We start from the raw sequence: 114,820 nt of genomic DNA, 5'->3' as shown, positions 1-114,820 counted from the left end.
CATCGGCCGCAGCAGTGGCGCCACCGCCCGCTTGAACTCCAGCACCTCACGCTTGAGCTGGTAGATCCGCCCGGCGTCCACACCCCGCGAGGGGCCGCCCTTGCGCCCGGGCGAGAACACCTCGGTCTCGACCTCGTCGATGTCGTCCTGCATGGCGTCGGCGACCGCGAGGTAGCCGTCCACGACGTGGTCGGCGATCGCGTGCAGCACCGCGGAGGGGCCCTTGGCGAGCAGCTCCGGGTCGTCCTGCAGCCGGTGCCGCAGCGCCCGCAGCGAGCCCTGCCCGCCGTGCCGGACGGTGATGAAGAAGTCCCGGCCGGTGAAGCACATGACCTCACCGGTCTCCACGACCTCGCTGCTGGCGGTGAGTTCGTCGTGCTCGACGTAGTGGATGGTCTTGAAGACGGTGAACAGCGTGTCGTCGTAGCGCTCCAGCTTGGGCCGCTGGTGGGCCTGGACCGCGTCCTCCACGGCCAGCGGGTGCAGCCCGAACTCGGCGGCGATTCCCCCGAATTCGGCCTCGGTGGGCTCGTGCAGACCGATCCACACGAAACCGCCCTCCCGGCGCACCTGACGCATCGCCTCGTGCGGGGTCAGGGCGTCACGGGACGCCTCACGCGAGGCGACGCGGACGCCGTCGCGGTAGACCGCGCAGTCCACGACCGCCGACGACGTCGCACGGTCGCGCGTGGGGTCGTAGGTGGCGCTCTCCTTGCGCAGTGAGGGGCGGACCGCGGCGCGCAGGTCACGGATCATCGACATGGCAGGCTCCTTCGCGGAACGGAGGCAGCCGACGACGGGTGGAACTACCCGGAATGGGGACGTTCTGACTGCACAGGTTTGGCACGTCCACAAAGCGGGGAGCACCGCACCGTCGCGGTGACGCTTCGTTCGATTCAGATCCAACGGAACGGTCGGGCCGTGCAGACGAGACGAACGAGACGGCTCAGCTGCCGGACCGGCGGATCTGCCGGATCGGTTGGATCAGGTGGAAACGAAGTGCTCTTCCGTGTGCACCGGACATGACGTGATGCGAGTGCGGGAGGCGAAAGCCGAGCAGAGCGGGAGAAACTCAGCGGCCGGAAGAGCGGGTGGTACTGCACGGTCGACTTCGGTCCATTGCAGCCCCACCTCCTCCGGCCGGTCCCTCGTAAGGGACGTTCCATACCCCGTCAGGGGTTCCCCGTAGGGGAGTCATTGCGCGTTCATGCGGGCCGAGGCTCGAGAGCTACGCTTTGCGTGCTGCCCCGACCGGCAGTCAAGAGTATCAGCGCCACGAAGCGTCAAGGTGCTGCTTTGCCCGTAGCCGACGAGATCTATGCTCGGCGCATGGCTGAAGTTCTTCCCCTCGTCGAGGCCCGGTTGCGTTCTGCGCTGGGCGAACCCGACGCGCGGGCTGCGGTCACCTTCCTCGGTGCGGACCGGATCGAAGTGCTGCGCTTCACAGAGGGAGAGCTCGTCCGCTACGCCACGCTCGGTATGTCGGCCACGCCGATGGCCGACCCCAACGCGGTGATCGCGGATCAAGTCAGGGGCCCTCGCGTCGAGTTGGTGCTGTCCGTGCGAGCGGGGCTCGCCGACACCGACAAGGTGCTCCGTCCGCTCGCCGTGCTCGCCGCGTCCCCGCAAGTCGAGGGTGTGGTCGTGGCGCCGGGTGCCTCGCTCGACGTGGGTGAACCCCTGTGGCCCGGCGCCCCGTTCAGCTCCGTGCTGGTCGCGGAGTCCGGCGGTCTGGTGCCGGACCTGGAACTGGACGCGCCTGCCGATCCCGTACGGTTCCTGCCGCTGCTGCCCATGACGGCGAACGAGGCGGCGTGGAAGCGGGTCCACGGCGCGGGCGCCCTCCAGGAACGCTGGCTGGCAAGGGGCACGGACCTGCGCGACCCGCTGCGTGCGTCCGTCGCGTTGGCTGACGGCTGACGCCTGACGGCTGACGCCTGACGCCTGACGGCTGACGCCGAAGCCTGACGGCTGATGCCTGACGGCGGCGGACACCCCTCCGGAGATGATCGCGTATGCACACAATAGCTTAGGAAAGCTAATCGGTGTCATATGCAATTAATCTTGTGGGCATGCCAGTCGGGTGATCGTCCTTGACGCGACGAAGGACGGGGAGGACCGTGGGGCCCTATGAGGGGCGAACCCAGTTGCCCGAAGTGTGGTGGCCGGGTCAGGGCTCCCGGACTCTTCTCCGACTCGTGGCAGTGCGATGTGCACGGAATCGTGCATCCGCTGCAGCCCGTGATCCCGCCCAGCGTCGAGGCCCTCAGTGTCGTTGTGCACCGTGCCCAGGTGCCGGTGTGGATGCCGTGGCCGCTGCCGGTGGGGTGGCTGTTCACCGGCGTGGGGTACGCCGGTGACGACCGTAGTGGCGGACGCGCGACCGCGGTGGCCTGCTCGGGGCCCGGACCGCTGGGCGGCATCGGCGAGTTGATCCTCGTTGCCGAGGAACTCGGCGTCGGCCTGGGCGCCCGCTACGCCGGCATCGACGGACCCGACCCCGGCCCGCACATGAGCGTCGAGAAGCCGGCTGAGGCGAAGGTCCTCGCCGCGGGCCGGCCGACACCGCTATGGCACGTCTCCGGGACCCCCGACGACCGGGCCGTCTTCGCGGGCGAGGCCCGCGGGTTGTGGCTGTGGGCGGTCGTCTGGCCCGAGAAGTCGGGGATGCTGATGTACGACGAGCTGGTGCTGACCGACCTGCGGGATGCCGGGGCCGAACTGGACCTGGTGCCGTGCGGGGCGCTGTCGCCGCGGATCCTGGAGCCTTAGCGCTCCGCTCGGAGGGAAGTGGGGGCGCTCCGGGGGGTGTGCGGAATGTAGGGGGCGCTTCACGGGTGCGGGTGTGACAGGTGGCGTCAGGCTCCCGTTATCCTTGAGCGTCCGTTCCGCATGTTCACCGTCTGGAGCCCGCGTCGTGCGCATCGACCTGCACACTCACTCCACCGCCTCCGACGGTACGGACACCCCCGCCGAGCTGGTACGCAACGCTGCCGCCGCCGGGCTGGACGTCGTGGCGCTGACCGATCACGACACCACCCGCGGGCACGCGTCGGCCGTGGCCGCGCTGCCGGAGGGACTCACGCTGGTCACCGGGGCCGAGCTGTCCTGTCGCCTCGACGGCGTACCGCTGCACATGCTCGCCTACCTCTTCGATCCCGCGGAGCCCGAACTGCTGCGCGAGCGTGAGCTGGTGCGCGACGACCGGGTGCCGCGGGCGAAGGCGATGATCGTCAAGCTTCAGGAGCTGGGCGTGGACGTGACCTGGGAGCAGGTCGCGCGCATCGCCGGGGACGGTTCCGTGGGGCGCCCTCACATCGCCTCCGCGCTGGTGGAGCTCGGGGTGGTGGACAGTGTGTCCGACGCGTTCACCGCCGACTGGCTCGCCAACGGCGGGCGGGCGTACGTCGAGAAGCACGAGACGGATCCGTTCGAGGCGATCCGGCTGGTCAAGGCAGCGGGCGGGGTCACCGTCTTCGCGCACCCGGCCGCGGTCAAGCGGGGGCAAGTGGTGCCGGAATCCGCGATCGCCGGGCTGGCCGCCGCCGGGCTCGACGGCATCGAGGTCGACCACATGGACCACGAACCCGCCACCCGGGCCCGACTTCGCGGCCTCGCTGCCGAACTGGGCCTGCTCGCCACGGGCTCCAGCGACTACCACGGCAGCCGGAAGACCGTCGCACTCGGCGAGTTCACCACCGATCCCGAGGTGTACGGGGAGATCACGCGCCGGGCGACGGGTGCCTTCCCGGTCCCGGGGACCGGGGGAGCCTGAGCCCCGCACCGGACGGGCGTGCCCGGGTGACCGGTCGGGATCCGGGGCCTCGCGTACGGGGGGTGGTGGGTCCTCGGCTCCGCCCGGGCGCCCCGCCGCGCCCCGCGTAGGGGATCCGCTCTGGGCCGTTCCACCAGGGCCGTGCTGTCTGGGCGGTGCTGTCTCGGCAGTCTGTCCTGGCCCGTGCTGTCCGGGCCGTGCCGCCCGGGCCCGTGCTGTCCAGGCCGTGTTCTCTGGGCGGTGCTGTCCGGGCCGTGCCGCCCGGGCCCGTGCTGTCCAGGCCGTGTTCTCTGGGCGGTGCTGTCTGGGGCGTTCCGCGCTCCCTGCTGCCCGACGGTGCGGTGTGGCCGTTCCGTCCTGCCCACGCCTGTCCGCGCTGCGTCCCGGGGTGCTCGCTGCCCTGGTCGCGGAGCGGCCGGCCTGCCGACGTCAGCGGGTCTGCCGACGGGCGGTGAAACGGCGCTCCCGTCCTCGTACCGACGACGCGTCCGCCCGCGTCTGAGCGCCCTCCTGTCCCTTCCCTTCCTTTCCGCTCAGCTGTCCAGCAAGCTCCTGCTCCGCCAAGTCCCTCAAGTCCCCGGGCTCCACCGAGCCCGAATCCCTGTCCACACCTCCGCAAGGCCATCACACATGTTCGACGCCGCCGTCTTCGGTTCCCTCTTCCTGACCCTCTTCGTGATCATGGACCCCCCGGGGATCACCCCGATCTTCCTCGCGCTCACCGCCGGTCGGCCCGGCAAGGTGCAGAAGCGGATGGCCTTCCAGGCCGTCTGTGTGGCGGGCGGGGTCATCGCCGTCTTCGGGCTGCTCGGGCACCAGATCCTGAACTACCTGCACGTCTCCGTCCCCGCGCTGATGATCGCCGGAGGACTGCTCCTGCTGCTCATCGCGCTCGACCTGCTGACCGGCAAGACCGACGAGCCCAAGCAGACCAAGGACGTCAACGTCGCGCTCGTACCGCTCGGGATGCCGTTGCTCGCCGGGCCGGGGGCCATCGTCTCGGTGATCCTGGCCGTGCAGAAGGCGGACGGAACCGCTGCGCAGGTCTCCGTGTGGACGGCGATCCTCGCCATCCACGTGGTGCTGTGGCTGGTCATGCGGTACTCCCTGCTGATCATCCGGGTCATCAAGGACGGCGGTGTCGTCCTGGTGACCCGGCTCGCCGGCATGATGCTCTCCGCGATCGCGGTCCAGCAGATCATCAACGGCGTCACACAGGTCATACGCGCCAGCTGACCGGGAGTCCCGCCCGAGGCCCCCGGGAACCGGGCGGAGGCGCATGCAACAGCCCCGCACGGCGTAATCGCCGTACGGGGCTCCGAAGCGTCAAAAACAACCGGCGTTACGAGGCCGGGCCCTCGGCCGGGCGGATCCAGATGCGCTGCCCTATCGCGGCGGCCTGCTGCACGATCCTGTTGACGGAGGCGGCGTCCACGACGGTGCTGTCCACGGGGGTACCGTCGACGTCGTCGAGGCGCAAGATCTCGAAGCGCATGGCTTCTCCCTTCGTCTGGTCAATCCTCCTGTGCGGAGAACTACATGTGGTCCCCCAGCTCGGGCTGGCCGAGAGATCGGGGGCAGTGTGGCTTGCGGGGCGTCGGTGCCTCGCGTTCCATACGTTCCATACGTATGCAACGGGATGCCTGATGCAAACATTCCCTACGCTAAGGAAATTTTTCGAACGCCTAATTACTCGCTGGTAGTTCACCGGTTGTGTTCGCAGCGTGACCGCCGGGACAATGGAGTCATATGAACGACGACCACGCGGGACCCGACGACCTGGCGACACTCGGCGCGCGCATCGACCGCACGAACGAGCTGCTGCAACGCATGCTCGCGGAGGTCGCCAAGACGCCCTCCACGCATGCCATCTTCGTCGACGCCGGGTATCTGTACGCGGCGGCTGGCCGGCTGGTCGCGGGGACCGAGGACCGGCGGGCCTTCGACCTGGACGCGGAGGGTCTGATCGAGGCGCTCATCGACCGGGCCCGCACGATCTTCGCGGACAGCCGGCTCCTGCGGGTCTACTGGTACGACGGCGCCCGGCGCCGGATCCACACCGCCGAGCAGCAGTCCATCGCCGAACTCCCCGACGTCAAGGTGCGCCTCGGCAACCTCAACGCGAACAACCAGCAGAAGGGCGTCGATTCGCTGATCCGGACGGACCTGGAGTCGCTGGCCCGGCATCGTGCCATCAGTGATGCAGCCCTCATCGGCGGAGACGAGGACCTGGTGTCCGCGGTGGAGGCGGCACAGGGGTACGGAGCCAGGGTCCATCTGTGGGGGATCGAGGCGCCCGAGGGCCGCAACCAGGCGGAACCGCTGCTCTGGGAGGTCGACAGCCAGCGCACCTTCGACCTCGAGTTCTTCAAGCCCTACGTGGCCCGGCGGACGGCGGCCTCCTACGACACCACGAACGTCGCCCGGCCCGCCCGGGAGGACGTGCGCTTCGTCGGTGCGCAGATCGCCGCCAAGTGGCTGGCGGCGCGAGGCCGGGAGGCGCTGGTGGAACTGCTGCCCGGCCACCCGTATCTGCCCGGGTCGGTGGACCAGGACCTGCTGGTCGAGGCCGAGGTGCTGCTGCAGTACTCGCTGCGCGGCCAGGCGGACCTGCGCCGCGCCTTGCGCGACGGCTTCTGGGAACACCTGCAGGCGCAGTACTAGGGCCCGTCGGTCAGGCGCGGTACTGGGGCCCGTCGGTCCCAGACACTCCCTGGTCGTTGTCGGCGTCAGTCGTTGTTGGCGTCCCAGAAACCGAGGAGGGCGCGGGCCGTGGCCCCCGGCTGGTCCGTGTTCGGGGAGTGCTCCGCTCCGCGTACGACGGTCCGGTGCGCGTTCAGCCGTACCGCCATCTTGTCGAGGAGCGGCACCGGCCAGGTGTCGTCACGCTCGCCGGACAGTACGTGCTTCGGCAGCTCAACGGCGGCGAGTTCGGCCGTGCGGTCGGGTTCGGTGCACAACTGGAGCCCGGTGGCGATGAGTTGTGCCGGACTGTTGAGCAGCCAGCGCCGACGCAGGTCTTCCCGGTCCTGCAGTCCCTCGTCCAGGTCGCCTTCGGTCTCCGTGGGCGGTTCCATGGCCTGGATGGCGTCCCAGACCTCCTCCATCGTCATCACGGCGAGGGCGTCCCGCAGCAGCTTGACCCGCTGCTGCTGAGGTGCGGAGATCTCGGCGGGACCGGAGGCCATGAGGGTGAGCGAGCGGAAGGGCGCGGAGTCCAGGAGCACGGCGGCACGGGCGATCTGGCCGCCGAGCGAGTGCCCGAGCAGATGGACGGGGCCGTCAGCGAGCGCCGCCGCCTGCGCGAGCACATCGCGCGCCAACTCCTCCCGCACGTACGCCGACTCGTCATGGCGGTCCCCCGGGCTCTCGTACTGCCCACGCCCGTCCACGGCGACGGACCGGTACCCCGCGGCGGCGAACTGCCCGTGCAGGGGCGAGAAGTCCTCCTTGCTGCCGGTGAACCCGGGCAGCAGCAGCACGGTCCCCTTGGGCCGCTCGGCGTTCGCGGGCGCCTCGACCACGGCGAACTCGCCGCGCGCCGTCCGCAGACGGCGCGCGTGGGCACCCGGGGGAGGGGTGAAGCTGGGGGGTTTGCTCATGGGGGTGAGGTTAGCGGGGGCCCGCGGTCGGGCCCGAGTCCGGGGAAGAAACGCCGACGGCCCGGCCCCCGTGAAGGGGACTGGGCCGTCCGGCAGGTTACGCGGTCGGCCGACTCAGCTCTCGGCAGCCGCTGTCTTGCGGGTACGACGCCGCGGCTTGGCCTCGGTGTCCTCGGCGCTCTCGGCGGCGGGGACTTCGGCCATCTGAGCCGGAATCACGGCTTCGGCGGTCTTGCGCGTCCGCCTGGCCCTGACGGGGGCTTCGCCTTCGGCAGTGGCGACGGCGGCCTCCGCCGTCTTCCGGGTGCGCCTCGGCTTCGCCGGTGCCGCCGGCGCTTCGCCGTCGACGGGAGCGACCGAAGCCTCGGCCGTCTTCCGCGTACGGCGCCGGGGTGCGGCCGGAGCCTTCTCCGCAGTCTCCGCCTCCGCGGTGCCCACCGCCTCAGTGGCAACCGCGGCCTTGCGGGTCCGGCGACGCGGCTTGGCCGAGGTCTCGTCGGCATCGGCGTCCGGTACCACTCCCTCGGCCGTGGCGACCGCGGACTCCGCGGGCTCCGCCGCTTCCGTGGCCTTGCGGGTCCGGCGCCGGGGTGCGGGAGCCTCGTCCGCAGCCGCGCTCTCGGCGGTGGCAACGGATGCCTGCGCCGACTTGCGGGTGCGCTTCGGCTTGACGGGGGCCTCGCCCTCCGCCGTCGCGACGGCGGCCTCGGCAGCCTCAGCTGTCTCCGCGAGCTGCACCGCCTTGCGCGTGCGCCGACGCGGCTTCGCCGGAGCGTCCACAGCCTCGGCGACCGGGACTTCGGCGACCTGAGCCTCGGGCGCAGTGCCCTCGGCGGTGGCGACGGCGGCCTCAGCGGCTTCCGTGGGCTGTGCGGCCTTGCGGGTCCGGCGGCGGGGCTTGGCCGGCACCTCGTCGGCCTCGACGGCCGCGACCGCCTCGGCGGCCGGAGCAGCGACCTCCGCCACCGGGGCCTCGGCGGCCTCAACCGCCTTGCGCGTACGACGGCGTGGAGCCGGAGCGGCCTCGGGCGCGGTGCCCTCGGCGGTGGCGACGGCAGCCTCAGCGGCTTCCGCGGGCTGTGCGGGCTGCGCGGTCTTTCGGGTCCGGCGGCGCGGCTTGGCCGGCACCTCGACGGGCTCGGCAGCCTCGACCGCCTCCGTCACCACCTCATCGATGGCGGCTTCCTCGGTCACCGGAGCGATCGCTTCGGCCGCCGGGGTCTCCGTGGCCTCAACCGACCTGCGGGTGCGCCGACGTGGCTTCGTCGCGGCCGGCGTCTCCGTCACCGGTGCGGACACCTCGGCGACCGCAGCCGGTACCGGCTGCCCGGCGAGCGTCGCCTCCTCCGTGACCGGAGAGACCACCGCGGCCTCGGCGGGATTCCCCGCACGGGTGCGGCGGCGACGGCGCGGGGTGCGCGTCGCGGGCTCGGCGGACTGCTCCGCGGCCGGAGCCGAGGCCGTCGCCTCGGCGGCCGGTGCGGTCTCGTTCACCGGTGCGCCGTTGCGCGTACGGCGGCGGCGCCGCGGTGTGCGCGCCGGGCGCTCACGTTCACGCTCGCGCTCGGCGGACGGCGCGCGGCCCCCACGGGAACGCGCTCCACGGCCGCCGGTCTCCCCGAGGTCCTCGATCTCCTCGGCGTCCAGACCGGCCCGGGTCCGCTCGGCGCGCGGCAGCACGCCCTTCGTCCCGGCCGGGATGCTCAGCTCCTCGAAGAGGTGCGGCGACGTCGAGTACGTCTCCGGCGGGTCGTTGAAGTTCAGCTGCAGCGCCTTGTTGATGAGCTGCCAGCGGGGGATGTCGTCCCAGTCGACGAGGGTGATCGCGATGCCCTTGGCGCCCGCGCGGCCGGTACGGCCGATGCGGTGCAGGTACGTCTTCTCCTCCTCGGGCGACTGGTAGTTGATGACGTGCGTCACGCCCTCCACGTCGATACCGCGCGCGGCGACGTCGGTGCAGACGAGCACGTCCACCTTGCCGGCGCGGAAGGCGCGCAGCGCCTGTTCGCGCGCTCCCTGGCCGAGGTCACCATGGACGGCGCCGGAGGCGAAGCCCCGGCGCTGCAACTGCTCGGCGATGTCGGCCGCCGTCCGCTTGGTGCGGCAGAAGATCATGGCGAGCCCACGACCCTCGGCCTGCAGTATGCGCGCGACCATCTCGGGCTTGTCCATGGAGTGCGCGCGGTAGACGAACTGCGCGGTGTTCGCGACCGTCGCGCCCTCGTCGTCCGGCGCGGTGGCACGGATGTGCGTGGGCTGCGACATGTAACGGCGCGCGAGACCGATGACCGCGCCCGGCATGGTCGCCGAGAACAGCATGGTCTGCCGCTTGGCCGGCAGCAGGTTGATGATCTTCTCGACGTCGGGCAGGAAGCCCAGGTCGAGCATCTCGTCGGCCTCGTCGAGGACCAGGCATCGCACGTGCTTCAGGTTCAGCTTCTTCTGCCCGGCGAGGTCGAGCAGCCGCCCCGGAGTGCCGACGACGACGTCGACGCCCTTCTTCAGGGCCTCGACCTGGGGCTCGTAGGCCCGGCCGCCGTAGATCGCGGTGACGCGCACGTTCCGCACCTTGCCGGCGGTCAGCAGGTCATTGGTGACCTGGGTGCACAGCTCGCGGGTGGGGACGACGACGAGCGCCTGCGGTGCGTCGGTCAGCTGCTCGGGCCGGGCCCGGCCGGCCTCCACGTCCGCGGGGACGGTGACGCGCTCGAGGAGCGGAAGACCGAAGCCCAGAGTCTTGCCCGTGCCGGTCTTGGCCTGGCCGATGACGTCGGTGCCGGAGAGGGCGACGGGGAGCGTCATCTCCTGGATGGGGAAGGGATTGATGATACCGACGGCTTCCAGGGCCTCGGCGGTCTCGGGAAGGATCCCGAGCTCTCGGAAAGTCGTAGTCAGGGTGCTGCCTCTTCTGTGAGCGCGGTGCGAGGCGAGCGCGGGGGGTTCTTGTACGTGCCGGGGACGTCGGCCGCCTGAGGGCGGGCCTGAGGTGGCATGGGACCACTGCCGACGCTCTAGCGCTCGTACCGCTGAGGGTCTCTCCGGATTCCGTACGCAGACTGCCGTACGGATGAGGAGAGCTGTCAGGTCGGAGCCGATCGGGCCACCGACCGGGCATCCTCATTCGAGTGGCCCGTCGAATATTCGGCGGGCGCATTACCACCATACCCCGGAATCGCGCACACGCGATGGCCGATTTGGTCACGTAGTCGTCGTCACAGTGATTGACCAGGGACTTCCGCGGCCCTGCGAGCGGGCTATTGTGCGCTTCATGACGACGTCCGACAACACCGACAACACCGCCGAACCGACCGGAGTCGCCGCCCGGAACTGGGCCGAGGCCTCCGCCGACCCCCAGTACCGCGCCGCTGTCGTGGACCTGCTCGGAGCGCTCGCGTACGGGGAACTGGCGGCGTTCGAGCGGCTCGCCGAGGACGCCAAGCTGGCGCCCACGCTCATCGACAAGGCGGAGCTGGCGAAGATGGCGTCGGCCGAGTTCCACCACTTCGAGCAGCTCCGGGACCGGCTCTCGGAGATCGGAGCCGAGCCGACCGAGGCGATGCAGCCCTTCGTCGCCGCGCTGGACGGCTTCCACAAGCAGACCGCGCCCTCCGACTGGCTGGAGGGGCTCGTCAAAGCGTACGTCGGCGACTCGATCGCCAGCGACTTCTACCGGGAGGTCGCCGCGCGGCTCGACTCCGACACCCGCGGGCTGGTCCTCGCCGTCCTCGACGACACCGGCCACGCGAGTTTCGCGGTGGAGAAGGTACGCGCGGCCATCGACGCGGACCCGCGCGTGGGCGGACGGCTCGCGCTGTGGGCGCGCCGGCTGATGGGCGAGGCGCTCTCCCAGTCCCAGCGGGTGGTCGCGGACCGCGACGCCCTGTCGACCATGCTCGTCGGCGGCGTCGCGGACGGCTTCGACCTCGCGGAGGTGGGCCGCATGTTCTCACGCATCACGGAGGCCCACACGAAGCGGATGGCCGCGCTGGGGCTGGCGGCGTAGCAGCCGGGGCGGGGTCTGAGGCTCGGGCACCCTCGGTCCGGGCCTACGGACCTCTGTGGACCGAGTCCGTCGGGCCGGGGTGTGCTGGGCCCCGTGGGTCGGCGTGTGGGTCCGTCGGGCCGGGTGCGCCGGGTCCGGTGCCTGCGGCTCGACGCCCGGCCGTGTGCCCACCCCGCTCAGGGGTCGACAGACGGTGGCGTCCTACGCGGTGGCCGAGCGTCGAAGGCGCGCGCCGGGGCGCAGCAGCAGGGACAGCAGGGCCGTGGCCACGACCGCCGCCCCGATCAGTGTCGCTACGGCATGGCCGGCGCCCAGCGCCGTGTGGGTCAGGAAGGCGCCGAAGAGCGCGGCGGCCACCCCCGTCGGCAGCACCAGGCGGCGGGACGGGAGTCGGTGCGACAGTCGGTAGGAGGCGGCCCAGGCCAGGGCCAGACCGACGACTGCGGAGCCGAGCGCTTCCACCAACATAGGGGTCCCCTCCCGCACGGCCATGGGCGTTCCAGTCGTAGCCCGTTCTACCCCTGACCTGCGGAATCCAACCCCCTTCGGTACGCGGGACATACGGGGGGGCCGGCGAGACGAAAAACGCGCACAAAAGGGCCCGACGGCACAGTGCCGCCGGGCCCTTCTACGTTCCGTCACAGCTACAGTGCGCTGAAGCCCACCTTGCGGGCCGTCGGCTCACCCAGCTCGACGTACGCCAGCCGGTCCGCCGGGACCAGGACCTTGCGGCCGTGGTCGTCCACGAGGCTCAGCAGCTGCGACTTGCCGGCCAGCGCTTCGGAAACCGCGCGCTCGACCTCCTCCGGGGTCTGACCGCTCTCCAGAACGATCTCGCGGGGCGCGTGCTGCACGCCGATCTTGACCTCCACGGCTTTGTCCCTCCGACGGTCAGTGATGTGCGCGGGCCTCCGCGCCGTACCCAGCACACATTAGCCCGGTGAGGGGACCTGCACGCTCCGCCCAAGAACGCCAAGAGCGAACAGCGGACGGGAACACCGGACGCGAGCACCGCACCGGAACAGCGGACAGGACCACCGAAGGGAACACAGAGAGAACACAGACCGGAACGGCGCCGGGCGGCGCCGGGAGGGCCGGGAACGGAGCGGCAGACCGCGATGGCCGGGCGGCGACAGCGATGGCCGGGCGGCGACCGCGACGACTCAGTGGTGCTCGCTCCCGTGCAGCGGGAACCCGGCGATGCCCCGCCACGCCAGCGAGGTCAGCAGCTGCACCGCCTGCTCACGCGGCACGCTGCGGTCGCTGTGCAGCCAGGAGCGCGCCACGACCTGCGCCTGTCCGCCGAGCCCGGAGGCGAGCAGCATCGACTCGGCCCGCGGCAACCCGGTGTCCTCCGCGATCACGTCGCAGATCGCCTCCGCGCACTGGACCGTGACCCGGTCGACCCGCTCGCGCACGGCAGGCTCGTTGGTCAGGTCCGACTCGAAGACCAGCCGGAACGCCCCGCCGTCGTCCTCCACGTACGCGAAGTAGGCGTCGATCGTCGCGCGGACCCGGAGCTTGTTGTCGGTCGTCGAGGCCAGCGCCCCCCGCACCGACTCCAGCAGTGCCTCGCAGTGCTGGTCCAGCAGTGCCAGGTAGAGGTCCAGCTTGCCGGGGAAGTGCTGGTAGAGCACCGGCTTGCTGACGCCCGCGCGCTCGGCGATGTCGTCCATCGCTGCCGCGTGGTATCCCTGCGCTACGAATACTTCCTGAGCGGCGCCGAGGAGCTGGTTGCGCCGGGCACGGCGCGGCAGGCGTGTGCCCCGCGGGCGTGCCGCCTCTGTCTGCTCGATGGCTGTCACGCCGCCTCCCAAAATCGTCCACATGCGGTGTGCGCCGCGCGGCCATCGTACTTTTCGGTAACCGTGGTGTGCGCGGTGCGAGCGGAGAATTTCACGGACCGGACGCCTGAGAAAAGGGGAGGGAGCACGCCAAAGCAGCGTAGAGCGGACGGGTCAGTGTCGCCCCGGCCTCACCTGTAGTCGTCCTCGTCGAGTGCGACGAAGCGAGCTTGCTCGGCGCGATCGGCCTCGTCGGCACTGTAGGTGTCGCCGCTCAGCAGGTCGTAGTCGGCGTCCGGCGGCGCCAGATCCGTGTGCTGCTCGGCGGCGTCGGCCTCGGGGGCCTCGTCGTCGATCTCCTCCTCGGCGGAGGGTTCGAAGGTCTCGGGGTCAGTGGGGTCGATGGCCATGCTTCCTCTTCCCGAGCAGTGTGAGTGCGCTCTTGTACGACTACGAGTGCCCTCGACCGAAGCCTAGGAGACACCCGTTCCGGATGCCATTGCGATCCGGTCCCGTTCTGGGTTCCGCGTTCCGGGGGTTCAAACAGGCCCGTCTTGTGAGCCTCGCGTGTGAGCGCGAACACATGAGCCACTACGTGATCGTCTCGTAACATTGCCGCATGTCTTCGACCGAACTCCCTTCCGTCCTGGCCGCAACCGTCGCGCCGAGGGTGAGCACCGTCAGGGTCGCGGACGGGGAGCAACTGCGGTCGGTAGGGCTGCCGGGGGTCACACTCACCGTGCGGTCGAGACCGCCGGCGCGCGAAGGGCTGCCGCCCGCCCTGTTCGTGCACGGCCTCGGCGGCTCCTCGCAGAACTGGTCGGACCTGATGCCGCTGCTCGACGGCCTGGTGGACACCGAGGCCGTCGACCTGCCCGGCTTCGGTGACTCGCCGCCGCCGGACGACGGCGACTACTCGATCACCGGGCACGCGCGCGCGGTCATCCGTTACCTCGATGCGCAGGACCGCGGTCCCGTGCATCTGTTCGGCAACTCGATGGGCGGCGCGGTCGCCACCCGCGTCGCCGCCGTCCGCCCCGACCTGGTGCGCACGCTGACGCTGGTCTCACCGGCGCTCCCGGAGATCCTCGTGCAGCGCTCCGCCGTGCCGACCGGTCTGCTGGCTCTGCCCGGAGTGGCGGGCCTGTTCACCCGGCTCACCAAGGACTGGACGGCCGAGCAGCGCGTCCGCGGAGTCATGGCACTCTGTTACGGGGACCCGGGCCGGGTCACCCCGGAGGCATTCCGGCACGCGGTCGACGAGATGGAACGGCGGCTGCGGCTGCCGTACTTCTGGGACGCGATGGCCCGCTCGGCGCGCGGCATCGTCAACGCGTACACCCTGGGCGGCCAGCACGGGCTGTGGCGGCAGGCCGAACGGGTGCTGGCGCCGACCCTGCTCATCTACGGCTGCCGGGACCAGCTGGTCTCCTACCGCATGGCCCAGCGTGCCGCACGCCACTTCCGCGACTCGCGGCTGTTGACGATGCCTGACGCCGGACACGTGGCGATGATGGAATACCCGGAGACCGTGGCAACCGCCTTCCGTGAACTCATGGCGGATACACTCCGGTTGAATGAGGCACTGAACGAACATGCTTGATCAATCCGACATCGAGGACGCGGGGAGCTGAGGCGGGTCGTGGGACGTCACAGTCGCCGTCGCGGATCAGGCAAGAGCGGTGCAGCGGCCGGCAAGGCCTCCCGCGGGGCGCCCGGGACGGCGGCCGAACCCCCGTCCCACGGCTTGCCCCGGCTGCCGGAGCGCACTCCCAACGGGTTTTCCCGGGTGTCGGAAGGGGCACGTCCGCCCAACGCTCCGCGCTTCGCGGACGGCACTCCGGCCCACGGTTTTCCCCGGCAGGCCGGTGGAGCGCCGACCGGTGGGGTCCCCCACTTCGCGGACGGCACTCCGGCCCACGGGTTTCCCCGGCAGTCCGACGCAGCGCCGACGGGTGGCGCTCCCCGCTTCGCGGACGGCACTCCGGCCCACGGTTTTCCCAGGTACAACGGCGGAACGCCCGCCCAGGGCTTCCCCCGGCAGGCAATGGGAACCCCGGCCCACGGTTTTCCCCGGCAGGCCGGTGGAGCGCCGACGGGTGGGGTTCCCCACTTCGCGGACGGCACTCCGGCCCACGGTTTTCCCCGGCTCCCCGACGGCACCCCAGCTCACGGTTTTCCCCGGCAGGCCGACGGAACGCCCGCGAGCGGCGTGCCCCGCTTCGCCGACGGCACACCTGTCCATGGCGTCCCGCGGCTTCCCGACGGGACCCCCGCGCGCGGTGCCCCGCGCGTGCCGGAGGGAGTGTCGGCCGCAAGCACGCCTCGGTTCGCCGACGGCACCCCTGCCCATGGCTTCCCGCGGCTACCCGACGGGACCCCCGCGCGCGGTGTCCCGGGTCCGGCGGACGGCACGCCCGCGCGTGGGGTGCCGCAGTTCGGTCCGGGCACGCCGCCCGGAGGCGTCCCGCAGTTCGCCCACGGCGACGGAACCCCCGCCCACGGCTTCCCGCACGTCCGCGGCGGACATCCCGAGCAGCACGAGGACGGGGGCGGCTGGGGTCAGTTCGGCGGGTCCGGCGTCGGCGTGGCGCAGGGCGCCCGGCGTGACGTGGCGCAGGAGCAGGCACGGCGTATACCACCGAGGGACCGGCGGAACGGCCCCCGCCAGGACTACATCGACGCCTTCGGGAACGACGACGTCGCCCTGACAGGCGCCGCCACGGCCATGCGCACCGACGCGTACGCGTCCCGCACCGGCCGCACCCTTGAGTCACCGTCGGCCGACGACCAGGTCGGTAGGGGGTCGGAGCGCAGGAGAAAAGGCCGTACGTACACCGGCATCGCGGCGGCCGCCATCACCACCGTGCTGGCGGTCGTGGTCGCGGGACAGGTGACCGACGGCTCCGACGGCTCCGACGGCTCCGACGACGAGACCGTGACCCAGCCCCAGTCCGCGAGCGGCGAACGCGGCGTGACCGGTGCCGGCGGCAGCGCCGACCGCAGCGACGGCCGGCCCGAACCGAGCAACTCCCCGGCCCGCCTGGTGACCCTCACCTACGGCCAGAAAATGGCGAAGAAGTACCCGCTGGCCGCCGATCTCACGGGCTCAGGCGCGTTCGAGGCGGTCGGCGGATTCGACCCGGCACCCGGCCGGGGACAGAAGTTCCGCTACCGCGTCGACGTCGAGGAAGGGCTCGGACTCGACGCCGAGCTCTTCGCCCAGGCCGTGCAGAAGACCCTCAACGACAACCGGAGCTGGGCCCACAACGGCGCACGCACCTTCGAGCGGATCTCCTCGGGGAAGCCCGACTTCGTCATCACCCTGGCGAGCCCCGGGACAACTGCTTTCTGGTGCGCCAAATCGGAACTCGACACCACCCAGGACAACGTCTCCTGTGACTCGGCCCTCACCGACCGGGTCATGATCAACGCGTACCGCTGGGCCCAGGGCTCGCAGACCTACGGCGACGCGATGCTCGCCTACCGGCAGATGCTGATCAACCACGAAGTGGGCCACCGGCTCGGCTACGGCCATGAGACCTGCAACAAGGACGGTGCCCTCGCGCCCGTCATGCAGCAACAGACCAAGTTCCTCGACCATGACGGGATCCGTTGCCGACCCAACCCCTGGGCCTTCCCCGGGAACTGACGCCTCCTCCGGTCGGTTCGTTCGGTTGGCTCCTCGGGTCGGCTTCTCCCGCGGCGCACCATGTCATGGTGCGCCGCGGGTGGAACCTCACCGGAATCGGCCGGGCGTGACACCTCTCCGTCCGGGTGAGCCTCTAGCGAGCCCGAACGCGACCCGCCCGCGAAAGTTACGCCCGTTCACCCCTTTTGGTGGCGCGATGGACAACCGTCCGTCGCGCCACCCTCATGTCCGCATACGTTCGTCCCGCTGACGGGCCGCCAGGTGGGTGGCGGCCCCATACGGGAGACCGGGGGTGCGCTCATGCGTATCGGACTGCTTACGGAGGGTGGATATCCGTACGCGAGTGGTGACGCCAGGCTCTGGTGTGACCGGCTCGTGCGCGGACTCGGCCAACACGAGTTCGACGTCTATGCGCTCAGCCGTAGTCGGCAACAGGAGGACGAGGGCTGGGTGGAACTGCCGCCGCAGGTCAGCCGGGTCATCACGGCTCCCCTGTGGGCGGTCGAGGACGAGGAGAGACCTCTCGGACGCCGCGCCCGCAGACGGTTCACCGAGTACTACGGAGAACTGGCCGCGGCCATATGCGCGGCCGGAGCGCCCGGTGACCTCTTCGGGGCCGACCGGGGCCGGGCCGGATCGGATGCGACGGTCGGCTCCGAGGCGGACCGTTTCGGCACGGCCCTGTACGCGCTCGCCGAGCTCGCCCGCGAGACGGGCGGCCTGACGGGCGCTCTGCGCTCCGAACTCGCGGTCGCCGCGCTCGAACGGGCCTGTCGTGCGCCCGGCGCCCTGCGGGCGGCGCGCAGGGCGCGTGTGCCGGAACTCCTCACCGTTGCGGCGCGGGTGGAGCGCACCCTGCGCCCCCTCTCGCTCGACTGGTACACCGGCGACAGCCTCGGCTCGGTCAACCTCTGCCACGCCACGTCCGGCGGCGCCGCGGTCCTCCCGGGGCTGCTGGCCCGCCACTTCTGCGGCGTACCGCTGCTCGTCACCGAGTACGGCGTGCACCTGCGCGCGCACTACCTCGCGTCCGCCACCGCGAGTGCGCCGGAGCGCGCGCTGCTCGCCGCCTTTCACGGGCGGCTCGCCGCCGAGGCGTACCGGCGGGCCGTGCTGATCACCCCCGGAAACCACCACGCCCGCCGCTGGCAGGAGCGATGCGGCGCCGACCGCGCCAAGCTCCGCACGGTCTACCCCGGCATGGCGGCGGCCCGCCTCGCGGACACCGGCGAGTCCACCGGGTGCGCGGACCCCGACACGCTCGTCTGGGTCGGCCGCATCGAACCCGCCAAGGACCTGAGCACTCTGCTGCAGGCCTTCGCGGAGATCCGCGCCGCGGAGCCGAAGGCCCGGCTGCGCGTCATCGGAGCGCCGGTCGACTCGGCGGAGGGCGCGCAGTACCTGGCCCACTGCAAGGCCCTCGCCGCGCGGCTCTTCCCCGACCCCTCCGCAGGGGCGGAGGGCGGATCCGGCGGTCCCGGGGGCGGTGCCCGACCGGTCTCCTTCGAGGAGATCGGCGGACCGGAGATGCCGGGCCTGGCCGAGGCGTACACGGCGGGCGCCCTCGTAGTGCTCTCCAGTGCCGTCGAGGGATTCCCCATCAGCCTGGTCGAGGCCATGTTCTGCGGGCGTGCGACGGTCTCCACGGACGTCGGGGCCGTGCTGGAGGTCATCGGCGGCACGGGGCTGGTCGTGCCGTCGTCCGATCCACGGGCGCTCGCGGAGGCGTGCGTGGCGTTACTGCGCGACCCCGAGCGCCGGGAACGCCTGGGGGCGGCAGCCCGGGCCCGGGCGCTAGAACTCTTCACCGTCGAGCAGAACGTGGCGGCGTTCGACGAGATCTACCTGGAGATCGCCTCGCACTGTCCGGTCCACGAGGGTGTCCTCGGCACAGCGGTCGACCCACAGCCGTTCGCCGTGCCGGCGGAGCTCCACGTACTCGGATCCCGGAAGACGACCGAACCGTCCGCCCGGCCCGCGCGCACCCCCAGTTGGGCACTGAGCAAGCCGGTCCCGGCGGGGGAGGGAGCACGATGAGCGGGTCACTGTCCAGGACGGAGATCCCTGAGGTGGGTGAACTCCGGGCCGCCGATATGCCGCTCACATCAGCGGCGGCGGCAGACGCGGAGAACACGGTCAGTGTCCGGGACACGGAGGACGCTCAGAACGCAAGGGGCGCCCAGAATGTGGAGGGCGCGCAGGACACGGACAGCACGCAGGGCGCCGAGAGCGGGCAGGGCGTGCGGGGGCGAGCGTCCGCCGGCGTGGGTGAGCCCGCCGCCGGGTCCGGTGTCGTCGACCCCGTGAAGGCCCTGATGCTCCGGCACAAGGAGCTCTGCGAACGCGCCGTTGACCCGCTGGAGATCGCGGCCGAGCTCGAGGCACAGGGCGTGACCGACCGGACCGCGTCCCGCTTCCGGCACCGCGATGTATTCTCCCTGGCCGAGGAGATGTACGCCCGCGTGCCGCGCGGCAGCGAGCCCGCGCACAGCCCGGCGCACTCCGCGTCCGCCCGCATGGACAGCGCCGACGGCACCGACGGAAGTCCGGTCGGCCGTTCCCGTCCCTCCTCCGCGCCTTTCCCCGCAGCTCATTGCGTAGCCTCACGGTCGTCGGGGTCCTTCGGGGCCCGCCTCGGCCGCTTCCTTCTCCCCCTCCTCCCGGGCGCGTTCTGCGTCCTGGCGGTCGCCGGAGCCCGTCTCACCCATGGACAGTTACGGCTCGGCGTCGTCGCCGCCGGCATCCTCGCCGTGACCCTCGCGCTGCGCGCAGCGCTCCGCCGGGGCCCGCTCCACGCGACCCGGCCGACGACCGCGAGCCCCGCATGGACCTGCTGGCTCCTGCTCTACGCCCTCGTCGGCGACGGTCTGCTGCGCGAGGCCATCGCCGGCGGCCCCGACGAACCCTGGCCGGTCTCCGTCGCCCCGGTCGTGGCGCTGACGCTGTCCTTCGCCCCGGCGACCTGGTGCGCCCTTCTCTTCACGGCCGCCGCCCACCGACGACTGACCGCCAGCCGCGGTCTGGCCGAGTTCACCGCCTCCGTATGGCCGCTGCTGCTCGGCACATTCGCCCTGTACCTGGGCGCGCTGGCCACGCTGCTCGGTCTGACCGCCAGGACTCTCGGCGAGGACCCCGCGTATGCCACGGCAGGCGGCCTTGGCGCACTACTGCTGCTCGCGCGCCTGCTGTCCGCGCACGGCCACACCCGCGCCCCCGCCGTCGCCCTCGCCTTGGCCGGTGCGGCCGAGGTCATCGCCCTGGCCGCGGTCTTCGCCGCCCGCCTCCCGGGCTGTGCGGCGGTCGCGGTCCCCGTCACGGATGCGGTCCGCACGTGGGGAGCGGGCGCGATTCCGGCCGCCATCTGCTCGGCCGCAGCCCTCGTACTGCTGGTCCACGCGACACGCAGCCTGACCCGGGCCTCGGCGCACGCGCCCTCCGGCGGGATCCCGTGACCCGGTCCTGAGCCGCAGGCCGCAGTCCCGCACGCACGGCGCAGCCACGCGCCGGTGCGCCGCCGTGAGCACTCGCACCGCCACCCCGCCACAGAAAACGCTCCCGCGAGGCCGATACCGCGGGCCACCCCCCACGCCCCACAGCAACACCCCGAAGGAGAACACCAGATGATCACCCCTCGTGTCGGAGAATCCGCCCCGGGAGCCGCCCGATGAGGGTTCTGCTGATCGGTGCCAACGGATACCTGGGCCGTTTCGTCGCGGACCGTCTGCTCGCCGACCCCGCCGTCCAGCTCACCGCGCTCGGCCGGGGCGACGACGCGGACGTGCGCTTCGACCTGGCCACCGGCAGCCCCGGCGCACTCACCCGCTTCCTCGACGCGGTCCACCCGGGCGTCGTCGTCAACTGCGCGGGTGCCACCCGAGGCGGCGCCCGCGAACTCGCCCGGCACAACACCGTCGCCGTCGCCACCGTCTGCGAAGGACTCCGACGCAGCGGCTGCGGTGCCCGGCTCGTGCAGATCGGCTGCGGCGCCGAGTACGGCCCCAGCCAGCCCGGCTCATCCACGGCCGAGGACGCGGTACCCCGCCCCGGTGGCCCCTACGGCGTCAGCAAACTCGCCGCCACCGAACTGGTCCTCAGCTCCGGACTGGACGCCGTCGTCCTGCGGGTCTTCTCACCCGCCGGCCCCGGCACCCCGGCCGGCTCCCCGCTCGGCCGGCTCGCCGAGGCCATGCGCCGCGCCATGCAGTCCGGCGACGGCGACCTCAAACTCGCCGGCCTCGGCGTCCAACGCGACTTCATCGACGTACGGGACGTCGCCCGCGCCGTCCACGCCGCCTCGCTCTCCGCCGCCCAGGGCGTCATCAACATCGGCTCCGGGCGGGCCGTGCGCCTGCGGGACGCCGCCGCCGTCCTCGCCAGGGTGGCCGGCTACGGCGGCGCCCTGCACGAACTCGACACTCCGCCCGGCCCCGGCCGACCCGCCATCGGCCACCCTCGCGGCGAATCCGACCAGGCGACGCACCTCGCTTTCCCGTATCCGGACGGCTGCGGCAGCTGGCAGCAGGCCGATGTGCGCACCGCCCGGGACCGGCTCGGCTGGCGGCCGAGGATCAGTCTCGAGGAGTCCCTCGCCGATATCTGGATGGAGGCCGCATGCCGGATCTGAACGGTCACCAGGCCCGTCACGAGGACCGCCGGAGACGCACCCGGCCCTGACAGACCTTCCCGGCCACTGGGACGAAACCGTCTCGCTGGTCGGAACGGGTGTCTCGGAATGAAGAAGGGCGTGGCAGTGTTACGGAGAGAACAACCGTAGTGATTGACCGACCAACGGAGTCCCCGTGTCGCTGCCACCCCTGGTCGAGCCGGCTGCCGAGCTCACCGTAGACGAGGTCCGCAGGTACTCCCGCCACCTGATCATCCCCGATGTCGGGATGGACGGGCAGAAGCGGCTGAAGAACGCCAAGGTGCTCTGTGTGGGCGCCGGCGGCCTGGGCTCGCCCGCGCTGATGTACCTGGCCGCGGCGGGCGTCGGCACGCTCGGCATCGTGGAGTTCGACGAGGTCGACGAGTCGAACCTGCAGCGCCAGATCATCCACAGCCAGTCCGACATCGGCCGCTCCAAGGCCGAGTCCGCCCGTGACTCGGTCAAGGGCATCAACCCGTACGTGAACGTGATCCTTCACGAGGAGCGGCTCGAGGCCGACAACGTGATGGACATCTTCAGCCAGTACGACCTGATCGTCGACGGCACGGACAACTTCGCGACCCGCTACCTGGTCAACGACGCGTGCGTGCTGCTGAACAAGCCGTACGTCTGGGGCTCGATCTACCGCTTCGACGGCCAGGCCTCCGTCTTCTGGTCCGAGCACGGCCCCTGCTACCGCTGCCTCTACCCGGAGCCCCCGCCGCCGGGCATGGTCCCGTCCTGCGCCGAGGGCGGCGTCCTGGGCGTGCTGTGCGCGTCCATCGGCTCCATCCAGGTCACCGAGGCGATCAAGGTCCTCACCGGCACCGGCGAGCCGCTGGTCGGCCGACTGATGATCTACGACGCCCTGGAGATGCAGTACCGCCAGGTCAAGGTCCGCAAGGACCCGAACTGCGCGGTCTGCGGCGACAACCCGACCGTCACCGAGCTCATCGACTACGAGGCCTTCTGCGGCGTCGTCTCCGAGGAGGCCCAGGCGGCCGCCGCGGACTCCACGATCACTCCCAAGCAGCTCAAGGAGTGGATCGACGCCGACGAGAAGATCGACATCATCGACGTCCGTGAGCCGAACGAGTACGAGATCGTCTCCATCCCGGGCGCCCGGCTGATCCCGAAGAACGAGTTCCTCATGGGCACCGCCCTGGAGAGCCTCCCGCAGGACAAGAAGATCGTCTTGCACTGCAAGACGGGTGTCCGCAGTGCGGAAGTCCTCGCCGTTCTGAAGTCGGCGGGCTTCGCCGACGCCGTGCACGTGGGCGGCGGCGTGATCGGCTGGGTCAACCAGATCGAGCCCCATAAGCCGGTCTACTAGTGTCCTGCGCCGGAAGTTCCTAGGCAGTTCCGGCTGAGCCGCCGACGGTCACCGCGCCTGATCGGCGGCCGGGGATCCGACCGTCGAGACGAGACAGATCTACCGACGGATTTCTGGCGCAGGACACTAGGCCTTCGTCTTCGGAAGGGCCCGGCACCCCAGGTGCCGGGCCCCTTTCCGTGGGTTCGGCTACGAGGAGCAGACCGTGTCGTCCTTCGGCGCGGTCCCCTCCAGCAGATAGCGGTTCACGGCCGAGTCGACACAGGTGCTGCCGCTGCCGTACGCCCCGTGGCCCTGGCCCTTCCAGGTCAGGTGCACCCCGACGCCCTTGCCCAGTTCGTCGGCCATCTTCCGCGCGCCCTCGTACGGTGTCGCCGGGTCGCCCGTATTGCCCACCACCAGTACCGGGTCCGCACCGGGCGCGCTCACATCCGGGTTCTCGAACTGTCCGGCCACCGGCCACTGGTGGCACCAGCCCGCCGTGTCCCAGCCCAGGAAGGGCCCGAAGACGGGTGAGATCTCCTCGAACTGCGGCAGCAGCTTCTTCGTTTCCTCGGGCGTCGGCCGCTCCTTGTCGTCCAGGCACGATATGGCCCGCTGCGAGTGCGTCGCCGTGCCGTAGCGGCCCGAGGCGTCCCGGTCGTTGTAGCCGTCGGCGAGCTGGAGCAGTTCGCTGCCGTCGCCGTTCACGGCGGCCCGCAGTGCGCTGGTCAGGGTCGGCCAGCTCTGCTCGCTGTAAAGCGGCAGGATGATCCCGGTGACGGCCAGCGTCTGGCTGAGCTCGCGGCCGCTCGTCGTCGGCAGTGGATCGGCGTCGATCTTCTTCAGCAGGTCCGCGATCTTCCGCGAGCCCTGCTCGGGATCCTGGCCCGTGGACTCGAGGTAGTTGTTCAGAGCCCGCTGGAAGCCCAGCGCCTGGTTCTTGGCGTGCCCGATCGTGTCGGCGGTCGGGTCGACCACCGCGTCGAGGACCAGCCGCCCCACGTTCTTCGGGAACAGATGGGCGTAGACACCGCCGAGTTCGGTGCCGTAGGAGATGCCGAAGTAATGCATCTTCCGGTCGCCCAGCACAGCGCGCAGCAGGTCCATGTCGCGTGCCGCCTCGACCGTCGAGACATGCCCCAGCAGCTTGCCCGCGGCGCGTTCGCAGCCCTTGCCGAAGTCGGCCGCGTCCTTGAGGTACGCGCTCTCCTCGGCCGGGGTGTCCGGTGTGACGTCCACCGATTCGGCGGCCTGGATCTCCTTGTCGCTGCGGCAGCGCACCCCCTCGCTGGCCGCGACCCCGCGCGGGTCGAAGCTCACCAGGTCATAGCGCTTGTGCAGTTCGCCGGCGATGGAGGCGTACGACGGCATCATCGAGACACCGGAGCCACCCGGGCCGCCGAAGTTGAACAGCAGCGAGCCGATACGGGAGCCTCCCGTGGCCTTGCTGCGGATCAGTGCGAGATCGATCGTCTCGCCCGAGGGCTTCGCGTAGTCCAGTGGCACCTTGAGCGTGGCGCACTGCCAGTCCCCACCCGGAGCGGATCCGTCCTCGGCGGCCTTGCAGCCGCCCCAGTCCAGCTTCTGAGAGGTGAAGGAATCGGGCAGCCCCGGCGTACCGACGGACGACCGGTCGTTCCTGCCCTTCCCCTCTTCCCCGCCGCCGCCCGACGAGCCGCCGCTGCAGCCGGCCACCAGCAACGCGGCGGCGGCCAGAGCCGTCCACCGAACGAGACGCACCATGAGCACTCCCCCTTGCAAGTCCTCCGCGAGGTGCCGCGGATGACAGTCAGGCCATAGTAGGCGGATCGGCCAAAACGACCGCGGCAGCCTGTGGAAAACGCTGTGGCCTGCGAGTTTCCTCGGCCCGCATCCGCAGCGTGAGGGGGCATCCGCTGGGGCGGACGCCCCCTCGCCGCAGCCTTCCCACCTCGGTCACGCACTAGCGGAGCGTGCGAAGCGTGTCGATGACGTCGTCGGCCCGGGTGTCCGGGTTGACGAAGGCCAAGCGCAGAACCGTTGCGCCGTTCCACTGGGTCGGCACGCACAGCATGGCGCCCGTTTCGGCGGCACGGGCGGACCATGACGCGTAGTCCCGCGGGCTCCAGCCAGGACGTTCGAAGAGGACGACGGACAGCTCGGGCTCGATCATCAGGCGTAGCCAGTCACTGGCGCGTATGGCGTCGGCAACGAGTCGGCTGGTGGTCAGTGTTTGTTCCACGGCACGCGAGTACCGCTCGGTTCCGTGGACGGCCAGGCTGAACCAGAACGGCAGGCCGCGGGCACGGCGGCTGAGATGGAGGGCCAGGTCCGCCGGATTGTGGACCTCGCGGTCGATGGCGTCGAGATAGCGCGCCGACTGACTGTGCGCGGCGCGTGCCGCTGCGGGATCCCGGTAGAGCAGTGCGCAGCAGTCGTAGGGGGCGAAGAGCCATTTGTGAGGATCGACGATGAAGCTGTCGGCGCGTTCGATGCCGGAGTAGCGGTGCCGCACGCTGGGCGCGGCCAGGCCCGCTCCGCCGTAGGCACCGTCGACGTGCAGCCACACCTGGTGGCGTTCGCACGCCTCGGCGATGTCATCGAGGTCGTCGATCAGACCGGCATTGGTGGTCCCGGCGGTCGCCACCACGGCGAACACGCCAGTCGTGGAGTCCAGGACCGCGTTCACGGCGGCTCCGGTGAGGTGCCCCCGCTGGTCCACGGGTACGGTGACGACCGCGATGTCCATCGCCTGTGCCGCGGACCTGATCGAGGAGTGGGCGCTGTCGGCGCACACGATTTTCCAGCCGTCACTCGGCCGGGGCCGGGATGCGGCGGCAGCGGCGCGGGCCGTGATGAGAGCCGAGAGGTTGCCCATGGTGCCGCCGCTGACGAAGCATCCTGCTGCGGTGCTGGGCCATCCGAGCAACTGGCCGAGCCAGGCCAACGCCTCGTTCTCGGCGTGAATGGCACCGGCTCCCGACTCCCAGGTGCCCCCGAAAATGTTCGCCGCGCCGGTGACCGCGTCGAAGGCGAGTGAAGCGCGGGTGGGGGCCGCAGGGATGTACGCGAGGTTTGTCGGCCCGTTCTGGGCGCGGGTGGCAGGTGCCAGGACTTGGTCGAACAGTTTGAGGGCCGCGGCGCCGCCGATTCCCCAAGGGGTGATGGCCGTGCCGGCCGCGAGGGCGAGGTCGGCGGCGGGGCGGGCGCCGGCCACCGGATCGGGGGCCTGCATGATGCGCCGCCACGCGTAGTTGATGGCGGCCTCCACGATCTCGTCCTCGTCAGCCCATACCTGGGGGTCGACGCGGGGTGCCTTGTTCGCTGACGTGTTGTCGCATTGCGCTTTTTGCATGGCGAGAACGTAGAAAGGTGCATCGGAATGCGCAATATACAGCAAGATATATGAGCAGAATGCTTAATGTGGCGCGCCCGTGCTGTGTCATACTGAGCATCATGCGAAACGTCGACGCCCTCGATGCCCGGATCCTCCTGGCGCTCGACGAGGACCCACGGGCCACGACGGTTGCCCTGGCCGACCGACTCGGTCTGGCCCGTAACACCGTGCAGGCACGTCTGAAGCGACTCGAAGAAAGCGGTCAGCTCAGGGAGCACAGCCGGCGCGTGGCACCCGCGGGTCTCGGCTATCCGCTGATGGCCCTCATCACGATGTCGATCAGCCAGCGCGTGGGGAAGCCCACCAGGGAGGCGATCCTGCGCATTCCCGAGGTCGTCGAGTTGCTCGTCACCACCGGCGACGGCGACCTGCTCGCCCGCGTTGTCGCCCGGGACACCGAGGACCTGCACCGCATCACGAACCTGTTGCTGGAAGCACCTGGGGTTGTCCGGTCCAACACCACCATCGTCCTGCTCGAGGTGCAGCCCTTCAGCGTCCGCTCCCTGCTGGAGCGTCACGCCGGCCCCGAGACAGGTCCGCACCGCCCAACCCGGTGACCTCATGCGGTCACAACCCCAGACAGGCCCTCCTAAGGGCTCGCCGATAAATAATTCGTCGGCGAGCATCGCTCCTGAGCTGCGGTGTCAAGACCTGGAGCACGCAAGTTATTTCCCGGCAAGCCCTAAGGGGTCCTTGCACTATGCCCGCCCGGGTCGCGTGGTCTGGCACCGCTCCCCCAAGCTCTCGGCTGCGCTCGAGCAGGGGGCACCCCCATCGCCGAACCGCCGAAACGCCCACGTGGCTCCTCCCCCACTCTCGACTCCGCTCGAGCGGGGCCCCCATCGAGGGCTCTTAGGTGCCTTGCGATGCACGGCACCAGATCACGCGACCTGATCGGACGCTCATAGTGCAAGGACCCCTAAGTGCAGACGGTCCCCGACGCCGGGATCTGCCCGCCCAGCAGATAGCCGTCCACGGCCCGGCGCACGCACCTGCTCCCGCTGCCGTACGCGCCATGCCCCTGGCCCCGGTACGTCAGCTCCACCCCGACACCCGGGCCCAGCGCCCGCACCATTTTCCGTGCGCCCTCGTACGGCGTCGCGGGGTCGCCGGTGTTGCCGACGACCAGGATCGGCGCCGCGCCGGGCGCGCTAACGTCGGGGTGGTTCGCGGCACCGGGCACCGCCCAGTCCGTGCAGCTCACCAGGCCCCATGCGAGGAAGTCGCCGAACAGCGGCGAGACCGCCCGGAACCGCGGAAGGCTGCGTTCCACGTCGGCGGTGGTGTAGCGCGGCTTGTCGTCCGCGCAGTTGATGGAGACATTCGCGGGGACGAGGTTGCTGTACTGGCCGTCCTCGTTGCGTCCGTTCAGCGAGTCGGACAGCAGCATCAGGGTCGTGCCGTCACCCGCGTACGCCTGCTCGAGGCCGTCGGTGAGATACGGCCAGAAGTCCTTGGAGTACAGAGCCTGGGCGATGCCGGTGGTGGCGGCGCCCTGGGTGAGCCGGCGCGGGAAGATGCCCGGGATGGGCCTCGCGTCGAGATCCGCGAGGAATCGGGCTATGCGGTCCTTGACGTCCTGTGCGGTGTCGCCGACAGGACACGTCTCGACCTGCGACGCGCACCCCTCGGCATAGTTGTCCAGCGCCCGCTGGAAGCCCCTGGCCTGCCCGAGCGAGCCCTGCTCCGGGTTCTGGGTCGGGTCGACGACCGCGTCGAACACGGCCCGTCCCACCTTCTTCGGGAACAGGTGCGCGTACACGCCCCCCAGTTCCGTGCCGTACGAGATCCCGAAGTAGTACAGCTTGTCGTCGCCGAGCACCTGGCGCATGAGATCCATGTCGCGCGCCGCGTCGGTGGTGCCGACGTGCGGGAGCATCTTCCGGGAGCGCCGTTCGCAGGCCGCGTTGAAGGCCTTCGTGGTGTCCAGGTAGTTCCTCCGCTCGGTGGCGTCGTCGGGGGTCGTGTCCTGCTGGAAGTACGCGTCGAGCCGCGCGTCGTCCTCGCACTCCACGGGCGCGCTGCGACCCACCCCGCGCGGGTCGAAGCTCACCAGGTCGTAGCGGGTGCGCAGGGTCGCGTAGTCGGCGCCGAACGCGGGCAGGGTGGCGACGCCGGAGCCGCCGGGGCCCCCGAAGTTGAAGATGAGCGAACCGATGCGCTGGTCGTCCGCGCCGTTCGCCCGCGCGCGGATCAGTGCCAGGCCGATCGTCTCCCCGTCGGGATCGTCCCAGTCCAGCGGCGTCTTCATGGTGGCGCACTGCCACTTGGCACCGCCCGGCAGCGGTGACGGTGGTTCCCCGCCGCCCTCCTCCTCCGAGGGCGCGGGGCAGTCCTTCCAGCTGAGCTTCTGCTCCGACAGGTCCCCGCCTCCTGCGTCGTCGCCGCAGCCGGCCAGCGCAGAGGCCAGCAGCACGGCGACGACGGTCAGGATGCCGGCGCGCAGCCGGAGGGCGTTCGGCATGTTCTTCATCCTGGAGGCGGGTACGGCGGGGCGCTCGGCGCGCGGGGCGTACGAGGTACCCAGACGGGCTCAGCGCACTCACCCGCGCCCACAGCGCACCTCGCACGCGTCTACCTGCTCGCCTACACGCGCACCTACCCGCGTACGCGCGCCTACCCCCGCGCCTACAGCGCACCCTTGCGCGTCAGCTGGTTGAAAGCCAGCCAGCCCGGCAGCACGGGCAGCCACAGCGTCAGCAGCCGGTACAGCAGCACCGCGGGCGCCGCGACCTCCTTGGGCAGCCCGACGGCGATGAGACCGACGGTGAGGGTCGCCTCGACGGCGCCCACGCCGCCCGGGGTCGGCGCCGCGGAGCCCAGCGCGTTGCCCGCGAGGAAGACCACGGCGACACTGGCCAGGCTCAGGTTGGTGGACTCGTCGCCGAAGGCCCGGATCGAGGCGTCCAGGCACATCACGAAGCAGGCGGTCAGCAGGAGCATGCCGCCGATGCCGGTGATGAGCTTCTGGGGCCGCTGCAGCACGTCGAGCATGCGCGGTACGACACCCGCGAAGAGCGAGCGCACGCGCGTGACGACGAATTTCCGCAGGAACGGCACCGAGGTCACCACCAGCACCAGCACCGCGACCGTCAGCAGGCCCGCGATGACCGTACGGGACGGCGACAGCGACGGCGTCTTCTCCGTGCCCGTCAGATAGCCGAAGGCGAGCAGCATCAGGATGTGGCAGCCCAGCCCGAACAACTGCGAGGCGCCCACACTGGCGACGGCGAGCCCCGGCCGGACGCCCGCGCGCTGGAGGAAGCGCGTGTTCAGGGCGACGCCGCCGACCGCGGCGGGCGCCACGATCTTCACGAACGACCCGGCGACCTGCGCTGCCACGGTCCGCAGGAACGGCACCCGCTCGGGCACGAACCCGAGCAGGCTCATCGCGGCGGCGACATAGCTCAGAGCCGAGAACAGGACGGCCGCGGCGACCCAGCCCCACTGGGCGTTGGCGAAGAGCGTGCCGAACTCGATGTGGGTGAGCTGCGACAGCAGGAAGTAGGCGCCGATCGCGCCGGCGATGAAACTGATCAGGGTGCGTGGCCGGATGCGTTCCAGACGGGCCGGTTCCACGGGCGCCTGCGGTCGGATCAGCAGCACCTGGTGGCGGATCTGGGTGAGCAGATCCTCCTCGCGAGCCCCTTCCAGTGCCTCTTCGATCGCCCGCTTCTCGGCCTGCTTCTCGGCGCGGGCAACCTTCTTGTCGGGCTTGTCGGGCGTGTCGGGAACGGATCCGGGGGCGGCCCCCTCGTCCGCGGTCTGCCTGTTGTGCTGGGCCGCCTCCAGGACCGCCTCGCGCTGGCGCTGCGCCCGCTCGCGGGCGAGCCGGCGCAGGGTCGCGCGCGTGGAGCGCGTCAGCGCGATGGGCTGCAGCAGCGGCAGACAGTCCGCGACCGCGTCCGGGCCGAGCACACCGACCGCGGAGGCCACGGCGCGCTCCGCGCCGACCCGCAGACCCAGCGTGGTCACCAGCTGGGCGATGTCCATGCGCAACACCAGATCGCCGGCGGCGATCTCCCCGCCGCGCAGATCGGTGAGGAACACCGTGCCGGAACGATCCACCAGAATCGCGTCACCCGCCAGCCTGCGGTGCGCGATGCGCCGGGACTGCAGCGCCTGCACCTGGTGCCAGGTGTCGCGCAGCAGTTCGTCGGTGATCTGCTCGTCCTCCAGTGAGTCCAGGGTGTGTCCGCCGATGTGCTCGTAGACGAGCATCACGGCGTCCGGTCCGAGTTCCGAGGTCGCGATCAGCTTGGGAGCGTTGGCGCCGGCCGCGATGGCCGCGTAGGCGAGCAGTGCCTCCTGCTCCAGCGCCTGACGCAGCGACTGGATGCTGCTGCGCGTGGTGATGCCGCGCAGGGTCAGCCGCCGCCACACCCGGTAGAAGAACCCCTGAGCCTGCTGTTCGCGGTCGACGACGGTGACGTCGAGCGGCGGACCGTCCTCCAGGGTGACGAAGTAGCGCCGGCCGCGGTCGCCGTTCTCGGTGTCCGGTGCCTCCTCGCGGGTGGCGCTCACCGGGCGGAAGCCGACATGCCGCAGGCCCGCCATCAGCGTCCGTCCGGTGGGGCGGACGTTGGGCGAGCCGACCGCGTACAGCGTGCCGTAGGCCACGGTCCACCCGATCAGCACCGTCAGGATGATCGAGAACGGTGTCGTGTAGCCGGTGACCAGCATGGAGAACGCGTCGAGCAGCAGCACGATCCACAGGACCGCGCGCCAGCGCGGCCTTCGGGACATGCCGACCGCGGTCATATAGGCGATGACCGGTGCGAGATAGCCGTGCACCGGGTCGGTGAGCGCTTGGACGTCACTGGGGGAGGGCTGGGTGAGCGCCTCCTGGATGGAGTCCGGGGCGGCCCTGGCGACCCACAGGTCCGTGGCGAGCGTCACCCCGTGCGCAAGGACCGCGGCGAGGACGCCGTCGGCGATGCGCAGCCCGTCCCGCTTGATCAGCCGTTCGATGGCGAAGGCGACCGGAACCAGGAGGATCGCGATGCTCGACGCCAGGGCCGCGATCTTGATCAGCAGATCGGGTGCCTGGCCGGTGCCCTTGTTGATGTCCTGTTCGAGGCCCGAGGTGGTGCCGTGCGCGAACGCGGCGATCCCGAGCACCAGGATGATCCCCAGGGCGCCCACGAGGAGACGCATCAGGTCGGAGGGGCGGTGCACGCGCGCGGCGAGCAGTGGTTCGTCGCCCTCGACCTCGTCGCCCTCCACCTCCGTGTCCTCGGTGTCGTCGGTGTCGTCGCCTTCGAACTCGTCGGCGTGGGCGTCCTGGGCCGTTCGGTCGGGCCCGTGGCCCTTCGCGCGGTCGGACCCGTCCCTCGCGGAACCGGGCTTGCCCTCGTCCACCTGGGATTCGCCCTTCTTCAGGCGGTTCTGGCCCTTCTCGAAGCGGGTGTCGCCGGTGCCCGGGCGCGACGAGGCGTCAGAGGTGCCCTCCGCGTCTTCAGGGTGCACGCCCCGTTGCTTCATCGTCTCTTCTTGGTCTCGTATCACCAGTCACCGCCCGCACGATGGTGGCATGCGCCGTCGGCGCAGGGAGGCATCAGGGTGCGATGCGGGCGCGCAAAGTCTGCCCCAAGCGCCCCTGCGGGGCGGTGCACTGGCCTCGCTGCGGGGCGCCGGGCGAGCCCGGCCCGCTGTCGGTGGGGTACGGCAGGATGGGGCGGATGAGCGAGGAGAGCCTTCCGGCGGACGCCCTGCCGGAATACGCGGAACGGGTCCTCGATGTCGCGGAGCTGATCCCTCCGGGGCGTGTGATGACCTACGGGGACGTCGCCGAGTGGCTCGAGGAGGGCGGTCCGCGCCAGGTCGGGCGCGTGATGGCGCTCTACGGGGGCGCGGTCGCCTGGTGGCGTGTCGTCCGCGCGGACGGCGTGCTGCTCCCCGGGCACGAACTCCGGGCGCTGGAGCAGTACCGCGCGGAGGGCACCCCTCTCAGGGAGGCCGGACGCGCGACCGAGGGGCATCTGCCCCGCATCGACATGAAGCGGGCGAGATGGGACGGCGGCGAGCGCGCGGACGGTCACACTTGACAGCTTCCGCCATCCCGAGGCCCGCGGAGGGACTGACGGGCCGGAAGGGGGAGGTGAGACGGTTCGGCGACATGCCGTACTTTCGTGAGCGGAGGGGCGCATGGGATGCGAGGGAACAAGGGGAAGCCCTGCTTCCGCCGCATCCGCGGGCGTAGCGTCAACGGCGCGTGTCCCCCTCACCACGTGACCCCCGCCGTCCACAGGCGATGGTCCACCGACCCGTCACACGACCTATCGACCACGGCGCTCCGCGCCGACAGCGACAGATTGCACAAGCACCAGGACCGGCGAACCACGTGAGCTCCTCTTCCTCCACCAGGCGCCCGCCGCACCCCCAGGCACGGCAGGGGGCCCGTGGCGCGTACCGACTGGTGCGTACCCCGCCGGTGCAGGTGGATCCTCCTCTACTGGACGCCCGGCAGCGCGCCGTGGTTGACCACCGGACCGGTCCGCTGCTGGTTCTCGCAGGTCCGGGCACCGGCAAGACGACCACACTGGTCGAATCGGTGGCCGCGCACATCGCCCGTGGCGGGGACCCGGAACGGGTCCTCGTGCTGACGTTCAGCCGCAAGGCCGCGATGGAGCTGCGCGACCGGATGGCGATGCGTGTCGGCGCGGCACGCGCCCCCAGAGCGACCACTTTTCACTCATTCTGTTACGCCCTGGTCCGCGCCCACCAGGACAGCGGCCTGTTCGTCGAACCGCTGCGGTTGCTGTCCGGCCCCGAGCAGGACGTCGCGGTGCGCGAGCTGCTCGCCGGCCAGCCCGACCTGGAGCGACTCGGTCTCGCGCACGTGCGCTGGCCGGATGAGCTGCGCGCCTGCCTGACCACCCGGGGCTTCGCCGACGAGGTGCGCGCGGTGCTGGCCCGCAGCCGGGAGCTGGGACTGGGGCCCGGAGCCCTCGCGGACTTCGCACGGCGTATCGGCCGCCCCGACTGGACGGCGGCGGCGGCGTTCCTCGCCGAGTACCTAGACGTACTCGACCTCCAAGGAGTGCTCGACTACGCGGAACTCGTACACCGCGCGGTGCTGCTGGCCCGGCGCCCCCAGGTCGCCGAGCGACTCGCCGCGCAGTACGACGCCGTGTTCGTGGACGAGTACCAGGACACGGACCCGGCGCAGGTCCGGCTGCTGCACGCGCTCGCCGGAGGCGGCCGCACGCTCGTCGCGTTCGGAGACCCCGACCAGTCGATCTACGCCTTCCGGGGCGCCGACGTGGGTGGCATCCTGGAGTTCCCGTACGCCTTCCCGCGCGCGGACGGCCGTCCCGCCCCGGTCGAGGTCCTCAAGACCTCCCGCCGGTCGGGCGCGGCCCTGCTGACGGCCACCCGCCTGCTGACCCAACGCATGCCCCTGACCCGCCTCCCGGCGGAGAAGGTGCGGGCCCACCGCGACCTGGTGCCGGTACGGGACGGGGGGCGCGTCGAGGTCTACACGTACCCGACGGCGGGCACGGAGCTCGACAACATCGCGGACATCCTGCGCCGAGCCCATCTGGAGGACGGCATCCCCTGGGGCGAGATGGCGGTCCTGGTGCGCGCGGGTTCCCGCACCATCCCCACGGTCCGCCGGGCGCTCACGGCGGCGGGCGTACCGCTGGACATCGACGGCGACGACCTGCCGCTCCGTCACGAACCGGCGGTAGCACCGCTGCTCACGGCCCTCAAGGCGGTGGCGCGGGCGGTGGCCTCGGAAACGGACGCCGCGGTGGTCGAGGGGGCCGGCGGCTCCGAGCCCGCCCCGACCGGCGAACCCGGAGCCGCCGCATCCGGAGAACCCGACACGGCCACACCGCAGCGCCCCTGGCTCGACACCGAGACCGCGCTCACCCTGCTCGCCTCCCCGCTCGCCGGCATGGACGCCGCCGACCTGCGGCGGCTCGGGCGCGCGCTGCGTGAGGAGGAGCGGGCCGCCGGCAACCATCTGCCGCCGCCCTCGGACGAGTTGCTGGCGCGCGCCCTCGCCGAGCCGGAGCGGCTCGTGGCGCACGACCCCACGTACGCCCGCGGCGCCCAGCGCCTGGGCGCGCTGCTGCGCAGGGCACGGCAGCGGCTCGTCGACGGCGGGACCGCCGAGGAGGCGCTGTGGGAGCTGTGGGACGGCACCCCGTGGCCCCGGCGCCTGGAATGGGCGGCGCGGCGCGGCGGCGCGGCGGGCCGCAACGCCGACCGCGACCTCGACGCCGTCTGCGCGCTGTTCGCGACCGCGGCCCGTGCCGAGGAACGCACCGGCGGCCGCGGCGCCCTCAACTTCCTCGCCGAACTTCAGGCCGAGGACATCGCCGCGGACACCCTCGCCGGACGGGCGGTGCGCCCCGCCGCGGTCCGGCTGATGACCGCACACCGATCCAAGGGCCTGCAGTGGCGCCTGGTCGTCGTGGCGGGCGTGCAGGAGGGCCTGTGGCCCGATCTGCGCCGCCGCGGCTCCCTCCTGGAAGCGGACCGCATCGGCCGCGACGGCCTCGCCGAACCGCTCACGCCCGGCGCACTGCTGGCCGAGGAACGGCGCCTGTTCTACGTGGCCGCCACGCGCGCGCGTGAACGGCTGGTCGTCACCGCCGTGAAGGCCCCCGCCGACGACGGAGACCAGCCCTCGCGGTTCCTCACCGAACTCGGCGTCGAACCCAAGGACGTCACAGGCCGCCCCCGCCGCCCCCTGTCGGTCGCCGCGCTCGTCGCCGAACTGCGGGCCACGACCGTCGACCCGCGGGTCTCCGACGCCCTCAGGGAGGCCGCGGCCCACCGCCTGGCCCGGCTGGCCGCCCTCGTCGACGAGGACGGCCGCCCTCTCGTGCCGTCGGCGCACCCGTACCGCTGGTGGGGCATGTACGAGCCGACCGAGAGCAAGGTGCCGCTGCGCGACCGCGACCGGCCCGTCGTGCTCTCCGGCAGTGCCCTCGACCAACTCGCCAACACCTGCGCCCTGCAGTGGTTCCTGGGCCGCGAGGTGAAGGCCGACGCCCCCGCCACCGCCGCCCAGGGCTTCGGCAACGTGGTGCACGTCCTGGCCGACGAGGTCGCCTCCGGCCGCACCCCCGCCGACCTCGACGTCCTCATGGAGCGCCTCGACTCCGTGTGGAACGCCCTCGCGTTCGACGCGCCGTGGAAGTCCGCGCAGGAGAAGGAGCACGCGCGCGTGGCGCTCGAACGCTTCCTCACCTGGCACGTCGACTCGGGCGGCGTCCGCGCCGGCCGCACCCCGGTGGCCAGCGAGCACGACTTCGACGTCACCCTGGAAGCGGGCCCCTACGAAGTACGCATCCGGGGCTCCATGGACCGGGTGGAGGCGGACCGCGAAGGCCGCGCCTACGTGGTCGACTTCAAGACGGGCAAGCAGGCGCCGAGTTCCGCCGAGGTCCTCCACCACCCGCAGCTCGCGGTCTACCAACTCGCCGTCCGCGAGGGGGCCGTCGACGAACACTTCGACGGGGTGCGCCCCGAGCCGGGCGGCGCGGAACTCGTGCACCTCCGTCAGGGAGCCGCCCGCAAGGACGGCGGCGAGACCCTTCCCAAGGTGCAGGCACAGCAACCCTTGACCGGGCGGGACGGGGAGGAGGGGCAGTGGGTCGGCGAACTGCTGGCCACCGCCGCCGGCAAGGTCCTCGACGAACGCTTCTCGCCGACGGCCGGACAGCACTGCACCCACTGCGCGTTCCGCGCGTCGTGCAGCGCGCGGCCCGAGGGCCGGCATGTGGTCGAGTGACACGCGTTGTCAGTGCTCGCCGTTAGCCTCTGAGACGTGCCCGCCCGTATCACCGACCCCGAACAGCTCAAGGAACTCCTCGAGATCCCGTTCACCAGGGAGCAGATGCGCTGCATCATCGCGCCGCCCGCCCCCCAGGTGATCGTGGCCGGAGCCGGCTCGGGCAAGACCACGGTGATGGCTGCCCGCGTGGTGTGGCTGGTCGGCACCGGCCGGGTCGCCCCCGAGCAGGTCCTGGGCCTGACCTTCACCAACAAGGCCGCGGGAGAACTGGCCGAGCGCGTACGCAAGGCACTCGTCAAGGCGGGCGTCACCGACCCCGACGTCATCGACCCGGACAACCCGCCGGGCGAACCGGTCATCTCCACCTACCACGCCTTCGCGGGCCGTCTGCTGACCGACCACGGGCTGCGCATCGGACTGGAGCCGACCGCCCGTCTCCTGGCCGACGCCACCCGCTACCAACTCGCCGCGCGCGTACTGCGGGAGGCGCCCGGCCCCTACCCGGCGCTCACCCGGTCCTTCCCGGACCTGGTCAGCGACCTCCTCGCCCTCGACTCCGAACTGTCCGAACACCTCGTGCAGCCGGAGGAACTCCGCGCCCACGACGGTGAGCTGCTGCGCGCCCTCGACGGCGCCCGGCTGACCAACGCCGATCTGCGCAAGGTCCCCGAGGCCGCCGCCGCCCGGCGCGAACTCGCCCAACTGGTCGGCCACTACAGGACCGCCAAACGGGACCGCGACCTCATCGACTTCGGTGACCAGATCGCCCTCTCCGCGACCCTCGCCCGCACCCGCCCGGAAGTCGGCCGCATCCTCAGGGACGAGTTCCGGGCGGTGCTGCTGGACGAGTACCAGGACACCTCGGTGGCCCAGCGCATCCTGCTCGCAGGACTCTTCGGCGACGGAACCGGCCATCCGGTGACCGCCGTCGGCGACCCCTGCCAGGCCATCTACGGCTGGCGCGGCGCCTCCGTCGCCAACCTGGACGACTTCCCCGAGCACTTCGCGCACGCCGACGGCCGGCCGGCGACCCGCCAGGCGCTCAGTGAGAACCGCCGCAGCGGCGGCCGGCTCCTGGACCTCGCCAACGGCCTCGCGGAACCCCTGCGCGCCCTCCACGAGGGAGTGGAGGCCCTGCGGCCCGCGCCCGGAGCGGAACACGACGGCATGGTCCGCTGCGCGCTGCTGCGCACCCACGCCGAGGAGACGGCCTGGATCGCCGACTCCATCGCCCACCTGGTGCGCACCGGGACGGCACCCGGTGAGATCGCGGTCCTGTGCCGCACCGCGACCGACTTCGCCGAGATTCAGGGCGCACTCGTCGCACGTGACATCCCCGTCGAGGTCGTGGGCCTGTCCGGGCTGCTGCACCTGCCGGAGGTCGCCGACCTCGTCGCCGTCTGCGAGGTACTCCAGGACCCGGGCGCCAACGCCTCACTGGTGCGGCTGCTCACCGGCCCGCGCTGGCGCATCGGCGCCCGCGACCTCGCCCTCCTGGGACGGCGCGCCCGGCTGCTCGTCCGCCACGCGCGCGGAGCGGACGACGACGACCCCGACCGCCGTCTCGCCGAGGCCGTCGAGGGCGTCGATCCCTCCGAGGTGATATCGCTCGCCGACGCGCTGGACACGTTCCTGGAGACACCCCTCGAAGGGGACGACGACGGGCTGCCGTTCTCGGCCGACGCGCGCGTGCGCTTCGCACGGCTCGCCACCGAACTGCGCGACCTGCGCCGCTCGCTCGCCGACCCGCTGATGGACGTACTGCACCGGGTGCTCGCCGTCACCGGCCTGGAGGTGGAACTGTCCGCGTCCCCGCACGCCCTGGCAGCCCGCCGCCGCGAGACCCTGTCGAACTTCCTCGACATCGCCGCATCCTTCGCCGCCAACGACGGCGAGGCGACCCTGCTCGCCTTCCTCGCCTTCCTGCGCACCGCCGCCCAGTACGAGAAGGGCCTCGACAACGCCCTGCCGGGCGGCGAGAACACCGTCAAGGTGCTCACCGCGCACAAGTCCAAGGGCCTGGAGTGGGACGTCGTCGCCGTCCCCGGCCTCGTCAACGGCACCTTCCCCAGCAGCCAGGGACGCGAGAAGTGGACCGCGCAGGGCAAGGTCCTGCCCCACGCACTGCGCGGCGACGCCGCCACCCTGCCCGACGTCGACGCCTGGAACGCCAAGGCCATGAAGGCCTTCCACGAGGCGATGAAGGACCACCAGCACACCGAGGAACTCCGCCTCGGCTACGTCACCTTCACCCGCCCCCGGTCCCTGCTGCTCGGCTCCGGCCACTGGTGGGGACCGTCGCAGAAGCGCCCCCGCGGCCCCTCGGAGTTCCTGCTCGCCCTCTACGAGCACTGCGCCGCCGGACACGGCGAGATCGAGGCCTGGGCGGACGAACCCGCCGAGGGCGAGGAGAACCCGGCCCTGACCGGGGCGCGAGCCGAACACGCCTGGCCGCTGCCGCTGGACGGCACCGCGCTCGCCCGCCGGCGCGCCGCCGCCGCCACGGTCCTCGCCCACCTCGAACAGGCCGCCTCCCAAGTCGTTTCCCAGGCCGACACCCGCCCGGACCCGGTGGACGAGCCGGCCTCGTACGAGGACCCCGAGTGGCCGCCCCCACCGGAGGACGACGAGCCGCCCTACGACGAAGAACCCCCCTACGAGGACGGCGATTTCGGGGACCGGGACGACCCCGAAGGGGACGACTCCGAGCGGGACGACTCCGAGCGGGACGACTCCGACTGGGACAGCTGGACGACGGACCACCCGGCGGGAGCAGCGCCGGCACCGGCGGCGCAGGTGCGGATCCCCCACGCCCGCTCCCACTCCGCCGAGCCCCGCCTCACCCCTGAGGAGACCCGCACCCTCGCCTCCTGGGACCGCGACCTCGACGCGCTCACGGGGGAGCTCCTGCGCGCCCGCGAGAGCGTCACCGACGTACTCCTGCCGGCTTCGCTGACCGCCACCGAGGTGATGCGGCTGGCGGCGGACCCGGAAGGCTTCGCACGGGAGCTGGCACGCCCCATGCCGCGCCCGCCGCAGCCCGGTGCCCGCCGCGGCACCCGCTTCCACGCCTGGGCCGAGGCCCGCTTCGAGGAACTGCGGCTGCCCATGCTGGAGCCCGAGGAACTGCCCGGCAGCGAGGCCGAGATCGCCGACGAACAAGACCTCGAAGCCCTCAAGGAGGCCTTCGAACGCAGTGCGTACGCCCACCGCACGCCCTACCGCGTGGAGGCGCCCTTCCAGCTCGCGATCGCCGGGCGGGTCGTCCGTGGCCGCATCGACGCCGTCTACCGGGACGGGGACACGTACGAGATCGTCGACTGGAAGACCGGCCGGGAGCGCACCGCCGACCCGCTGCAGCTCGCCCTCTACCGGCTCGCCTGGGCCGAGCAGCAGGGCGTGCCCCCGGAGTCCGTGACGGCGGCCTTCCTGTACGTGCGCAGCGGCGAGATCGTGCGCCCCGAAGGGCTGCCGGACCGGGCGGCGCTGGAGCGGCTGCTCCTGGGTGAACCGTCCGGAGAAATCTCCGGGGAACCGGTCGAGGAACCGTCCGGCGGGGACGCCACAGAGGGCGGCTGAGACGGACGGATAGGCTCGGGGCCATGAGCAAGCCCGTTGACAGCGCTGTCAATGCCGTCCGCGCCCATATCGCGCTGCACCGCGCCGCCTTCCTCGACGACCTCGCGGAGTGGCTGCGCATACCGTCCGTATCGGCACAGCCCGCACACGCCGCGGACCTACGGCGCAGCGCCGACTGGCTCGCCGCCAAGCTCAAGGAGACCGGTTTCCCCACCGCCGAGGTGTGGGAGACGCCCGGCGCGCCGGCCGTGTTCGCCGAGTGGCCATCGGACGACCCCGAGGCGCCCACGGTCCTCGTCTACGGCCATCACGACGTCCAGCCCGCCGCCCTCGAGGACGGCTGGGACACCGACCCCTTCGAACCCGTGGTCCGCGACAACCGCCTCTACGCGCGCGGGGCCGCCGACGACAAGGGCCAGGTGTTCTTCCACACCCTGGGCGTCGGCGCCCACCTCGCCGCCACTGGCCGCACCACGCCGGCCGTGCACCTGAAGATGCTGATCGAGGGCGAGGAGGAGTCGGGCTCGCCGCATTTCCGAGCCCTCGTCGAGGAGCACGCGCAGCGCCTCGCCGCGGATGCGGTGATCGTCTCCGACACCGGCATGTGGGCGGAGGAGACCCCGACGGTCTGCACCGGGATGCGGGGCCTCGCCGAGTGCGAGATCACACTGCACGGGCCCGGGCAGGACCTCCACTCCGGCTCCTTCGGCGGCGCGGTGCCCAACCCGGCCACCGCCGCGGCCCGGCTGGTGGCCGCCCTGCACGACGAGCACGCGCGCGTGGCGATCCCCGGCTTCTACGACGGCGTCGTCGAACTCACCGACCGCGAGCGGGAACTCTTCGCCCAGCTGCCCTTCGACGAGGAGCGGTGGCTGCGCACCGCCAGGTCCTCCGCCACCCACGGAGAGGCCGGGTACACCACCCTGGAGCGTGTCTGGGCCCGCCCCACCGCAGAGGTCAACGGCATCGGAGGCGGCTACCAGGGCCCCGGCAGCAAGACGGTCATTCCCTCCTCGGCCACGGTGAAGCTGTCCTTCCGGCTGGTCGCCGGGCAGGACCCGGACCACGTGGAGCGGGTCGTACGGGACTGGGCGGTCCGGCAGCTGCCCGCCGGCGTACGCCACGAGATCAGCTTCGGGGCCGCCACGCGCCCGTGCCTGACGCCGCTGGACCACCCGGCCCTCCAGGCCGTCGTACGCGCCATGGGCAAGGCTTTCGAACAGGAGATCCGCTTCACTCGTGAGGGCGGTTCGGGACCGGCGGCGGACCTGAAGGACGTGCTCGCGGCACCCGTGCTGTTCCTCGGCATCTCGGTGCCCTCCGACGGCTGGCACGCGCCGAACGAGAAGGTCGAGCTGGATCTGCTGCTCAAGGGTGTCGAGACCGCCGCTCATCTGTGGGGCGAGTTCAAGGGAAACCTGCCCGGTGCACACTGAAGAGACCGGCCCCCGCCGGAACCCGCCGAGCCCCGCACCACGTCCTGCCGACGCCGCCGTACGTCCCGCTGAACAACCCGTTCCACCGGGGGAGTTGGAAACAACCGTGAGCACCTGGACCGACCACACCGCCGACCGCCCCATCTCGCTCACCGCCCCGAGCGGCATCGACCGGGCCGCCCACCACCGGCTCGACGAGGCATGGCTCGCCGCGGCGTGGAGCCACCCCACCACCCGGGTCTTCGTGGTCTCCGGCGGCCAGGTGCTCATCGACGAAACACCCGAGGGAACCACCGAACTGGTGATGACGCCGTCCTTCGAGGCCCCTCTCACCGAGGCACACCGCTACTTCCTGGGCACCGACGCCGACGGCGTGAGCTACTTCGCACTCCAGAAGGACGCGCTGCCGGGCCGGATGGACCAGTCCGCGCGCGCGGCCGGACTACGCGAGGCGGGACTGCTGCTGTCCCCCCGGGACACGGGCCTGATGGTGCACGCCGTCGCGCTGGAGAACTGGCAGCGCATGCACCGCTTCTGCTCCCGCTGCGGTGAACGCACCGTCATCGCCGCCGCGGGGCACATCCGCCGCTGCCCGGCCTGTGGGGCCGAACACTACCCACGCACCGACCCCGCCGTGATCATGGCGGTGACGGACGACGAGGACCGCATCCTGCTCGGCCGCCAGGTGCACTGGCCGGAGGGCCGCTTCTCCACACTGGCGGGATTCGTGGAGCCCGGCGAGTCGATCGAACAGTCGGTGCGCCGCGAGGTGCTCGAGGAGGTGGGGATCACGGTCGGCGAGGTCGAGTACATCGCCAGCCAGCCCTGGCCCTTCCCGTCCAGTCTCATGCTGGGCTTCATGGCCCGCGCCACCAGCGCGGCCATCGACGTCGACGGGGAGGAGATCCACGAGGCCCGCTGGTTCTCCCGGGAGGACCTCAAGGCCGCCTTCGAGTCCGGCGAGGTGCTGCCCCCGTACGGGATCTCCATCGCGGCCCGGCTGATCGAGCTCTGGTACGGAAAGCCACTGCCCACACGCTCGGCTCCCTGAGCCGGGCCCGTCGCCGCACGCGGACGCCGAGGCGATTGTTCCGGCGTCGGCTGCTGTGGCGTTACTCACTCACCTGGACAAAAACGGAAGACTGCGGCGGCCCTTGAACAGGGTCGCCGCAGTCATCGCGAAACGCGCGCCGGGGCGACGTCGCTCACGCCCCGATCTTCTGCTTGACCTGGGCCAGCGGCGGATTGGTGAGCGTCGAGCGTCCGGGAACAGAACGGTGGCACGGTCTGTAGACTTCCCTCCTGCTTGTGGCGGCCAGGGAGGACCGCCCATGTCTTGGCGTTCGATGCTTCCGACCTCCTGACAGCAAGGTCAAGATCCCCAGCTTTCCAGAACGGGAAAGCCGCACACTTGGCGTTCGGCGCGAGTGGTCCCCTGGTAGTTGTCCTCGGTGGGGACGAGGGGGCCCGACACCAGAGCACGTCAGTCCAGCAGAGCGACCGTGAACGTCTCGCGGTGGGCGGCCAGCCATACCTGCATGCGGTCCCAGCGCTCCCATCCGCCACGTTCGGCCAGCGCCTGGAGGTAGACGTGATCACCGTCAGCCACGCGGCGGGCGACGAAGGCCCGGCAGATCTCCGTGGCCTGTTCGATCACGCCGGGCAATTCGGTGCGCTCCCTCGGCGAGAGGCCGTAGCTGTCGGCGAGGATCCGCAGCCGTGCAGCCGCATCCAATCCGGAGGGATACAGGGCAGCCGCGGATGCCGGATCAAGCATGGGTACCCAGTAGCGGGCAGCCATGGCGACGTCCCAGAGAGGACGGCCGGGCGCTGCCAGGTCGAAATCAATCAAGGCGGCGGCATGACCGTCGCGGAAAACTACGTTGTCCGGGCATACGTCGTTGTGGCACACCATTGTTCCTCCCGCCGGATCGGCGAGGTCCTGGGGCCACGCGACGTCTTTGTCGACCGCGATGGTCGCGCTGGCCTCATGCAGGCCGCGCAGCAGGATCCCCACCGATTCGAGGGCGGTTGTCGTCAACACCCAGGGCGGGAACGGTGGCAGAGCCACGTCGCCGGGAACGAAGGTCAGCTGCTCACGACCGTCAGCGGTGAGGCCCACCGGAGTCGGGGCCGCGTCGAAGCCGTGCTCTTTCAGCGCAAGGAGGTGGGCATGGAGGGCGTGTGCGTTGCGTGGTGCCGGGCGTTCCACCAACTCACCCCGGCGGAAGACCGCCCCCGCGTTCACCATGCCTCCGACCAGCGCCTCGCCGTCCGCCTCGTCTTCGGTCGTCATGTCGATCACGCTACCGCCGAGGCGGCCCCGTGCAGGCCGGGCATACAAAGACCCCCGAACCGGCGCCAGGCCGGTCGGGGGTCGTGTGCGTCATGTGGGTCAGACGCCGAGTGCCTGCTTCACCTGAGCAAGGCTCGGGTTCGTCATGACGACCTCAGTGCCACCGTTGGAGGGAACTACCTGAACTGTGGGCACCGTCTGGTTGCCGCCGTTGGCCTTCTCCACGAACGCCGCGGACTCCGGGTCCAGCTCGATGTTGATCTCGGTGTACGCGATGCCCTCGCGGTCCATCTGGCTCTTCAGCCGACGGCAGTACCCGCACCAGGTGGTGCTGTACATCGTCACAGTGCCCTGCATCTGTCTCGCGCTCCTTCGCTGCCGGGGCGGTGTCCGAAGGGTGAACGTACGCGACCGGGCGCTCATTCCCAGGTGGAACGGGGGAATGGCGAACGCCGTACGCGGCGCCTGCCGCATGAGAAACGGAACGCCTGCCGTACAAGTAAGGGGACGTCTGTCGCAGGAGAACGGACCCTGCCGCAGGAGAACGGGACGCCTGCCGCATTAGTACGACTGGGAGCGTCCCCCTGTGGACAACCGGCGCACCTGTCTCCGCGGACCTGGCAGCATGGCGGCGTGACAGCAGCAACGCACTCCACCCTCTTCCCGCGGGTCCCGGACACGGCCGACGCGGTGCTCGACGGGCTCGACCCCGAGCAGCGCGAGGTCGCCACCGCCCTGCACGGTCCGGTGTGCGTGCTGGCGGGCGCCGGCACAGGCAAGACGCGGGCCATCACCCACCGCATCGCCTACGGAGTGCGCGCGGGAATCCTCCAGCCGTCCAGTGTGCTCGCCGTCACCTTCACTGCTCGGGCCGCGGGAGAGATGCGCGGTCGGCTGCGCCAGCTCGGTGCCGTGGGCGTCCAGGCGCGGACGTTCCACTCGGCCGCGCTGCGCCAGCTCCAGTACTTCTGGCCCAAGGCGGTCGGCGGTAGCCTGCCCCGCCTCGTGGACCGCAAGATCCCGCTGGTCGCCGACGCCGCGGCGGCCTACGGGATCCGTCTCGACCGGGGTGAACTGCGTGATGTCACCGCCGAGATCGAGTGGTCCAAAGTCACCCGGACCGTCCCCGCCGACTACGCGGCCGCCGCTGCCAAGGCGGGCCGTGAAGCCCCCCGGGACCCCTTCGAGATCGCCCAGCTCTACGCGACCTACGAGAACCTCAAGCGGGAGCGCGCGGTCATCGACTTCGAGGACGTGCTGCTGCTGACCGTCGGCATCCTCCAGGACCGGCACGACATCGCCGACCAGGTCCGCAGCCAGTACCAGCACTTCGTGGTGGACGAGTACCAGGACGTCAGCCCCCTCCAGCAGCGCCTGCTGGAACTGTGGCTCGGTGACCGCGACAGTCTCTGTGTGGTCGGCGACGCCAGCCAGACGATCTACTCCTTCACCGGCGCCACCCCGGACCACCTGCTCGACTTCCGCGTCCGGCACCCAGGAGCCACCGTCGTCAAGCTGGTCCGGGACTACCGCTCCACACCTCAGGTGGTGCACCTCGCCAACGGTCTGCTCGCCCAGGCCCGGGGCCGCGCTGCCGACCACCGGCTGGAACTGGTCTCCCAGCGTGCCGCCGGGCCGGAGCCCGCCTACGCCGAGTACGCCGACGAGCCCGCCGAGGCGGAGGGCGCCGCCCGTCGCATTCGCGATCTCATCGGCTCGGGGGTCCCGGCGAGCGAGATCGCCGTCCTGTTCCGCACGAACGCGCAGTCCGAGAACTACGAGCAGGCCCTCGCCGACGTCGGGGTTCCCTACCAACTGCGCGGCGCCGAGCGGTTCTTCGACCGTCCCGAGGTGCGCAAGGCGGGCACCGCCCTGCGCGCCGCCGCCCGTTTCGGCGGCAACGACGTGCGGCTCGACGACACCGTCGACCTGCCCTCCCAAGTGCGGGACGTGCTGTCGGGCGAGGGCTGGACCAGCGAACCCCCGGCCGGCTCCGGCGCGGTGAGGGAACGCTGGGAGTCCCTGGCCGCCCTGGTCCACCTCGCCCAGGACTTCGCCGCGGTCAGACCCGAGGCCACCCTGGCCGACCTGGTGGCCGAGCTCGACGAACGGGCCGGCGCCCAGCACGCCCCGACCGTGCAGGGGGTCACGCTCGCCTCGCTGCACTCCGCCAAGGGACTGGAGTGGGACGTCGTCTTCCTGGTCGGTGTCTCCGAGGGCATGATGCCGATCACGTACGCAAAGACGGACGAGCAGATCGAGGAGGAGCGCCGCCTCCTCTACGTGGGTGTCACCCGCGCTCGTGAACATCTCTGTGTCTCCTGGTCCCTGTCCCGCTCGCCCGGCGGACGCCCCACGCGGGTGCCGAGTCGTTTCCTCGACGGGCTGCGCCCCGGCTCCACGGCAACCGTGACGCGGGGCGGCCCGGCCGCCTCCGGAGGCATCGAGCGAGGGTTGACCGGCACGGGTACGGGCACGGGCACCGTCGGGGGCGTGCCGCGGCGTACCCGGCGGACCCCGGCCCGCTGCCGGGTCTGCGGCCGGGCCTTGAGCGAGGCCGGTGAGATGAAACTGATGCGCTGCGAGGACTGTCCCTCAGAGATGGACGAGGGTCTCTACGAGCGACTGCGCGACTGGCGGGCCGTCCAGGCCGAGCGCAGCGGACAGCCCGACTTCTGCGTCTTCACCGACAGGACCCTGATGGCGATCGCGGAAGCGGTTCCCGAGTCCGCGGCCGAGCTGGCTCGCATCCCCGGGGTCATCAGCCGCAAGCTCAACCGCTACGGAACCGAAGTTCTGGCCATCTGCGCAGGCCAGGACCCGGATGGGGATGGCTTGGAAGCATGACGCGAACTCGTCGAAAAAATAGTTTGCGCATGCCCCAGCAATCCCCATAGGTTCTTAAGCACGGAAGCGGCGGCCTTCTCTAAGGCGCCGATTTCGTGGTGTACTTAACAACCCCGGGCCGTTCCCACGGTCCCTGAGGCGCCGAGAGGAGGCGATTGAAGTGATCAGCATCAGCCCCAGCTCCACCAGCACCGTCAAACTGACCGATCCCTCCGTCGTCTTCCTGTGCATGTCCGGCGCCTCGACCCTGGCCACCGGTGTGTCCCGCATTCGTGCCGACCGTCCGGTGTCCGTCCTGTCTCTCTCGGGCCTCCCTGTCCGCGAGCGCAATGAGCGACCGACTCAGGCACTGGAAGCAGTAGAGGCACAGGCGCACGCCTATGCCTTTGCGGCGGCCGGTGCCGGATCCCGGAAGCAGACGAAGCAGCACCTGACGATGTGGGCCTTCCGTGGGCCTGAACCCTGGAGTGATCCAGCCTGATCCTCGATCAGGCCGGCGCCTTCAGGGCCGCGGAACCCCACCCGGGATCCGCGGCCCTTCTGTTTTCCCCGAACGGGGATGACGGAGTGAAGGGGCCTCGGGAACAAGTAAGACCCGGTACCAGCCGCCTCCCGGCCCCAACAGGGCCGGAACGACCAGACGAGGAAGACGAAACCGTGCAACTCGAAGCGCACGCCCCGTCCGTACCGCCTTCCGAAACGATCCCCCCGCCCGGCCTCACGGAGGACTCCACCTTGACCCCGCTCACTGCGCTCACCGCGCTCGACGACGCCATCGAGAACCTGGGCGTGCCCGTCCCCTGCCGTTCCTACGACCCGGAGGTCTTCTTCGCCGAGTCGCCGGCGGACGTCGAGTACGCCAAGTCCCTCTGCCGCACCTGCCCGCTGATCGAGGCCTGCCTCGCCGGGGCCAAGGAGCGGCGTGAGCCCTGGGGCGTCTGGGGTGGCGAGCTGTTCGTCCAGGGTGTGGTCGTGGCCCGCAAGCGGCCCCGTGGTCGCCCGCGCAAGAACCCGGTCACGGCATGAACACCCGAGGAACGATCGACCGCCCACTGACGCACGACCCCCAGAAGCAGGCCCCGATGAAGCCGTCCACCAGCGAGCCCGCAGGCTCCGCGATTCCAGACTTCACCACCACCGGCGCGAACGACTCGCGTCAGAACAGGACCCGAGAGATGCAACTCATCCCAGAAGCACTGGCACGTGCGCATATGCACGAGCGCCACAGGGCGGCCGAGGCGGAGCGCCGGGCGATCCGCCTGGCGGTGGCCCGCCGGATGCAGCGCCGTGCGGAGCGCGCGTCGCTGCGCGCCCGCCGGGCGCTGGCGATGGCCGTGATGCAGTGACCGAACCACACCGGTAGCGGTGGCCTCCCGGTTCCCGTGAGGCGCGTACTGTCCGCGGGGGCGGGTCCAGAAGGACCCGCCCCCGCGGGGCGTTCACTCCTTCTGCGACACCCGTGCCCGCGTCAGCCTGGATTCGGGAACGCGGGGCCGTGTCCTTCGGATCACCCGGGTCCCCTTCGGGTCACCCGGATCCGCTCATGCCTCAGCCGCCGAGTCCCCCTCCAGAAGCCCGTCCTCCAGCGGGTCCTCCTCCACGAGTTCCTCGTCCGCCAGGAACCCCGGCAGCCACGCCTCCAGTTCCTCCCGCAGCCGAACCGTCGCTCCCAGCTGGCACAGCACCCCGATGGTGCTCAGGGTGACCCGGTGGATCAACAGGTACGCCGGCGGCAGGTTGAGCTGCTTGCCCAGCTGATGGGCGGGGGAGCGGGGGTCGGCCACACGGGCCGCCTGGCTGCGTATCCAGCCGCGGGTGAAGGTGAAGTCGTCCACCTGCGCCGGTTCGATGATCGGCAGGAGGTAGTCGAGAACCGCGTCCGGGTCCAGATCGATGGACTCCTTGACGAAGCCCTCCTCGCACAGCATCGCGTAGACCGACTCGGCATCTCCGCCGAGCGTCATGCGCAGCGCGTCGCCGATCTGGGTGGGCAGGCCGCCGGGCAGCCGGTCGACCGTCCCGAAGTCCAGGACCCCCAGCCGCCATCCGTCCTTCTCGTCCGGCAGCAGACGGAAGTTGCCCGGGTGTGGATCGGCGTGCAGCAGGCCCGTACGGGCCGGGCCGGAGAAGAGGAAGCGGGCCAGCAACTGGCCGGCGCGGTCACGCTGCTCCTGCGTGCCGTCCGCGATCACCTCCGAGAGGGGAATGCCCTCCACCCATTCCGTGATCAACACTTGGTCGCACTGGTGGACCACCTCGGGTACCAGGACGTCCGGGTCGTCCGCGAACTCCTCGGCGTGTGCCTGCTGGGCCTGTGCCTCCAGGCCGTAGTCCAGCTCCTCCGAGACCCGGTCGCGCAGTTCCGAGATGAGTGGCTTGATGTCCATGCCGGGGATGAGCGGACCCAGAAGCCGGGAAAATCGGGCAAGTTGGTTCAGATCGGACAGCAGGGCCTCGCCCGCGCCCGGGTACTGCACCTTGACCGCGACCTCGCGCCCGTCGTGCCACACCGCCCGGTGCACCTGGCCGATCGAGGCCGCTGCCGCGGGCTTGTCCTCGAACTCCAGGAAGTACTCCTGCCAGTCCTCGCCGATCCGCTCCGCCAGCACCGAGTGCACCGTGCTCGTCGGCATCGGCGGCGCGGCCTCCTGGAGCTTCGTCAGTGCGGCTCGGTAGGGGCCCGCGATCTCCTCGGGCAGCGCCGACTCGAAGACGGACAGCGCCTGCCCGAACTTCATCGCCCCACCCTTGAGTTCGCCGAGCACCTTGAACAGTTGCTCGGCCGTGCGCTGTTGCAGCTCGCGTCCGACGATCTCGGCGGACTTGCCCCCGATCCGTTTGCCGAGCCCCCAGGTAGCCCGCCCGGCGAAGCCGATCGGTAGCGCGGCGAGCTTGGCGGTTCGGGTGACCGCCTTCCGGGGAAGATCAGACATGCGCCCTCCAAGTCCCAGACAGCCGCGCCGGGTGTCCCTGACGGCCTGACTCCGTTGGCGGCTGTTGCTCCGCCATTGTCTCGTGCCGCCCCCCGTCCGCCGAGGAGTGCTCCCTTTTAGCTCTGTCCATCGCGCCACACGGGCATGCCGGGTGCGCCCACACGGGCCGCGCGTGCCAGTCGAGCCCCGGCAGTGACACCTCCCAGCGGGCCCCCGCGCTGGACGGCGGCCGGCCGTCGAGGAAGGCCAGGGCATGGGCCGCCGCCAGCCCCGCGACCGCCCCGGACAGCGCCAGATCGCAGGCCGGAACCCGGCGGCCGCGCCCCGAGCGCCACTGGGCCAGCAGTCGCGGCCAGGCCGGATCCCGGTCCATCCGCGCCCGCTCCATGCATCCGGCGCAGCCCGTCTCGCCCGGAAGGACCAACGGCCCGACGACTCCCGTGCCTTCGAGGACGCCCACGTAGAGATGCGGTGTCCCCGAGGCGACGAACCGCTCGGCCGCGGCCGGGTCGGGCACATATGCGGCGAGCCCGTCGCGCGGGGCGAGGACCACCAGGGCCAGCCCGGGCTCCGCGTCGTCCGAGCAGGGCCGGGTCGCGCGGCGGGGCGGCCGGTCCGGTGCCGCTCCTCGTACGACCCGGCGTGCCGCCGCGTCCCTGCGCTCGCCCACCGACTCGGCGGGCAGTCCGCCCGGCGCCACGTCCCACGGCTCCACACAGCCGCCGTCCACCACCTCGACGCGGCCCACGCCCGCGCCCGCGAGCGTCGCGGCCAGCGCCGCTCCGACGCGGCCCGCGCCGCGCACCTGGACGTGAAGCGAACGGCGAGCGGCGAGCCCGGCCATGGCGCCTCCCGGTTCGCAGGTGACCAGGGAGAGTGAGGCGAGGTCCGGCCGAAGCCGGTCCAGCACCGCCTCCTTCCGGCGCAGCGCGTCGGCGGCCGGACCGCCGCCGGTCGCGTCGTCCAGCAGGCCCGCCCCGGCGAGCCGGTCCACCACTGCGTCGGCATGGCCGTCCGGCAGCCCCATCCGACGGGCCTCCTCGCGTAACAGGAGGAGCCCGCGTGTCCCGTCGAGCAGTTCCAGGAAGCTGCCCGTCGCCGTGTCCACCGGACCCAGCAGCATCGCGTGCGCCGGCGCGACGCCGAACTGCACGGTGTTGCGGTCCCGCCAGCCGCGCCGCAGCGCGGGTTTCACCATCGGATGCATGAAGCGACCCCCGTGTACCGTCCCGTAGTCATCCCGCAGAGCAGACCGGCATCGTCCGTCTCGGGCCTGCCGGTCGACCGCCAGCATGCCCGCTCCGCCCGAATCGTGCCGAAAGTTATCCACAGCTGTGAGGGTTCGTCGTACAAATCAGACGCATGGATTGCAGATCGGAACCGAACCCTCCCGGAGGCGGGACTTCCCCCAGGTGGAGCGGGTAACGTCATGGCGTGCCCGCCGACCCACTGCACAGCGCCGGAACCCCACAGCGCAGTACGACGAGCCAGCCGCCGAGCGGCTCGGGGGCGAGCGCGATCGAGGTTCGCAGGAGCACGCGCCGTCGCCGGACGGTCTCCGCGTACCGCGAGGGCGATCGCACCATCGTGCTCATTCCCGCTCGGATGTCCAAGGCGGAGGAGCAGCGCTGGGTGAGCGTCATGCTCGACAAGCTGGCAGCGCAGGAGAGCAAACGGGTGCTCGGTGACGCGGAGCTCTCCGAGCGGGCCGCCCGCCTGTCCGAGCTGTACTTCGAGGGCCGGGCCCGGCCGAGCTCGGTCCGCTGGGTGACCAACCAGAACACCCGCTGGGGTTCCTGCACCCCCTCCGAGGGCAGCATCCGCCTCTCGCACCGGCTCCAGGGCATGCCCGAATACGTGGTCGACTACGTCCTCGTCCACGAACTCGCCCATCTGCTCGTCCCCGGACACGGCCCCCGGTTCTGGCGGCTTCTTGACGCCTACCCGCGCACCGAACGGGCCCGCGGCTATCTGGAGGGCGTGGTCGCGGCCGACCGGCTGCGGCACCAGCCCGCCCCTGACGGAGAGAACCGACGGCACGTACCGTGACCGGACCGCGAACCGGAGAGCAGACAAATCGGCTGCCAGTCGCACATCGGCCGTGCGTCGCTGCGCGTCGAGAGTGGGCTGCGCGTCGAGAGCCGGCTGGGCGTCGAGAGCCGGCCGTGCGTCGCTGCGCGTCGCAAGTCTGCCGATCGCCCGGTTCACCCGTCGGCGGCGGCTCCCCGGTCGGCCGTCGGGTCGGCCCGTCAGCGCGCGCCGGTCGGCCGGGTTTTGCCCATGGAGGGCGATCTTGTCAGATAGGAGATTGTGTACCGGGTCTGTACCGGCTTCTTCCCCGGCCGTGATTTGCCGTTAGCCTGGCGCGACGCACTCGCAATACGGGATGGGGGACGGTCAAAACGCATGGCCAGGGAATTCCAGCGCGGCCACAAGGCCAAGATCAGTGACCTCACCGCGGGCACGGATCTGTACGTAGGCGTGCAGATCTCCGGCCCCGGACTGACCTTCGACATCAGCTGCTTCGGTCTCGATGCCGACGAAAAGCTCTCGGACGACCGGTACTTCGTCTTCTTCAACCAGCCGAAGACCCCCGAGGATTCCATTCAGCTGCTCGGCACCCAGGCGGGCGACACGGAATCGTTCCGTGTGACACTCGAAAAGATCCCGCCGAAGATCCAGAAGCTGTCGTTCACGGCGACCATCGACGGCGCCGGGCAGATGTCACAGATCGCCCCCGGGTACATCCGGATCGTCGCCGGCGGCGAGGAGGTGGCCCGGTATTCCTTCGACGGTTCGGAGTTCTCCACCGAACGAGCGGTGATGCTGGGCGACTTCTACCTCAAGGACGTGTGGCGGTTCGCTGCCGTGGGCCAGGGCTTCGACGGTGGTCTCGACGCGCTTCTGAAGAACTTCGGCGGAGAGGTCGCCGAGGAGGAGCCCGCCGCGCAGCAGCCGCAGGCCGGAGCCGCGCCGGGCTTCGCGCCCCCCGCGTTCGCCCCGCCGGGCACGCCCGCACCGGCCCCCGCGCCGGCTCCCGCACAGGGCTTCGCGCCGCCCCCCGGAGCGACGACCCCGCCGCCCGCCTCGGCGCCCTCGCCCTCGGTGCACGCGGCGCAGACCATCGCCGCGTCCCTGAACACACCGCCCGCCGGCAGCGTGCCGCCACCGGCGGCCCCGCCCGCACCGGGGACCGCCCCGCAGGGCGGACCGTTCACGCCGCCCGGCGCCGCCCCCACCGGCGGTCCGTTCACGCCGCCCGGCACCTCCGCCCCCGTCGGCGGTCCCTTCACGCCTCCCGGCGCCCCCGCGGCCTTCCCAGGCCAGGCCCAGCCCTTCGGCGGTGCCACGGCGCTCGCGCCGGTCCCAGCCGAAGCGGGCCTTCGCGTGGTCCTGACGAAGTACGCCGAAGCACCCGTCGGCGACCGCTGGACCGAGCAGAACACCGAGCTGGTGCGGGCCACCCTCACCAAGGGCGCGAACATCCTGGCCAAGCAGGGCAGCATGGTCGCCTACCAGGGCGACATCGACTTCGCCCACAAGGGTTCCGGACTGCTCGGCAAGCTGACCGGGCAGCTCACCGGCCAGGGCATGTCCCTGATGCGCTGCTCAGGGGACGGCGAGGTGTTCCTCGCCGACGAGGCCAGCCGTCTCTTCGTCATCCGCCTCCAGGGCGAGCAGCTCTACACCAGCGCGCGCGGTGTCCTCGCGTTCGACGAGGCACTGGACACCGAGATCCGCCGCATCGAAGGCGCGGGTCTGCCGGGCGGCGGCCTGTTCAGCATGCTGTTCTCCGGCACCGGCGCGGTCGTCGTCAAGACCCGCGGCGTGCCCGTGGTCCTGCCCGTGGGCCCCGCCACCTATGTGGACGGCAACGCCGTCATCGCCTGGTCCGCCGGTGCGCAGGCCGTCACCACGACCTCGCTCCGGCTGCGCCGCTCCGGGTACGCCCGGCAGAGCGCGGAGGCAGTGAACCTCCAGTTCCGCGGTGCCCCCGGCAACTTCGTCGTCGTCCAGCCCTTCGAGGTGTGAGGCAGTCCATGGACCTCCAGACACTCCACGCGCAGCGCTCCGCGGCCACCGGCGTCCGGATGAGCGTGCACAGTTCCAAGACCCTCAAGGTCACCATGATCAGCGGGCAGGACCTGTACGCCAAGGCCGGATCGATGATCGCGTACGACGGCTACGTGCAGTTCGATGCTCCGCCCGCGACACTGCGCCGCAGCGCAGAGGAAATGGTCACCGGAGAGGGCGGCAGGCTGATGCTGTGCCGCGGTGACGGAGACCTCTACCTCGCCGACTACGGAGGCGACGTCCTCGTCGTCCACCTGAACAACGAGGCACTGTCCGTCAACGGCGCGACGCTGCTGGCCTGCGACACCTCGCTGCAACTCACCATCGAGCCGGTCAAGGGCATGGCGAAGCTCTCCGGTTCGGGCCTGACCAACCTCGTCGTGCGCGGCACCGGGTGGGTCGCCCTGGTCAGCCGTGGCCTGCCGATCTCCCTCGACTGCGCGGAGCGGGAGACCTACGTCGACCCGGACGCGCTCATCGCCTGGACCGACGGCCTCGACATGAAGGCCCGCCGCACCGTCAAGGCGAGCGCCCTGATCGGCCGGGGCAGCGGAGAGGCCTTCCAGATCGGTTTCAAGGGGCAGGGCTTCGTGGTCGTCCAGCCCAGCGAGGACACCGGCGACCGCTTCAAGATCCGTGGCTGACCGGGGCTGAGAGGAGCACCAGCACACCATGCACAGCACACTCTTCGCGCACATCCCGGTGGAGTCCACCGAGCGCTACACACTGCAGAACCCGCAGCTGCTCAAGACCGACGTCACCCGAGGCAGCAGCCCCGTCCTGGCCCGGCAGGGAGCCATGGTCGCCTTCGAGGGGCAGGTGGAGTTCGACAGCCAGTACCGCAGCCGCAACTGGCGCAACGTCGAGCGCATGACCGGCGAGCGGCTCGAACTCATGCGCTGCAAGGGCAGCGGGATCGTTTACCTCGCCAACTTCGCGCAGCACCTGCACATTATGGAGGTCGGCCGCGGCATCACCGTCGACAGCTCCTCGGTCCTCGCGTTCGACGGTTCCCTCGGCGTCGGCATCGTCGCCGTGGACAGCGCGGTCGAGGTGGCCTCGGCGGGGGCGTACAACCTGGAACTCTCCGGTTCCGGGCAGGTCGTCCTGATGACCTCGGGCGAGCCGCTGGTCCTCGAGGTGACCCCGCAGAAGAACATCTGCGCGGACGCGGACGCGGTCATCGCGTGGTCCACGTCCCTGCGGACCCAGCTCCAGGCGCCCACTTCGACCTCCGCCGTGTGGCGCCGTCGCGGCTCCACCGGGGAGGGCTGGGAGATGCACTTCTCCGGAACGGGTCACGTTCTTGTGCAGCCCAGCGAGCTGCTGCCGCCCCAGCACCTGCGCACCTCGGGACTGCTCGGGCAGTTCGGCATGGGAAGTGGCGGGCTCAGCGGCAACTCCCTCGGCGGCAGCCGCAACTGACGCCGGCCTGCGGGCCTTCTCGGTCAGGGGCGGCGCCACCGGCGACCGCCCCTCACCGTGCTTCAGGAGAGCCCTCCGGAGAGCCGGAACACCCGAGAACCGGGGTCCGGAGAACGGGGGACCGCGGAAACCCCGTCAGAGCCTCGCGCGCGCGGCCTCCAGCAGTCGTACGACCGACTCGTCGGCCACCGCCGCGACGTCGTCGTACGCGAACCAGCGAAGGTCGAGAGACTCGTCGCTGATCGCGGCGTCCGCGCCCGCCGGGGCGAGCGCGGCGTACTGAACGTCCAGATGCCAATTGCACGGCGCCGGAATGGGATGCCGGTCCAGCCTCACGGGGCCTCCCGGCAGCAGCGTCAGGTCCTCGATCCCCGACTCCTCGGTCGCCTCGCGCAGCGCCGCCGCGGTCAGCGTCGGATCGCCCGGCTCGCAGTGGCCGCCCATCTGCAGCCACATCTTCAGCTTGCGGTGCAGTGTCAGCAGGACCCGCCCGCGCGCGGGATCGATCACCAGGGCACTCGCCGTGACGTGCCCGGCCGTGCAGGCCTTCCACATGCCGTCGGGGTGCTCGGACAGGTGATCGAGATACACCTGACGCAGCTCTTCCTGGCCCTCGTCTCCTGGGAGTCCCTTGAGTCCCGGAAGTCCCTTGAGTACGAGGACCGCGTCGTCATAGAGGCTCACTCGGCGTCGTCCTGGGTGCCGTCGCCCTTGTCGTCGTCCTTCTTCCTGAGGTCCGGCTTTGCGGCGGGGCCGTCGGCGGCCTCCCCGAGCATCTTGTCCAGCTCGGAGAAGTCCAGCTGCTCGCGGTGGACGAAGCCGTCCGGATCGTCCAGGTCGGAGGCGGTGGGCAGCATGTCCGGATGCGCCCACAGCGCGTCACGGCCGTCCACCCCGCGTGCGTCCGTGAGCGAGGCCCACAGGCGGGAGGCGTCGCGCAGCCGGCGCGGGCGCAGCTCCAGACCGATCAGGGTGGCGAAGGTCTGCTCGGCGGGGCCGCCCGAAGCACGGCGGCGGCGCAGCGTCTCGCGCAGGGCGTCCGCGGAGGCCAGACGGGGCTTCGCGGCGGCGTGGACCACCGCGTCCACCCAGCCCTCGACGAGCGCCAGGGCCGTCTCGAGACGGGCCAGTGCGGCCTTCTGGGCCGGGGTGTCCTCCGGCTGGAACATGCCCTGCTGGAGGGCGTCCTGCAGCTGCTCGGGGTTGGACGGGTCGAGCTGGCCGACCACGTCCTCCAGCTTGGCGGTGTCGACCTTGATCCCGCGTGCGTAGCCCTCGACCGCACCGAACAAGTGCGAGCGCAGCCACGGGACATGGGCGAACAGGCGCTGGTGGGCTGCCTCCCGCAGGGCGAGGTACAGCCGCACCTCGTCCTTGGCGATGCCGAGGTCCCTGCCGAACGCCTCCACGTTCACCGGCAGCAGCGCCGCCCGGCCGGCCGGGCCCAGGGGCAGACCGATGTCGGTGGAACCGACCACCTCGCCCGCGAGCACGCCCACGGCCTGCCCGATCTGCGTGCCGAACATGGCACCGCCCATGGAGCGCATCATCCCGATCAGCGGGCCCGCCATGGCCTGCATCTCCTCGGGGAGGACGTCGCCCATGGCGGCGCCGACGCGCTCGGCGACCGGGTCGACCAGCTCCTTCCAGACCGGCAGGGTCGCCTCGACCCACTCCGCGCGGCTCCAGGCCACGGCGGTGCCCGCGCCGGACGGCAGCGACGTCGCGTCGTCCAGCCAGAGGTCGGCCAGGCGGACGGCGTCCTGCACCGCGGAGCGCTCGGCGGGGCCGACGCTCGAGTCCTTCATGCCGTCCGGGGTGCCCTGGGAGACCGTCTGGCGGGCGATCTGCTTGGCCATGTCCCAGTTCACCGGGCCGCCCTCGTAGGAGAGCATCTGGCCCAGCTGCTGGAAGGCGGCCCCCAGGTCCGTGGGGTTCAGGGAACCGAACATCGCGGCGAGGGGGTTGTCGGCCCCGGCGCCGCCCGCTCCGGGCCAGCCGAAACCGAACGGGTTGGCCGGTCCCTGACCACCACCGCTCTGCTGGTCCTTCTTCTTGCCCTCGTCGCCGTCGTCCGGCTCCTCCGGCGGAAGGCCGAATCCGAATGGGGTGTCACTCACGGGATTCCTCGGCTCGTAAGGGCCGTCGGCCGGTCCGACGGCGGCTGCCCGACAACACCACCCAGCGTAGACACCAAGAGCCCGATCGGGTCTTGGTGCTTCGCCGACTCCTGGCCTGCGGCAGGATGGATGCCACCTGGTAGGTACGCGTCACCCGCGCCCCTACTGAAGACAACCGCTGGAGACGCCTGGTGAGTTCCCCAGATCCGCAGGTTCGCGCAGCGCGAAACCAAACAGCACGCCCGTCACCCGACCACCGACCGTCGACGGCGGAGCTTCGCGCCGGCGAGTCGACGACAGTCCGCGGACCCGTCGTCGCGGTCACCGGTGCCGCCTCCGGTGTGGGCGCGCTGCTCACCGAGCGGCTCGCCGCCTGCAAAGAGATCAAGCAGGTCGTGGCCATCGACGAGCGGCGCGGCGAATGCGCGGCGGCGCAGTGGCACATCCTCGACGTACGGGATCCGGCCATCGCCGAGAAGCTGCGGGGCGCCGACGTCGTGGTGCACCTCGCGCTCGACCTCGACCTCGAAACCGACGCCGCGGCCCGTACCGCGTACAACGTACGGGGCACCCAGACCGTGCTGACCGCGTCCGCCGCGGCCGGGGTGCCCCGCGTGGTGCTCTGCACCTCCGCGATGGTCTACGGGGCGTTGCCCGACAACGAGCTGCCCCTCTCCGAGGACGCCGAGCTGCGGGCGACCGCGGAGGCGACCGGGGTCGGGGACCTGCTGGAGATCGAGCGGCTCGCACGGCGCGCGCCCCGGGCGCATCCCGGGCTGAATGTCACCGTCGTACGCCCCGCCGTGCTGGTCGGCGGCACCGACACCGCGCTGACCCGGTACTTCGAGTCGCCCCGCCTCCTGGTGGTGGCCGGGTCGCGGCCCGCCTGGCAGTTCTGCCACGTCGAGGACCTGTGCAGTGCCATGGAGTACGCCGTCCTGGAGAAGGTCGACGGGGAACTGGCCGTCGGCTGCGAGGGATGGCTGGAGCAGGAGGAGGTCGAGGAACTCAGCGGGATCCGCCGCATGGAACTGCCGTCGGCGGTCGCCCTGGGGGCGGCGGCCCGGCTGCACCGGATCGGTCTGACGCCGTCGCCCGCCGGGGACCTCGCCTACACGATGTACCCCTGGGTGGTCAGTGGGAGCCGGCTCCATGACGCGGGGTGGCGTCCCCAGTGGACCAACGAGGAGGTGCTGGCGGAGCTGCTGGAGGAGGTCGCGGGCCGGCACACGGTGGCGGGACGGCGGCTCGGGCGCAAGGACGCGACGGCGGCGGGGGCCGCGGGGGCGACCGTGGCGCTCCTGGGAACGGCCGCTCTGGTGCGGAGGGCCCGGAAGGCCCGGCGGCGGATCTGAATCCGGCACCGGCGCGGCGTCGATGTCCCGGCCGGCGGACCATCGATGCTCCGGTGGAGGTACCGTCGAGGCTCCGTCGAGATCCCGTCGCTGCCCCGAAGAAGGCGCGACCGGTCACAGGGGCGGTGGTTTGTAGCAGGATGGGGGCATGGCTTCCATGCATGAGCACCCGGGCGAGCAGGCCGCCGCGGATCCCATCAGGCTGATCGCCATCCGGGAGACGCCGCTCTCCCTCGACGAGGTCTTCCGGGCCGTCGGGGACGACGCGGCCGGCGGGACCGCGCTCTTCGTGGGGACCGTCCGCAACCACGACGGTGGCGCCGACGTCGACGAACTGGGGTACTCCTGCCATCCCAGTGCCGAGGCCGAGATGCGGCGGATCGCCGAGAAGGTGGTCGCCGGCTATCCGGTGCGGGCGCTTGCCGCCGTCCACCGCGTGGGCGACCTGCGCGTGGGCGACCTCGCCGTGGTCGTCGCCGTGTCGTGTCCGCACCGGGGTGAGGCCTTCGAGGCGTGCCGGAAGCTGATCGACGACCTCAAGCACGAGGTGCCGATCTGGAAGCACCAGAGGTTCTCGGACGGGACCGAGGAGTGGGTGGGCGCCTGCTGAGGCACGGACTCCTGTGAGGTGTGGTGCCTTCTGGGGGCGATGTTCCTGGTGAGGCATGGGAGCCTCTTCGAGGCCCATCAATACGCCTGAAGGGTGTTCCGGTTGCGTAACCCGACCCCTGCCGAGAGCGTTGATCTGGTGGATGATTAGTCTGCTGATCAGTCACGGTCGCTCATGGGGTTGGGAGGTCGGCATGGCGGCGCTCGCGTGGTTGTTGATTCCTGTCTTGGCTGCCATCGGTGCGGGTTTATGGGGCAGTTGGGCCGGCCGCCATCGCAAGTCCAGCGGTGACGGACCCGAGCTCGCGGGTTATGCGCGCTTCCGTGAGGCCATGGAGCGGTCACATGTGTCGAATGTGTCGCATGTGTCCGATATCTCGCACGTGGAGAGTTCGCGCTCCGACGCGGCCTGAGGAAGCGCGCTCCCCAGCGGATTGCCTCCGGGGCGGCTCCCGAGCGGGTCGCCCCAGGGGTTCGCAGGCGGGTCGCCGCAGGGGTTCCTGAGAGGGCCGCCTCGTCGGCTCCTGAGAGGGCCGCCTCGTCCTGTCCCCGCGTGTCCCGGTCCTCCCGTACGGACGGCCCCGGCGGTGCGCTCTCAGCGTGGTCCCGTACTGTCGTTCCATGCCACGCCGCACCGCGACGATGCTCGCTTCCACCCTGATGCTCATCGTGCTGCTCTGCGCGGGAGTGTTCATCAAAGTCCCGTACTCGGAGATGACCCCGGGACCGACGGTGAACACGCTGGGGGAGCACGGGGGCGAGCCGGTGCTCCAGGTCTCCGGCCGCAAGACGTATCCGGCGGACGGCAATCTGAACATGACGACGGTCCGGGTCACCAGCGCCGACTACAAGATGAACCTGGTGCAGGCCGTCTACGGGTGGCTGGCGCACGACAGCAAGATCGTCCCGCACGACACTCTCTACCCCGACGGCAAGACGGAAGAGCAGTCGACGCAGGAGAACGCCGAGGAGTTCAGCCAGTCCCAGGAGAGCGCCAAGGTCGCGGCCCTTAAGGAGCTGAAGATCCCGGTGAAGTCGTGGGTCATCGTCCGCACGGTGTTCAAGGACACTCCGGCCGAGGGGAAGCTGCACGCCGGGGACGTGATCAAGGCCGTGGACGGCAAGGCGGTCAAGCAGCCCGACGACGTCGCGAAGCTCGTCACCGAGCACAAGGCCGGTGAGGACGTGGTCTTCACGATCGTGCCCGCCAAGGAGCAGGCCGCCGCGGAGAAGGAGAAGCGGACGGCGACGAAGACGCAGAAGATCACGATCACCACGCGGAAGTCGGGCGAGGCGCCCGACAAGGACCGGGCGATCGTCGGCATCCAGGCCGGGACGGACCACACCTTCCCGTTCACCATCGACATCAAGCTGGCCGACGTGGGCGGGCCCAGCGCCGGGCTGATGTTCGCGCTCGGGATCGTGGACAAGCTCACACCCGGCGACCTCACCGGCGGCAAGTTCGTGGCCGGCACCGGCACCATCGACGACAACGGCAAGGTCGGGCCGATCGGCGGCATCGAGATGAAGACCGTCGGGGCGCGCGACAAGGGCGCGCAGTACTTCCTGACGCCCGCGGAGAACTGCGCCGCGGCCGCCCAGGACGTCCCGGAGGGCCTCCGGCTCGTCAAGGTCGGCACCATCGACGACGCACTCGGCGCCCTGAAGGACATCCGCAGCGGTGACACCTCGGCGCTGCCGAAGTGCACCACCAACTAGAACCGGTACCGGTACCGCCGTAGGCACCGGCGAGGGCCGGCCGGTGGGCGCCCGGGAACACTCGCGATCCCGGGGACCCTGCCCGTGGCGGGCCCGGAGACCGGTCCCAGCGGAGCCTTTCCGCCGTACCGGTCCGGCCGGGCCGCCCCACGGAGATCCTTCCCCGGCTACTCCGCGAACGTCGGAGACCCTTCCCCGGCTACTCCGCGAACGTCGCGGACAGTGCCTCAGCCAGGCCGGGTACGAGGTTCGCACCGGTGAGCACCTCGGTGGGGGAGTCCTTCTCCCGCAGGCGCAGGGCGGATTCCCGGGCGCCGTCGCGGAGCACGGCCACCGTCATCCGGACCTCCTGGCGGTCCGGGTGCTCGGCGACCCACTTGGCGAGCCCGGCCTCGTCCAGGCCTTCCGGGACCGACGCCTCCGCGGACGGCGGCAGCATCAGCCGCTCCACGGTCAGGGCGCAGCCGGCCACCGCCTCCGGCCAGGCGATGGTGCCGAGGAATTCGTCGAGCGGCCGGCCGGCCGGGAGCTCGTCCTGCTCGATGGGGGTGAGACCGGTGGTCTCCGGCTCGTCCTGGAGGCCGAGCTGGGCCGCGAGCGCGGGTTCCTGGGACCTGAGCCGCGCGGTGTCGACGAGGGCGAAGAGGCGGGCGGGCTGGTCCCAGCCGAGGCCGGAGGCGTACTCGTCGATCTCGAGTACCGCCCGGGTGAGCGGGCTCGCTGCCATGGGAGTGTTGGACATGGTCACAATCCTGCCTCGTTCGTTCCCGGATCCGGGAACCGAGTAAAGCGTGAGTAAGTTGCATAGGTGAGGCCCCACGATCACGGGGCCTGACGGATGGTCCGCGATCACGGGGGCCTGACGGATCAACAGCGAACTTCGAGGTGCCACCTTGGCTTTCCAGATGCCGGACCGCGGCGGAGGCCCGACGGGGCCACGGATCAGAGTGGGCCGACCGTCCCGGCGGGTCCGGACCCTGCTCATGACACTGGGCGTCCTTGCCGTCCTCGGCATGGCGTTCGTCATGTTCGCGGGGTTCTGGACGGACTGGCTGTGGTACCGGTCGGTGAAGTACTCCTCGGTCTTCACCACCACTCTGTGGACCAAGATCGGTCTCTTCTTCGTCTTCGGTCTGCTGATGGCGACAGCGGTCGGCGTGAACATCTGGCTGGCGCACCGGCTGCGCCCGCCGCTGAGCGCCATGTCGATGGAGCAGCAGAGCCTCGACCGGTACCGCATGGGCATCGCGCCGCACAAGAAGTGGCTGCTGGTCGGGATCACCTCCCTGGTGGGCCTGATCGCCGGAGCCTCCGCCTCCGGCCAGTGGCGCACCTGGCTGATGTGGGTGAACGGCGTTCCGTTCGGCCAGAAGGACCCCCAGTTCCAGCTGGACGTCTCCTTCTACGCCTTCGACCTGCCCTGGTACCGCTTCCTGCTGGGCTTCGGCTTCGCCGCCGCGGTGCTCTCGCTGATCGCCGCCGCCCTCACGCACTACCTCTACGGCGGCCTGCGCATCACCTCTCCAGGAGCCCGCGCCACGGCCGCGGCCACCGGTCATCTCTCGGTGCTGCTCGGCCTGTTCGTCGCCCTGAAGGCGGTCGCCTACTGGCTCGACCGGTACGGACTCGCGGTGAAGTCCAGCGACTTCAAGGCGACCGGGAACTGGACGGGCCTGAGGTACGTCGACGCCAACGCGTACCTGCCCGCCAAGACGATCCTGTTCTGCATCGCGGTCATCTGCGCCCTGCTGTTCTTCGCGACCCTGTGGCGGCGCACGTGGCAGCTGCCCGTCATAGGTTTCGGCCTGATGGTGCTCTCGGCGATCCTCATCGGCGGGCTCTACCCCGCGATCGTCCAGAAGTTCCAGGTCCAGCCCAACGAGCAGGCCAAGGAAGCGCCGTACATCGAGAAGAACATCAAGGCGACGCGCGAGGCCTACGGCATCAACGACGCCAAGGTCACGGACTACTCGGGCAAGGGCGGCACGGGGAACGCCGAGCAGATCCGCAAGGACGCGGACTCGGCGGCCAGCTACCGGCTGATCGACCCCAATGTCGTCTCCCCGGCGTTCCAGCAGCTCCAGCAGGAGCGTAAGTACTACCAGTTCCCGTCCACGCTGGATGTCGACCGGTACACGAACGCCGCGGGCAAGGAGCAGGACACCGTCATCGGCCTGCGCGAGCTGAACATCGACGGCATCCCCAAGCGCAACTGGATCAACGACCACTTCACATACACGCACGGCTACGGCATGGTCGCGGCCAGGGGCACGTCCACCGGCTCCGACCCTGCGGGCTCCCCGGACTTCTCCGAGTCGGGTCTGCCGACCGACGGCGACCTCGGTGAGTACCAGCAGCGGATCTACTACGGCGAGAAGACCGAGCAGTACTCGATCGTGGGCGGTCCGCAGAAGGAGCTCGACTACGAGGAGAACGGCGAGAAGACCACCAGCTACGAGGGCAAGAGCGGGGTCAACCTGTCCAACCCGCTCAACCGCGCCGCCTATGCGGTCGCCCTGGGCGAGCCGCAGATCTTCTACTCGGGCGCGATCGGCGAGGGTTCCCGAATCCTCTACAACCGCATGCCCAAGGAGCGCGTCGAGTCCGTGGCACCCTGGCTGACCATCGACGGCGACGCCTACCCGGCGATCGTGGACGGCCGCATCCAGTGGATCGTCGACGCCTACACGACGACCAACGGTTATCCCTATGCCTCCCGCACGACTCTGGGAGACACCACGGCGGACTCACTGACCGACAATCAGCGCGCGGTCGTCGCGCAGCAGAACCGGGTCAACTACATCCGCAACTCGGTGAAGGCGACCGTCGACGCGTACGACGGCTCGGTCAAGCTCTACCAGTGGGACACCAAGGACCCGGTCCTGAAGACCTGGATGAAGGCGTTCCCGGGCACCGTGCAGCCGAGGGGTGAGATCAGCGACTCGCTGATGGAGCACCTGCGCTACCCGCAGGACCTCTTCAAGGTCCAGCGGGAGCTGCTCACCCGCTACCACGTCACCGACGCCGCCCAGTTCTACAGCGGCAGCGACGCCTGGCAGGTGCCGGACGACCCGACCAACAAGGACAGCAGCGCGGTTCCGCCGTACTACCTGAGCCTGAAGATGCCCGGCCAGACCGCGCAGCAGTTCTCGCTGACCACGACGTTCACGCCCAACGGGCGCCCGAACCTGGGGGCGTTCATGGCGGTGGACGCCGATGCGGCCAGTAAGGACTACGGCACGATAAGGCTGTTGAGAGTGACCTCCACGGTGCGGGGCCCGCAACAGGTGCAGAGCGAGCTCAACAGCAACGCCGATGTCGCCGAGTTCGTCCGCAACCTCCGGGGCACCGACTCCGACATCGAGTACGGGAATCTACTGACCGTGCCGCTCAACGGCGGGTTCCTCTACATCGAGCCGGTGTACGCACGGGGTGGCACGTCCAACTACCCGCTGTTGCGGAAGGTGGGTGTCGCCTACGGCGACCAGACCGTCTTCAAGGACACGCTCGCCGAAGGGCTGAACGCGGTCTTCGGCGTGGAGGGCGAGGACACCCCCGAGCCGCCACCGGAGGACGGTGACACCCCGAAACCGCCGACGGGCGGCACCGACCTGGAGCGGGCCATCGCGGACGCTCAGGCGGCCTACGAGGCCGGTGAGGAAGCGCTCAAGAAGGGCGACTGGCAGGCGTACGGCGAGGCCCAGAAGGACCTCCAGGACGCGCTGACGCGTGCCGAGGAGGCACAGGCCGAAGCGGAAAAGGGCAGCGGCGGCGCCAGTCCGAGTCCCAGCGGCAGCCCGAACGCCCGCTCAAGTCCCAGCCCCAGCCCCAGTAAGAGCGCCGGCGGCTGATGAAAGGCACCTCCCCGCGCCGTGATACGGTTGCCGAACAACGGCGCGGGGTGGAGCAGCTCGGTAGCTCGCTGGGCTCATAACCCAGAGGTCGCAGGTTCAAATCCTGTCCCCGCTACTGGAAACGAAGGCCCGGATCCTCCAAGGATCCGGGCCTTCGCGCGTCCCTGCACCGAGAGTTGGCCGACCTGTGTTTGACTTGTCTCTCTGTGGGCATGTCGACAAAACGCTGAAGTGACCTCACTGGCTGCGGTATACCAGGTGTACCCGGGTTGCAGGTGGTGCGACGATGGACGTTATGGGGGACAAGGCGACTCTGTTGGAGACAGGGCGGTTTGTGCAGTCTTCCGACCGGGACGAGACCGGCGAGGCTGCCGAGGAGGCACGCCTTCGACTCGCCGCCGAAACGGGCGACGTCGAAGCGACGAGCGTCCTCGGAGCCATGCTGCTGCGCCGTGCCGACCTCGACGGAGCCGAGCCCCTGCTGCGCGCCGCCACCGCCGCCGGAGACCGGGCCGCCGCCAACAACCTGGGTGTCCTGCTGCACTCCCGCGGCTACGCGGAAGAGGCCGCGGGCTGGTGGCGCATCGCCGCCGTCGCCGGATCCTCCGCCGCGGCCCACGCGCTGGGCCGCCACCACCGCGAGCGCGGCGACGAGCCCGCCGCCGAGTACTGGCTGCGCCAGTCCGCCGAACAGGGCCATGTGCTGGGCGCTTACGCACTGGCCGACCTGCTGGAGCACCGCGGTGACCCGGCGGCCGAGCGGTGGATGCGGCTGGCCGCCGAGCACGGGCACAGAGAGGCCGCCTACCGGCTGGCACGGGTGCTCGAGCGCAGGGCGGCCCGTGAGACCGACCGTGGTCTCGTACGGGAGACCGAGGGCGCGGAGGAGGACGGCGGGAAAGGGTCGTCCGCCGCCGAAGAGGCCGAGCAGTGGTACCGGCAGGCCGCGGCCCGCGGGCACCGGCGTGCCGCACTGTACCTCGGGGCGATCCTGGAGAAGCGCGGCGAACTCAAGGAGGCCGGGCGCTGGTACCTGACGTCCGCCAGGGACGGGGAGGCGCGGGCCGCCTGCGCCCTCGGCTTCCTGCTGCGCGACGCCGGGGACACCGAGAGCGCCGCGGTGTGGTGGCTGAAGGCCGCTCAGGACGGCGACGGCAACGCGGCCAACGCGCTGGGAGCGCTGCACGCCGAGCGCGGCGAGACCCAGACCGCCGAGCGCTGGTACCGCGCCGCCATGGACGCCGGTGACGTCAACGGCGCCTACAACCTTGGCCTCCTCTGCGCTGAGCAGGGGCGGACCGCTCAGGCCGAGCAGTGGTACCGGCGGGCCGCCTACGCCGGGCACCGTGAGGCAGCCAACGCCCTGGCGATCCTGCTGCTCCAGGTCGGGGACGCCGCCGGGGCGGAGCCGTGGTTCTCCAAGGCAGCCGAGGCCGGGAGCGTGGACGCCGCGTTCAACCTCGGGATCCTGTACGCCGGACGGGTCGACGAGACCACCGCGCTGCGCTGGTACGAGCGGGCCGCGGCCGCCGGGCACACCGAGGCCGCGCTCCAGGTCGGGATCGCCCGGCTCCGGGAGGGCGACGAGGCGGCCGCCGAGCGGCATCTGCGCTGCGCCGCGGGCGGCGGCAGCGCGGAGGCCGCGTACCGGCTGGCCGCCGTGCTCGACGCGCGCCGTCCGCCGCCGCCCGCACATGAACTGGGGGAGCCGGCCCAGGAGAAGAGCGAGTGCGAGGAGTGGTACGAGCGAGCCGCTGCACAGGGGCACCGGCGGGCCCAGGTCCGGGTGGGGATGCTGGCCGCCGCCCGGGGTGACGTGGTGGAGGCCGCCCGGTGGTACCGCGAGGCGGCCGAGGCGGGCTCCCGCAACGGGGCGTTCAACTTGGGGCTGCTGCTGGCCCGGGAGGGGAGCGAGCCGGAGGCCGCGCTGTGGTGGACACGGGCCGCCGATGCGGGACACGGCCGGGCCGCGCTCCGGCTCGCGCTTGTCTATGCGCGTCAGGGGGAGCTGGCGGAAGGGCAGAAATGGGCGGACCGGGCTGTTTCGCTGGGACCGGCCGAGGTCGGCGAGCGGGCGGCTCGGCTGCGGGACGCCCTGCGACAGGAGTTGTCAGCCTGAGGCGCTCGTTCGCGAACTCCCGCGAGCCGCCCCTGACAGCAATCGATTTGCGCTGCTCCCCGTGGTGACGTAACGTTGCGTTCACCGACGCGGGGTGGAGCAGCTCGGTAGCTCGCTGGGCTCATAACCCAGAGGTCGCAGGTTCAAATCCTGTCCCCGCTACTCATGGCCGAAGGGCCCGGATCCATCAAGGATCCGGGCCCTTCGCCGCTGTTACGGGCTGTGACTCACGGTCGGATTCGGGAAAGCCGCACGCGGAACGATGCCGGAACGAAGCGAAGCCGGCACGGAGGCGAAAGTCGGTGCGGAGTCAGCGAGAAGCCCCGACGTCCACGAAAGGGCGCCGGGGCTTTCTGGTGCGGGGGTGCTACGCGGCCGTGCAGTCGGGGCAGAGGCCGCGGTACGTCACCTCGACGTCCGAGACGGTGTAGCCGAAGCGCTCCGAGGTGGGCAGGTCCGAGAGCGGGTTGCCGGTCGGGTGCACGTCCTTGATCGCGCCGCACTGGGCGCAGACCAGGTGGTGGTGCGGCCGGTGGGCGTTGGGGTCGTAGCGCTTGGCGCGCTTGTCCGTGGCGACCTCCAGCACCTCCCCGAGCGACACCAGTTCGCCCAGGGTGTTGTAGACGGTCGCCCGGGAGATCTCGGGGAGCTTCGCGACCGCGCGTGCGTGCACCTCGTCGGCTGTCAGGTGTACGTGGTCGCCGTCGAGAACCTCGGCCACGACGCGCCGCTGCGCGGTCATGCGCCAGCCTCGTCCGCGCAGTCGTTCCAACAGGTCACTCATAGGAACAGAGTAACAGCAAACGGACCAGTTCCCGAACGGGTGTGACTTTGGACCTCAATGCGACTTGGACAATGTCCAGTGTCGGCTGGAAATGGCTGTGGAGGGCCGGGTTCCCGTATCTCTTGTGCGGGATCCGGCCCTCTGGCCGGTATCTCGTGCAATGTCCGGCCCTCTCGTGGCCGACCGGTGGCTCGTCGGGTCAGCTCACCAGCTGTCCGGTTCGGGCCCAGCAGCGGATGATGTCGCGCACCGAGACGATTCCGACCGGCCCGTCGCCGTCAAGGACGATCAGGTGGCGGAAGCCGCCGTTGGACATGGCCGTGGCGGCTTCCTCCAGGGTCCAGGAGGGGGTGGCGAAGACCACGTCGGTGGTGGTGTGGGCGTGGGCGTGCTCCTGGTCCGGGTTCTGCCCGAGACCTACGGAATTGAGGATGTCCCGCTCGGTCAGGATGCCGAGGCCGCTGGTGTCGGGATCGAACACCACGGCCGCGCCGACCCGGCGGGCGGACATCAGTGCGGCGGCCTGGCGGAGTGTGTGGGCGGGGCCGATGGTCAGGATCACCTTGCTCATGGCGTCTCGGACGAGCATGGACTTGAGCCACCTCCTGAGGGTCCGTGCGCTTGTGGAGGCCCGGCGCCGGAGGCGCCTGTTGAGCAATGCACAAGTTCACAAGTGGGCGGACTCCCAGGGTGGCAGGTAAACCGGCAGTCAACAAGAGAGCGGACGGGGGCTCATACGTGAGGCCACGTGCATCGCGCGCCCCCGGGGCATCAGGCCAGATAGTCCAGCAGTTCGTCATGGAGCAGACCGTTCGACGCCGCCGCATTGCCACTGTGCGGGCCCGGGCGGCCGTCCAGTCCGGTGAAGGTGCCGCCGGCCTCCGTGACCACGATCGCGTTCGCCGCCATGTCCCACAGCGACAGCTCCGGCTCGGCGCAGATGTCGACCGAGCCCTCGGCCACCATCATGTACGGCCAGAAGTCGCCGTAGGCGCGGGTGCGCCAGACCTCGCGGGTCAGGTGCAGGAACGCGTTCAGCCGCCCGAGCTCCTCCCAGCCGGTCAGCGAGGAGTACGCGAAGGATGCGTCGGCCAGCTTCGAGACCCGTGAGACGTGCAGCCGGGACGACGAGGACAGGCTCCGTCCGGTGTACGCGCCGTGCCCCTTCGCCGCCCACCAGCGCCGGCCCAGCGCGGGGGCCGAGACCACGCCCACCACCGGCTGGTAGCCGCCCGGGCCCGCCTCCATCAATGAGATCAGCGTGGCCCACACGGGCACACCGCGGACGTAGTTCTTGGTGCCGTCGATCGGGTCGATCACCCAGCGACGGGGGCCCGTGCCCTCGATGCCGTACTCCTCGCCGAGGATGGCGTCCCGCGGCCGGGCACGCTGGAGCTGCCCGCGGATCAGCTCCTCCGCGGCCTTGTCCGCCTCGCTGACGGGAGTCATGTCCGGCTTGGTCTCGACCTTGAGGTCGAGCGCCTTGAACCGGGCCATCGTCGCGGCGTCGGCGGCGTCCGCGAGGACGTGGGCGAGGCGCAGATCATCGAGATAGTCGGGCATGAGCGAACAGTATCGATCCTGCTCCGGCCGGGGCCATACGGACCAGGTGATCATCACCGTGCGCGAGGGACCATGATCATGGCGCGCGGTAGCCGGTACACACCCCCGGGCGCTGCCGCAAACCCTTGACACTGCCTCTGCGCGCGTCAACTCTGGCACCGGAGTCGCTCGCCCGGGGAGGCGGTCATGCCAGCAGCGCGGGAATCCCTTCTGGACGCCGCGTACGCGGCGCTCGCGCGCCGGCCGTGGTCAGGGGTGCGCATGGTGGACGTCGCCGCCATGGCGGGGGTGTCACGGCAGACGCTCTACAACGAGTTCGGCAGCAAGGAGGGGCTGGCCCGCGCCCTGGTGCGCCGTGAGGCGGACGCGTATCTGGCGGGTGTGGAGCGGGCGTTGACGAGTCATACGGACGCCCGCGAGCGGCTCGCCGCGACCGCCGAGTGGACCGCGTCGGCGGCCCGGGGCAACGCGCTCGTCAAGGCCATGCTGACCGGCTGCTGGACCGAGCGGCTGCCGTCACCGACGCTGTCGGCCGTGCCGTCCTCGTCGGCGGTGCCGGCCCAGCGGCGCGCCGACGGTCCGCTGCCGTCGCCCGCGGACTTCGTCGCGCTGGTACGGGACCGGGCCGTCGCCGCGCTGGTCGGGCCGGGCATGCCGAAACAGGAGGTTGGCGAGCTGATCCGGCGCTGCGAGGTCGCCGTCCGGCTGGGGTTGTCGTGTGTCGCGGCTCCGCCGGGGGAGGGCGGGGCCACGTCCCTCGTCCGGGAAGCGCTTCGATAGGTCGGCCGTTCGCCCTGGTGCCCCGGCAGGCAGCGTCTGCCCGTCGAGGAGCGGCGTACGGTCACTGGCCCGGGAGCGAGCGCGGTGGGGCGGGGCGGCTGCGGGCCAGTTGTGGCGTGTCGTGCCCGCGCGGCGGAGCCGCACGGTCACAGCCCCGCGCCCATCGAGGGCGCAGCCGCCGCACGAGTCCTCTCAGTACGCCGACCCGGATCAGTGCGCCGACCCCGACAACTGCAGGCCGATCACTCCCACGATCACCAACGTGATCGAGACGATCTTCAAGGTGGACACCAGGTCCCCCAGGAACACCATGCCGTAGATCGCGGTGCCCGCCGCGCCGATCCCCGTCCAGACCGCGTACGCGGGGCCCACATCCAGTTTCTTCAAGGAGAGCGTCAGCAGGCCGAAACTGCCCAGGGCGAAGATGCAGAAGGCGACGGTCGGCCAGAGTCTGGTGAAACCGTGTGAGAGTTTCAGACAGACGGCGAAACCGGTCTCCAGCAGTCCGGCCACGATGACCAGCAGCCACGCCATGTCTCGTCCTCCCTGTCAGCACGTTCCGTGACCGCTTCGTCCGTCTTCCGTCCGGCTGGTGCGAGTATGCATTTACCGGCGTGCCTCACGTGCAAACAACGCGGAGGTCAGTCGCGTTCCCGGCGCCCGGTCAGTCGCCTTCCCTCCGCTCACGCGTCGCGAGCAGCCTGCGCAGCGAGTACAGCCGGGCCGGATCCGCGTGCCCCTCGGCGACCCACGCGTCCAGCGCGCAGTCCGGCTCGTCGTGGCTGCAGGCCCGGGGGCAGTCCGCGGTGCCGGACTCCAGGTCTGGGAAGGCGTGGATGACCCGCGCCGGATCCACGTGGTGCAGACCGAAGGAACGGACGCCCGGGGTGTCGATCACCCAGCCGTCGGTGTCGGACAGCGGCAGCGCGAGCGCGGACGTGGTGGTGTGCCGGCCACGGCCCGTCACAGCGTTGACGTGCCCGGTGGTACGGCGGCGGTCCTGAGGGACGAGCGCGTTGACGAGCGTCGTCTTGCCCACCCCCGAGTGCCCGACGAACGCCGTGATCCGGTCGTCGAGATGTTCGCGGACCCGCTCCGCCGCACCGCCTCCGTCCAGTTCGTCCCGGCTGGTGACCACGTACGGGATGTCCAAGTCGCCGTACAGCTCCAGGAGTTTGTCGGCCGGGGCCAGGTCCGACTTGGTCAGCACCAGCAGGGGTTCCAGGCCGCCGTCGTAGGCCGCGACGAGACAGCGGTCGATCAGGCGCGGGCGCGGCTCCGGATCGGCGAGGGCGGTGACGATGGCGAGCTGGTCGGCGTTGGCGACGACCACGCGCTCGAACGGATCGTCGTCGTCGGCCGTGCGGCGCAGCACCGAACTGCGCTCCTCGATACGGACGATCCGTGCGAGGGTGTCCTTCTTGCCGGAGAGATCGCCGACCAGGGCCACCCGGTCGCCGACGACCGCCGCCTTGCGGCCCAGCTCACGAGCCTTCATGGCCATGATGACCCGGTCGTCGACGAGGCAGGTCAGCCGCCCCCGGTCGACGGTGAGGACCATGCCCTCGGCGGCGTCCTCGTGCTTGGGCCGGATGCTGGTGCGCGGGCGGTTGCCCCGGCGGTTGGGGCGCGAACGGATGTCGTCCTCGTCGGTGTGCTTGCCGTAACGGCGCATGGCGGTGTCCCTGCGTCCCTACGCCCCGAGCATCCCGGTCCACAGTTCGGGGAAGTCGGGCAGGGTCTTGGCGGTCGTCGCCACGTTCTCGATCTGCACGCCCTCGACCGCGAGGCCGATGATCGCGCCCGCGGTCGCCATGCGGTGGTCGTCGTAGGTGTGGAACACCCCGCCGTGCAGCGGACGCGGACGGATGTGCAGACCGTCGGCGGTCTCGGTGACGTCACCGCCCAGCTCGTTGATCTCCTTGGTGAGCGCCGCCAGCCGGTCGGTCTCGTGGAGGCGGAGGTGGGCGACGCCGCGCAGGGTGGAGGGCGCGTCGGCGAGGGCCGCGACCGCCGCGATGCCCGGGGTCAGCTCGCCGACCTCGCTCAGGTCCACGTCGATGCCGTGGACGGACCCGGAACCGGTGAACTCCAGGCCGCGGTCGGTCAGTTCGCAGGATCCGCCCATCTCGGTGAAGATCTCCCGGAGTTGGTCGCCGGGCTGGGTGGTGCGCGCGGGCCAGTCGGGGATGACGACCTTGCCGCCGGTCACCAGCGCAGCGGCCAGGAACGGCTGGGCGTTCGACAGGTCCGGTTCGACCGTCAGATCACGGCCGAGCAGCGCACCGGAGGTGACCCGCCAGACGTTCGGCTCGCCGCCCGACTCCGGGGTGTCGACCTGCGCGCCCACCGCGCGCAGCATGTCGACGGTCATCCGGATGTGCGGCATCGACGGCAGCGTCGCGCCGGTGTGCCGGACCTCGACGCCCTGGTTGAAACGCGGAGCGGAGAGCAGGAGCGCCGAGACGAACTGGGAGGACGAGGAGGCGTCGATGGCGACCGGGCCGCCGTCCAGGGCGCCCGAGCCGTGCACCGTCAGCGGCAGCGCACCCCGGCCGTCGTCGTCGATCCGGGCACCCAGCGACCGCAGGGCGTCGATCACACCGTGCAGCGGACGCTCGTACGAACGCGGATCGCCGTCGAAATGGACGGGTCCGTCGGCGAGCGTGGCCACGGGCGGCAGGAAGCGCATCACGGTGCCCGCGTTGCCGACGTCGACCGTGACCGGGCCGTGCAGGTTGGAGGGGATGACGCGCCAGGCCTCGCCGGAGCCGACGGCGCCCCCCGCGACGGGCGAGCTGGACGACACCGTCTCCTCGATGCCGACGCCCATCGCGCGCAGGGCGGCCGCCATCAGCAGGGTGTCCCGGGAGCGCAGCGGGCGGCGCAGCCAGCCGGGCTCGGAGGCGAGCGCGGCCAGCACCAGCGCGCGGTTGGTGACCGACTTGGACCCGGGCACGTGGACCGTCGCGTCGACGGCTCCGCTCGCGTGCGGGGCGGGCCAGGGGGCGGTGTGTGCGGGGTTAACGGTCATGCGCCCCACTTTAGTGGGGGTACGCGCCGCCGGGATTGGCCGGGAACGCGGGTCGTCCATCGGCTGCGGGCCCGTTGTGGCAGGTCGTGCCCACGCGGCGGAGCCGTCGACGGCACGGACCCGCGCCCCAGGGGGCGCCTCACAGCCCCAGGAGCCACCTTCCGCCGCCGAGCAGCGAGCACAGCGACACCGCGTGGAACAGGAACAGCCACATCGCCGCCGGGACGTTCGTCAGCCGCGACAGCTGGTCCGCGTCCGAGTCTCCGGCCCCTCCGCGGCGCCGCTTGGCCTGCAGCTCGAAGGCCGGCCGTACGCCGCCCAGCAGCAGGAACCACACCACCGCGTACGCGAACGCCGCCTGCACCTGCGGCCCGGCGAGCCAGGACACCGCTAGGAAGGTACCGCCGGTGACCACCACGGTGAGCGCGCCGTACGCGTTGCGGATCATCACCAGCATCACGATCAGCAGCGCCGTGGCGAGCCACAGCAGGGCGGTGATGTGCCCCGCGGCCAGCAGGGCGGCGCCGCCGAGGCCGAGCAGCGGGGGAGCCGTGTAACCGGACGCCGCGGTGAGGATCATGCCCAGGCCGGTGGGCTTGCCGCGGCTGACGGTCAGGCCGCTGGTGTCCGAGTGCAGTCGTATGCCGGTGAGCGTGCGGCCGGTGAGCAGCGCGACCAGGCCGTGGCCGCCCTCATGGGCGATGGTGATGGCGTTGCGCGCGAGCCGCCATATGCGGTGCGGGACGACCACCGCGAGTGCGGCGGCGGCGGTGGCGAGCACGACCCAGGTGTCCGGGTCGGGCTGCGTGCCGAAGACCTGGTCCCAGAGGCCGCTGAGTGAGGTGGCTGCGGTGGTGTCCATGGGTGGGCGGGGCTCCTACTGCTCTGACCGGATTACTGGTCCAACGGGGCTACTGGTCGTGACCGGGTTAGTGGTCCAACGGGGGCTACTGGTCGCGCGGAATCTGGCAGTGTTGCACGTATGTGCGGACGGTATGCGGCAAGTCGTAGGCCCGAGGATCTCGCAGGAATCTTTGAGGTCGAGAAGTGGGAGCCGGAGGAGACCCTGGCGCCCGACTACAACGTGGCCCCGACCAAGGAGGTCTACGCGGTCCTCGACCGTCCCTTGAAGGACGCCGACGACCGGCGTCCGGTTCGCCAGCTGCGCCGGCTCAAGTGGGGGCTGGTGCCGTCCTGGTCGAAGACTCCGGAGGGCGGGGCGCGGATGATCAACGCGCGCGCCGAGACGGTGCACGAGAAGCCCTCGTACCGGCGGGCGTTCACCTCGCGGCGCTGCATCATCCCCGCCGACGGGTACTTCGAGTGGGTCACCGGGCAGCAGGAGCGCGATCTCGAGGTCGAGGGCAAGAAGAAGCGCCCGCGCAAGCAGCCGTACTTCGTGCTTCCCGCCGACGGGTCCATCTTCGCCATGGCCGGGCTGTACGAGTTCTGGCGGGACAGGACGCTGCCGGACGAGCACCCGCAGGCGTGGTGGGTGACGTGCTCGGTGATCACTACGGAGGCGGAGAGCGCGCCGCTCGCGGTGGCGCCCGCGGAGGGACCGCGCTCCCTGGCCGACATCCACCCGCGGATGCCGCTGATGCTCACCGCGGACCGGTGGGACGCCTGGCTGGACCCGGCCCGGACGGACGTCGAGGACCTTCGCGGGCTGCTCGCGCCGCCGCCCGGTGGGCTGATGCGGGCGTATCCCGTGTCCACGGCGGTGAGCAATGTGCGCAACAACGGGCCGGAGTTGTTGAAGGAGCTGGAGGGGCCGGAGGTGGGGACCCTCTTCTGAGGATCTTCTGAGGGGCTCGCTTTCTTCGGGGCTCGCTCTCTTGGGTTTCCGGGGTCGGGTTCCCCGGGGGAGGACGGTTCCGGCTGCGCCGGGTGGGGGCGGGTCGGCTGGGCCTGGGAGGGGATGCCCGCTCCCGCCGGGGAGGGGTCGGGCCGGCTGGCTGCCGCGGGGGCGTGGTGGGTCGACCGGGCCAGGGTTTGTTCGCCCCCTCCGCCCCTTCCCGTCCCGTCCTGGGGGCTCCGCCCCCAGACCCCCGTCGGCTTGGACGGCCTCGTTCTTGGGGGCGCTGCCCGCAAGCCCCCCGTCGGCCTGGACAGCCTCGTTCCTGGGGGCTCCGTCCCAAGCCCCCCGTCGGCCTGGACGGCCGCGTCCTCGGACTCCCCGGGCCGAGGGAAGCCGGGCAGCGGCCGTCCCGCGATTACCGTGGCTCTGTGACTCGTAACGAGACCGTGGAGACCGGGGCCGGGATCGCCCGGATCACCTGGCACCGCACCAAGCAGCAGCCCGAGCTCGTCCTCGCCCTCGGCCACGGTGCCGGCGGCGGGATCGAGGCCCGGGACCTCGTGGCCCTCGCCGGTGTCCTGCCCGCGCAGGGCGTGAGCGTCGCGCTCGTCGAGCAGCCCTGGCGGGTGGCCGGCAAGAAGGTCGCCCCGGCGCCCAGGACGCTGGACGAGGGGTGGCGGGGGATCTGGCCGGCGCTCGCCGCGCCGGGGGTGCCCGTCGTCGCGGGCGGGCGGAGCGCCGGGGCCCGCGTCGCGTGCCGCACGGCGCGGGAGCTCGGCGCCGCCGCCGTGCTCGCGCTGAGCTTCCCCCTGCACCCGCCGGGCAGGCCCGAGAAGTCCCGCGCCGAGGAACTCCTCGGGGCCCGGGTGCCCACGCTCGTGGTGCAGGGCGGCAACGATCCGTTCGGGAAGCCGGAGGAGTTCCCGGCCGGCCCCTACGAACTCGTCGAGGTGCCCTACGGCGATCATGGCTTCGCCGCGCCGAAACGCGCGGCCCTCGGCCAGGACGAGGCGCTGCGGATCATCACCGACGCGGTGGTGAAGTGGGTCACGGGCCTGGGGTGACGGCCCCGGGAATGCCGACGGTCGGACTTCTGTTGTGCGAGCAGACGGTACGGACACGTACCGCCGAAGCCATTGGGAGAGGAAGTCCACCGCATGGGTTCGACCATCTGCCCGAGCCGCCGCAGCACCGCTGACCTGGACTGGTCCGTGCTGCACGTGGCGAAGAACGCGCCCCTCCGGGCACCGGGCGGACCGGATCGGCACGCCGTCGCGACCGCAGGTCGTCTATCCTCCGATTCGAGTGGGACCGGTTTCGGTTCCACACAGACTCTGGAGGAGGTGGGTCCGGTCACTGGGACCGACGCAGGGACCGAACACGGCCAGGCGGAGGGGCAGCCCGAGGGTGCGGAGTCGTCGGCCGAGCGCAGTGCGCGCTTCGAGCGGGACGCGCTGGAATTCCTCGACCAGATGTATTCGGCCGCGCTGCGCATGACGCGTAACCCGGCCGACGCCGAGGACCTGGTGCAGGAGACGTATGCCAAGGCGTACGCGTCCTTCCACCAGTTCCGTGAGGGCACCAACCTCAAGGCGTGGCTGTACCGGATCCTGACGAACACCTTCATCAACTCGTACCGGAAGAAGCAGCGCGAGCCTCAGCGCAGTGCGGCCGAGGAGATCGAGGACTGGCAGCTGGCGCGCGCCGAGTCGCACATGTCGACGGGCCTGCGCTCCGCCGAGTCGCAGGCGCTCGACCACCTGCCCGACTCGGACGTGAAGGAAGCGCTCCAGGCGATCCCCGAGGAGTTCCGCATCGCCGTCTACCTCGCCGACGTAGAGGGCTTTGCGTACAAGGAGATCGCGGACATCATGGGGACACCCATCGGTACGGTGATGTCCCGGCTGCACAGGGGCCGCCGTCAACTGCGCGGCATGCTCGAGGACTACGCGCGTGATCGCGGACTGGTCCCGGCCGGCGCCGGAGAGTCGAACGAAGCGAAAGGCTCGGGCTCATGAGCTGCGGAGAGCCGCACGAGACGGATTGCAGTGAAGTCCTGGACCATCTCTACGAGTTCCTCGATCGCGAGATGCCGGACGCGGACTGCACCAAGTTCGAGGTGCACTTCGAGGAGTGCTCCCCGTGCCTGGAGAAGTACGGGCTCGAGCAGGCCGTGAAGAAGCTGGTCAAGCGCTGCTGCGGGCATGACGACGTGCCCACCGACCTGCGGGCCAAGGTCATGGGCCGGATCGAGCTGATCCGCTCCGGGCAGACGGTGCCCGAGCACGATGTGACAGCCGCCCCGTCGGCCACGCCGACCGGGCCGGTCACCTCCCAGGAGTCCTGACTCCCGGCCGGGCCTCGGGCCCGCGTACGTTCGGCCCGATCCCCATCCTGATCGGGCCCGGGTCCCCGCCTACCGGTCTCCAGATCTCGGTCCTGATCGGGCCCGGGTCCCCGCCTACCGGTCTCCAGATCTCGGTCCTGATCGGGCCCGGGTCCCCGCCTACCGGTCTCCAGATCTCGGTCCTGATCGGGCCCGGGTCCCCGCCCACCGGTCTCCAGATCTCGGTCCCGATCGGGCCGGATCTCCGCCAACCGGCCCGGCAATGCTGTCCACTTCAGGTGTCGCACCCGGACCCGGACAAAGGCCCGGCAGGGCATTGGATCGGCCCAACTCCACCCGAACGTGCGAATCCATGGGTCGCGGGACCGCGGAATCCGGCGTTGCCCTCCCCATGGCACCCTCGTCGCTCTATTCTCCGGAGGCCTGAACCGGGGCCTTGGGGAGGGAGCGCCATGCGGTCGGTGCCGCCTTGGGCGCGTGTCTACGTCGCCTGCGTCGTCGTGGGTGCCCTGCTCTGCTGCGTCCGTCTGCCGGATGTTTACGTCTCCTGGGACGTCGTGGCCCTGCTCGCCGCGCTGTACGCGGGAGGTGAGGGGCTGAGGCGGCGTCGGCCGGCCGGCCGGGATGCGGTCGGCCACCGGGTCACCGGTCACCGGGTGGCGGAAGGGCTCGGCACCTTCTTTCCCGTACTGCTCGCGGGCGCCTTCCTGCTGCCGCCGCCGGCCGCGGCCCTCCTGCCGCTGCCCGGTGCCCTGCTCGCCCGCGTCGAGCGGCGACCGCGCAGGCTGCGCCGGGTGTGGCGGACGGCCCAACTGGCCGTCGGGGTCTGGGCCGCGTCGTCGGCGCACGGCGCGCTGGGCGGGCCCCAGGCGGTGGTCGCGCACGACTTCCCGTACGCGCTGCTGCCCGCCGGTGCCGGAGTGCTGGCGTTCTGCGCGGCGCTGACCGTGCTCGACGGTGGCATCCTCGCCACCGCCGAGCGGGTGCCCGTACGGGTCGCCTGGCGGGGGCTGTTCCTGCGGTCGCTGGCACCGGTCGCGGTGCACGGCCTCGCCGGGCTGATGATGGCGGTGCTGTGGCGCAGCCCGTACGGGCCCGTGGCCGCGTTCCTGGTCCTGCTGCCGATGTACGTCTCCTGCTGGGTGTTCGCGCAGTACCACCGGGAACGGGCCGCCCACCAGGCCACCATCCGGGCGCTGGTGCAGGCCGTCGACATCAAGGACGGCTACACCCGAGGGCACAGCGAGCGGGTGGGACAGGCCTCCGTGATGATCGCGCGGGAACTGGGCATGGACGACGAACAGGTCGAGGTGCTGCGGTTCGCCGGGATCCTGCACGACGTGGGCAAACTCGGCGTCCCCACAAGGCTGTTGCGCAAGGACGGTCCACTGACGCCGCAGGAGCGCCGGATCATCGAACTGCACCCGGAGTACGGCCACGAGATGGTCCGCGGTATCGGCTTCCTCGGCGAGGCGCGCTCGGCGATCCTGCACCACCACGAGCGGCTGGACGGCACCGGCTACCCCTACGGCCTGGCGGGCAGCCAAATCCCCGAGCCGGCACGGGTGGTGGCGGTCGCGGACGCGTTCGACGCGATGACGTCCACGCGTTGCTACAGCCGTGCCCGCCCGGTCGCGACGGCCGTGGAGGAACTGGAACGCTGCGCGGGCGCCCAGTTCGACCCCCGTATGGTGAACGCGCTGATCCGCGCCCTCGACCACCACGGCTGGCACCCCGCGGTCACCGCCGACACCCCCGAGGGTGCGGGAGCCGGGCCGGTGCCCAAGGTCGGGGCGGAGACGGGCGGATGAGCGAGTACGCGGGACACCTGTCTTATGGGACACACGGCGCGTACGGGGTGTGCGGCCGACGGCCGGGGCCGGCGCGGCCCGTCCTCCTCTGTGTGCACGGGGCCGCCGCGGTCCTCGCCTGCGGATCCCTCGGCGTCACGCTCTGGCACGGGATCGACGACCGCGGTACCGCGCTCGCCTTCGGAGTGCTCGTCGCCGTGGGGGAACTGGCCCGGTGGAGCGGCGAACGGGAGGCGGCGCCGCTCGGGGCCGCGGCCGCGCTCGCCTACGCGCTGCTCGGGGAGAGCGCAGGCCGGGCCGCCCAGCACGGCGTCGCCCAGACCGTGGCCGTGGTCACGGCGGCGTCGCTCCTCGGGTCCGTACCGCACATCGCGCTCGGCCACGGCCGGGCCTGCGACCACCTCGCCCGCCGAGTGCTCACCGTCGGCTTCGCCGCGCTGTGCTTCCAACCCCTCCACGACGACGTCCCGTTGGCGGCGACGCGGCCGGGCCCGTACTGCGCGGTGCTGGCGATGGCCCTGCTCGCCGTCACCGTACTGTGCGACGCCGTCCTCGCCGCCGCCCTGGCGCGCGCCCGCACCCGCTGGCCCTTCGGCCCGCTCCTGCGCGACGAACTGCGGGCCACCCGCGGCATCGGCTCCGTCGTCTGCGCGAGCGGCGCCGTGATGTCGCTGGCCGTCGGTGTCGTGGGCCTGTGGGCGCTGCCCGTGTTCTCGTTGCCGCTGCTGCTCACTCAGCTGTCGTTCCGCCGGTACGCGGCCGTGCGCGCCACCTACCGGCAGACCATCGCCTCACTGGCTCGCGCCACCGAGATCGCCGGATGCACACCCGCCGGGCACGCCCACCGGGTGGCCGCGCTCAGCCGGGCCGTCGGCCGTGAGCTGGGGCTGACCGAACCGGAACTCACCGTCCTGGAGTACGCCGCACTGATGCACGACATCGGCCAGCTCTCGCTCCTCGACCCGGTCCCGTCCGGTGCCACCGCCTCGCTGGACGCCGAGCAGCAGCGCCGGATCGCTCTGCTGGGCGGTGCCGTGGTGCGTCAGACCGGGGTGGACGCCGAAGTCGCCGTGGTGGTGGAGCGACAGGCGGACCCGTATCGTGAGCAGCCGGTCAGCGCCCGGATCGTGCGCGTGGTGAACGCCTACGAGGAGATGACCCGGGACGCCGGCCCCGGGGGGCCGCTGGCCGCGCTGGAGAAGCTGCGCCTGGCCACCGCCCGCGACTACCAGCCGGAGGTGGTCGAGTCGCTGGCCAGGGTGCTGGCGCACGGCGGGGCGACGGACGGGTACGGCCCGAACGCCCGGTCTGAGGCCGGTCATGGCTGGGTAACCCATGGGTAATGAGCGCCCCTGAGGCCGTCCGTGGTTGGATGCGAGGGAAGAGCCGAGGTACAGGGTGTACGGGGGCACAGGCCAGCCCGGAGCTGTAGTGGGAACAGGAACTGGCAGGCGGGAATCGTGAGGATCTTCGGCAAGGGACGGCACCGGCCCTCCGCCTCCTGGCGGCGGGCCACAGACCGCGCGTTCACGCTGATCGGCGACGGGCGGTACGAGGACGCGGGCGCCCTGCTGACACGTGCTGCGGACCTGGAGCCGTGGCTTTCGGAGTCCTGGTTCAACCTGGCCCTCCTGCACAAGTTCCGGCACGACTGGGAGCAGGCCAGAGCGGCGGGCCTCAGGGCCGTGGCGCTGCTCGACCGCGAGGCCGGGGCTCCCGACTGGTGGAACGTCGGCATCGCGGCCACGGCGCTGCAGGACTGGCCGCTGGCGCGGCGGGCCTGGCAGGCGTACGGCCTCAGGGTGCCGGGTGGTTCGACCGCGTCCGGCGAGCCCATGGGCATGGACCTGGGCAGTGCGGCCGTACGGCTGTCGCCGGAGGGCGAGGCCGAGGTCGTCTGGGGGCGCAGACTGGATCCGGCGCGTATGGAGGTGCTTTCGATCCCGCTGCCCTCCTCCGGTCGGCGCTGGGGGGAGGTCGTCCTGCACGACGGGGTGCCGCACGGCGAGCGGACCACCTCCGCCGGGCACTCGTACCCGGTCTTCGACGAGATCGAGCTGTGGGCGCCCTCGCCGGTGCCCACCTGGGTGGTGCTGCTGGAGGCGGCCACCGAGGCGGACCGGGACGCCCTGGAGCAGCTCGCCGCCGACGCCGGCTTCGCCGCCGAGGACTGGTCGTCCTCGGTGCGGCTGCTGTGCCGGATGTGCTCGGAGTCACGGATGCCGAGCGACGAGGGCGACGGCGAGCACCTCGACCCGCACGACCACAGCGAGCCCGGCCACCCGGGACCGCTCGGCCACCGCACCGACGGGCAGCTGTGGGTGCCCGAACGTGAGTGCGGGGTCGCGGCGCCCGCCTCGTTGGTCAGGGGCCTGCTGGACGGCTGGGTCGCGGACAGCCCGGACTCCCGGGACTGGCGGGACCTCGAAGAGGTCTGTTAGGGGTCCTTTCACTATGAGCGTCCGATCAGGTCGCGTGGTCTGGTGCCGTGCATCGCAAGGCGCCGGAAGGTCCTCGTAGCGGAGCTACCAGGACCTTTTGGCAACGCGGCGATGGGGGTGCCCCCTGCTCGAGCGCAGCCGAGAGCTTGGGGGAGCGGTGCCAGACCACGCGACCCGGGCGGGCATAGTGAAAGGACCCCTTAGCGAAGAGGTCTGCCGACCGGTCGCCGTAGGCTGTATTCCGCATCACCCATGTGGCACCACTCCCGGCACCACCCCGTTGGTACCACTGGTTGTCGCACCACTGTTTTCGCACCACTCTCTGGTATTCGCAGGAAGGCGTACGTCGGTCATGGCGCAGCAGGACACCGAGCAGCAGCACTCCGGGGTGCTCCCCGTGGACGACGAGGGCTTCGTCATCGACACCGAGGACTGCGACGAGCGCGAGGCGGCCCACCGCGAGCGAGGCACCTCACGGCCCATCACAGTCGTCGGCCATCCGGTACTGCACAAGGAGTGCAAGGACGTCACCGAGTTCGACGACGAGCTGGCGAAGCTGGTCGACGACATGTTCGCCAGCCAGCGCACCGCAGAGGGCGTGGGCCTGGCCGCCAACCAGATCGGTGTCGACCTGAAGGTCTTCGTCTACGACTGCCCGGACGACGACGGCGTACGGCACGTCGGCGTGGTCTGCAACCCGAAGCTCGTCGACCTGCCCGCCGAGAAGCGCAGGCTGGACGACAGCAACGAGGGCTGCCTGTCCGTCCCCACGGCCTACGCGCCGCTCGCCCGCCCCGACTACGCGGAGGTCACCGGGCAGGACGAGAAGGGCAACCCCATCAAGGTGCGCGGCACCGGCTACTTCGCGCGCTGCCTGCAGCACGAGACGGACCATCTGTACGGCTACCTCTACATCGACCGCCTCTCCAAGCGCGAACGCAAGGACGCGCTGCGGCAGATGGCCGAGAACGAGCCGCGCTACCCGATCGTCGCCAACGACTGAACCGCTCGCCGCGGACGACCGAACCGCTGCCCCGCCGGTGTCTGAATTCCGCGCCGCGGCGGCCGAAGTGCTGCCCCGTCGGTGTCTGAATTCGGCGCTGCGGATGGCCGGACCGATGCCCCGTCGGTGTCTGATCTCCGCGCCGCGGGTGGCCGGACGGCTGGCCGTCGGTGTCTGATCTCCGCGCCGCGGACGGCCGGACGGCTGGCCGTCGGTGTCTGATCTCCGCGCTGCGGGTGGCCGGACCGCTGGCCGCCGGTGTCTGAATTCCGCGCCGCGGCGGCCGAAGTGCTGCCCCGTCGGTGTCTGATCTCCGCGCCGCGGATGGCCGGACCGCTGCCCCGTCGGTGTCTGAATTCCGCGCTGCGGATGGCTGAACCGCGTTGTCCGCCGACGACTGAATCGCGCTCCCCGCCGACGACTGAGCCGGTTTCGCGAGCGGTCATGCGACGGCGGGCAACGGCGGACCTGGGTGGTGAAAGAGGCAAACCCGTTCCCCTGAGGGCCGATTGCCGTGCTGAATGGACGGCACGCTTCTGCCGAAGGGGGTTGGTCCGTGTCCGGCCGATCAGCGATACCCGTACGCGGTGCCGAGCCGTCGAAGCCACGCACCCCACCCCGTGTCGCGGGCGGAGTGCCGGGCCTCGGGCACGGCTGGCAGCTCGCCCGCGATCCGCTGGCCTTCGTCGCCGGGCTCCGCGACCACGGTGATCTGGTCCGGATCACCCTCGGCCCCAAGACGGTCTACGCGGTCTGCGCCCCCGACCTGGTAGCCGCCATGCTCCGCAGCCCGCACTACGAGGTCGACGGCCCGATGTGGGAGGTCTTCGCCGCCCTCCTCGGCCAGGGCGTCGCGACCAGCAACGGATCCCGGCACCGGCGCCAGCGACGCACGGTCCAGCCCGCGTTCCGGCCGGAGCGCATGCCCGAGTACCTCGGCGTGATGCAGGAGGAGGCCCGCGCCCTCGCGGACCGCTGGCAGCCCGGCCAACTGGTCGACATCGTCACGGAGTCGTTCCGGATCGCCGTGCGGATCACCACACGCTGTCTGCTGCGGGTCGCGTCGATCGACGAGATCGCCGAGCGGGTCAACGCCTCACTGAACGTGGTGTTCATGGGGCTGTACCGGCGCATGGTGCTCTCGGCCGGCCCGCTGCACCGGCTGCCGCTCCCGGCCAACCGCCGCTTCGAGCGTGCCCTGGCCGATCTGCACCGACTGGCGGACGAGATCATCGCCGAGCGGCGGACCGCCGCCGACTGGCCGGACGACCTGCTCACCGCGTTCCTGAAGGACCGGGACGAGGACGGCTCACCGATCCGCGAACAGGAGGTGCACGACCAGGTCGTGTCGATGCTCGTGGCCGGGGTCGAGGCCGAGGGCACCCAGCTGATGTGGACCCTGCGCACGCTCGCCGAACGCCCCGATCTGGCGGCGCGGGTGAGAGCCGAGGCCGGGCCGGTCGTGGCGGACGGGCGGACCCTCACGGTCGCGGACCTGAGGGGTCTGACACACACGAACAACGTTGTCACCGAGACGATGCGGCTGCGTCCCGGCGCCTGGATCCTGATGCGCCGGGCCACCGTCGGCACCGAGCTGGGGGGTTACCGCATTCCGGCCGGCGCCGACCTGGTGTTCAGCCCGTACGCCATCCAGCGCGACCCGCGTTCGTTCGAGCGGCCCCTCGCGTTCGATCCCGACCGGTGGTTGCCGGAGCGCTCCGGTGCGATACCGGCGGGCGCGATGCTGCCGTTCAGCGCGGGCAACCGTAAGTGCCCGGGCAACCACTTCGCGGTGGCCGAACTCGCCACCGTGGCAGCCAACTTGATCTCCCGGTGGCGCTTGGAGCCCCTGCCGGGAGCCGATGACTCCCGGCGGATCGGGTTCACGCTGGTGCCGAAGCACCGGCTGCTTCGGGTGGTACCGCACTGACCGCGCGGGCCGCTTTAGGGGTCCTTGCACTATGCCCGCCCGGGTCGCGCGGCCTGGCACCGCACCTCGCCGCGTTGCCGGAGAGCCCAGGTAGCTCCGCTACCTGGGCTCTCCGGCGCCTTGCGATGCACGGCACCAGACCACGCGACCTCATCGGACGCTCATAGTGCAAGGACCCCTTAGGCCGCCACTTCCGGGCCCCGGAACGTGCGGCGATAGGCGTTCGGCGTTGTTCCCAGCGAGCGGACGAACTGGTGCCTGAGCGCTGCCGCGTTGCCGAACCCGGTGCGGCCCGCGATCGCGTCCACCGTCTCGTCCGTCGACTCCAGCAACCGCTGGGCCAGCAGCACCCGTTGACGCAGCAGCCAGCGATACGGAGTGGTGCCGGTCTCCTGCTGGAAGCGGCGGGCGTAGGTACGCGGGGACATATGGGCGCGGGCCGCGAGCTGGTCGACGGTCACCTCCCGGTCGAGGTGACGTTCCATCCATGCCAGCGTCTCACCCACCGTGTCGCAGTGGGAACGCGGCAGCGGCCGCTCGATGTACTGGGCCTGCCCGCCGTCCCGGTGCGGCGGCACCACCATCCGGCGGGCGATGGCGTTGGCGACCTCGGAGCCCTGTTCCTTGCGCACGATGTGCAGACACGCGTCGATCCCGGCGGCGGTGCCGGCCGAGGTGATCACCGGGTCCTCGTCCACGTACAGCACGTCCGGCTCGACGACTGCCCGGGGATGGCGCCGGGCCAGCTCCTCCGCGTGCCGCCAGTGGACGGTGCAGCGCCGGCCGTCGAGCAGCCCCGCCGCGCCGAGCACGAAGACCCCGGAGCAGACGCTGAGCACCCGGGCGCCCCGGTCGACGGCCCGGCGCAGGGCGTCGAGCAGCTCCGGGGGGTAGCTCCGCTCCAGGTACGACTGCCCGGCGGGCACCGTGATGAGGTCGGCCGACTCCAGCCGCTCCAGACCGTGTTCCGTGTGCACGGAGAAGCCGGCGTGGGTGGTGAGCCTCGGGCCCTCCGCCGAGGCGACCGCGAAGTCGTACACCGGCAGACCCTCGTCGCTGCGGTCGAGGCCGAAGACCTCGCAGACGACGCCCAGTTCGAAAGGGTGCACGCCGTCGAGGAGGACGGCGACGACGTTCTGCAACATGACGCCAGTGTGCCCGACCGGTGGCAGGAAATCGAGGGTGTGCGGCAGTACTGCCACTGATGGTAAGGAGTAATCAGCGGGACAGTGGTGTCCATGAACACAGCAACGGAGAACCTCATCGGAACACTGGCCGTCCTCGTGCTCTTCGCGGTCCTGGCCCTCCCCTCACTGATCGGTCTGGCGCACGAACGGCGCATCGACCGTCAGATCAGGGAGGCCCGGGATGCGGAATCGGGTCAGAAGTCCTCGTCGAAGCCGACCGAACCCTCCACCGCCACCTGGTACGCCGAAGGCCGCCGCTCGAAGAAGTTGGTCAGCTCCTGAACCCCCTGCAACTCCATGAAGGAGAAGGGATTCTCGGAGCCGTACACCGGAGCGAAACCGAGGCGGACCAGCCGCTGGTCGGCCACGCACTCCAGGTACTGCCGCATCGAGTCGGTGTTCATCCCCGGGAGGCCGTCACCGCACAGGTCGCGCGCGAACTGCAGCTCGGCCTCGACGGCCTCCCGCAGCATGTCCGTCACCCGCCGCTCGAGCTCGTCGTCGAAGAGGCCGGGCTCCTCCTTGCGGACGGTGTCGACCACGTCGAAGGCGAAGCTCATGTGCATCGTCTCGTCGCGGAACACCCAGTTGGTGCCGGTGGCCAGCCCGTGCAGCAGACCCCGGCTGCGGAACCAGTACACGTAGGCGAAGGCACCGTAGAAGAACAGGCCCTCGATGCAGGCGGCGAAGCAGATCAGGTTGAGCAGGAAGCGACGGCGGTCCGCCTCGGTCTCCAGCCGGTCCAGCTTCTCCACCGAGTCCATCCACTTGAAGCAGAACGCGGCCTTCTCGCGGATGGAGGGGATGTTCTCGACGGCGGCGAACGCGGCGGTGCGGTCCTCCGGATCGGGCAGATAGGTGTCCAGCAGGGTCAGATAGAACTGGACGTGGACGGCCTCCTCGAAGAGCTGCCTCGACAAATAGAGCCGCGCCTCGGGGGAGTTGATGTGCTTGTACAGCGTCAGCACCAGGTTGTTCGCCACGATCGAGTCGCCCGTCGCGAAGAACGCCACCAGCCGGCCGATCAGATGCTGCTCGGCGGGGGTGAGCCTGGCGAGGTCGGCGACGTCCGAGTGGAGGTCGACCTCCTCCACGGTCCAGGTGTTCTTGATGGCGTCCCGGTAGCGCTCGTAGAAGTCGGGGTAGCGCATGGGGCGCAGAGTCAGCTCGAAGCCGGGATCGAGGAGATTGGCGTTACGGGTCATGACTGTCGGCGCGGAGCGCCGTCCTCCTGGGGTGGTGGTCGGGTGGCGGTCGAGAATTACTGGCAGGCTTCGCAGGACTCGGGGTTCTCCAGGGAGCAGGCGACCGCTTCGGGGTCGGCCACCTGCACGGGGACAGTGGCCTGCGCCGCGCGGGCGATCCTCGTCGCCGGACGCGAGCGCAGGTAGTACGTCGTCTTCAGACCCGACTTCCACGCGTACGCGTACATTGAGGAGAGCTTGCCGATCGTCGGTGTCTCCATGAACAGGTTCAGGGACTGCGACTGGTCCAGGAACGGCGTACGGGCGGCGGCCATGTCGATCAGGCCGCGCTGCGGGATCTCCCACGCCGTGCGGTAGAGCCCGCGGACGTCCTCGGGGATCCAGCCGAAGTCCTGCACCGAGCCGCCCGAGTCGCGCAGCGCCTCCCGGGTGCGCCCGTCCCAGACGCCGAGGGCCTTGAGGTCCTCCACCAGATAGGTGTTCACCTGCAAGAACTCGCCGGACAGGGTCTCGCGCTTGAAGAGGTTGGAGACCTGCGGCTCGATGCATTCGTAGGCGCCCGCGATCGAGGCGATGGTGGCGGTGGGCGCGATGGCGAGCAGCAGCGCGTTGCGCAGACCGGTGGCGGCGATGCGCTCGCGGAGCGCCGACCAGCGCTCGGGCCAGGTGAGCTCGGTGTCGAAGTGGTCGGGGTGGAGCACGCCCCGGGCGGTCCTCGTCCGGGACCAGGCCGGCAGTGGGCCGCTGCGTTCGGCGAGGTCGGCGGAGGCCTCGTAGGCGGCGAGCATGATGCGCTCGGCGATCCGGGTGGACAGCCGTTTGGCCTCTGGTGAGTCGAAGGGCAGACGGAGCTTGAAGAAGACGTCCTGCAGACCCATCACACCGAGGCCGACCGGGCGCCACTTCGCGTTCGACCGGCCCGCCTGCTCGGTCGGGTAGAAGTTGATGTCCACGACCCGGTCGAGGAAGGTGACGGCGGTGCGGACGGTGGCGTCCAGACGCCCCCAGTCGAGCTCGCTAGTCGATGTATCGACAAAGCTACCCAAGTTGACGGAGCCCAGATTGCACACGGCCGTCTCCCCGTCGTCCGTGACCTCCAGGATCTCCGTGCACAGATTCGACGAGTGGACGACGTGGCCCGGCTCCGCCGTCTGGTTGGCGGTGCGGTTGGCGGCGTCCTTGAAGGTCATCCAGCCGTTTCCGGTCTGCGCGAGGGTGCGCATCATCCGGCCGTACAGGTCCCGGGCGGGCACGGTCTTCCTGGCCAGCCCGCGTGCCTCGGCCGCGCGGTAGGTCGCGTCGAACTCCTCGCCCCACAGGTCGACCAGCTCGGGCACATCGGCGGGGGAGAACAGGGACCACTGCCCGTCGGCGTCCACCCGGCGCATGAACTCGTCGGGGATCCAGTGCGCGAGGTTGAGGTTGTGGGTGCGGCGGGCGTCCTCGCCGGTGTTGTCGCGCAGCTCCAGGAACTCCTCGATGTCGGAGTGCCAGGTCTCCAGGTAGACGGCGGCCGCACCCTTGCGCCGGCCGCCCTGGTTCACGGCGGCGACCGAGGCGTCCAGCGTCTTCAGGAACGGGACGATGCCGTTGGAGTGCCCGTTGGTGCCGCGGATCAGCGAACCGCGGGACCGGACGCGGGAGTACGCGATGCCGATGCCGCCCGCGTGCTTCGAGAGCCGGGCCACCTGGTGGTAGCGGTCGTAGATGGAGTCCAGTTCGTCCTTCGGGGAGTCGAGGAGGTAGCAGGACGACATCTGCGGGTGCCGCGTACCGGAGTTGAAGAGCGTGGGGGAGGACGGGAGGTAGTCGAGACGGCTCATCAGGCCGTACAGGGCGGCCACTTCGTCCACCGCGCGAATGGTGTCGTCCTCGGCCAGCCCGGAGGCCACCCGGAGCATGAAGTGCTGTGGTGTCTCGATGACCTTGCGGGTGATCGGGTGGCGCAGGAGATAGCGGCTGTGGAGGGTGCGCAGGCCGAAGTAGCCGAAACGGTCGTCGGCGGCGGGGTCGACGAGCGCGTCCAGGCGGGGGCCGTGCCGGCGGACGAACTCGGCGGTGCGGTCCGCGATGAGGCCCTCGCGGTGGCCGGTGGTGATGGACTCGGTGAAGGCCGTGACGCCCTGCGAGGCGGCTTCGGCGGCGATGCCGATGGTCAGCAGACGGGCCGCGAGCTTCGAGTAGGCGGGGTCCTCGGAGATGAGGCCTGCGGCGGCCTCGGTGGCCAGTTCGCGCAGCTCGGTCTCGTCCGCGGCGGCGGACCGGCCGCGCAGCGCGGCGGCGGCGACGCGGCCGGGGTCGGCGTCCGGAAGGTCGGCGGTCAGCTCGGTAAGGGTCCGCAGCAGCGCGGTACCGGGTCCGTCGTTCGCCGTTTCGGCCGTAACCGTTTCGGTCGCGTCGGTCGCTGTGGCCGGATCGGCTGGCGCGATGGTCACGTGGGGCTCTCCCTCGCTCGGCACGAGGGCCTTGCGGAGGGCAGGGGGCAGCACACGAGCGCACGCGGCGTCGCGTCCACCGGCCCATTCCGCGAGGCCCGGACGTCATGTCACCCGGGCCGGAACGGACCGGGCGCACTGTCGGCAGGTCCTCGGACTGACGCTCGTACGCATCCGCTTCTGGGGACGGACGTGCACAAGTACACCGTTGCGGGACAGTTCCGGATTCGCACCGGATTCCCCTGCGGCGACAGCGAGCATGAGCATACATCTTGTGCCGGGGCGCCGTGCCACCCCCACATCTTGTGCTGTGTCGGACTTCTGGGGGTGTCAGAGCGTCAGTTCGTAGGTGAGGAGAGTGATGTCGAGGACGTCCGGCAGCGGGTTCCAGTCACGATCCGGGGTGCGGGTGAAACCGAGGCGTTCGTAGATGCGGTGGGCGGTGTGCATCGTGGGCTGGGTGGAGAGGACGACGCGTAGGCAGCCCTCGGTGTTCCGGGCCCGCTCGACGCAGGCGCGCACGAGTGCTTCTCCGATGCCCCGGCCGCGTGCCTCGGAGGCGACGGCGAGCATCCGGATCTCGGCCTCGCCGAGATCGGCGATGTCGGCCATCGGGCCACCGGACGGTACGAAGGTCACGCCGCCCAGGACGTGGTCGTGCTCCACGGCCACCAGCACCTCGGCGGCCCCGGCCCGCTTGGCGACGTCGCGGAGTTCGCCGAGGTAGGCGTCGCTCTCGCCGAAGTCGAGGAGGCCGTCCCGGAGATAGGCCTGGGCGGTGATCTCGCCCAGGAGGTCGTACTCGTCGGGGGACGCGGGCCTGATGAGGATGTCCATGACGGCAGTGTGCCTCTCGGGGCGCGGCCGGCGGGTGGCTGTTTTCGCCCTCGCCGCACCCGCCGCCCCTGCCCGGCCGCGCTGCCCCCGGATCCTGGTCCCCGAGACCGCCGGAGGGGCTGGAACCACGCCGGGCCGGGCGGAGGGTTTCCGCCCGTCCGGCGTTTCTTGCGGGATTCCGGCCCGTCCGGCGTTTCTTGCGGGATTCCGGCCCGTCCGGCGCCCCTTGCGGGATTCCAGCGCGTCCGGCGCCTCTTGTGAGGGTTCCCAGCCCGCCCGGCGTTCTCCAGGACGAGGCCGAAGGACGAGACGGGGTTTCCGGGGCGTGGCCCCGGAAGGCGCTAGTGGCCCGCCCCCGCCCCCGCCGTCGCCGGAGGCAGTTCCACCTGGACCCCGGGGTCACCCGCGTCCGCGGTGTAGTCCTCCGGGCTCGTCTCGTCCACGCCGTCGGGGGCCTTCGCCGCGCGCAGGGTGAGCGTGAGGACCACCGTGACCACGAGGTTGAGGACGAAGGCGGTGAGACCGATGTAGCCGATCTCCCCGATGCCGGGGATCTCCTTCGACGAGCCCCCGAAGTGCTTCTGCGTGGGCGAGGCCACGCCGTACGCCGCCACCGTCCCGTACAGCATGCCGACCGCCCAGCCGGCGAGCAGGGCCCAGCGGTGGAACCAGCGGGTGAACAGCCCGCCCACCAGGGCCGGGAAGGTCTGGAGGATCCAGATGCCGCCCAGCAGCTGGAAGTTGATGGCCACCGTCTTGTCCATGGTGAGGACGAAGGCGAGTGCGCCCACCTTCACCAGCAGCGAGACCAGCTTGGAGACCTTCGTCTCCTGCTCGGGGGTGGCGTCCGGCTTGATGAAGTCCTTGTAGATGTTGCGGGTGAAGAGATTCGCCGCCGCGATGGACATGATGGCGGCGGGGACCAGTGCGCCGATGCCGATCGCCGCGAAGGCGACCCCCGCGAACCAGTCCGGGAACATCGTCTCGAAGAGCTGGGGGATCGCCAACTGGCCGTTGGTGACCTTGATTCCGGCCGCGATCGCCATGAAGCCGAGCAGGGCGAGCAGACCGAGCATCAGGGAGTAGAGCGGGAGGATCGTGGTGTTGCGGCGGATCACGTCACGGCTGCGTGAGGACAGCGTCGCCGTGATCGAGTGCGGGTACATGAAGAGCGCGAGCGCGGAGCCCAACGCCAGTGTGGCGTAGGTCCACTGGCCCGCCTCGGGGGGCACCAGACCGCCCGCACCCGCCGCGGTGAACTTCTCGTCCGCCTTGGCGAAGATCTCGTCGAATCCGCCCAGCTTGATCGGGATGTAGATGATCGCCACCGCGATGACGATGTAGATCAGTGTGTCCTTGACGAACGCGATCAGTGCGGGGGCCCGCAGGCCCGACGAGTAGGTGTACGCGGCCAGCACACCGAAGGCGATCAGCAGGGGGAGATCCTTGATGAACCAGTTGGTGTTCTCGCCGCCGCCCACGCCCATGACGTCCAGCACCGCCTGGATGCCCACGAGCTGGAGCGCGATGTACGGCATCGTGGCCAGGATGCCGGTCAGCGCGACGGCGAGGGACAGCCCCTTCGAGCCGAACCGTCCCCGGACGAAGTCCGAGGTGGTGACGTATCCGTGCCGGTGCGACACCGACCAGAGGCGGGGGAGGAACGTGAAGATCAGGGGGTAGACCAGGATCGTGTACGGGACCGCGAAGAAGCCCGCCGCGCCGGCCGCGTAGATCGCCGCGGGGACGGCCACGAAGGTGTACGCCGTGTAGAGGTCGCCGCCCAGCAGGAACCAGGTGACCCAGGTGCCGAAGGAGCGGCCGCCCAGGCCCCATTCGTCCAGGCTGTGCTCGTTCTCGGCCCGGCGCCAGCGCGAGGCCAGGAAGCCCATGACCGTGACGGCCAGGAAGAAGACGATGAAGACGGCGAGCGCGACGCCGTTGACGCCGTCCTTCATGCCGACGCACCCCCGTCCTGGGACGGGTGGGACCGGCGTGCCCGCTGGTCGCGCTGCCACAGCTTGAACGCGACCATGGTCAGTGCCGTGGAGAGCAGCACCCACATCATCTGGTACCAGTAGAAGAACGGGATCCCGGCGAAGACGGGGTCCGTCTTCGCGTAGGAGCCGACCCATAACAACGCCACGAACGGCGCGACGAGACAGAGGGCGATGACCACGCGGACCGGCGTGACCACCGGTGCTTTCACTTCAGTTCGCTCCGGCATACGGCGGTTCTATCCCTCCGCGGCACATGTAATGCGCAGGACATCCCAAGCAACCGTCGCGCCTCCGGGAACCCCTGCCGGATCAGGGCATCCGGCAGGGGTCCGGATCGCCGGTGATGTGGACCAGGGCGTGCCGTCCACCAAGAGCTGTCGACCGGCCGGAATCGGCCGACAGGGGGTGCCGGACCCGACGCGGGACTCGACCCGGTGCTCAGTCCGCCTGCGGGCGCTGCAGCCGGGCCACGAACTTGTACCGGTCGCCCCGGTACACCGACCGCACCCATTCCACCGGCTTGCCCTCGCCGTCCAGGGAGTGCCGGGACAGCATCAGCATCGGCAGGCCGACGTCGGTGCCGAGCAGACCGGCCTCGCGCGGGGTGGCCAGTGAGGTCTCGATGGTCTCCTCGGCCTGGGCGAGGTGGACGTCGTAGACCTCCGCCAGCGCCGTGTAGAGGGACGTGTACTTCACCAGGCTGCGGCGCAGCGCCGGGAACCGCTTGGCGGACAGATGCGTGGTCTCGATCGCCATCGGTTCACCGCTCGCCAGGCGCAGCCGCTCGATGCGCAGCACGCGCCCGCCGGCGGCGATGTCGAGGAGGCCGGCCAGGGTGTCGTCGGCAGTGATGTAGCCGATGTCCAGCAGCTGCGAGGTGGGTTCGAGGCCCTGGGCCCGCATGTCCTCGGTGTACGAGGTGAGTTGCAGTGCCTGGGAGACCTTCGGCTTGGCGACGAAGGTGCCCTTGCCCTGGATGCGCTCCAGCCGGCCCTCCACCACCAGTTCCTGCAGGGCCTGACGGACCGTGGTGCGGGAGGTGTCGAACTCCGAGGCGAGGGTGCGCTCGGGAGGTACCGGCGTGCCGGGCGGCAGCGTCTCCGTCATGTCGAGCAGATGCTTCTTCAGGCGGTAGTACTTGGGCACGCGCGCGGTGCGGATGGGTGCCCCGCCCTCGCTCTCCGCACTGCTGACGTCGGTGGTCATGTCTGCCTTCCCGGCTCCGGGTGCCGAAGCGGCCGACGCCCCGTCGGCCACGGGACACATCGTGGCACGGCCCGTCGTGCGGGGGTGCCCCAGCACGCTCCGTGATTCTCCCTGTATACCTTCGAGGCCGTATTTGGTCTAGTCCACCTGGTGATCGGATGTGAGTGGTACAGGCGGGCCGGGGTGTCCGTTCTGTCGCTTGTCGGGCGCTTCCGAAATGAAAGATCCCTGCATATCGCGGTCCCGTAACGGAGGTCAGGTGTGAGCTCGACCGCCCTTGACAGCTCTATTGGTCTGGGCCAAGCTCCCCGTACTGGTCTACACCATTGGTCCAGTCCCGGCCCCACGGGCAGTACTCGTCGTCAGTCCACCGCGGGGAGCAGGGGGGTTTGGTGGGTGTGGCATCCCTGAGGAGGATGGCGTGAAGCGCAAGGTGATAGCCGCGATCGGTGTCGCGGGCATGATGATGTCCATCGCGGCCTGTGGTGGGAGCGACAGTGACGCGGGCCAGGACCCCAAGGACCGCAAGGGTGAGCTGACCGTCTGGCTGATGGTGGACGCCCAGACCAGCTGGCCGGAACTGGTCAAGCAGGCCAACGCCGAGTTCGGCAAGAAGTACCCGGGTGTCAAGGTCAACGTCCAGTACCAGCAGTGGGGGGACAAGACCAAGAAGCTCGACGCCGCCCTGTCCGGTGACAAGTTCCCCGACGTGGTGGAGCTCGGCAACACCGAGACCATGACGTACATCCTCAACGGGGCCCTCGGCGAGATCGACGCGAAGAAGTACGACAACTCGGACACCTGGATCAGCGGCCTGAAGGACACCTGTTCCTACGAGGGCAAGCTCTACTGCGTGCCCTACTACGCCGGTGCGCGCGTGGCGATCTACAACAAGGACATGTTCAAGAAGGCCACCGGTAAGGACGCCCTTCCCGCGACCGAGGCCGACCTGACCAAGGCGCTCGACAAGCTCGAGGACAAGTACGGCAAGAAGGACAAGGCGTTCTCGCCGCTCTACCTGCCGGGCCGCTACTGGTACGCCGCCATGTCGTACGTCGCCGCCTACGGCGGCAAGATCGCCGAGTACGACGAGGGCGCCAAGAAGTGGAAGGCCACGCTCTCCTCGCCCGAGGCGCAGCAGGGCATCCAGCACTACGTCGACCTGGTCAAGAAGTACAACAACGGCGACCAGACCAAGGACGAGCAGGACCACGCCAACGTCATGGCCAACGAGAAGACGGCCCTGATCTACGGCAACGGCTGGGAGTCCGGCAGCGTCATCGACCCGGCGGCCAACGGCAACCCCAAGCTGAAGGACAAGATCGGCACCGCCGGCATGCCCGGCCCGAACGGCAAGGCGCTGCCCTCCTTCATCGGCGGCTCCGACCTGGCCACCATCTCCAAGTCCAAGAACCAGGACCTGGCGCAGGAGTGGATCTCCCTCTTCACCAACGAGAAGTCGGAGGCCGCGCTCGCCGCGAAGAACATCCTGCCGAACAACACCAAGCAGCTGGAGCCGCTGAAGACCAAGCCGGAGACGGCCCCGATCGCCAACGCCGTGCCGGACGCGTGGTTCACGCCGATCGCACCGGGCTGGGCCGCGGTCGAGAAGAAGGAAACGCTCGAGCTGATGCTGCTCGACATCCTCAAGGGCAAGTCGGTCGAGGAGGCCACCAAGGCCGCCGACGCGGAGATCGACAAGCTGATCAACGAGGCCTCCTGAGCCTCCTGATCACCAGCCGGGGACGGCGGGCGCGCACCCGGGCCCGCCGTCCCCGCCCCCGGTTGACGGTTCGAACGGAAGGCCAGCACAGTGAGTGCCGCCGATATGAAAGCAGCCGACCCCCCGGTGCCCGCCCCACCACGGCCCGAGAACAACGACATCCCGCGGGCCGCGGCCGGGAGAGCGCCGAGCAGGCGAGTGGGCGCCTATCTGCCCTACGCCCTGATAGCCCCCACGGTCGTGGCGATCGCCGCGGTGTTCGTCTGGCCGCTCATCAAGACGGTGATCATGTCCTTCCAGGACGTGGGACGCCGGGAGCTGTGGACCGGCCAGGCGGCCGAGTGGGTCGGCTTCGAGCAGTTCACCAACATCCTCGGTGACGGCGAGTTCTGGGACGTCGTCTGGCGCACGGTGCTGTTCATGGTGGCCTGTGTCGTCGTCACCATGGGCATCGGGCTTCTTCTGGCCCAGGCCATGCAGCGCATGAGTGTGGGGATCCGGCTCGCCCTGACCGCGGCGCTGGTCGCCGCGTGGGCCATGCCGCTGCTCGTGGCGACCTCGATCTTCCGCTGGTTCGCCGACTCCGACTACGGCGTCGTGAACATGGTGCTGACGAAGTATCTGGGGCTGGACTTCCGGGGCCACAACTGGTGGATCGACCCCAAGCAGGGCTTCCTGATCATCGCCGCCGTCGTCATCTGGGGCGCCGTCCCGTTCGTCGCCATCACCCTCTACGCCGCCCTCACCCAGGTGCCCAAGGAACTGGAGGAGGCGGCGGCGCTGGACGGCGCGAACGCGGTCGGCGTGTTCCGCTACGTCACTTGGCCCGTCATCAAGCCGGTCTTCCAGATGGTCGCCACGCTCTCGGTGATCTGGGACTTCAACGTCTTCGGCCAGGTCTTCCTGATGCGCGGAAACAAGCCGGAGCCGGAGTACAACCTCCTGGGCATCTACTCGTTCGAGAAGGCCTTCGAGTCCAACTCCTTCAGCCAGGGCGCGGCCATCGCGCTCATCACGGTGCTGCTGCTCTCAGGCGTGGCCGTGTACTACCTGCGCCAGCTGCTCAAGATCGGAGAGGTCGAGTGAGCGCCACGACGTCCACCCGCCCGGCACCGCCCGCCGGCCCGGTGAGCCCGGCCCGCCCGGCGCCCCGTCAGGACCGGAAGAAGAAGAGCCGGCACGTCTACAACCTCATCGGCGTCGTCGCCTTCGTCGTGATGGCCTTCCCGGTCTACTGGCTGGTGATCAGCGCCCTGCGGCCCAACCACGAGATCCGCAGCTACGACCAGACGCTGTGGCCGTCCTCGATCACGCTCGACAACTTCCAGCGGGCGATCGACCAGCCCAACTTCGGTACGGCGATCCAGTCCAGCCTGATCATCTGCGTCACCGCCGTGCTCGGGGCGATGGTGCTGTCGACGATCGCCGCCTTCGCGATCGGACGGTTCCACTTCACCGGCCGCAAGGCGTTCATGATCACGCTTCTGGTGATCCAGCTGCTGCCGCCGACCGCGATGCTCATCCCCATCTACATCCAGCTCAACGGCCTGGGCGCGCTCAATGAGTACTGGGGCGTCATCATCATCTACCTGGTCTCCGCGCTGCCCTTCGCCACCTGGATGATCCGCGGCTTCGTGATCAACATCCCCAAGGAGCTGGAGGAGTCGGCGATGGTCGACGGCTGCAGCCGGATGGGCGCCTTCTGGCGCGTCATCTTCCCCCTGCTCGCGCCGGGCCTCGCCGCGGCCTCGATCTTCTCGCTCATCAACGCGTGGAACGAGTACCTGCTCGCTTATGTGGTGCTCCAGGACAACGACAAGTACACGCTCAACGTGTGGCTGATGAACTTCACCACGTCCCGCGGTGTCGACTACGGCGCGCTGATGGCCGCCTCCACGCTCATCGCCCTGCCGGTGGTCGTCTTCTTCATGCTCGTCCAGAAGAAGATGGCCTCGGGCCTCACCTCCGGCGCGGTGAAGGGCTGACCCTCCGGGGTCACCCTCCCCGCCACCATCGGCCGCCGGCCACCAGCCGTCGGGCGCCGGCGGCCGAGGCCGACGCCTAGCCCGAACCGGACGCGGTGTCCGGCGACGCCGCAGCGGACTCTGCCCGCACTCGGATGCACCTGGGCGGGGTACTCGACCTGGGCCGGACAAGCCGCGATGCCGGCGCAGCCAACGCTGTCGGCGCGGCCGGGAGTACCGGCACCCCAACCCGGTCGAAACTAACCCTGTCGGCACCAACCCATGCCGATACCGGCCCCTGTTGATCCCAACCATGCCGATACCGGCCCATGTCGATACCGGCCCGGGCGCGAGAGCCACGGCATCGTCGCTTGCCGCCCGGCGCGGTCGGAGCGTCTTCGACCCGTCCCGATCGTTGCCGTCCACGACGTCACCGCCTTCAGAGGAGCTCATGATGACGACACTCGCCCGCGGCGCGGACACGCTGACCCGCGACGCGCTCGCCGTCCTGCAGCCCGGGTTCGCCGGTACCACCGCGCCCGACTGGCTGTTGCGCCGGCTCGGTGAAGGCCTGGCGTCGGTCGGACTGTTCGGCCGCAACATCGTGACGGCCTCCCAACTGTCGAACCTCACCGCCCAGTTGCGCGCCGAACGCGACGACGTGCTGGTGGCCATCGACGAGGAGGGCGGCGACGTCACCCGGCTGGAGGTGCGCACGGGCTCGTCGTTCCCCGGCAACTTCGCCCTCGGCGCCGTCGACGACGTCTCCCTGACCCATCAGGTGGCCGCGGAACTCGGCCGCCGGCTGGCGGCCTGCGGGGTGAACCTCAACTGGGCGCCCTCCGCGGACGTCAACTCCAACGCCGAAAACCCGGTGATCGGCGTACGCTCCTTCGGCGCCGCGCCCGAGCTGGTGGCCCGTCACACCGCCGCCTACGTCGGCGGTTTGCAGTCGGCGGGCGTAGCCGCCTGCACCAAGCACTTCCCGGGACACGGCGACACCGCCGTCGACTCCCACCACGCGCTGCCCCGGATCGACGTCGACCTCCAGACGCTGACGAACCGTGAACTCTCCCCGTTCCGCGCGGCCTTCGCGGCCGGCACCCGGGCGGTGATGAGCGCCCACATCCTGGTCCCCGCCCTCGACCCCGAGTTCCCCGCCACGCTCTCCCGCCGCATCCTGACCGGCCTGCTCCGTGAGGAGCTCGGTTACACCGGACTGATCGTCACGGACGGCATGGAGATGCAGGCGATCGCGGCCACGTACGGCATCGAACGCGGCAGTGTCCTGGCGATCGCGGCGGGCGCTGACGCGATCTGCGTCGGCGGCGGCCTCGCGGACGACGAGACGGTACGACGCCTGCGGGACGCCCTGGTCACGGCGGTCCGCACGGGCGAACTGCCCGAGGAACGCCTGGCGGACGCGGCGGCCCGGGTGCGTTCGCTCGCCGAGTGGACGGCGTCCGCGGCCCGTGCCGCGGCCGGACAGGAAGCCGGCACCGGAGAATCCCCCCGCCCCGACATCGGCCTGGTCGCAGCCAGGCGCGCGCTCACGGTGACGCGCTCGGAGACGTACACCCCGATCACCCAGCCGCCGTACGTGGCCGCCTTCACTCCCGTGGCCAACATCGCCGTCGGCGCCGAGACCCCGTGGGGCGTGGCCGCCGAGGTGGCGAGGCTGCTGCCGGGGACGAAGACGGGGAGCTTCTCGGACGCCGCCACGGACGGCAGCTGGTCGGGGACGGCGGTGAGCATCGGCCGCGAGGTGGTGCGCGCCGCGGGCTCCCGTCCGCTCGTCGCCGTCGTCCGTGACGAACACCGGCACCCCTGGATGGCCGAGGCCCTGGACGTCCTGCTCGCCGCCCGCCCCGACACGATCGTCGTCGAGATGGGCATCCCCCAGTCTCCGCCCCGCGGAGCCCTCCACATCGCCACCCATGGCGCGGCCCGGGTCTGCGGGGTCGCTGCCGCGGAGGTCATCGCGGGAGCGTGAGAACACGACGGCCGAGTCCTGCCCGCGACTCGGCCGTCGTGTGTGTTTTTCAGCGGCGTACCGCCGCATTGTTTTTGCCGCTCCCTGACGTCGACGGCGTAGACGGTGTGTCTGCCGTCCTCGCTCACGCCCGACGCAGTAGCCACCGCCGCCCCCACCGGCGGCGGCGCCTCGGCGATGCGCGAGGACGGCGGATCGTACGAGGTCGGCGCGTGGTGCAACCCCGTCGGATCGTACGAAGGCGCGTGGTGCAACCCCGTCGGATCGTACGAAGGCGCGTGGTGCGAGGACCGCGCCTGGTACGAGCCCCTACAGCCCTTGCCACACCGGCTTGTTGGCGAACGTGTGGCGGTAGTAGTCCGCCAGCTTCAGCCGGGAGGCGGCGGCCTCGTCAACCACGACCGTCGCGTGGGGGTGCAGTTGGAGCGCCGACGCCGGGCAGATCGCCGCGAGCGGGCCCTCCACCGTCGCGGCCACCGCGTCCGCCTTGCCCTCGCCCGTCGCGAGCAGCACCAGGTGCTGGGCCTCCAGGATGGTGCCGATGCCCTGGGTGATCACGTGGTGCGGTACCTGGTCGACGTCCCCGTCGAAGAACCGCGCGTTGTCCACCCGGGTCTGCTGGGTCAGTGTCTTGATCCGCGTCCGCGAGGCCAGCGAGGAGCCCGGCTCGTTGAACCCGATGTGCCCGTCCGTGCCGATCCCCAGCAACTGGAGGTCGACGCCCCCGGCCACGGCCAGCTCCCACTCGTACTCCGCGCAGGCCGTCGGCACGTCCGCCGCCGTGCCGTCCGGTCCGAGGAAGGAGTTGGGGTCGATCCACAGCGGCTCGAGGACCTCCCGGCGCAAGACCGAGCGGTACGACTCCGGGTGCTCGGACGGGAGCCCCACGTACTCGTCGAGCTGCGCGACACGGGCCCGGGAAGTGTCCACGGCCCCTGCCCGCACCTTCGCCGCCAACGCCTCGTAGACCGGAAGGGGAGTCGATCCCGTCGCAACGCCCAACAGCGCTTCGGGCTTCCGCCGCAGCAGTTGTGCCATGGCTTCGGCGATCAGCTCGCCGCCCGCGCGGGCGTCCGGAACTATGACAACTTCCACCCTGTGCCTGCCGATCTGAGGGAGCCTTCACCTGGGGCTCGACTACATGTGGTATAGACCAATCTAGCAGAGTCCGAAACCCGCCCCAAGCCCCTGTCGGCCGCCTTCGTCCCGGCGGCCCGACCGGCGGCCCCACCGCGGACGACCCACCGCCCAGGAGGCCCCATGACCACCGCCGAGCGCCCAGGCAGCATCATGTCCCGTGAGATGGCGGAGCAGCCCGCCGTACTGTCGCGCATCCTCGACTCCGGTGCCGCGCGGATCCACGAGGTCGCCCGGCGGATCGCCGCCCGGGGACCCCGTTTCGTGCTCCTCACCGCCCGCGGCACCTCCGACAACGCCGCCCTCTACGCCAAGTACCTCCTGGAGATCCGCCTCGGCCTGCCCTGCGGACTCACATCCATGTCGACGACCACCGCCTACGGTGCCCGCCCGGACCTCACCGACGTCCTGGTGATCACCGTGAGCCAGTCCGGCGGCTCCCCGGACCTGGTGGCCTCCACGAAGGCCGCGCGCGAGGGCGGGGCCATCACACTCGCCGTCACCAACAACCCGGACTCACCGCTCGCCGCGGTCTCCGAGTACCACATCGACATCATGGCGGGACCGGAGAAGGCGCTCCCCGCCACGAAGACGTACACGGCATCCCTCCTCGCCCTCTACCTCTTCGTAGAGGGGCTGCGCGGCGGCGACGGCGCGGCCGCGAAGATGCTGCCCGACCGCGCCGAGCAGATCCTGGCCCGCCAGGACGAGGTCAGGACCCTCGCCGCCCGGTACCGCTTCGCCGAACGCATGGTCATCACCTCCCGGGGCTACGGCTATCCGACCGCGAAGGAGGCCGCCCTCAAGCTCATGGAGACGAGCTACATCCCCGCCCTCTCCTACTCCGGCGCCGATCTGCTGCACGGCCCGCTCGCCATGGTCGACAACATCTCCCCGGTGATAGCGGTCGTCACGGACGGCAAGGGCGGCGCGGCATTGCAGCCCGTCCTCGACCGGCTGCGTGGCCGGGGCGCCGACCTCGTCGTGATCGGCCCGCGCCCCCAGGTCGAGCGGGCCTCGGCCGGCTTCGTCCTGCCCACCGAGGGCGTGCCGGAGGAGATCCAGCCCGTTCTGGAGATCCTTCCGCTGCAACTGCTCGCCTACGAGGTCACCATCGCCCGAGGCCAGGACCCGGACGCACCTCGTGCGCTGGCGAAGGTGACGGAGACCCGTTGAGCGGGCGACGGTGATCCGGCCCCGGTCGGGCCCGGAGGGGGCTACGCTTCAGGGGAACCGGAACGAAGAGACGACAACAATCATTCTCCGATGCATAGACATCGGAGAATGGTCTAGTCCACAATAAGTTTAGGCGACAAGCAAAAAGCCTCCGTCTTCCCCGCACAGGAAGACGGACCGAGGAACCGGGCTCTCTGCCCTGACTGCCCCGGGTCCTCACCCTCGGCCGACGGGACCGCACACCCCGTGGCCGATGCTGCTCCGGGCTGCGGTGCCGGGAGGGTTGAGGGTCCCTCCCAGGCGCCGCGGCCCGCGGGTGCCGCGATACCGGTGCAGGTCCACGACGTAGGACCCGGTCCGCACCCCGCCAGGGTCACCTGGGGCCGAGCCCCCGTCGAAGCCCCAGGTACGCTCGCAGACGTGCCCTCCATGAACGACCTCGTACGCCTGCACACCGCTCTGAGTGACTCCGACCTCGAGTGGCTGCACCTGCTGGTCTCGGAGTGGCAGCTGCTCTCCGACCTCTCCTTCGCCGACCTCGTCCTGTGGGTCCCCACCCGCGACGGCACCCGGTATGTGTCCGTCGCCCAGATGCGGCCCAACACCGGCCCCACCTCCTACCAGGACGACATGGTCGGCCACCTCGTCCCGCGCGGCCGGCGCCCCATGCTGGACGTCGCCCTCGACGAGGGCCGCATCGTGCGCGAGGGCGACCCGGAGTGGCGCGAAGAGGTCCCCGTGCGGGTCGAGTCCATCCCCGTCCGCCGCGAGGGGCGCGTCCTCGGAGTGATCGCCCGCAACACCAACCTGCTCACCGTGCGCACGCCGAGCCGGCTCGAACTCACCTACCTCCAGAGCGCGTCCGACCTCGCGCAGATGATCGCCGCCGGGGCGTTCCCGTTCGCCAACCAGCAGGTGGACATGGACGCCTCGCCCCGCGTCGGCGACGGTCTGATCCGGCTCGACGCCGAGGGCATCGTCCAGTACGCGTCCCCCAACGCCCTCTCCGCGTACCACCGCCTCGGCCTCGCCTCCGACCTCCTCGGCCACCACCTGGGCCGGATCACCGCCGAACTCGCCCCGACCCGGGGGCCGGTGGACGAGGCGCTCGCCAAGGTCGCCAGCGGCTGGGCGCCCCGGGAGTTCGAGATCGAGGCCAACGACGGGGTGATCCAGCTCCGCGCGATCCCCCTCAAGCCCAAGGGCACCCGCATCGGTTCGCTCGTCCTGCTCCGTGATGTCACCGAACTCCGGCGCCGCGAACGCGAATTGATCACCAAGGACGCCACCATCCGGGAGATCCACCACCGGGTGAAGAACAACCTCCAGACGGTCGCCGCGCTGCTGCGGCTGCAGGCCCGGCGCATCGATTCGGAGCGCGGCCGGGAGGCCCTGGAGGAGGCCGTACGACGCGTCGGCTCGATTGCGATCGTGCACGAGACGCTCTCTCAGAACCTGGACGAACGCGTGGAGTTCGACGAGATCGCCGACCGGGTGCTCGCCATGGTCGCCGAGATCTCGCCGGGCACGGTCACCGGCCGGCGCAGCGGCCGCTTCGGCATCCTCGACGCGGAGGTGGCGACCCCGCTGTCCATGGTCCTCACGGAGATCCTGCAGAACGCCCTGGAGCACGGTTTCCGGCCGGGCGACACCGGCACCGTCGAGGTCTCGGCGGTCCGTGGAGGCACCCCCACGGAGACCCGCCTGCTGGTCACCGTCCAGGACGACGGGGTCGGCCTGCCCGAGGGCTTCGACCCGCACACCTCGGGCAACCTCGGTCTGCAGATCGTACGGACCCTGGTCGAGGGGGAGTTGGGCGGCAGCTTCGACATGGTCCCGGCACCCGAGCGCGGCACCCAGGTGATACTGGACATCCCGGTACGGGCGGAGAAGTAGAAGAAGCAGCGGACGAACGCAGGCCGGGCCGGAACACTCCGCCCCGGCCGGACACGTCCAGCCCCTCATGGCGTCCGCCCCGTTCGAGCAAAGCCGCGTCCGCCCCGTTCGAGCAAAGCCGCGTCCGCCCCGCTTGAGCAAAGCCGAGTGCCGCCGTAGCAACCGCGAACGCACGCAGTCGAGCCCCGGACCACTGAGGTGTTCCGGGGCTCGGAATGCTATGCGCATCGGGGGTACTGCGCGCTGCGGCTCGGGGGCGGGAGATGCGTACTCGCTGTACGCGCCGCCGGGCTCAGGCTCGTATTACGGGGTGGTGGGTGTCAGGCGGAGGCCTGACGGGCGCGGTTGCGGGCGGCGCGGCGCTTCATGGCACGGCGCTCGTCCTCGCTGAGGCCACCCCAGACGCCGGAGTCCTGGCCGGACTCGAGCGCCCACTGCAGGCACTGCTCGATAACCGGGCAGCGACGGCAGACGGCCTTGGCTTCCTCGATCTGCAGCAGCGCAGGACCGGTGTTGCCGATGGGGAAGAACAGCTCGGGGTCTTCCTCGCGGCAAACGGCGTTGTGACGCCAGTCCATGGCTGCTACCTCTCCTTGGTATTACGTGCAGGTTGCTTGTGAATGTGAACGCTTTCACGAATCCCTCAACAAGGGAAGGGCCGACTGTCGACCGGGGTCGGCGTGGTCCTGAAGATTGAGGAGGGGTTCGGGCTCTCTGCGGAGGCTGGTGTTGCGATCCGTCTCGAGCGCCACGTAGAGACTCGCAAACCTCAGCGGCGGATACAACCCCTTCCGGAAAGTTTTTTTTGATTCCTCGGTGTCGACTGTGTCACAGCCGTAATTCCATGGGGTGGACCCTGGCCTAAACGTTCGAGTGGAAGGACTTTTGCCCGTTCCGCTCACACAATCACACGCAGTGCACGGCGTACGCCTGTGAACGTCACGCTCGTACGCAGTCCTAGGTGGTCCCCGTCCATCTGGAGGGGGAGCGGCACCTTCGAATGCAAGGTGAAGTCGGTCAGGTCATGGAGAGTGACGGCATGCTTGCCGTGCGGTCCGCGCTCGGGGGACGAAGTGAGCAACTGTGTCGCATACCGGGCGAGCGCGGCACTCGAGAGACGGCTCAGCCCGAGCAGGTCCAGACCGGTGTCGAACGAGGCCTTCGGGGACGCGTAGACGGGGCGGTTGCCGAGATACGTCCAAGGAGACGTGTTGCAGACGATCGACAGCACGAGATCGGTCACGGGATCCTCGCCGGACCGTTCCAGTGTGATCATTCCGTGGCGACGGTTGGGTTCTCCGAGGAAAGCACGGACGGCCTGTCGGAGATAAAGAGCGTGTGTGGAGCGTTTGCCGCGTTCCCGCTGCTGTTCGACCCGGCCTATTACGCCGGCGTCGAAACCGAATCCCGCGCAGAAAGTGAACCAACGGGCGGGCACCGCCTCGTCCTCGGAGCCCGGCGTTCCCGAGGCCAGCCCCAGGCCCACCGTGCGCTCCCGTCCTTCGCGCAGCGCGTCGAGGAGTGCGCCGGTGGCCTCCACGGCGTCGTTGGGCAGCCCAAGGGCGCGGGCGAAGACGTTGGTGGAGCCGCCGGGGACAACCGCGAGACGGGGGAGGCCCTCCGGGTCGGGGCCGTCATGCAGCAGGCCGTTGACCACCTCGTTGACCGTGCCGTCGCCGCCGAGGGCGACCACCAGGTCGATGTCCTCGCTCTCCGCGGCCTGTCGGCCGAGGTCCCAGGCGTGCCCGCGGTACTCCGTGGTGACGGCCTCGAGCTTCATCTCGCTCGCCAGCGCGTGGATCAGCACATCCCGTGTGCGTGCGCTGGTGGTGGTTGCCGCCGGATTGACCACGAGGAGTGCACGCATGAGGTGCAGCGTACCTACTCGTTGGTACTCGGCCCATACCGAGGTGGGGATCCGGTGAGAGTGCGGTGCGTTGCGCTTGGCCACGTACACGGGTCACCGGGCCGGAACGGCCCCGGTGCGGAGGGCTACGCTTCGGGTGTGAGCGCAGAGCAGAACCCCACTTCGGACGCCCCCGACCAAGGCCCCCGCCCCGGCCGGCTGACCGCCGCGGCGGCGCTCACCGGGCTCGAGGGGCTCGCACTGCTCGTGGGGGGCGCGGTGATCCTGGTACTGGGGCTCACGGGCCATCCGGACGACCGGCAGCAGGCCGTCACCGGGGGCGTCACGCTCATCGTCCTGGCGCTGTTGCCGTTGCTGGCCGCGCGGGGCCTGCTGGGCCGCCGCAGTTGGAGCCGGGGCCCGGCGATCGTGACCCAGATCATCGCGCTGCCGGTGGCCTACAACCTGCTGCGGGCCGACAGCGTCGCCATACCCGGCGGCATCGTCCTGGCGGCAGTCGCGATCACAGCCCTGGTCCTCCTGGTGAACCCCACGACGGCCCGGGCCCTGGGCATCGGCGGCCCAGGAAACGTACCGGACCGGAAGTGAGGCCGACCCGTTCGCGAAGCCGCTGAACGGGCCTCGTCGCCCTGCGGTGGTGCGGTCGGTCGCGCGGGCCCCGGCGGAGGTGCGGCCAGTCGCACGGGCCTCGGCGGCAGTGCGGACGGCGGCACGGGCCTCGGCGGAGGTGCGGACGGCCCCTCCGCCGGGGGTGTCGTCACTCCTCCACGAGGAGCTTCTCCCGCAGCTGCGCGAGGGTGCGGGCCAGCAGCCGGGAGACGTGCATCTGGGAGATGCCGACCTCCTGCGCGATCTGTGACTGGGTCATGTTCCCGAAGAAGCGGAGGAGCAGGATCCGCTTCTCCCGGGGCGGGAGGTCCTCCAGCAGCGGCTTGAGCGACTCGCGGTACTCGACGCCCTCCAGGGCCTCGTCCTCCGCGCCCAGGGTGTCCGCCACCGCCGGGGACTCGTCGTCCGTGTCCGGGACGTCCAGGGACAGCGTGGAGTAGGCGTTGGCCGACTCCAGGCCCTCCAGGACCTCCTCCTCGGAGATGGCGAGCTTCTCCGCCAGTTCGTGCACCGTCGGGGAGCGGCCGTGCTGCTGGGAGAGCTCCGCTGTCGCCGTGGTCAGCGCCAGTCGCAGTTCCTGCAGCCGGCGTGGCACGCGGACCGCCCAGCCCTTGTCGCGGAAGTGCCGCTTGATCTCGCCGACCACCGTCGGCGTCGCGTACGTGGAGAACTCCACGCCGCGCTCCGGGTCGAAGCGGTCCACCGACTTGATCAGGCCGATGGTGGCTACCTGGGTGAGGTCGTCCAGCGGTTCGCCGCGGTTGCGGAAGCGGCGTGCGAGGTGCTCGACGAGCGGCAGATGCATCCGGACCAGCCGGTTGCGCAGCTCCGCGTACTCGGGGGTGCCGTCCTGCAGCTTGCGCAGCTCGACGAACATAGCCCGGGCCCCGCTGCGGTCCTGCGGATCGTGCTGTGTCCCCTGCGCGCTGTGCGCGCCCTGTTCGGCCTGCCGCTCGTGCTCGCTCATCGTCCCGCCCGTCACCTGCCGCCGCCCTTCACGGGACGCTCCCCCGGACCGCGCGGTCCGTCGCCCGTCACCCCGGCCGGTGAGCGCCTCGCGCTCGATCGGCTCCGTCTGATCCGTCCCCCGTACCGCGGACCGCGGGTCCTCCTCCGGGTGCGGCCTGGCTTGCTGCTCGGGGATGCCGTCGATGCCGTCGGCCACGTGCCCGATGTCCTCGGTCACGCGCCGCAGCCCGTCCCGGCCGTCCTCGGCGGGAAGTTCCCATGGGCCGCGTTCTTCGTCCCGCACCGGACCCTCCCCGCTCGTCACGCCGGCCCGGGTCCCGCGCCGCGTTGTTTGTACAGGCTGATCGAGACGGTCTTGTCCTCGGCGACGGCGGAGGAGACCTTGCCCGCGAGGGCCGACAGGACGGTCCACGCGAAGGTGTCCCGCGAGGGAGCGTGGCCGTCGGTGGTCGGGGCGGAGACCGTGACCTCGAGCGAGTCGTCGACAAGGCGGAAGACACAGCTGAGCACCGAACCCGGCACGGCCTGCTGGAGCAGGATCGCGCACGCCTCGTCGACCGCGATGCGCAGGTCCTCGATCTCGTCGAGGGTGAAGTCCAAACGCGCCGCGAGGCCGGCGGTGGCCGTACGCAGCACCGACAGGTAGGCACCCGCAGCGGGCAGCCGGACTTCCACGAAGTCCTGGGTCCCGGGCTCGCCTGCGATCTGGGACACCCTCACCTCCAAGGTGGTACAAGCTCTTTCGGGGCCCGAGGGTCGCCCCCCGGGGTAACGCGCTACATGGTTCAGGCGTGACGCTATCGCGCTGGGAAGTTCCCTGTCCCGGGACCCCGACCCCTTGCTGTCACTCATAGTAAGCACATGAGTACGCACAGTGGCTAGAGGTCTGCGGGTCCAAATCGGAAGAGCGCGCGCCGGGTTGACGTACCCAGGCGCCCGACGCTCGAACCGTCCGGATCTGCCACCGCGTCTCCGCGGCATCTCATACGCGTACGCCGCCGCCCCTTCTCACACGAGCACGTTGTCGACTCTCATACGAGCACGTTGTCTACGAAGCACCAACGCCAGCTCTCACCCGGTTCGAGCGTTCGCATGACCGGATGGGCGCTGTCCTTGTAATGCTCCGTGGCGTGCCGCAGCGGCGACGAGTCGCAGCAGCCCACATGGCCGCAGTGGAGACAGATCCGGAGCTGCACCGGATGGCTCCCGGCGGCCAGGCATTCCAGGCAGGTCTCGCTGAGCGCTGCCGGCTCGGGCGGCAGTTCGTCGGCGTGCGTGCACTGTTTCATGATTGCCAGACTACGACGGCCACGCGGCGAGCCGCGCGGAAAAAGGAGGGGGCACCGCCGATGGACGCTCTGCCACTGCTGCTGCTGGTCGCCGGGAGCGCGGCCGTCGCCGGTGCGGCACGCCGTACGCCGGTGCCCGCGCCGCTGCTCCTGGTCGCGGTCGGCCTCGCCATCTCGTACCTGCCCGGAGTCCCCGAGTACACCCTCGACCCGGATGTGATCCTCCCGCTGCTGCTGCCCCCGCTGCTCTACACGGCGGCCACCGACAGCTCGTACCTCGATCTGCGGGCCCAAATGCGGCCGGTGGCGCTGCTGTCGGTGGGTTATGTGCTCTTCGCGACGCTCGTCGTCGGCTGGGCCGCCTATCTGATCGTTCCGGACATGCCGTTGACCGCAGCGCTGGTCCTGGGCGCGGTGGTCGCGCCGCCGGACGCGGTCGCGGCGACGGCGGTGGCGCGGCGGGTCGGGCTCCCCTCGAAGGTGACCACGATCCTTCAGGGGGAGTCCCTGGTGAACGACGCGACCGCGATCACCGCCTACAAGGTGGCGCTCGCGGCGGCCGTCGGCGAGGGAGCCTCCTGGGCGGGCGGCATCGGCGAGTTCCTGCTGGCCGCCGTCGGCGGGATCGTGGTCGGACTGTTGCTGATGATGCCGATCCACTGGCTGCGCACGCACCTGAAGGAACCGCTGCTGCAGAACACCCTGTCGCTGCTCATCCCGTTCGTCGCCTACGGCGTCGCCGAGCAGGTGCACGCCTCCGGAGTGCTCGCCGTGGTCGTGGTCGCGCTCTACCTCGGCCACCGCAACTGGCAGGTCGACTTCGCCACCCGGCTGCAGGAGGAGGCTGTGTGGAGAATGGTCGCCTTCGTTCTTGAATCGGCTGTTTTCGCCTTGATCGGCCTCCAACTCCCGGTGGTTCTGAGAGGGCTCGGAGCCTACGAGGGAGCCCGCGCCGCCTGGTACGCCGTGGTGATCTTCCTGGTGGTCGTCGTCACCCGTTTCGTGTGGGTCTATCCGGCCACGTTCCTGCCGCGCCTGTTCTCCCCACGCATCCGGGAGCGAGAGCCGAACCCGACCTGGAAAGCACCGGCGATCATCGCCTGGGCCGGTATGCGCGGAGTGGTGTCACTGGCCATCGCCTTCTCCATCCCGCTCACCGTGCACGGCGGCGAACCGTTCCCGCAACGCAACATGATCCTGTTCCTGACCTTCACGACCGTCATCGGGACGCTGGTGGTGCAGGGCCTGTCGCTGCCCCCGCTGATCCGCCTGCTGAAGCTGCCGGGACCGGACGCACAGGCCGAGACACTGGCGGAGGCGCAGGCCCAGGCCCAGGCGTCGCGGGCGGCGGAGCTGCGGCTGGACCAACTGCTGGCGGACGACCGCAACACCCTGCCTCAGCCGTTGGCCGACCGGCTGCGTTCGGTGCTCGAACGCCGGCGCAACGCCGTGTGGGAACGCCTGGGCGCGGTCAACCCCGTGACGGGCGAGACGGTGGACGACACCTACCGGCGGCTCTCCCGGGACATGATCGGAACGGAACGGGCGGTGTTCGTGAAGCTCCGCGACGGCCGGTACATCGACGACGAGATGCTGCGCACCCTGCTCCGCCGCCTGGACCTGGAGGAGGCGGCGGCGTTCCGGGAGGGATGACGGCCGCCAAAGGGCTCACGCGGCCCACATGCCCCACAAGGCTCCCTAGGCCTCTGTCGCGGAGCCGGGGCGGGTGGGCGTGGGTGCTGCGGTGGAACCGGCCGGCGGCCGGTCGCGGCGCAGCAGCAGACCCGCGGCGACGGCGACGGAGAGCCCGCAGGCGACCAGCGCCGTCGTAGGCACCCCGACCGCCCGCGCCGTGGTGCCGGCCAGGATCGGGGCGAGGCCGAGACCGCCGGTGTAGGCGAGGTTGTAGACCGCGTACGCGGCGCCGTACGCGGCCGGTCTGGTGTGTTCCGCGAGCGTCCCGACGAGGACCAGGGTCGGGGCGAGCACGAACTGTGCACCGGAACCGACGATGATCAGCCCGGTGACCGACCAGGCCGTGGAGTCGCGTCCGGCGAGGAGGAAGCCGAGGGCGCAGACGAGCGCGCCGGCGGAGGCGATCCGGGTCGCCCCGGCCCGGTCGGCGAGCACTCCCGCGACCGGGGCGGCCAGGCTGCCGCCCAGCGCTGCGGCGGCGAAGACGAGGCCGATGCCCGTCGTGCCGAGCCCGAGGTCGTCCAGGTGCAACGGCAGCACGGGCTCCGGGAACGCGACCGCCGCGGCCCCGAGGCCGGTCAGCACGATCAGCAGGCCGACCCGGGGGCCGCGCAGCACGACCCGGTACGGGGTGCGCACTTCGAGCGCGGGGGTCTCCTTGACGAGGACGAGCCGGGCCACGGCGTCGCCCGCCGCGAGCACCGCGATGACGAGGAACGGCGCGCGCGCTCCCCAGGCATCGCTGAGCACGCCGCTGACCGCGGGACCGAGCAGCACGCCGATGCCGATCGCCGAGAGGGCGAGCCCCATGACCCGGCCGCGCTGGTCGGGCTCGTGGGTGGCGGCGATCAGGGCGAGACCGGCGGTCCACGAAGCGGCCGCCGCCACTCCCTGCGCCGCACGCGCCAGGAGCAGCAGCGTCAGCCCCGAGGCGCCATCCATGTCGACCGCGAGCGCGAACAGCGCGGTCGACGCGGCCATCCCGAGCAGTCCGGCGAGCAGCGGGCCGCGCGGCCCACGCCGGTCGGTCCAGACCCCGACGAACGGGGTGGCGGCGAGCAGTGCGGCGGCGTAGACGGCGAAGAGCACGCCGGCCGTCAACGGCGAGCCGGCCACGGCGGGCAGGTCCGGCAGCAGCGGGACGATGCTGCCGTACAGGAACATGTCGACGCCGAGCGCCAGGGTGGTGACGGCGACGGCGGCCCCGGGTCGGGTGCCCGTGGCTGGTTCGTTCATGACCGTGATCCTCTGACGGCGGGGTGACGGCTGGGTGACGGCGGCGGTGTCGTCCGGCGAAAGGCGGCAGGCGGTGCGGGCCTTGGGGGCGGGCAGGCATTGATCGCGATGGGCATCGTGATGCTGCAGAGCAAGATGTTCATACAGGCATGTCGAGGGATTGGTGAAGTCCTCGGCCGGTGGTCGAGTTATGGGCTTATGCCGGATGAGAGAAGCTTTCCGTCCTTCCAGGCCCTTCCTGGCTCTTGCTGTCCTTTCCTGGCCTTTTCCCGGCACGACCTTGAGGAGTACCACCCGTGAAGGCGAAGCGCAGCCGCATGCTGTTGGCCGCCCTGGACCCCATGCTCGAGTCCGGGGAACGGGTCGAAGTGACGACCATCGTCAATCTGAGTTCCGTCTCGGTGCGCAGGACGGCGGCGTTCGCGGCCGCGTCGGCGATCCTGAGCGGCGGTGCCATGTCCGTGATCCCGGCGCGGGTGCCGATGTACCTGGCGATGACCGACCGTCGCATCTTCGTGTTCCGAGCGAATCCGACCTTCGCCCGGCCGGAGGAGCGCCTGATGACGATTCCGCGTGCCGGTCTGGTCCGCTCGGAGACCAAGGAGCGCCTGCTGAACTCGTCCTTCGTGATCTCCGGCCCGGGCGATGAACAGGGCCTGAAGATCATCTTTCCGCTGCTGGACCGCAAGGAACGGAATGCGATAGCCGCGGCGCTGCCCTTGGCCGGCTGACCGGGGCCAGGCGAGTCTGCGCCCGGTGCCCGCCGGTGCACACCGCCGGTGCTTGCGGCAGTAGCGTCAGCCGGTGCGTCAGGCCGGTGCCCCCGTGATCACCGCTGCGATGGTGGTGCCACGGGGAAACGCACCCTCCTCGGCCAGCGTCGTCAGCCCGTAGAGCATCTTGGCGACATAGAGGCGTTCGACGGGGAGACCGTGATGGTCCGCGAAGTCGTCGGCGAAGGCGTCGAGTTCGGGAGTCGTGCGGGCGTAGCCGCCGCAGTGGAAACGGTCCACCACTGTCCACTCACCCCGGCGGGAGCCGAAGGCCCGCTCCTGGAGTGAGGTTATGTCTTCCGTCAGGAAGCCGCCCTTGAGGACGGCGAAGCCCAGGGCGCGCCCGCCGGGCGCGAGACCTGCGGCCAGTCCGGCGAGGGTGCCACCGGTGCCGCAGGCGACGGCCACCACGTCGGCCCGGTCGCGCAGCTCCGCGCCGAGCGCCGTACAGCCGCGTACGGCAGGGGAGTTGCTGCCGCCCTCCGGTATGACGTACGCGTCCTCGGCCCCGGCCCTCCGCAGGATGCCGGCCACGACGTCGGGTTCGGTCTTGCGGCGGTACGTGGCGCGGTCGACGAAGCGCAGCCGCATGCCGTCCGCGGCGCACCGGGCCAGCGACGGATTGAGGGGGCGGTCGGCCAGTTCCTGGCCGCGGATCACCCCCACGGTGGGAAACCCCAGCAGACGGCCGGCGGCGGCGGTGGCCCGCAGGTGATTGGAGTACGCGCCGCCGAACGTGAGCACCGTCCGGCCCGCCGCCGTCTCGAGGTTGGGCACCAGCTTGCGCCACTTGTTGCCGATCAGCTCCGGGTGGATCAGATCGTCCCGCTTGAGCATCAGCCGCAGCCCGGCCCGCCGGAAACGCTCGTCCCGGACCTCCACCAGCGGCGACGGCAACCGCGGCCGCAGTGCGCCGAGGCCGAGCGCTCGCGGGATGTCAGAGCTGGTCACCCCACCATTGTCGGCGACGGCGGCCGACCGGGCGGGGCCCGGGGGTCTCACTGCAACCGGTCACGGATCCGCGCCCGCATCGACGCCATGGTGAATCCCCGCGGATCCACCTTCCCGGGCTGCCACTCCAGATGGCCGATCACCGACCGCTCCGTCCAGCCGTGGTAACGGCATATCGCGGCCGAAACTTTCTCGATCGCCTCCAACTGGGCCTTCGGCCATGGGTCCTCGCCGTTGCCCAGGTTCTCGCACTCGAAGCCGTAGAAGTGGCGGTTGCCATCGGTGTTCGCCTCGTTGTCCCGGGGGAGCGCCTTCTCCGCGATCACCGCACGCAGTACGTCGTCGTCGCCCATGCCCGCGTGGTTGGCCCGGCCGTAGCCGACGAGGTGGACCCGTCCGTCCTTGGTGATCACGCCGTGGCACAGCGGGCCGGGCAGCCCCGCGTAGCCGTCGCGGCAGATCGCGACGGTGCGGGCGCTGCCGGAGGTGACCGAATGATGGATCATCACCCCGTGCACCGGGCCCCAGGGGCCCTTGTGGTTGCGGTTGTGGTGTTCCCAGTCGCCGACCTCGACCACCTTGACGCCTTCCTGCACGAGCGCTCGCAGAAAGCGGGCTGCGGACATGGGCGGGGCCATGGCCGCCTCCTTCCGTGGCACGGCAGCCGCCCGACGCGACCGCCTGTACCGCGGCTTGTACCCCCAACCTCATCGTCCCCACGGATCGTTGGTGTGACGTACGGATCGATTCGGCCGACACCAATCCCCGTTCGACGGCGCGAAGGTCACCCCCAACGTGCCCCCACGTGCCCGGACGTGCCCGGACGTTCCCGGACGTGCCCGGGTCAGTGGTGCAGGAAGGCGTCCCCGTTCGTCGCGATATGGCTCTCCAGCGCCTGGAGCGCCTGCTGGGTCGCCTCGGGAGACCCGCTGCCCCGCCGCTCCGCGTAGTACGCGGCGCCCAGTCGCTTGAGCAGGTCGCCGCCCGCCCGCTGCGCCTGCACCTCGTCCAGCTTCTGCTTGCCCTGCGTCAGTCCGCGCTGTGCTTGTTCCTTGGCGCGGTCCAGGAAGCCTGCCATGCCGTCTCCTGTTGCTCCGGTGCGAATGGTGCGAATGCGTGCACCCCTCCCAACGGGCCACAGGATCTTGAGGTTCCCCGGCGCCCCGCCCCCGGCCGCCGCTGTGCGGGTGAGAACGCGCGCCTCTGCCCGTGCCGACGGTGATCCATTCCCGCTCTTTTGGGTAATGGCACCGGCACGCTCCGTGCTGGAAGGCTGGTCCGCGCAGGTCAGTGCATGATCGGGAGGGCAACGTACATGTCGGTAGGCGAAGAGACCCGCGCGGAGCAGAGCAAGCCGCAGCAGAGCCTCGCCACATCAGCAGCGCGGAATCTGGCCACCACCACGAAGTCCGCGCCACAGATGCAGGAAATCAGCTCCCGGTGGCTGTTGCGCATGCTGCCGTGGGTGAATGTGCAGGGCGGCACGTACCGGGTGAACCGGCGCCTCAGCTACTCGGTCGGCGACGGCCGCGTGACCTTCGTGAAGACCGGCGACCGTGTCGCGGTCATTCCCGCGGAACTGGGCGAACTGCCCGCACTGCGCTCGTACGAGGACGAGGAGGTGCTCGGCGAGCTGGCCCGGCGCTGTGAGCAGCGGGAGTTCGCGCCGGGAGACGTCCTCGCCTCCTTCGGCAGCCGGACGGCCGAGATCTTCCTGCTCGCCCACGGCAAGGTGGAGAAGATCGGCACCGGCCCGTACGGGGACGACGCGGTCCTCGGAGTCCTCGCCGACGGCGCCTACTTCGGCGAACAGGCCCTCCTCGACCCGGACGCGATCTGGGAGTACACGGCCCGCGCGGTCACCGCGTGCACGGTCCTCGTCCTGCCCCGCCAGGCCGTGGAACAGGTCGCGGAGCGCACCGAGTCGCTCAGCGGCCACCTCCAGCAGCAGCGCTCGCTCCCGCAGCAGCGCACCAACAAGTACGGAGAGAAGGAGATCGACCTCGCCTCGGGTCACACCGGTGAACCGGAGATCCCCGGCACCTTCGTGGACTATGAGGCGGCACCGCGCGAGTACGAGCTGAGCGTCGCCCAGACCGTCCTGCGCGTCCACTCGCGCGTGGCGGACCTCTACAACCAGCCGATGAACCAGACCGAGCAGCAGTTGCGGCTCACCATCGAGGCGTTGAAGGAGCGCCAGGAGCACGAGCTCATCAACAACCGTGAGTTCGGGCTGCTCCACAACTGCGAGTACGAACAGCGCCTCCAGCCCCACGACGGCGTGCCCAGCCCCGACGACCTGGACGAACTGCTCAGCCGCCGGCGCGGTTCCAAGCTGTTCCTCGCCCACCCGCGCGCGATCGCCGCGTTCGGCCGGGAGTGCAACAGGAGGGGGCTGGTTCCGGAGAGCATCGACGTCGCGGGCAACCGCATTCCGACCTGGCGCGGGGTGCCCATCTTCCCGTGCAACAAGATCCCCGTCAGCGAAGCCCGGACGACATCGATCATCTGTATGCGTACCGGTGAGGCGGAACAGGGCGTCATCGGACTGCAGCAGGCCGGAATCCCGGACGAGATCGAGCCGAGCCTGTCCGTGCGGTTCATGGGCATCAACGAACAGGCCATCATCAAGTACCTGGTGACGGCCTACTACTCGGCCGCGGTCCTGGTTCCCGACGCCCTCGGGGTCCTGGAGAACGTCGAGATCGGCCGCTGGCGGTGACCCTCCCCACGCCCGTGCCCCCGCCCACCAGAGCGGGGACACCCGGGAGGCGGGAACGACAGCCAGGTGGGAGCCAAGTGGTACGAGAGCGGGCCGACGCGGAGGGAGCCGAGGGGGCCAAGGGAACCGAGGAGGCGGAGGGAGTCAAGGGGGGCCATGGGGTCAATGACCCGGGGGTCATGGG

General features: G+C 70.8%; 96 protein-coding genes, 2 tRNA genes and 1 riboswitch (1 of these 99 cut by a window edge). Of the genes, 55 read left to right on the top strand and 43 right to left on the bottom strand.

The window, feature by feature from the left end; all coding sequences use genetic code 11:
* A protein-coding gene (locus tag EF387_RS29030; protein WP_128379585.1) for a magnesium and cobalt transport protein CorA crosses the window boundary here: on the bottom strand, window positions 1–762 show its 5' portion. The gene continues 360 nt to the left of window position 1, outside the view; the window shows 762 of its 1,122 coding nt (coding positions 1–762); the start codon lies at window positions 760–762; its stop codon lies off the left edge, out of view.
* A 567-nt stretch (window positions 763–1,329) separates the two neighbouring features.
* On the opposite strand from EF387_RS29030, the gene EF387_RS29025 reads away from it, so the two are divergent.
* From EF387_RS29025 to EF387_RS29010, 4 genes are all read left to right on the top strand, one after another.
* The gene (locus EF387_RS29025) at window positions 1,330–1,920 is read left to right on the top strand and encodes a suppressor of fused domain protein (protein ID WP_128379584.1); all 591 of its coding nucleotides are present in this window, start codon (window positions 1,330–1,332) and stop codon (window positions 1,918–1,920) included.
* A 210-nt stretch (window positions 1,921–2,130) separates the two neighbouring features.
* Window positions 2,131–2,772, top strand: coding sequence for a DUF6758 family protein (locus EF387_RS29020; protein WP_128379583.1), 642 nt, complete (start codon window positions 2,131–2,133; stop codon window positions 2,770–2,772).
* Window positions 2,773–2,917: 145 nt separating this feature from the next.
* Window positions 2,918–3,775, top strand: a complete 858-nt coding sequence (locus EF387_RS29015) for a PHP domain-containing protein (protein ID WP_128379582.1) — start codon at window positions 2,918–2,920, stop codon at window positions 3,773–3,775.
* A 630-nt stretch (window positions 3,776–4,405) separates the two neighbouring features.
* Window positions 4,406–5,011, top strand: a complete 606-nt coding sequence (locus EF387_RS29010; protein ID WP_128379581.1) for a MarC family protein — start codon at window positions 4,406–4,408, stop codon at window positions 5,009–5,011.
* A 106-nt stretch (window positions 5,012–5,117) separates the two neighbouring features.
* Here EF387_RS29010 and EF387_RS47580 read toward each other — a convergent pair whose 3' ends face one another.
* On the bottom strand, window positions 5,118–5,270 hold the full coding sequence (locus EF387_RS47580) for a hypothetical protein (protein ID WP_202918397.1): 153 nt from the start codon (window positions 5,268–5,270) through the stop codon (window positions 5,118–5,120).
* Window positions 5,271–5,524: 254 nt separating this feature from the next.
* On the opposite strand from EF387_RS47580, the gene EF387_RS29005 reads away from it, so the two are divergent.
* Entirely contained in the window at window positions 5,525–6,439 is a 915-nt protein-coding gene (locus EF387_RS29005) for an NYN domain-containing protein (RefSeq protein ID WP_128379580.1), read from the top strand.
* A gap of 65 nt (window positions 6,440–6,504) precedes the next feature.
* On the opposite strand, the gene EF387_RS29000 is transcribed toward EF387_RS29005, so the two are convergent.
* Both EF387_RS29000 and EF387_RS28995 read right to left on the bottom strand, forming a co-directional pair.
* On the bottom strand, window positions 6,505–7,377 hold the full coding sequence (locus tag EF387_RS29000; RefSeq protein ID WP_128379579.1) for an alpha/beta fold hydrolase: 873 nt from the start codon (window positions 7,375–7,377) through the stop codon (window positions 6,505–6,507).
* A gap of 114 nt (window positions 7,378–7,491) precedes the next feature.
* Window positions 7,492–10,179, bottom strand: coding sequence for a DEAD/DEAH box helicase (locus tag EF387_RS28995; protein ID WP_238431761.1), 2,688 nt, complete (start codon window positions 10,177–10,179; stop codon window positions 7,492–7,494).
* Window positions 10,180–10,636: 457 nt separating this feature from the next.
* On the opposite strand from EF387_RS28995, the gene EF387_RS28990 reads away from it, so the two are divergent.
* Complete coding sequence (locus EF387_RS28990; protein ID WP_128379577.1) at window positions 10,637–11,380, top strand: ferritin-like fold-containing protein; 744 nt, start codon at window positions 10,637–10,639, stop codon at window positions 11,378–11,380.
* 201 nt (window positions 11,381–11,581) lie between these two features.
* Here EF387_RS28990 and EF387_RS28985 read toward each other — a convergent pair whose 3' ends face one another.
* The 4 genes from EF387_RS28985 to EF387_RS28970 form a co-directional block, all read right to left on the bottom strand.
* Entirely contained in the window at window positions 11,582–11,848 is a 267-nt protein-coding gene (locus tag EF387_RS28985) for a hypothetical protein (protein ID WP_128379576.1), read from the bottom strand.
* Between the two features lie 176 nt (window positions 11,849–12,024).
* Window positions 12,025–12,252, bottom strand: coding sequence for a DUF3107 domain-containing protein (locus EF387_RS28980; RefSeq protein ID WP_055519750.1), 228 nt, complete (start codon window positions 12,250–12,252; stop codon window positions 12,025–12,027).
* Window positions 12,253–12,543: 291 nt separating this feature from the next.
* A complete protein-coding gene (locus EF387_RS28975) occupies window positions 12,544–13,185 on the bottom strand; it encodes a TetR/AcrR family transcriptional regulator (RefSeq protein WP_202918396.1) in 642 nt (213 codons plus the stop codon).
* 170 nt (window positions 13,186–13,355) lie between these two features.
* Complete coding sequence (locus tag EF387_RS28970) at window positions 13,356–13,574, bottom strand: hypothetical protein (RefSeq protein ID WP_128379574.1); 219 nt, start codon at window positions 13,572–13,574, stop codon at window positions 13,356–13,358.
* A 209-nt stretch (window positions 13,575–13,783) separates the two neighbouring features.
* Between EF387_RS28970 and EF387_RS28965 the strand changes: the two genes are divergently transcribed.
* The 6 genes from EF387_RS28965 to moeZ all read left to right on the top strand — a co-directional run bounded on the left by EF387_RS28965 (window position 13,784) and on the right by moeZ (window position 22,794).
* Entirely contained in the window at window positions 13,784–14,767 is a 984-nt protein-coding gene (locus EF387_RS28965) for an alpha/beta fold hydrolase (RefSeq protein ID WP_128379573.1), read from the top strand.
* 444 nt (window positions 14,768–15,211) lie between these two features.
* Window positions 15,212–16,816 carry a DUF3152 domain-containing protein gene (locus EF387_RS28955; protein ID WP_128379695.1) on the top strand — a complete coding sequence of 535 codons (1,605 nt, stop codon included), beginning with the start codon at window positions 15,212–15,214 and terminating at the stop codon, window positions 16,814–16,816.
* 300 nt (window positions 16,817–17,116) lie between these two features.
* Window positions 17,117–18,853 (top strand): DUF3492 domain-containing protein, encoded by a 1,737-nt coding sequence (locus EF387_RS28950; RefSeq protein WP_128379572.1) that lies wholly within the window; start codon window positions 17,117–17,119, stop codon window positions 18,851–18,853.
* Window positions 18,850–20,268, top strand: coding sequence for a hypothetical protein (locus EF387_RS28945; RefSeq protein WP_238431759.1), 1,419 nt, complete (start codon window positions 18,850–18,852; stop codon window positions 20,266–20,268). Before EF387_RS28950 ends, EF387_RS28945 begins: the two co-directional genes overlap by 4 nt.
* Window positions 20,269–20,480: 212 nt before the next feature.
* The gene (locus EF387_RS28940) at window positions 20,481–21,440 is read left to right on the top strand and encodes an NAD-dependent epimerase/dehydratase family protein (protein ID WP_128379571.1); all 960 of its coding nucleotides are present in this window, start codon (window positions 20,481–20,483) and stop codon (window positions 21,438–21,440) included.
* Between the two features lie 175 nt (window positions 21,441–21,615).
* A complete protein-coding gene (moeZ, locus tag EF387_RS28935) occupies window positions 21,616–22,794 on the top strand; it encodes an adenylyltransferase/sulfurtransferase MoeZ (RefSeq protein WP_128379570.1) in 1,179 nt (392 codons plus the stop codon).
* A 189-nt stretch (window positions 22,795–22,983) separates the two neighbouring features.
* On the opposite strand, the gene EF387_RS28930 is transcribed toward moeZ, so the two are convergent.
* Entirely contained in the window at window positions 22,984–24,519 is a 1,536-nt protein-coding gene (locus EF387_RS28930) for an alpha/beta hydrolase (RefSeq protein WP_128379569.1), read from the bottom strand.
* A 199-nt stretch (window positions 24,520–24,718) separates the two neighbouring features.
* Window positions 24,719–26,110, bottom strand: coding sequence for a pyridoxal phosphate-dependent decarboxylase family protein (locus EF387_RS28925; RefSeq protein WP_128379568.1), 1,392 nt, complete (start codon window positions 26,108–26,110; stop codon window positions 24,719–24,721).
* A gap of 101 nt (window positions 26,111–26,211) precedes the next feature.
* Between EF387_RS28925 and EF387_RS28920 the strand changes: the two genes are divergently transcribed.
* On the top strand, window positions 26,212–26,709 hold the full coding sequence (locus EF387_RS28920; RefSeq protein WP_238431758.1) for an Lrp/AsnC family transcriptional regulator: 498 nt from the start codon (window positions 26,212–26,214) through the stop codon (window positions 26,707–26,709).
* Between the two features lie 362 nt (window positions 26,710–27,071).
* On the opposite strand, the gene EF387_RS28915 is transcribed toward EF387_RS28920, so the two are convergent.
* Both EF387_RS28915 and EF387_RS28910 read right to left on the bottom strand, forming a co-directional pair.
* Window positions 27,072–28,616, bottom strand: a complete 1,545-nt coding sequence (locus tag EF387_RS28915) for an alpha/beta hydrolase (protein ID WP_128379567.1) — start codon at window positions 28,614–28,616, stop codon at window positions 27,072–27,074.
* 164 nt (window positions 28,617–28,780) lie between these two features.
* Window positions 28,781–31,636 carry a lysylphosphatidylglycerol synthase transmembrane domain-containing protein gene (locus EF387_RS28910; protein WP_128379566.1) on the bottom strand — a complete coding sequence of 952 codons (2,856 nt, stop codon included), beginning with the start codon at window positions 31,634–31,636 and terminating at the stop codon, window positions 28,781–28,783.
* A gap of 197 nt (window positions 31,637–31,833) precedes the next feature.
* On the opposite strand from EF387_RS28910, the gene EF387_RS28905 reads away from it, so the two are divergent.
* From EF387_RS28905 to nudC, 5 genes are all read left to right on the top strand, one after another.
* Complete coding sequence (locus EF387_RS28905) at window positions 31,834–32,199, top strand: MGMT family protein (protein WP_162467232.1); 366 nt, start codon at window positions 31,834–31,836, stop codon at window positions 32,197–32,199.
* 296 nt (window positions 32,200–32,495) lie between these two features.
* Window positions 32,496–35,903 (top strand): ATP-dependent helicase, encoded by a 3,408-nt coding sequence (locus tag EF387_RS28900; protein ID WP_128379564.1) that lies wholly within the window; start codon window positions 32,496–32,498, stop codon window positions 35,901–35,903.
* A gap of 36 nt (window positions 35,904–35,939) precedes the next feature.
* Window positions 35,940–39,485: an ATP-dependent DNA helicase gene (locus EF387_RS28895; RefSeq protein ID WP_128379563.1), complete on the top strand. Its 3,546-nt coding sequence runs from the start codon at window positions 35,940–35,942 to the stop codon at window positions 39,483–39,485.
* 23 nt (window positions 39,486–39,508) lie between these two features.
* Window positions 39,509–40,921: a dipeptidase gene (locus EF387_RS28890; protein WP_128379562.1), complete on the top strand. Its 1,413-nt coding sequence runs from the start codon at window positions 39,509–39,511 to the stop codon at window positions 40,919–40,921.
* A 106-nt stretch (window positions 40,922–41,027) separates the two neighbouring features.
* The gene (gene nudC, locus EF387_RS28885; protein WP_162467231.1) at window positions 41,028–41,972 is read left to right on the top strand and encodes an NAD(+) diphosphatase; all 945 of its coding nucleotides are present in this window, start codon (window positions 41,028–41,030) and stop codon (window positions 41,970–41,972) included.
* 432 nt (window positions 41,973–42,404) lie between these two features.
* Here nudC and EF387_RS28880 read toward each other — a convergent pair whose 3' ends face one another.
* Both EF387_RS28880 and EF387_RS28875 read right to left on the bottom strand, forming a co-directional pair.
* Window positions 42,405–43,217, bottom strand: a complete 813-nt coding sequence (locus EF387_RS28880; RefSeq protein ID WP_128379561.1) for a phosphotransferase — start codon at window positions 43,215–43,217, stop codon at window positions 42,405–42,407.
* A gap of 99 nt (window positions 43,218–43,316) precedes the next feature.
* Window positions 43,317–43,574 (bottom strand): glutaredoxin domain-containing protein, encoded by a 258-nt coding sequence (locus EF387_RS28875; RefSeq protein WP_128379560.1) that lies wholly within the window; start codon window positions 43,572–43,574, stop codon window positions 43,317–43,319.
* A gap of 276 nt (window positions 43,575–43,850) precedes the next feature.
* On the opposite strand from EF387_RS28875, the gene EF387_RS28870 reads away from it, so the two are divergent.
* The 4 genes from EF387_RS28870 to EF387_RS28855 all read left to right on the top strand — a co-directional run bounded on the left by EF387_RS28870 (window position 43,851) and on the right by EF387_RS28855 (window position 47,410).
* On the top strand, window positions 43,851–46,064 hold the full coding sequence (locus EF387_RS28870; protein ID WP_238431757.1) for an ATP-dependent DNA helicase UvrD2: 2,214 nt from the start codon (window positions 43,851–43,853) through the stop codon (window positions 46,062–46,064).
* Between the two features lie 160 nt (window positions 46,065–46,224).
* A complete protein-coding gene (locus EF387_RS28865; protein WP_128379559.1) occupies window positions 46,225–46,545 on the top strand; it encodes a hypothetical protein in 321 nt (106 codons plus the stop codon).
* Between the two features lie 176 nt (window positions 46,546–46,721).
* A complete protein-coding gene (locus tag EF387_RS28860) occupies window positions 46,722–47,090 on the top strand; it encodes a WhiB family transcriptional regulator (protein ID WP_019072119.1) in 369 nt (122 codons plus the stop codon).
* Window positions 47,087–47,410 (top strand): hypothetical protein, encoded by a 324-nt coding sequence (locus tag EF387_RS28855; RefSeq protein ID WP_128379558.1) that lies wholly within the window; start codon window positions 47,087–47,089, stop codon window positions 47,408–47,410. The genes EF387_RS28860 and EF387_RS28855 overlap by 4 nt, the downstream gene beginning before the upstream one ends.
* A 195-nt stretch (window positions 47,411–47,605) precedes the next feature.
* Here the strand turns inward: EF387_RS28855 and EF387_RS28850 are convergent, their stop codons facing one another.
* Entirely contained in the window at window positions 47,606–48,997 is a 1,392-nt protein-coding gene (locus tag EF387_RS28850) for an ABC1 kinase family protein (RefSeq protein ID WP_128379557.1), read from the bottom strand.
* Window positions 48,990–50,204: a TOMM precursor leader peptide-binding protein gene (locus tag EF387_RS28845; RefSeq protein ID WP_128379556.1), complete on the bottom strand. Its 1,215-nt coding sequence runs from the start codon at window positions 50,202–50,204 to the stop codon at window positions 48,990–48,992. The genes EF387_RS28850 and EF387_RS28845 overlap by 8 nt, the downstream gene beginning before the upstream one ends.
* Window positions 50,205–50,431: 227 nt before the next feature.
* Between EF387_RS28845 and EF387_RS28840 the strand changes: the two genes are divergently transcribed.
* From EF387_RS28840 to EF387_RS28825, 4 genes are all read left to right on the top strand, one after another.
* Window positions 50,432–51,046, top strand: a complete 615-nt coding sequence (locus EF387_RS28840; RefSeq protein WP_128379555.1) for a M48 metallopeptidase family protein — start codon at window positions 50,432–50,434, stop codon at window positions 51,044–51,046.
* Window positions 51,047–51,403: 357 nt separating this feature from the next.
* Window positions 51,404–53,029 (top strand): TerD family protein, encoded by a 1,626-nt coding sequence (locus tag EF387_RS28835; protein WP_128379554.1) that lies wholly within the window; start codon window positions 51,404–51,406, stop codon window positions 53,027–53,029.
* Between the two features lie 8 nt (window positions 53,030–53,037).
* Window positions 53,038–53,715, top strand: a complete 678-nt coding sequence (locus EF387_RS28830; RefSeq protein WP_128379553.1) for an AIM24 family protein — start codon at window positions 53,038–53,040, stop codon at window positions 53,713–53,715.
* Between the two features lie 28 nt (window positions 53,716–53,743).
* Window positions 53,744–54,496 carry an AIM24 family protein gene (locus EF387_RS28825; RefSeq protein WP_128379552.1) on the top strand — a complete coding sequence of 251 codons (753 nt, stop codon included), beginning with the start codon at window positions 53,744–53,746 and terminating at the stop codon, window positions 54,494–54,496.
* Window positions 54,497–54,631: 135 nt separating this feature from the next.
* On the opposite strand, the gene EF387_RS28820 is transcribed toward EF387_RS28825, so the two are convergent.
* Window positions 54,632–55,180, bottom strand: a complete 549-nt coding sequence (locus EF387_RS28820; protein ID WP_128379551.1) for an NUDIX hydrolase — start codon at window positions 55,178–55,180, stop codon at window positions 54,632–54,634.
* Window positions 55,177–56,616 (bottom strand): zinc-dependent metalloprotease, encoded by a 1,440-nt coding sequence (locus tag EF387_RS28815; protein WP_128379550.1) that lies wholly within the window; start codon window positions 56,614–56,616, stop codon window positions 55,177–55,179. The genes EF387_RS28820 and EF387_RS28815 overlap by 4 nt, the downstream gene beginning before the upstream one ends.
* 191 nt (window positions 56,617–56,807) lie before the next feature.
* Here EF387_RS28815 and EF387_RS28810 point away from each other — a divergent pair, with 191 nt between their 5' ends.
* The 4 genes from EF387_RS28810 to EF387_RS28795 all read left to right on the top strand — a co-directional run bounded on the left by EF387_RS28810 (window position 56,808) and on the right by EF387_RS28795 (window position 60,299).
* Window positions 56,808–57,971, top strand: a complete 1,164-nt coding sequence (locus EF387_RS28810) for an SDR family oxidoreductase (protein ID WP_128379549.1) — start codon at window positions 56,808–56,810, stop codon at window positions 57,969–57,971.
* Between the two features lie 148 nt (window positions 57,972–58,119).
* Window positions 58,120–58,581 (top strand): molybdenum cofactor biosynthesis protein MoaE, encoded by a 462-nt coding sequence (locus tag EF387_RS28805; protein WP_128379548.1) that lies wholly within the window; start codon window positions 58,120–58,122, stop codon window positions 58,579–58,581.
* Between the two features lie 193 nt (window positions 58,582–58,774).
* A complete protein-coding gene (locus tag EF387_RS28800; protein ID WP_128379547.1) occupies window positions 58,775–58,993 on the top strand; it encodes a hypothetical protein in 219 nt (72 codons plus the stop codon).
* 208 nt (window positions 58,994–59,201) lie between these two features.
* Entirely contained in the window at window positions 59,202–60,299 is a 1,098-nt protein-coding gene (locus tag EF387_RS28795) for a YlbL family protein (RefSeq protein ID WP_128379546.1), read from the top strand.
* A gap of 199 nt (window positions 60,300–60,498) precedes the next feature.
* On the opposite strand, the gene EF387_RS28790 is transcribed toward EF387_RS28795, so the two are convergent.
* On the bottom strand, window positions 60,499–61,041 hold the full coding sequence (locus tag EF387_RS28790) for a PPA1309 family protein (protein WP_128379545.1): 543 nt from the start codon (window positions 61,039–61,041) through the stop codon (window positions 60,499–60,501).
* Window positions 61,042–61,204: 163 nt separating this feature from the next.
* On the opposite strand from EF387_RS28790, the gene EF387_RS28785 reads away from it, so the two are divergent.
* The 4 genes from EF387_RS28785 to EF387_RS28770 all read left to right on the top strand — a co-directional run bounded on the left by EF387_RS28785 (window position 61,205) and on the right by EF387_RS28770 (window position 66,434).
* Complete coding sequence (locus EF387_RS28785; protein WP_202918400.1) at window positions 61,205–64,150, top strand: UPF0182 family membrane protein; 2,946 nt, start codon at window positions 61,205–61,207, stop codon at window positions 64,148–64,150.
* Between the two features lie 44 nt (window positions 64,151–64,194).
* Window positions 64,195–64,268: transfer RNA gene (locus EF387_RS28780), tRNA-Met, on the top strand.
* Between the two features lie 171 nt (window positions 64,269–64,439).
* Window positions 64,440–66,272 (top strand): tetratricopeptide repeat protein, encoded by a 1,833-nt coding sequence (locus EF387_RS28775; protein ID WP_128379543.1) that lies wholly within the window; start codon window positions 64,440–64,442, stop codon window positions 66,270–66,272.
* Between the two features lie 88 nt (window positions 66,273–66,360).
* A tRNA-Met gene (locus EF387_RS28770) sits at window positions 66,361–66,434 on the top strand.
* A gap of 205 nt (window positions 66,435–66,639) precedes the next feature.
* On the opposite strand, the gene EF387_RS28765 is transcribed toward EF387_RS28770, so the two are convergent.
* From EF387_RS28765 to hisN, 3 genes are all read right to left on the bottom strand, one after another.
* Entirely contained in the window at window positions 66,640–67,056 is a 417-nt protein-coding gene (locus tag EF387_RS28765) for a Fur family transcriptional regulator (protein ID WP_128379542.1), read from the bottom strand.
* Between the two features lie 199 nt (window positions 67,057–67,255).
* Window positions 67,256–67,645 (bottom strand): CBS domain-containing protein, encoded by a 390-nt coding sequence (locus tag EF387_RS28760; RefSeq protein ID WP_128379541.1) that lies wholly within the window; start codon window positions 67,643–67,645, stop codon window positions 67,256–67,258.
* A gap of 182 nt (window positions 67,646–67,827) precedes the next feature.
* Window positions 67,828–68,619 carry a histidinol-phosphatase gene (hisN, locus tag EF387_RS28755; RefSeq protein ID WP_128379540.1) on the bottom strand — a complete coding sequence of 264 codons (792 nt, stop codon included), beginning with the start codon at window positions 68,617–68,619 and terminating at the stop codon, window positions 67,828–67,830.
* Between the two features lie 186 nt (window positions 68,620–68,805).
* Here hisN and EF387_RS28750 point away from each other — a divergent pair, with 186 nt between their 5' ends.
* Window positions 68,806–69,399, top strand: coding sequence for a TetR/AcrR family transcriptional regulator (locus EF387_RS28750; protein WP_128379539.1), 594 nt, complete (start codon window positions 68,806–68,808; stop codon window positions 69,397–69,399).
* A 210-nt stretch (window positions 69,400–69,609) separates the two neighbouring features.
* Here the strand turns inward: EF387_RS28750 and EF387_RS28745 are convergent, their stop codons facing one another.
* From EF387_RS28745 to EF387_RS28730, 4 genes are all read right to left on the bottom strand, one after another.
* Window positions 69,610–69,933: a DMT family transporter gene (locus EF387_RS28745; RefSeq protein ID WP_128379538.1), complete on the bottom strand. Its 324-nt coding sequence runs from the start codon at window positions 69,931–69,933 to the stop codon at window positions 69,610–69,612.
* A gap of 130 nt (window positions 69,934–70,063) precedes the next feature.
* A complete protein-coding gene (rsgA, locus tag EF387_RS28740; protein ID WP_128379537.1) occupies window positions 70,064–71,074 on the bottom strand; it encodes a ribosome small subunit-dependent GTPase A in 1,011 nt (336 codons plus the stop codon).
* An 18-nt stretch (window positions 71,075–71,092) separates the two neighbouring features.
* Window positions 71,093–72,433 carry a 3-phosphoshikimate 1-carboxyvinyltransferase gene (gene aroA / locus EF387_RS28735; protein ID WP_128379536.1) on the bottom strand — a complete coding sequence of 447 codons (1,341 nt, stop codon included), beginning with the start codon at window positions 72,431–72,433 and terminating at the stop codon, window positions 71,093–71,095.
* A gap of 139 nt (window positions 72,434–72,572) precedes the next feature.
* Window positions 72,573–73,295 carry a M50 family metallopeptidase gene (locus EF387_RS28730; RefSeq protein ID WP_128379535.1) on the bottom strand — a complete coding sequence of 241 codons (723 nt, stop codon included), beginning with the start codon at window positions 73,293–73,295 and terminating at the stop codon, window positions 72,573–72,575.
* 120 nt (window positions 73,296–73,415) lie between these two features.
* Between EF387_RS28730 and EF387_RS28725 the strand changes: the two genes are divergently transcribed.
* From EF387_RS28725 to EF387_RS28685, 9 genes are all read left to right on the top strand, one after another.
* Window positions 73,416–74,231 carry an SOS response-associated peptidase gene (locus EF387_RS28725; protein WP_128379534.1) on the top strand — a complete coding sequence of 272 codons (816 nt, stop codon included), beginning with the start codon at window positions 73,416–73,418 and terminating at the stop codon, window positions 74,229–74,231.
* 431 nt (window positions 74,232–74,662) lie between these two features.
* Entirely contained in the window at window positions 74,663–75,298 is a 636-nt protein-coding gene (locus EF387_RS28720) for an alpha/beta hydrolase family protein (RefSeq protein ID WP_128379533.1), read from the top strand.
* Window positions 75,299–75,577: 279 nt separating this feature from the next.
* Window positions 75,578–76,252 carry an RNA polymerase sigma factor SigR gene (sigR, locus tag EF387_RS28715; protein WP_202918395.1) on the top strand — a complete coding sequence of 225 codons (675 nt, stop codon included), beginning with the start codon at window positions 75,578–75,580 and terminating at the stop codon, window positions 76,250–76,252.
* Window positions 76,249–76,581 carry a mycothiol system anti-sigma-R factor gene (rsrA, locus tag EF387_RS28710; RefSeq protein ID WP_128379531.1) on the top strand — a complete coding sequence of 111 codons (333 nt, stop codon included), beginning with the start codon at window positions 76,249–76,251 and terminating at the stop codon, window positions 76,579–76,581. Before sigR ends, rsrA begins: the two co-directional genes overlap by 4 nt.
* 452 nt (window positions 76,582–77,033) lie before the next feature.
* A complete protein-coding gene (locus EF387_RS28705) occupies window positions 77,034–78,392 on the top strand; it encodes an HD-GYP domain-containing protein (RefSeq protein ID WP_128379530.1) in 1,359 nt (452 codons plus the stop codon).
* A complete protein-coding gene (locus EF387_RS28700; protein WP_238431756.1) occupies window positions 78,389–79,735 on the top strand; it encodes an HD-GYP domain-containing protein in 1,347 nt (448 codons plus the stop codon). The genes EF387_RS28705 and EF387_RS28700 overlap by 4 nt, the downstream gene beginning before the upstream one ends.
* A 117-nt stretch (window positions 79,736–79,852) precedes the next feature.
* Entirely contained in the window at window positions 79,853–80,833 is a 981-nt protein-coding gene (locus EF387_RS28695) for a tetratricopeptide repeat protein (protein WP_128379529.1), read from the top strand.
* Window positions 80,834–81,185: 352 nt separating this feature from the next.
* Window positions 81,186–81,836: a peptide deformylase gene (def, locus tag EF387_RS28690; RefSeq protein ID WP_128379528.1), complete on the top strand. Its 651-nt coding sequence runs from the start codon at window positions 81,186–81,188 to the stop codon at window positions 81,834–81,836.
* A gap of 556 nt (window positions 81,837–82,392) precedes the next feature.
* Complete coding sequence (locus EF387_RS28685) at window positions 82,393–83,766, top strand: bifunctional albaflavenone monooxygenase/terpene synthase (RefSeq protein WP_238431755.1); 1,374 nt, start codon at window positions 82,393–82,395, stop codon at window positions 83,764–83,766.
* 179 nt (window positions 83,767–83,945) lie between these two features.
* Here EF387_RS28685 and EF387_RS28680 read toward each other — a convergent pair whose 3' ends face one another.
* Window positions 83,946–84,911 carry a GlxA family transcriptional regulator gene (locus tag EF387_RS28680; protein ID WP_128379527.1) on the bottom strand — a complete coding sequence of 322 codons (966 nt, stop codon included), beginning with the start codon at window positions 84,909–84,911 and terminating at the stop codon, window positions 83,946–83,948.
* 93 nt (window positions 84,912–85,004) lie between these two features.
* Between EF387_RS28680 and EF387_RS28675 the strand changes: the two genes are divergently transcribed.
* Window positions 85,005–85,235, top strand: a complete 231-nt coding sequence (locus EF387_RS28675; protein ID WP_128379526.1) for a hypothetical protein — start codon at window positions 85,005–85,007, stop codon at window positions 85,233–85,235.
* Here the strand turns inward: EF387_RS28675 and EF387_RS28670 are convergent.
* The 6 genes from EF387_RS28670 to EF387_RS28645 all read right to left on the bottom strand — a co-directional run bounded on the left by EF387_RS28670 (window position 85,148) and on the right by EF387_RS28645 (window position 92,636).
* Window positions 85,148–86,158 carry a ribonucleotide-diphosphate reductase subunit beta gene (locus EF387_RS28670; RefSeq protein WP_128379525.1) on the bottom strand — a complete coding sequence of 337 codons (1,011 nt, stop codon included), beginning with the start codon at window positions 86,156–86,158 and terminating at the stop codon, window positions 85,148–85,150. The genes EF387_RS28675 and EF387_RS28670 overlap by 88 nt on opposite strands.
* A gap of 56 nt (window positions 86,159–86,214) precedes the next feature.
* Window positions 86,215–88,593 (bottom strand): ribonucleoside-diphosphate reductase subunit alpha, encoded by a 2,379-nt coding sequence (locus EF387_RS28665; protein WP_128379524.1) that lies wholly within the window; start codon window positions 88,591–88,593, stop codon window positions 86,215–86,217.
* 126 nt (window positions 88,594–88,719) lie between these two features.
* A riboswitch (cobalamin riboswitch) is annotated at window positions 88,720–88,860 on the bottom strand.
* A gap of 63 nt (window positions 88,861–88,923) precedes the next feature.
* On the bottom strand, window positions 88,924–89,430 hold the full coding sequence (locus tag EF387_RS28660; RefSeq protein WP_128379523.1) for a GNAT family N-acetyltransferase: 507 nt from the start codon (window positions 89,428–89,430) through the stop codon (window positions 88,924–88,926).
* A gap of 341 nt (window positions 89,431–89,771) precedes the next feature.
* Window positions 89,772–91,388, bottom strand: a complete 1,617-nt coding sequence (mctP, locus tag EF387_RS28655; RefSeq protein ID WP_128379522.1) for a monocarboxylate uptake permease MctP — start codon at window positions 91,386–91,388, stop codon at window positions 89,772–89,774.
* A complete protein-coding gene (locus EF387_RS28650) occupies window positions 91,385–91,657 on the bottom strand; it encodes a DUF3311 domain-containing protein (protein ID WP_128379521.1) in 273 nt (90 codons plus the stop codon). The genes mctP and EF387_RS28650 overlap by 4 nt, the downstream gene beginning before the upstream one ends.
* A 211-nt stretch (window positions 91,658–91,868) precedes the next feature.
* On the bottom strand, window positions 91,869–92,636 hold the full coding sequence (locus EF387_RS28645) for a GntR family transcriptional regulator (protein WP_128379520.1): 768 nt from the start codon (window positions 92,634–92,636) through the stop codon (window positions 91,869–91,871).
* 421 nt (window positions 92,637–93,057) lie between these two features.
* Here EF387_RS28645 and EF387_RS28640 point away from each other — a divergent pair, with 421 nt between their 5' ends.
* The 4 genes from EF387_RS28640 (at window position 93,058) to EF387_RS28625 (ending at window position 98,316) form a co-directional block, all read left to right on the top strand.
* On the top strand, window positions 93,058–94,359 hold the full coding sequence (locus tag EF387_RS28640) for a sugar ABC transporter substrate-binding protein (RefSeq protein ID WP_128379519.1): 1,302 nt from the start codon (window positions 93,058–93,060) through the stop codon (window positions 94,357–94,359).
* Window positions 94,360–94,449: 90 nt separating this feature from the next.
* Window positions 94,450–95,445, top strand: a complete 996-nt coding sequence (locus EF387_RS28635) for a carbohydrate ABC transporter permease (protein WP_202918394.1) — start codon at window positions 94,450–94,452, stop codon at window positions 95,443–95,445.
* Entirely contained in the window at window positions 95,442–96,344 is a 903-nt protein-coding gene (locus EF387_RS28630; protein ID WP_162467230.1) for a carbohydrate ABC transporter permease, read from the top strand. The genes EF387_RS28635 and EF387_RS28630 overlap by 4 nt, the downstream gene beginning before the upstream one ends.
* 433 nt (window positions 96,345–96,777) lie before the next feature.
* On the top strand, window positions 96,778–98,316 hold the full coding sequence (locus tag EF387_RS28625; protein WP_128379517.1) for a glycoside hydrolase family 3 protein: 1,539 nt from the start codon (window positions 96,778–96,780) through the stop codon (window positions 98,314–98,316).
* 309 nt (window positions 98,317–98,625) lie between these two features.
* On the opposite strand, the gene nagB is transcribed toward EF387_RS28625, so the two are convergent.
* Complete coding sequence (gene nagB, locus EF387_RS28620) at window positions 98,626–99,411, bottom strand: glucosamine-6-phosphate deaminase (RefSeq protein WP_128379516.1); 786 nt, start codon at window positions 99,409–99,411, stop codon at window positions 98,626–98,628.
* 165 nt (window positions 99,412–99,576) lie between these two features.
* On the opposite strand from nagB, the gene EF387_RS28615 reads away from it, so the two are divergent.
* On the top strand, window positions 99,577–100,629 hold the full coding sequence (locus tag EF387_RS28615) for an SIS domain-containing protein (protein ID WP_128379515.1): 1,053 nt from the start codon (window positions 99,577–99,579) through the stop codon (window positions 100,627–100,629).
* A 420-nt stretch (window positions 100,630–101,049) separates the two neighbouring features.
* A complete protein-coding gene (locus tag EF387_RS28610; RefSeq protein WP_202918393.1) occupies window positions 101,050–102,525 on the top strand; it encodes a sensor histidine kinase in 1,476 nt (491 codons plus the stop codon).
* Window positions 102,526–102,845: 320 nt separating this feature from the next.
* Here the strand turns inward: EF387_RS28610 and EF387_RS28605 are convergent, their stop codons facing one another.
* The gene (locus EF387_RS28605; RefSeq protein WP_003992873.1) at window positions 102,846–103,103 is read right to left on the bottom strand and encodes a WhiB family transcriptional regulator; all 258 of its coding nucleotides are present in this window, start codon (window positions 103,101–103,103) and stop codon (window positions 102,846–102,848) included.
* Window positions 103,104–103,423: 320 nt separating this feature from the next.
* Window positions 103,424–104,392 carry a diacylglycerol/lipid kinase family protein gene (locus EF387_RS28600; protein WP_128379514.1) on the bottom strand — a complete coding sequence of 323 codons (969 nt, stop codon included), beginning with the start codon at window positions 104,390–104,392 and terminating at the stop codon, window positions 103,424–103,426.
* 138 nt (window positions 104,393–104,530) lie between these two features.
* Between EF387_RS28600 and EF387_RS28595 the strand changes: the two genes are divergently transcribed.
* A complete protein-coding gene (locus tag EF387_RS28595) occupies window positions 104,531–104,980 on the top strand; it encodes a hypothetical protein (RefSeq protein ID WP_128379513.1) in 450 nt (149 codons plus the stop codon).
* Window positions 104,981–105,149: 169 nt separating this feature from the next.
* On the opposite strand, the gene EF387_RS28590 is transcribed toward EF387_RS28595, so the two are convergent.
* From EF387_RS28590 to EF387_RS28580, 3 genes are all read right to left on the bottom strand, one after another.
* Window positions 105,150–106,253, bottom strand: a complete 1,104-nt coding sequence (locus EF387_RS28590) for an RNA polymerase sigma factor SigF (RefSeq protein WP_420802634.1) — start codon at window positions 106,251–106,253, stop codon at window positions 105,150–105,152.
* A gap of 17 nt (window positions 106,254–106,270) precedes the next feature.
* On the bottom strand, window positions 106,271–106,684 hold the full coding sequence (locus tag EF387_RS28585; protein WP_128379511.1) for an ATP-binding protein: 414 nt from the start codon (window positions 106,682–106,684) through the stop codon (window positions 106,271–106,273).
* Window positions 106,685–107,001: 317 nt separating this feature from the next.
* Complete coding sequence (locus EF387_RS28580) at window positions 107,002–107,259, bottom strand: UBP-type zinc finger domain-containing protein (RefSeq protein ID WP_128379510.1); 258 nt, start codon at window positions 107,257–107,259, stop codon at window positions 107,002–107,004.
* A gap of 60 nt (window positions 107,260–107,319) precedes the next feature.
* Between EF387_RS28580 and EF387_RS28575 the strand changes: the two genes are divergently transcribed.
* The gene (locus EF387_RS28575) at window positions 107,320–108,912 is read left to right on the top strand and encodes a Na+/H+ antiporter (RefSeq protein ID WP_128379509.1); all 1,593 of its coding nucleotides are present in this window, start codon (window positions 107,320–107,322) and stop codon (window positions 108,910–108,912) included.
* A 45-nt stretch (window positions 108,913–108,957) separates the two neighbouring features.
* Here EF387_RS28575 and EF387_RS28570 read toward each other — a convergent pair whose 3' ends face one another.
* Complete coding sequence (locus tag EF387_RS28570; protein ID WP_128379508.1) at window positions 108,958–110,190, bottom strand: MFS transporter; 1,233 nt, start codon at window positions 110,188–110,190, stop codon at window positions 108,958–108,960.
* A 296-nt stretch (window positions 110,191–110,486) separates the two neighbouring features.
* Between EF387_RS28570 and EF387_RS28565 the strand changes: the two genes are divergently transcribed.
* On the top strand, window positions 110,487–110,921 hold the full coding sequence (locus EF387_RS28565) for a hypothetical protein (protein WP_128379507.1): 435 nt from the start codon (window positions 110,487–110,489) through the stop codon (window positions 110,919–110,921).
* Window positions 110,922–110,999: 78 nt separating this feature from the next.
* On the opposite strand, the gene EF387_RS28560 is transcribed toward EF387_RS28565, so the two are convergent.
* The 3 genes from EF387_RS28560 to EF387_RS28550 all read right to left on the bottom strand — a co-directional run bounded on the left by EF387_RS28560 (window position 111,000) and on the right by EF387_RS28550 (window position 112,992).
* Window positions 111,000–111,914 (bottom strand): 1-aminocyclopropane-1-carboxylate deaminase/D-cysteine desulfhydrase, encoded by a 915-nt coding sequence (locus EF387_RS28560; protein ID WP_128379506.1) that lies wholly within the window; start codon window positions 111,912–111,914, stop codon window positions 111,000–111,002.
* A gap of 47 nt (window positions 111,915–111,961) precedes the next feature.
* On the bottom strand, window positions 111,962–112,552 hold the full coding sequence (locus tag EF387_RS28555) for an N-acetylmuramoyl-L-alanine amidase (RefSeq protein WP_128379505.1): 591 nt from the start codon (window positions 112,550–112,552) through the stop codon (window positions 111,962–111,964).
* 206 nt (window positions 112,553–112,758) lie between these two features.
* Complete coding sequence (locus EF387_RS28550; RefSeq protein ID WP_128379504.1) at window positions 112,759–112,992, bottom strand: hypothetical protein; 234 nt, start codon at window positions 112,990–112,992, stop codon at window positions 112,759–112,761.
* Between the two features lie 237 nt (window positions 112,993–113,229).
* Here EF387_RS28550 and EF387_RS28545 point away from each other — a divergent pair, with 237 nt between their 5' ends.
* The gene (locus EF387_RS28545; protein ID WP_128379503.1) at window positions 113,230–114,636 is read left to right on the top strand and encodes a family 2B encapsulin nanocompartment shell protein; all 1,407 of its coding nucleotides are present in this window, start codon (window positions 113,230–113,232) and stop codon (window positions 114,634–114,636) included.
* Window positions 114,637–114,820 lie beyond the last annotated feature (184 nt).

Source organism: Streptomyces cavernae, assembly GCF_004023625.1.
GTDB classification, from domain to species: Bacteria; Actinomycetota; Actinomycetes; order Streptomycetales; family Streptomycetaceae; genus Streptomyces; species Streptomyces cavernae.
The sequence above is the reverse complement of the archived record's forward strand: the minus strand, read 5'-3'. Positions and strand labels throughout refer to the sequence as shown.

What these genes read in the sequence shown, in the direction of transcription:
- EF387_RS28855 (WP_128379558.1), top strand. Translation starts at nt 47,087, where the DNA reads ATGAACACCCGAGGAACGATCGACCGCCCACTGACGCACGACCCCCAG.
- rsrA (WP_128379531.1), top strand. Translation starts at nt 76,249, where the DNA reads ATGAGCTGCGGAGAGCCGCACGAGACGGATTGCAGTGAAGTCCTGGAC.
- aroA (WP_128379536.1), bottom strand. Translation starts at nt 72,433, where the DNA reads ATGACCGTTAACCCCGCACACACCGCCCCCTGGCCCGCCCCGCACGCG.
- EF387_RS29000 (WP_128379579.1), bottom strand. Translation starts at nt 7,377, where the DNA reads ATGAGCAAACCCCCCAGCTTCACCCCTCCCCCGGGTGCCCACGCGCGC.
- EF387_RS28605 (WP_003992873.1), bottom strand. Translation starts at nt 103,103, where the DNA reads ATGGACTGGCGTCACAACGCCGTTTGCCGCGAGGAAGACCCCGAGCTG.
- EF387_RS28680 (WP_128379527.1), bottom strand. Translation starts at nt 84,911, where the DNA reads ATGTTGCAGAACGTCGTCGCCGTCCTCCTCGACGGCGTGCACCCTTTC.
- EF387_RS28955 (WP_128379695.1), top strand. Translation starts at nt 15,212, where the DNA reads ATGGGAACCCCGGCCCACGGTTTTCCCCGGCAGGCCGGTGGAGCGCCG.
- EF387_RS28940 (WP_128379571.1), top strand. Translation starts at nt 20,481, where the DNA reads ATGAGGGTTCTGCTGATCGGTGCCAACGGATACCTGGGCCGTTTCGTC.
- EF387_RS28805 (WP_128379548.1), top strand. Translation starts at nt 58,120, where the DNA reads ATGGCTTCCATGCATGAGCACCCGGGCGAGCAGGCCGCCGCGGATCCC.
- EF387_RS28965 (WP_128379573.1), top strand. Translation starts at nt 13,784, where the DNA reads ATGTCTTCGACCGAACTCCCTTCCGTCCTGGCCGCAACCGTCGCGCCG.
- def (WP_128379528.1), top strand. Translation starts at nt 81,186, where the DNA reads ATGGCGCAGCAGGACACCGAGCAGCAGCACTCCGGGGTGCTCCCCGTG.
- EF387_RS28905 (WP_162467232.1), top strand. Translation starts at nt 31,834, where the DNA reads ATGAGCGAGGAGAGCCTTCCGGCGGACGCCCTGCCGGAATACGCGGAA.
- EF387_RS28790 (WP_128379545.1), bottom strand. Translation starts at nt 61,041, where the DNA reads ATGTCCAACACTCCCATGGCAGCGAGCCCGCTCACCCGGGCGGTACTC.
- EF387_RS28875 (WP_128379560.1), bottom strand. Translation starts at nt 43,574, where the DNA reads ATGCAGGGCACTGTGACGATGTACAGCACCACCTGGTGCGGGTACTGC.
- EF387_RS28945 (WP_238431759.1), top strand. Translation starts at nt 18,850, where the DNA reads ATGAGCGGGTCACTGTCCAGGACGGAGATCCCTGAGGTGGGTGAACTC.
- EF387_RS28925 (WP_128379568.1), bottom strand. Translation starts at nt 26,110, where the DNA reads ATGCAAAAAGCGCAATGCGACAACACGTCAGCGAACAAGGCACCCCGC.
- EF387_RS47580 (WP_202918397.1), bottom strand. Translation starts at nt 5,270, where the DNA reads ATGCGCTTCGAGATCTTGCGCCTCGACGACGTCGACGGTACCCCCGTG.
- EF387_RS28880 (WP_128379561.1), bottom strand. Translation starts at nt 43,217, where the DNA reads ATGACGACCGAAGACGAGGCGGACGGCGAGGCGCTGGTCGGAGGCATG.
- EF387_RS28910 (WP_128379566.1), bottom strand. Translation starts at nt 31,636, where the DNA reads ATGAAGCAACGGGGCGTGCACCCTGAAGACGCGGAGGGCACCTCTGAC.
- EF387_RS28580 (WP_128379510.1), bottom strand. Translation starts at nt 107,259, where the DNA reads ATGAAACAGTGCACGCACGCCGACGAACTGCCGCCCGAGCCGGCAGCG.
- EF387_RS28800 (WP_128379547.1), top strand. Translation starts at nt 58,775, where the DNA reads ATGGCGGCGCTCGCGTGGTTGTTGATTCCTGTCTTGGCTGCCATCGGT.
- EF387_RS28830 (WP_128379553.1), top strand. Translation starts at nt 53,038, where the DNA reads ATGGACCTCCAGACACTCCACGCGCAGCGCTCCGCGGCCACCGGCGTC.
- EF387_RS28570 (WP_128379508.1), bottom strand. Translation starts at nt 110,190, where the DNA reads ATGAACGAACCAGCCACGGGCACCCGACCCGGGGCCGCCGTCGCCGTC.
- EF387_RS28995 (WP_238431761.1), bottom strand. Translation starts at nt 10,179, where the DNA reads ATGACGCTCCCCGTCGCCCTCTCCGGCACCGACGTCATCGGCCAGGCC.
- EF387_RS28950 (WP_128379572.1), top strand. Translation starts at nt 17,117, where the DNA reads ATGCGTATCGGACTGCTTACGGAGGGTGGATATCCGTACGCGAGTGGT.
- EF387_RS28890 (WP_128379562.1), top strand. Translation starts at nt 39,509, where the DNA reads ATGAGCAAGCCCGTTGACAGCGCTGTCAATGCCGTCCGCGCCCATATC.
- EF387_RS28970 (WP_128379574.1), bottom strand. Translation starts at nt 13,574, where the DNA reads ATGGCCATCGACCCCACTGACCCCGAGACCTTCGAACCCTCCGCCGAG.
- EF387_RS28930 (WP_128379569.1), bottom strand. Translation starts at nt 24,519, where the DNA reads ATGGTGCGTCTCGTTCGGTGGACGGCTCTGGCCGCCGCCGCGTTGCTG.
- EF387_RS28705 (WP_128379530.1), top strand. Translation starts at nt 77,034, where the DNA reads ATGCGGTCGGTGCCGCCTTGGGCGCGTGTCTACGTCGCCTGCGTCGTC.
- EF387_RS28600 (WP_128379514.1), bottom strand. Translation starts at nt 104,392, where the DNA reads ATGCGTGCACTCCTCGTGGTCAATCCGGCGGCAACCACCACCAGCGCA.
- EF387_RS28745 (WP_128379538.1), bottom strand. Translation starts at nt 69,933, where the DNA reads ATGGCGTGGCTGCTGGTCATCGTGGCCGGACTGCTGGAGACCGGTTTC.
- EF387_RS28545 (WP_128379503.1), top strand. Translation starts at nt 113,230, where the DNA reads ATGTCGGTAGGCGAAGAGACCCGCGCGGAGCAGAGCAAGCCGCAGCAG.
- EF387_RS28625 (WP_128379517.1), top strand. Translation starts at nt 96,778, where the DNA reads ATGACGACACTCGCCCGCGGCGCGGACACGCTGACCCGCGACGCGCTC.
- EF387_RS28845 (WP_128379556.1), bottom strand. Translation starts at nt 50,204, where the DNA reads ATGCATCCGATGGTGAAACCCGCGCTGCGGCGCGGCTGGCGGGACCGC.
- hisN (WP_128379540.1), bottom strand. Translation starts at nt 68,619, where the DNA reads ATGCCCGACTATCTCGATGATCTGCGCCTCGCCCACGTCCTCGCGGAC.
- EF387_RS29010 (WP_128379581.1), top strand. Translation starts at nt 4,406, where the DNA reads ATGTTCGACGCCGCCGTCTTCGGTTCCCTCTTCCTGACCCTCTTCGTG.
- EF387_RS29025 (WP_128379584.1), top strand. Translation starts at nt 1,330, where the DNA reads ATGGCTGAAGTTCTTCCCCTCGTCGAGGCCCGGTTGCGTTCTGCGCTG.
- EF387_RS28615 (WP_128379515.1), top strand. Translation starts at nt 99,577, where the DNA reads ATGACCACCGCCGAGCGCCCAGGCAGCATCATGTCCCGTGAGATGGCG.
- EF387_RS28700 (WP_238431756.1), top strand. Translation starts at nt 78,389, where the DNA reads ATGAGCGAGTACGCGGGACACCTGTCTTATGGGACACACGGCGCGTAC.
- rsgA (WP_128379537.1), bottom strand. Translation starts at nt 71,074, where the DNA reads ATGCGCCGTTACGGCAAGCACACCGACGAGGACGACATCCGTTCGCGC.
- EF387_RS28555 (WP_128379505.1), bottom strand. Translation starts at nt 112,552, where the DNA reads ATGGCCCCGCCCATGTCCGCAGCCCGCTTTCTGCGAGCGCTCGTGCAG.
- EF387_RS28670 (WP_128379525.1), bottom strand. Translation starts at nt 86,158, where the DNA reads ATGACCCGTAACGCCAATCTCCTCGATCCCGGCTTCGAGCTGACTCTG.
- EF387_RS28985 (WP_128379576.1), bottom strand. Translation starts at nt 11,848, where the DNA reads ATGTTGGTGGAAGCGCTCGGCTCCGCAGTCGTCGGTCTGGCCCTGGCC.
- EF387_RS28850 (WP_128379557.1), bottom strand. Translation starts at nt 48,997, where the DNA reads ATGTCTGATCTTCCCCGGAAGGCGGTCACCCGAACCGCCAAGCTCGCC.
- mctP (WP_128379522.1), bottom strand. Translation starts at nt 91,388, where the DNA reads ATGAAGGACGGCGTCAACGGCGTCGCGCTCGCCGTCTTCATCGTCTTC.
- EF387_RS28730 (WP_128379535.1), bottom strand. Translation starts at nt 73,295, where the DNA reads ATGGACACCACCGCAGCCACCTCACTCAGCGGCCTCTGGGACCAGGTC.
- EF387_RS29005 (WP_128379580.1), top strand. Translation starts at nt 5,525, where the DNA reads ATGAACGACGACCACGCGGGACCCGACGACCTGGCGACACTCGGCGCG.
- EF387_RS28825 (WP_128379552.1), top strand. Translation starts at nt 53,744, where the DNA reads ATGCACAGCACACTCTTCGCGCACATCCCGGTGGAGTCCACCGAGCGC.
- EF387_RS28575 (WP_128379509.1), top strand. Translation starts at nt 107,320, where the DNA reads ATGGACGCTCTGCCACTGCTGCTGCTGGTCGCCGGGAGCGCGGCCGTC.
- EF387_RS28725 (WP_128379534.1), top strand. Translation starts at nt 73,416, where the DNA reads ATGTGCGGACGGTATGCGGCAAGTCGTAGGCCCGAGGATCTCGCAGGA.
- EF387_RS28660 (WP_128379523.1), bottom strand. Translation starts at nt 89,430, where the DNA reads ATGGACATCCTCATCAGGCCCGCGTCCCCCGACGAGTACGACCTCCTG.
- EF387_RS28645 (WP_128379520.1), bottom strand. Translation starts at nt 92,636, where the DNA reads ATGACCACCGACGTCAGCAGTGCGGAGAGCGAGGGCGGGGCACCCATC.
- EF387_RS28785 (WP_202918400.1), top strand. Translation starts at nt 61,205, where the DNA reads ATGCCGGACCGCGGCGGAGGCCCGACGGGGCCACGGATCAGAGTGGGC.
- EF387_RS28650 (WP_128379521.1), bottom strand. Translation starts at nt 91,657, where the DNA reads ATGCCGGAGCGAACTGAAGTGAAAGCACCGGTGGTCACGCCGGTCCGC.
- EF387_RS28795 (WP_128379546.1), top strand. Translation starts at nt 59,202, where the DNA reads ATGCCACGCCGCACCGCGACGATGCTCGCTTCCACCCTGATGCTCATC.
- EF387_RS28765 (WP_128379542.1), bottom strand. Translation starts at nt 67,056, where the DNA reads ATGAGTGACCTGTTGGAACGACTGCGCGGACGAGGCTGGCGCATGACC.
- EF387_RS28835 (WP_128379554.1), top strand. Translation starts at nt 51,404, where the DNA reads ATGGCCAGGGAATTCCAGCGCGGCCACAAGGCCAAGATCAGTGACCTC.
- EF387_RS28920 (WP_238431758.1), top strand. Translation starts at nt 26,212, where the DNA reads ATGCGAAACGTCGACGCCCTCGATGCCCGGATCCTCCTGGCGCTCGAC.
- EF387_RS29020 (WP_128379583.1), top strand. Translation starts at nt 2,131, where the DNA reads ATGAGGGGCGAACCCAGTTGCCCGAAGTGTGGTGGCCGGGTCAGGGCT.
- EF387_RS28760 (WP_128379541.1), bottom strand. Translation starts at nt 67,645, where the DNA reads ATGCTCGTCCGAGACGCCATGAGCAAGGTGATCCTGACCATCGGCCCC.
- EF387_RS28675 (WP_128379526.1), top strand. Translation starts at nt 85,005, where the DNA reads ATGAACACAGCAACGGAGAACCTCATCGGAACACTGGCCGTCCTCGTG.
- EF387_RS28750 (WP_128379539.1), top strand. Translation starts at nt 68,806, where the DNA reads ATGCCAGCAGCGCGGGAATCCCTTCTGGACGCCGCGTACGCGGCGCTC.
- EF387_RS28915 (WP_128379567.1), bottom strand. Translation starts at nt 28,616, where the DNA reads ATGCCGAACGCCCTCCGGCTGCGCGCCGGCATCCTGACCGTCGTCGCC.
- EF387_RS28550 (WP_128379504.1), bottom strand. Translation starts at nt 112,992, where the DNA reads ATGGCAGGCTTCCTGGACCGCGCCAAGGAACAAGCACAGCGCGGACTG.
- EF387_RS28775 (WP_128379543.1), top strand. Translation starts at nt 64,440, where the DNA reads ATGGACGTTATGGGGGACAAGGCGACTCTGTTGGAGACAGGGCGGTTT.